The sequence below is a fragment of the Azotobacter beijerinckii genome, from assembly GCF_900110885.1.
Lineage (GTDB): Bacteria > Pseudomonadota > Gammaproteobacteria > Pseudomonadales > Pseudomonadaceae > Azotobacter > Azotobacter beijerinckii.
The window spans coordinates 57,672-169,463 of the sequence record NZ_FOFJ01000001.1 but is presented as its reverse complement, the minus strand read 5'-3'; the positions used below and the strand labels follow the sequence as shown (position 1 = coordinate 169,463).

The window sequence follows — 111,792 nt, the reverse complement described above, 5'->3', positions numbered from 1 at the left end:
ATCTACAGCCTGCTGCGCAACCGTGCCCACAGCAACGTGGCGTTCATCTTCGGCGAGCAGCTGCGCTACCGGCCCAGGCTGGATACCCTGACGCTCTATCCGGGGGTGCTGAGCAGCTACCCGAACTTCCTCTTCAACGTCCGCGCCGAGGAGGTGCCGGCTTTCGTCGCGGCGCTGGAGCAGGCGAGGGGAGGGGCGGGCTTCGCGGCGGTCGTCGAGCGCTGGGGTATCCGCCGCAGCCACCCCGAGTTCTGGCGTTACTTCAACGACCTCTCGGCCTGGTTGCGGGAAACCGAGCCGCTGGAGGCCGGGGTACTGGACATGAACCGTTACCAGAATCTGTGAGGTGGCCCGTCTGTGGCGGACTTTCGGAGCTTATTCCGACTGGCATGCTAGGACTTTATCCCCCCGAAAGCATGGCGTACACTCGGGGGCATATTCGCGAGGAGCTGCCATGAGCGCCATCATCATCACCGACGCCGCACACGACTATCTGGCCGAACTGCTGGCCAAGCAGAACGGCACCGACATCGGTATCCGTATCTTCATCACTCAGCCCGGCACGCCCAGCGCCGAAACCTGCATCGCCTATTGCCGGCCGGCCGAGCGGAATCCGGACGATACCGCCCTGGCGCTGAAAAGCTTCACCGCGTGGATCGATTCCGTCAGCGAGCCTTTCCTCGAGGACGCCGTCGTCGACTACGCCAGCGACCGCATGGGCGGCCAACTGACCATCAAGGCGCCGAACGCCAAGGTGCCGATGATCGGCGAAGACAGCCCGCTGACCGAGCGGATCAACTACTACCTGCAGACCGAGATCAATCCGGGTCTGGCCGGCCACGGCGGCCAGGTGAGCCTAGTGGACATCGTCGAGGAGGGAATTGCCGTGCTGCGTTTCGGCGGCGGCTGCCAGGGTTGCGGTATGGTCGACATGACGCTGAAGGACGGCGTGGAGAAGACCCTGTTGGAGCGCATCCCGGACCTCAAGGGTGTGCGCGACGCCACCGACCACAGCAACCGGGAAAACGCCTATTACTAATGGCGAGCGGCGGCGGAAACGAAGAAAGGCGGCCATGGCCGCCTTTCCTTTTGTTTGTTGCCGGTCGTTTGCGAGGGGGGCATCTCTGCCATCTGGCTTCCAGCGCTGCACCCTGTCGCGAAGCCTCGCCGGGGCGAGGCTTCATCGAGCGAAGATCAGTCCGGCATGTTCCACGGAGCGAGGGTGACGCCTTTTCTGGTCAGTTCCTGGCGGGTCTGCTGGATAACGGCGGCGAGTTTCTGCGGGTCGGAATAGGTCGAACAGGGAATGCGCTTGTGACCCAGGGTCCGCGTATTGGCGCGGTCCATGACGGTCAGGTTGAGTTCGCTGTTGATCTCTTGAGTCCAGGCGATGCATTGCAGGGGTTTGAATGCGCGATTGGCGATGAGAAGTGCTTCGTTGAAACGGAGCGGATTGGTCATGGGTCGATCCCTCTTTGAGTACCATGAAGAGCCGTCTGACGCGGCTGTTTGTCGCAGGCAAAAGTCATGTCACGTGAGCGTGACAGGAGTTTGAAACTTGCCCAGGCTAGCGGATTCCTTCCGTTGCCCTAAAACTCACATGACGTACTGGCAGTATAGTTCAGCATCGCCAGAGCAATGCAAATTTTTCCGATGAAATTCAGCCCAGGGTGTCCGCCTGACGATAGAGCATCAGGAGCTTGCGGGTGATGGTGTTCTGGATGTCGCTCCGCTCGAAGTTGGACAGGTGGCTGAGTTTGTTGACCTGCAGGCGGTGCAGGTGGAGGTAGGGTAGCTGCTGGCCGAACTCGCGCAGGTCACCCTTGATCAGGATGGGCAGGAAGACGTCGCCGAGCTTCTTCTGGTTGCTGATGATCTGCGCCAGGGCCTGCTTGAACGGCATGCTCTTGGGCATCGATCCGCCTTCGTTCAGCTGTTTCGTCAGTAGCAGGCCGGGTTTGCCGAATACCCGCCCGGGCAGGATGAAGAGGCCTGTCGGTCGCACCGCGAGCGAGTCGATGCCGTGCAGGGTGTCGTGGAAGGCGTAGGGGTTGGGCAAAACCACCATCTTGCGCCCAAGATCGGCCGGAAAGTGCAGGTTGTAGTTGGTATAGAGCTGGCGTACCGACTCCGAGTAGACACACAGCCGGTTCTCGAACAACTGGATGAAACGCTCGGCCATTTCGCGGCGGGCAATGTGGTCCAGCTCCCAGATCAGATCGGGGTTGACCGGTTTGCTGAGGTCGACTTCCTGATGCTTCATGCTGCTCATGCGTGACTCTTCTTGCGATCTAGTAACGAGAAGCTGCCGATCGGGCGACAGCTTGCCTGGCAAGCAACGGGCCGGTGAGCACTCCCGCAGCCAAGGTTTCGCCGCTGGCGATCCGCGCTCGATGGGCACCCGTGTCCACAGCATTCCAGCTCGTCTGCAGAATGCCAAGGAGATATGTCTCAACTAGTGGCGAACGTCATACATTGAAGTTTGCGGCGGTGTTTTCCCTGCTCTGCTAGCATGCCGGCCCGCAAAGAGGGCACTGTCCCCTGGGGCGTCTCCTCCTCATAGTTAGCGTTCATTGGCGCTGTCCGCACCCGCCCGCCAGAGGCGCTCGGATGGCCAAGTTCATTTTTTGCGTTTCAATTTGATGGGGGAATCGATGGATCTTTGGCTCGCTGCGCAGGCGTTCATCTTGGGGGTTGTCGAGGGATTGACCGAATTCCTGCCGATATCCAGCACCGGACACCAGATCATCATTGCCGATCTCATCGGCTTCGGCGGCGACCGGGCCAAGGCGTTCAACATCATCATCCAGCTCGGGGCGATCCTCGCCGTCGTCTGGGAGTTCCGCCAGCGCATCCTCTCCGTGCTGTTCGGTCTGGCCAGCGAGCGTCAGGCGCAGCGCTTCACCGTCAACCTGCTGATCGCCTTCTTTCCGGCGGTGATTCTCGGCGTGGCCTTCGCCGATCTGATCGAGCACTGGCTGTTCAACCCGGTCACCGTGGCCAGCGCGCTGGTGATCGGCGGTTTGGTCATGCTCTGGGCCGAGAGGCGCCAGCACGTCGTCGAGGTGCACGCGGTGGACGACATGAGCTGGAAGCATGCCCTCAAGATCGGCTGCGCCCAGTGTCTAGCCATGATCCCGGGCACCTCGCGCTCGGCTTCGACGATCATCGGCGGCCTGCTGTTCGGCCTGTCGCGCAAGGCGGCGACCGAGTTCTCCTTCTTCCTCGCCATGCCGACCATGGTTGGCGCCGCCGTCTATTCCGGCTACAAGCACCGTGCCTTGTTCGAGAGCGGCAGCGACCTGCCGATCTTCGCCCTGGGCTTCGTCACCTCGTTTATCTTCGCCATGCTCGCCGTGCGTGCGCTGCTCAAGTTCATCGCTAGCCACAGCTACGCGGTGTTCGCCTGGTACCGCATCGGCTTCGGCCTGCTGATTCTCCTAACCTGGCAACTCGGCATGGTCGACTGGAGCACGGCGCAGGGCTGAGGGCGAGCAGGCTATGGAGCAGCGTGGTGTATTGAAGAGCTGGAATGACGAGAAAGGGTTCGGCTTCATCCAGCCGGAACAAGGCGGTGAACAGTTGTTCGTGCATATATCGGCGATGCGCGGCGACCGCCGCCCTGCGCCGGGCGAAACGGTGCTGTTCCTCGCGGAGCCTGATCGGCAGGGCAGGCTGAGGGCCAGGCACATGCGTTTCGACGAGTTGACTCTCGACCGCCCGGCTATCCGGCGCAAACCGCGGCCGGCTGCGATTCAGCCGGAGAGACCTGCTCGCAGGGACTGCTCCGGGCGCAGCGATTCTGGGGCTATCCGGAACCTGCCACTCAAGTCGACCCTGTTTCTCGGGCTCTGCGCGTTGCCAGTTGGTGGTGCGCTGCAGATACTGCAGAGGGCCGACTTCGTCTGGCCGCTGTGTGCCTATGGCCTGCTCAGTCTGATCGGTTTCTTCCTGTACTGGGGCGACAAGAACAGGGCGGAGAAGGGTGGCTGGCGCACGCCGGAAAACACCCTGCATGCCGTCGAGCTGCTCGGCGGCTGGCCGGGGGCGCTGCTGGCGCAGCAGGTGTTTAGGCACAAGACGCGGAAGGTCTCGTATCAGGCGGTGTTCTGGGGAATCGTCGGGCTGCACCAGGCGTTCTGGGGCGATTGGCTGCTGCTGGGCGGGAAGTTCGTCCGGCAAGTGCTGCCGCAGTTGGCCGGATTCATGTAGGGGCGGATTTATTCGCGGCCGGCAACTGCCGGGAATGAATTTGCCCTGCATAAAAGCGGCCGGCCTGATGGCCGGCCGTATAGCTTCAGATCACCACGCCCTGGCTGCGCAGGTAGTCGTCGTAGGTGCCGCTGAAGTCGGTCACGCCGTTCTCGGAAAGCTCGATGATCCGGGTGGCCAGGGAGCTGACGAACTCGCGGTCGTGGCTGACGAAGATCAGCGTGCCCGGATAGTTCTCCAGCGCCAGGTTGAGCGCCTCGATGGATTCCATGTCGAGGTGGTTGGTCGGCTCGTCCATCACCAGCACGTTGGGCTTGTTGAGGATCAGCTTGCCGAACAGCATGCGGCCTTGCTCGCCACCGGAAATCACCTTCACCGATTTCCGGATGTCGTCGTTGGAGAACAGCATGCGCCCGAGAGTGCCGCGCACCAGTTGCTCGCCGCCCTGGGTCCACTGGCCCATCCAGTCGAACAGGGTCATGTCCTGTTCGAAGTCGTCGGCGTGGTCCTGGGCGAAATAGCCGACCTCGGCGCTTTCGGTCCACTTCACCTCGCCGGACAGCGGCGGCATCTCGCCGACCATCGTGCGCAGCAGGGTGGTCTTGCCGATGCCGTTGGGGCCGATGATCGCCACCCGCTCGCCGGCCTCGATCTGCATCGACAGGCCCTTGAACAGCGCGTTGCCGTCGAAGCCCTGGCTGACCTTCTCGAGGGTCACCGCCTGGCGATGCAGCTTCTTGGTCTGCTCGAAGCGGATGAACGGGCTGACCCGGCTGGACGGCTTGACCTCTTCCAGCTGGATCTTGTCGATCTGCTTGGCGCGGCTGGTGGCCTGCTTGGCCTTGGAGGCGTTGGCCGAGAAGCGGCTGACGAAGGTCTGCAGTTCGGCGATCTGCGCCTTCTTCTTGGCGTTGTCGGCCAGCAGGCGCTCGCGGGCCTGGGTCGCCGCGGTCATGTACTCGTCGTAGTTGCCGGGGAATAGGCGCAACTCGCCGTAGTCCAGGTCGGCCATGTGGGTGCAGACGCTGTTCAGGAAGTGGCGGTCGTGGGAGATGATGATCATGGTGGAGTTGCGCGCGGTGAGCACGCCTTCCAGCCAGCGGATGGTGTTGATGTCCAGGTGGTTGGTCGGTTCGTCGAGCAGCAGCACGTCCGGGTTGGAAAACAGCGCCTGGGCCAGCAGCACGCGCAGCTTCCAGCCGGGAGAGACGGCGCTCATCGGGCCGAAATGCTGCTCCAGCGGAATGCCCACCCCGAGCAGAAGCTCGCCGGCGCGGGACTCGGCGGTGTAGCCGTCCATCTCGGCGAACTGCACTTCGAGGTCGGCGACCTTCATGCCGTCCTCTTCGCTCATCTCCGGCAGCGAATAGATGCGGTCGCGCTCGGCCTTCACGTTCCACAGTTCCTCGTGGCCCATGATCACGGTGTCGATCACCGTGAAGGTCTCGTAGGCGAACTGGTCCTGGCGCAGCTTGCCGAGTCGCACGTTGGGCTCGAGCATGACTTGGCCGGCGGAGGGTTCGAGGTCGTCGCCGAGGATCTTCATGAAGGTGGACTTGCCGCAACCGTTGGCACCGATCAGGCCATAGCGGTTGCCGTTGCCGAATTTGACGGAGACGTTCTCGAAGAGGGGCTTGGCCCCGAACTGCATGGTGATGTTGGCGGTAGAAATCAAAGGGCTTACCTATCGGGGGTTTGCGCGGCACCTGTTTCAGGCTTGGGCCACGCTTGGGGCAATCTTGAGCTTTTTCAGCTCGTCCCAGTCACTGCTTGAGTTCAGCCAGCGCGCATATGTGGAGAGCAACATCTGGACACTGTGGCCGAGTTGCTGCGCGATAAAGGCGGGGTTCATTCCGGACATGAGGCATATTGTTGCATATGTGTGCCTGCAGTTGTACGGCGGCCGGTAGCGGATGCCCAGCTCCTGTGGCAGATGCTTGGCCCACTGGCCAGGTTGGCCGGAGATGGTTACGATGGGCGCTATCGCAGCGCATGCGACCATGGGTCGCAGTCGAGGGAGTGGATATGTTGGATTTTCCGCTTTTTGGATTGACTGATAGTTTTTTGCTATCAATTGGTGCTGCAATATACGGCAAAGGTAATAGTATTGGAGTACACAGAACAGATGAGCCGCGAATACAGGGAAGTTGAGGGTGTCCACTTCTGGGTTTCGGCTAGCCAGCCACGAGAAGGCTTGCCGTGGCGGGGTTGGATCAACTTCAGAACAAAGGTTGGCAAGGTCTACCACGATCTTCGCTATGGCATTCCAGGCGAATTTAATTTGTGCAAGAAAGCATTGGATGCGGCAGAGAACTACGCCCGTGTCATTTGTGATTCAGGGCACGTCAGAAGCTTGATTCCAAACATTGCGTAGCTAGGTCAGCAGGCGCTGCGTGGTCTGCATTTTCTCGGCGAACCTGCGCGGCGCTAATCCTCCCCCTGTGCCTACCTATACAACACTGCCGAGGCTGTCAGGGCGTATACAGCAGAACGGGGTGCTCGTCGCTTTGCTATCGCGAGGACGATATGGCCTGGATAAAAACTCCAATGAGTGAGTGGCCCACGGGGGCAGGCCTTGAGGACGGCGGCAGGTGACAGGACCGATGTTGGCGATGGCCAGCTTCGGAGTTTTCTGTGGGCGTGGGGATTCTTCGCCAGTGGCGTGGACTCAAAGTATTAATGGGATTCCGGCGACAGACGCCGTATTACAAGAAGAAAGACAGATGCAATTGATGCAAGAGCAACACTACTGGCGTGAGGTACACAGGCTTTCCACGCAAGCAGAAGAGGCGCATGCGGCTTTAGATCATTTCCTTGCGAGCGTTCGTGCTCCTTTTACCGAAGAAGAGTTAGCGGCCTATGACGAATTGAATAACGCCGCCATCGTAGCCAGTATTCAACTGGATGATTACTGCCAGCAAGACTGCCCCAAGCGATTGCTTCCCGATTTACCAGCGCCTATAGACAATTGCTGCTCGGTATGCTTCGGAGATATCGTGGAGGTAAACGACCACGCAGATCTCAAGCTCCATTTTTCCACTGACGCCGGTGTTCCGGTTGCGGTAGATGCGGTCGGTCTACATGTGAGCCGCTGAGCGTGAATAAGAGGATGCTCTGACGTCAATGAAGAACAGGGTGATCCTCGGCCGGCTCGGGGCGAATACGTCTTGGAGGGGATGGCCGTCTTTCCGGCCTGTCATCTGCTCGGTCGCCGGCTGCGCAGATACAGCCTGAAAGCGGTAGATGGAGAAAATACCTTGGCTTGCGAATTACTCGAACCTGCAGCGCGCCTTACTGGGGGAGCGAGCCACCAGCATGACTGGGGAATCGTGGTCAGCTGACGCTGCTGGCATGCCGATCCGCCAACGGCTTGGGACATGATACCTTGCCCAGCAATAAGGATGGCTTTTTGACATTGTTTTGGTGGAAAAAGGCTTTGCTTTCATCTGCGAGGGAAAGGATCACCAGCTTGCTTGCGCGCCACGCTCTGCTCCGGGGGATATGGGAGGAGGGAGTGGCCGGTTACGCCGGCCAGTCGGGCACTCTGTCGCCGCTGGCATGCCTACCAGCAGGATAGGGCTGATGAACCCTAGACTTGCAGATTACTCGAACAAGCTGCGCGCCTTACCAGGAGCCGTGAGGCCCGGCATGGCCATTTTCGTAATGGCCGGCTGACGCTGCCGGCATGCCGATCTGCCGACGGATGTTGTGATTTTTGCACGGTGCAGGGGAAGGATGGCTGGCCGTCTTTCCGACCTGTCATCTGCTCTGTCGCCGGCTGCGCAGATACAGCCCGTATAGGTGATATGGAAAAACCTAGGCTTGCGAATTACTCGAACCTGCAGTGCGCCCTGACAGACCGTGGAAGGTAGAGTCGGCTGACGCTGCTGGCATGCCGATCCGCCAACGGCTTGGGGCTATGATAATCCGTTGGCGTGGATAAATGTTGTTTTAACAATATCATTTATTTCTATTGAGTAGGTTTTTTAGGAGTAAATCCATTTATTTATGGTTTTATTTCGTCGCTGCTGGCAGGCATCAGTGAGTCTGCCATGGTGGCGATCAGCTTCTCGATGCTTCCTTCTCGCGGGTCTGCAAGACCATGGTACCGACATCAGGTCAAGGCTCTCGATCTTCTTCAGCTCGACCTTGGTTTGGTAGCGGCGTCTTTCCAAGCTCCAGCAAGAAGGGCATTCAAGCAAGGAGCTGGAGGTCCAGCTTCAGACCAACCTGGGCCAAGCCAAAGGCCACAAGGTGGAGGCGGTATCCCTGTCCGCTTTCCAGGCCGGATAGCGGCTATTGGCCGGCTGTGTCTGTGTCGTAGCCTCGTCTACGGGGTCTTGGCTAGGGCGCGGCTGCTAGCAGTGAGCGCGGTTGCACAGAAGTGATATGAAAATAATTTCATACTTATTCGAGTAGCCCGCCATACAAGGAACCTTGAAATGATCGATCTTTCGCACTGGAATCTCACCATTCCAGCTGGGGCCGCGATCATTCAGACCAGGCAGCTTCAGACGTATGAGTCGAAGTGGTTTACTCGCAATGCCGATGGGTCCATTACTTTCTATGCACCTTCATCAGGCTCTGGGATCGGAAGCACTACGAACAGTATCTACCCTCGCTCCGAACTTAGAGAGACGCTGCCCAACGGTAATTATAAGCAGGCTGGGTGGAGCCTCAGCAGCGCTAGGCTCCATCGTCTGAGTGCAACGCTCACGGTCGATTTTTTGGCAGCCAGCAAAAAGGCAATCATCGGCCAGTTCCACGGTGGAAGTACAAAGCCGCCGTTCAAATTGCAGATCACCGGTAACACCATCTATGTGCAATACCGGCCGAAATATAATGGTGAGGAGAAGAAGGATCCCATATTCAAGGGCTACAAGCTTGGCAACAGGTTGGCTTATTCGGCGGCAGTGAGCAGCGACGGGGAGTTTACTGTCATGGTTAACGGCGAGGTCAGGAAGTATCAGTTTGACGTGGCTTCGTATAGGAGCGACAAGTGGTACGCAAAAGCCGGTATGTATAGCCAGGAGGAGATAGGTGGCGTGGGAGCCGGGAGGGCTACCTTCTATATGCTGAGCATGACGCATGGCGACAGGGTGGAAGTGCCATAGACGTCTGAAATGCCGCAACAGGCGGAAGCCAAAGATGCCATTGGCGAAATTCAGGAGCATCTGTCTGGGCTTGGGAGGCTGCTGGATGACCACTCGAGCGTCAGCTACTCCGCCGGCCGAATCAGCTCGACCCCCTCGTTGTGCACATTGCCCACAGCCAGCCCGACCGGATACCACTCGAAGGCCTGCGCCGGCAGCCCCCGGTGGAGGGTGATCTCCTCGGCCCAGGCCGGAGTCTGCTGTGGATCGAGCCAGGCCCGGGCCATCTTGGGTTCCAGGACCAGTGGCCGGCGGTCGTGGATCTCGTTCATCCGCCCCTCGCTCGTCTGAGTGATCAGCGCAAAGCCATCGCCTTCGCGCGCTGCCGCGCCACCTCGCGGAAACCGACCGACGGCCGGAAAGAACAGCGGCTCCCGGCTCTTCAGCTGAAAGAAGAAGGGTTGCTTTCGCCCTGTGCCGGCCGTGTCCTGCCGCCATTCATACCAGCCGTCGGCCGGCACCAGGGCGCGCCCGGACTTCCAGGGTTCCCGCCAGAATCGGCTGCTCGCCAGCGTTTCTACCCGCGCGTTGATCGCCGGCGGCCGTGGACTCCGTGCCCAGACCGGCGCGTACCCCCAAGTGATGGGCTCCAGGCGCAACCCGTCGGCATCCTCATGGATCAGCAGCACTCGCGTATGCGGGGCCACGTTGTAGCGGGCGACCGGTGCGGGCTCGATGCCGGCCGCCAGCGGTGCCTCGCTGCGCAGTGCTTGCAGGTAATCGATCGCCGCCCGGTACTGCACGAATCTGCCGCACATGCCGGCCTCCGCCGCATGACCTGTGTGCTGCGAAGTATTGCCAGCGTCTGCGAGGCTGGCCAGGGCGCCTGGTCGGGGGGCTTCGTCCAGCTGCTCGGCAGCCCGGGCGATGAGCGCTCGTCCGTTACGTTCGGGGGTTGGTCTTGGGTCGCGGGATGGGGTAGTTTTGACCTGCCTTTCGGAGGGGTTTTATCCAGACCCCCCGTTCCTTCGGCAGACCCTACCCGGGTAGCCGGATACCTATAAAAGGAGATACACGATGTCTACCGACCCCGTCACCCTCATGGTGGCGCGCCGCGTGACTTGCGGACGCTACCGGGCTTTCAGCGACTGGCTCGATGAAGGCCGCCGCCTGGCCGCCGACTTCGATGGTTTTCTGGGCTCGGGCGTGCTGGCGCCGCCGCCCGGCGATGACGAGTATCAGATCATCTTCCGTTTCAGCGACGAGAGCACCTTGGCCGTCTGGGAGCACTCCGCCTCGCGGCATACCTGGCTGGCCCGTGGCCGCGGTCTCTTCGATGCCCCCCACGAGCACCGTGCCAGCGGGCTGGGCAACTGGTTCCACGATGCCGTGGGTAACGGCCCGCCGCGTTGGAAGCAGGCCACGGCCATCTGGCTGGCTTTCTTCCCCGTCTCCCTGACGTTCCAGTGGCTGTTCGGCGAGGTCTTGGAAACGCTGCCACTCGTCCCGCGGATATTGGCCAGCACGCTGATGCTGACGCCGTTGATGGTCTTCTTCTTCATTCCGCTCATCACCCGGCTGCTGGCTCCCTGGCTCCAAGGCAGGCCATCGATCTCGGGCGGCCAGGGGCGTCAGCTGCATCTGCGTCGCGCATAGCCGGCTGCACGGGCTCCGGCGTTTCGGAGGGAGCGCCGGGAGTTGGGTTCCAAGGGGGCTTTCTCTCTGGACGGAACAACCGCCCATCCTCTCTACTGAATACTTGAGGCCAACTCGAAGATCGGCATGTACATCAGGATCACGATCACGCCGATGATCAGACCGATGAAGGTCATCAGCAGCGGCTCGAACAGGCGTACGAACCAGTCGATCCAGCGGCCGGTTTCCTCGTCGTAGAAGTCGGCGGTGCGTTCCATCATGACGCCGAGGTTGCCGGCTTGTTCGCCAGCGCGGAGCATGCGCAGGGATACCGGTGTCGCCAGGCGGTTTTCCTCCAGCGAGCGGGACAGGGCGTGGCCTTCGCGGATGCGTTCGCTGGCTCGCTCCAGGCGAGCGCGCGAGGCGGGCCCGAGCAGGCCGCGGACCATGCCCAGCGCGGTGAGGATGGGGATACCGCCCTGTAGCAGGATGCCCAAGGAACGGTAGAAGCGCGCCATCTCGTAGATGAACAGGCGCTCGCGGATGGTCGGGACCCTCTCGACCAGCCGGCCGAGGGCGCGCTGGACCCGTTCCTGGCGCAGCAGGACGACGAGGGCGATCAGGACTGGTACCAGGCTGCCGAGGAGGGCGGTCTGGTGGGTATGGATGAATTGCCCGACCTTCAGCAGCACCTGCGACAGCCACGGCAGGTTGGAACCGAGCCCCTCGAAAACCAGGCTGAAGCGCGGCACCACGTAGCCGATCAGAAACAGCAGCACCCCGTTGCCGACCAGCAACAGCAACAGCGGATAGACCGAGGCGCTGACGATCTTCTGCCGCACCTCGTCCATGCGGGAGCGGTAGGCGACGTAGCGGCCCAGGGCGTCGCCGACCGCGCCGGTCTTCTCGCTGGATTGCACCAGCGCCACGTAGAGTGGAGGAAAGACTGCCGGGAACTCGCCCAGCGCCTGGGAGAAGGACTTGCCCTCGTAGAGCAGGCGGACCAGATCGCCGAGGATCTTGCGCGCCTGGGCGTCCGACTCCTTCTCGGCGAGGCTTTCCAGGGCGTCGATCAGCGCCAGGCCAGCATTCAGCAGGGTAGTCAGCTCCTGGCTGAACAGCACCAGCGCAAAGGCCTCGCGCCGCCGCCAGCGGGCCGGCGACCAGCGCCTTTCGGCGCGCAGGCTGAGTACTTTCAGGCCCTGGTGCTCGGCCAGGCGCCGGGCGTCGGTCGGGCTCGGGGCGTCGAGAACCAGCGATACCACTTCCGCCTCCTTGCGCATGCCCTTGATCTGAAAGCGCATGTCCGGTTCCCGTCACTGCCAGCTGGTGATTTCTGCGTTTTCGCCTTCGCCGCCGGGCTGACCGTCCTTGCCCAGGGTCAGCAGATCGTAGTCGCCGTTCTCGCCCGGCGAGCGGTACAGATAGGCGCGGCCCCAGGGGTCTGCAGGCACGGCCTTCTGCAGGTAGGGGCCGGACCAGCGCGGTTCGTCGCTAGGCGCCGCGACCAAGGCGCTGAGTCCCTGCTCGGTGCTGGGGTAGCGGCCGGTTTCCACCCGGTAGATGTCCAGCGCCTTGCTCAGCCCCTCGATCTGCGCGCGGGCGACCTTGGTTTCCGAGCGGCCGAGTTGGTTGAAATATTTGGGGCCGACGATGCCGGCTAGCAGGCCGAGCACGACCAGCACGACCAGCAGTTCCAGCAGGGTGAAGCCCGAACTGCGGTGGGCCGGGGCGGGAGGGTGCATCCGTTTCATCTGGCTGACCTCGGGTTCCGGTGACGGAAAGGGCCATGTCGCGTCGGCCCTCGGGACCGGGGCGGTTTCCACGGAAGGATTGCTGTCTGCGGTGTCGCCGACAGGCAATCCGGACATGGACATGGCCATGGAAAACGCCGGAGCGTGCGGGAAGGTGAGCAAGCTTCAGGCCATCAGCCCGGTGCCGTTTTCTGCAGGACTTGGCGGTCTCGCGTTGGGGAATTGGGGGTTTTCACCCACCATTCCCCGGTTCGGGCGGCTGCCCGACGCTCTGTTCGAAAACCTGGAAGGCCCGATGCCTGAGGCACAAGGCAGTTTTTTCGGCGCAGCACGATTCTTGCCTTGCTGGTCTGGTGGAAGGGCAGGTGCCGCGAGGATACGCGGCAGCTCATCGGGGGAGGAGTCCATGGGGCGAGTGGTGGCAGTTCTGCTCGGCATGGCTGCCGCGCTGGCGTCGGCGGCACCGGCGTATGGCGATATCTACCGGGAGGTGGCGGCGGACGGCAGCGTCACCTTCACCAATGTCTACCGCAAGGAGCGCAAGAGCGTGCTTCTGCGGCGCGAACCTCGGCCGGCGGTGCCTGCGTCGAAGCCCAGGCCGGTGGCCGGGGCAGCACGGCCCTATGCCGCGCTGGTGGCCGCTGCGGCGGCCGAGCATGGCCTGCCCGAGGCGCTGCTGCATGCGGTTATCCGCGCCGAGTCCAACTACGACCCGCATGCCGTCTCGCCGAAGGGGGCGGCGGGGCTGATGCAGTTGATGCCGGATACCGCCCGCGAACTGGGAGTGGCGGACGTCTGGGACCCAGCCGCTAACATCCGTGGCGGCGCCCGCTACCTGAAGCGTTTGCTGGAGATGTTCGACCAGGACCTCAGCCTGGCCGTGGCGGCCTACAACGCAGGGCCCGGAGCGGTCATCGGCAGCGGCAGCGCCATCCCACCCTCCGCCGAGACCCAGCGCTACGTGCCCAAGGTGCTTGAGTACTACCGGCGCCTGCAGAGCGGCGGCTGATCAGTCAGTCCCCGCGGTATTCGCAGCCGCTGGTGCAGGTTTCGTGGATGCGCACCCGGGAGAGTTCGGGCAGCAGGGGCTTGAGCTGCCGCCAGATCCACTTGGCGAGAATCTCGCTGGTGGGGTTCTCCAGGCCTTCGATCTCGTTCAGGTAGTTGTGATCCAGGCGCTCGTAGATCGGCTTGAAGATCTCCTTGATCTCGGAGAAGTCGCGAATCCAGCCGGTGTAGGGGTCGACCTCGCCCTCGATATAGATGGCTGCGCGGAACGAATGGCCATGCAGCCGGCCGCACTTGTGGCCGGCGGGGACGTGGGGAAGACGGTGAGCCGCTTCGAATACGAATTCTTTGAATAATTCCACTGGTAGTGCCTTGAATGGGGTGGTTGGACGCTTCCCGTGTTGGAGGGGCGCGTCCTGCAGGCGTGCAGGGTGGATTTTAACCCCTGGGCCGGCTTATGGTTCCAGCACAAGAGGTCGGGTGAGCGGGGATTGCCGTTCAGCTTGAATTAAGCCGCTGGGCTCAGGCTAGCCGAGAGGGCTTTCTTCTGGGCATATCAGCGCTTCCAGGCAGCCTTTCCAAATACTTTCGAGAGAAATTCCCATGCGCTCTTTCGCCGTCCCGCTCGCGGGACCCTCCATCGGCCGATGATGATGTTGCCGCCTGTCAGACTCTGGACCTGGGGAATCGTCCTGCTTTTCGCCTTCGGCCCGCCGAGCGCGAGCGCGCGGGATCTGGATCAGGACCAAGCCTTGCGTCTTCGTCAGGAGGGGGTCATCCAGCCCCTCGAGCAGTTGGTACAGAACGCCCTGGGCCGGTATCCGGGAGCCCGTCTGCTGGAGGTCGAGCTGGAGGAGGAGCACGGGATCTATGTCTACGAGGTGGAGCTGCTCACTGCGAGCGGGGTCGTGCGAGAGCTGGAACTGGATGCCCGCGACGGCCGCCTCCTGGAGGACGAGGAGGACGACTGATGCGTTTGTTGTTGGTGGAGGACTCGGTCGGCCTGGCCGACGAACTGATGGCTGGCCTGCAGCGGCAGGGCTATGCCGTGGACTGGCTGGCCGATGGGCGCGATGCCGCCCGCCAGGGGTGCTGCGAGCCCTACGACCTGATGATTCTCGATCTGGGGTTGCCTGGCAAACCGGGATTGGAGGTGCTGCGCGAGTGGCGGGCCCAGGGACTGAGCACGCCGGTGCTGGTGCTGACCGCCCGCGCCTCCTGGGCGGAGCGCATCGAGGGGCTGAAGGCGGGTGCCGACGACTATCTGTGCAAGCCTTTTCATCCTGTGGAGCTGCAATTGCGCATCCAGGCACTGCTGCGTCGGGCCCACGGATTGGCTAGTCGGCCGCAGTTGGAGGTGGGTGGGCTGCAGTTGGACGAGGCGCGGCAGGTGGTTCGCTGCGGCGCGGAGGATATCGAGCTCACTGCCGCCGAGTTCCGCCTGCTGCGCTACCTGATGTTGCATCCGGGGCAGTTGCTCTCCAAGGGACAACTCGCCGAGCATCTTTACGACGGGGAAACCGAACGCGACTCCAACGTCATCGAGGTCCATATCAACCGTCTGCGCGGCAAGCTCGGCAGGACAGCGATCGAGACCCGTCGTGGCCAGGGTTATCGCTTCAGTGGTGTGCGTTGAGGTCGATTCAGCGTCGGCTGGGGTTCGGTCTGATCGGTGTTTTGCTGGGGGCCGGGCTTTTGCTGGCCGAAACGACGCTTTGGATGTTCGATGTGGGGCTGCGTCGCTACTTGCAGGACGATCTGCGCGAGCAAGCGGAGGTCCTGCTGGCGAGCCTGGTCCGTGGGCAGAACGGTATCCAGCTGGATGAGCCCCGCCTGCTGGGCGTCTATCAGCGTCCCTATTCCGGACATTATTTCCGTATCGATTTCGCGGACCAGAGCTGGCGCTCCCGCTCGCTCTGGGATCATGCCTTGACGCCTTCACCCACTGTCGGCCTGCAGGACGGGCTCGCCGATGGTCCGAATGGGCAATTGCTGCTGCTCTATCGCGGCGACTATCGGCGCTTCGGGCAGGATATTTCGATCAACGTAGCCTCAGACTACACGCCGATCCTGCATGCCTATCGGCGCGTGCAACTTTTCGGCTGCCTGCTCGGGCTGGGCGTCCTGGTTCTGGTGGTGATGCTGCAGCGGCTCACGGTGCGCCGCGCGTTGAAACCGCTCGAGGAGGTTCGCCGGCAGGTCGAGCAGCTGCAGCAGGGCTTGCGTCATGAGCTGGACTCCGGGGTGCCCGTCGAGCTGGAGCCGTTGGTGGCGCAGATCAACCATTTGCTGCGACAGACCGAGAGCACCCTACAGCGCTCGCGACATGCAGTCGGTAATCTCGGCCATGCCCTGAAGACACCCCTGGCCGTGCTGACGAGCCTGGCCGCGCGGGCCGAGCTGGCGGCCCGTCCGGAGCTGCAGGCGTCGCTGCAGAAGCAACTGGCACAGATCGAACAGCGCCTAGCTCGCGAGCTGGGCCGCGCGCGGTTGGCTGGCGAGGCGCTGCCGGCCAGCCATTTCGATTGCGCGGCGGAGTTGCCAGGGCTGTTCGCCACCTTGGCGATGGTCCACAACCGAGGAGTGACGCTCGACTGGCAAGCCCCGCCCGGGCTGCGTCTGCCCTGGGATCGGGAAGATGTTCTGGAGCTGCTCGGCAATCTGCTGGACAACGCCTGCAAGTGGGCGCAGACGAAGGTGCTCCTGGAGATCGTCGGAGGGGTGGACGGCTGGCTGATTCGGGTCGACGACGATGGTCCGGGGATGGCCGCCGAATTTCGCGGCGAGGCGTTGAACCGGGGAATCCGCCTGGACGAGCAGGTCGCCGGTCACGGGCTGGGCCTGGCCATCGTGCGGGATATTCTCGATGCCTGGCACGGCAGTCTGGCGTTGCAGGACTCGCCACTGGGCGGGTTGCGGGTGGTGATCGAGTTGCCGGCGCGAAGGGAGGGAGGCTGACGACAGGAAGTCTGGGACGGTGGGAGAGGGGGATTTGGCTGGTCCCGGTACAGCGAAGCGGGTTCGCTGTACCGGAGATCAGACTTCAGCCGACCAGTAGGCCGCTCTGCTGCACCAGCTCCAGCAGGGGTTGCGGGTAGACGCCGAGGCCGAAGGCCAGCAGGGCGATGAGCAGCAGCATGATGCCGCCGCTACCCAGGTTCCAGTGGTGCGGAGCATCGCGACGCTGCAGCTTCGGCTCGATCAGGAACAGGGTGACCATCACCCGCAGATAGTAGTAGACGCCGATGGCGCTACCCACAACCAGCGTGCCGAGCAGCCACCAGAGCCCGGACTCGACGCCCGCGGCGATCACGTAGAACTTGCCGATGAAGCCGGCAGTCAGCGGGATGCCGGCCAGCGACAGCATCATGGTGGTGAGCACGGCGGTCAGGTACGGACGGCGCCAGAACAGGCCGCGGTACTCGTACAGCGCATCGGCGTCGCGGCCGCTGTAAGGCGTCGACATCAGGGTGATCACCCCGAAGGCGCCGAGGCTGGTCAGCACGTAGGATGCCAGGTAGACGCCGATCGCCTCCATGGCCATGCCCTTGCTGGCGATCAGCGCCACCAGCAGGTAGCCGAAGTGGGCGATGGAGGAGTAGCCGAGCAGACGCTTGAGGTTGCTTTGCAGCAGCGCCAGCAGGTTGCCGAGCAGGATCGAAGCGATGGCGATCAGGCTCAGCAGGTCGTTCAGCCAGCCGCCGGAGGTCGCCGGGGAGATCTGGTACAGACGCAGCAGCACGGCGAACACTGCGACCTTGCTGGCGGTAGCCAGGAAGGCCGAGACCGGCGCCGGTGCACCCTCGTAGACGTCCGGCGTCCACAGGTGGAAGGGCACCAGCGACAGCTTGAAGGCCAGGCCGATCAGCATCAGGCCGATGCCGACCTGCACCAGGGTACCCTGCACGCCGCCCGGCGCCATGGCGTTGCCCAGACTGGCGAAGCTCAGGCTGCCGGATTCGGCGTAGAGCAGGGCCATGCCGAACAGCAGGAAGGCCGAGCCTGCGGCCGAGAGCACCATGTACTTGATGCCGGCCTCCAGCGAACGCCGGTTGAAGAAGGCGTAGGCGACCATGCCGTAGACCGGTACCGAGAGCAGCTCCAGGCCGATGAACAGCCCGGCGAGGTGCTGGGCGCCGACCAGCACCAGCGCACCGGCGGCGGCAAGCAGGATCAGCAGGTACATTTCCTCGCGGTTGCCGGGGTAGCCCGGAGCACCGCTCTTGTCGCCCATGTAGGCATGGATCAGGGTCACGCAGGCCAGGGTGGCGACCAGGATCAGCGCCATGTAGAAGCCGGCGAAGCCGTCCATCTGCAGCAGCGGGGTGATCGCCAGCGGCGCGACCTTGACCGCCGGAATGACCGACAGTTGGGCGAGGTTGAGACCGGACACCGAGAGGATGAAGGTCTGCGAGTGATTTCGCTTCCAAGCGATGCCGAGCATCACCGCCACGATGGTGGCAGAGGTGATGAGCAGCGGCAGCAGGGCGATGAGATGTTGAGTCGTCATGTGCATGGCTCTACTTACCGGGCCGAAACGAGTTGGGTGAGGGCGGTGCTCAGCCACTGCTGCACGCCTTGCATGCTGGCGGCAGAGGTGTCGAGAACCGGCTGCGGGTAGACGCCGAGGAGGATCAGCAGGCCTGCCAGGCCGAGCACCATGCTCAGCTCGCGGCCGTTCAGGCCGAGCAGGGCGCCTTCCGTCCTGGCCGGGCCGAAGTAGGCGCGGTGGATCATGATCAGCGAATAGACCGAACCGAGCACCAGACCGGTGGAGGCCAGTACGGTGATCCAAGGAGCGTGCGGGAAGGTGCCGATCAGAACCAGGAACTCGCCGACGAAGTTGCCGGTGCCCGGCAGGCCGAGCGCGGCGGCGGCGAAGAACAGGCTGACCGCCGGCAGCCAGGGCATACGGCCCCAGATACCGCCCATCTCGCGCATGTCACGGGTATGCAGCCGCTCGTAGAGCTGGCCGCAGAGGATGAACAGTGCGGCGGCGGAGAGGCCGTGGGCGATCATCTGCACCACCGCACCCTGCAGGGCGATCTGGCTGCCGGAGTAGATGGCGATCAGGATGAAGCCCATATGCGACACGCTGGAGTAGGCCACCAGGCGCTTGATGTCGGTCTGTGCGAAGGACACCAGGGCGCCGTAGATGATGGCGAACACGCCGAGGCTCATGGCGATCGGCGCGAACTCCGCCGAAGCGTTGGGGAACAGCGGCAGGGCGAAGCGCAGCAGGCCGTAGGCGGCGGTTTTCAGCAGGATCCCTGCCAGGTCCACGGAGCCGGCGGTCGGCGCCTGGGCATGGGCATCGGGCAACCAGGAGTGGACCGGGATGACCGGGAACTTCACCGCGAAGGAGACGAAGAAGCCGAGCATCAGCAGGAACTCGGCACCCGGAGTCAGCTGGGTCTTCAGCAGGTCGGCGTAGTTGAAGGTGAACACGCCGCTCTGGCTGTAGTGGACGAACACCAGGCCGAGGATGGCCACCAGCATGATCAGGCCGCTGGCCTGGGTGAAGATGAAGAACTTGGTGGCGGCAGTGATACGGGTGCTGCCCGTGCTGCCGCTATGACCCCAGAGCGCGATGAGGAAATACATCGGCACCAGCATCATTTCCCAGAAGAAGAAGAACAGGAACAGGTCGACGGCTAGGAAGACGCCGACCACGCCACCGAGAATCCACATCAGGTTGAGGTGGAAGAAACCGACCCGGTGCTGGATTTCCTTCCAGGAGCAGAGGACCGAGAGCACACCGAGCAGGCCGGTGAGCACCACCATCAGCATCGACAGGCCGTCGAGGGCCAGGTGCAGCTCGATGCCGAAGCGCTCGATCCAGCCCAGCCGGAACTCGGCGGTCCAGACGGGGGCGGCTCCCGGGGCGGGGGCCAGGGTGAAGTCCCCGGTGGCCCACAGCCAGAGGCCGAGAACCAGCAGCAGGGACATGGTCAGCAGCGCGATCCAGCGTGGCAGGGTGGCGCCGTAGCGCTCACCCTGCCAGCACAGCAGGCCACCGATGAAGGGGATCAGGATCAGCCAAGGCAGAATCATGACGGGCTCAATTCCTTTCGCAAAATGTCAGGCCAACAGCACGATGCCGAGCAGCAGCACGGCACCGCCGACGATGGAGCCGGCATACCAGCGCAGCTGGCCGGTCTCGCTGCGACTCAGGACCCCGTGACCGTCGCGCGCCAGGCGCGGAATCACGCTGATACCACGGTCGATCGGGTCGTGGCCGAGCAGGCGGCAAAGCTGTAGATAGGGTTTGACGAACAGCCGGTCGTAGAGCTGGTCGAAGCCCCAGGCGGCGTACCACAGGGGGATCAGCTTACGTGCCGGCTCGCTCTGCTCGATGCTGTCGAGAAGTTTCCGGTCACCGAGGAAAAGCCGTGCGGCGAAGGCGATGCCAGCCAGGGCAACGATGGCGGAGATGACTTCGAGCACATGCTTGGCTTCGCCACCGGCGTGGCCGGCGCTTTCCGGCAATACGCCATGCACGGGCGGAACGATCCAGGCACCGACGAAGGTGGACAGGACGATCAGCACCGCGAGCGGCAGGTTGTGGGAAATGCCGTGTCCTGCATGCACCTCGCCCTTCGCCTCGCCGTGGAAGGCGATGAAGATCAGCCGGAAGGTGTACAGGGAAGTCAGGAAAGCACCGAGCAGGCCGGCGAAGAGCAGCAGGACGCGGCCGCTGGCGTAGGCTTCCCAGAGGATCTCGTCCTTGGAGTAGAAGCCTGCGGTCAGCAGCGGCAGGGCGGCCAGCGCCGCGCCGCCGACTAGGAAGCTGGCGTAGGCCAGCGGCAGCTTCTTCCACAGGCCACCCATCTTGAAGATGTCCTGTTCGTGGTGGCAGGCGAGGATCACCGAGCCGGAAGCGAGGAACAGCAGGGCCTTGAAGAAGGCGTGGGTCATCAGGTGGAAGATCGCCGCGTCCCAGGCACCGACGCCCAGGGCGAGGAACATGTAGCCGATCTGGCTCATGGTCGAGTAGGCGAGGATGCGCTTGATGTCGGTCTGCGCCAGAGCGGCGAAGCCGGCCAGCAGCAGGGTCACGCCGCCGACGATGCCGACCAGCTCGAGGACTCCCGGCGTCAGCAGGAACAGGCCGTGGGTGCGGGCGATCAGGTAGACGCCGGCGGTCACCATGGTCGCCGCGTGGATCAGCGCCGAGACCGGAGTCGGACCGGCCATGGCATCGGCCAGCCAGGTCTGCAGCGGCAGCTGGGCGGACTTGCCGACCGCACCGCCGAGCAGCATCAGGGTGGCGATCCACAGCCAGTGATCGCCTTCGGCGTACTTTTGCGGGGCCAGAGCGACCAGATCCTGAATGTTCAGGGTACCGAGATTGAAGAACAGGATGAACAGGCCGATGGCCATGAACACGTCGCCGACGCGGGTGACGATGAAAGCCTTGAGCGCCGCGTTGCCGTTCTTGCGTTCGCTGAAGTAGAAGCCGATCAGCAGGTAGGAGCAAAGCCCCACGCCTTCCCAACCGAAGTAGAGGAACAGCAGGTTGTCGCCCAGCACCAGGAACAGCATGCTGGCGATGAACAGGTTGGTGTAGGCGAAGAAGCGCGAGTAGCCCTCTTCACCGCGCATGTACCAGCTGGCGAACAGGTGAATCAGGAAGCCTACGCCGGTGACCACCCCGAGCATGGTGACCGACAGGCCGTCCAGGTAGAGGGTGAAGCTTGGCGCGAAGCCGCCTACGCTCATCCACTGCCACAGCGTCTGGGTGAAGACGCCGCCTTCCGGCGGGACGCTGTGGAACTGCCAGATGGCGTTGGCAGCGGTCAGGGCCGAAAGGCCCACGGAGCCGACGCCGATCAGCGCCGACAGGTTCTCGGAGAGACGTCCGCGGGAGAAGGCCAGCAGCAGCCAGCCGATCAGCGGAAACAGACAGGTAAGGAATAGTAGGTTCATCCGCGCATCTCGCTGGCAGCGTCGATATCGAGGGTATGGAAGCGGCGATACAGCTGTAGCAGGACCGCCAGGCCGATGCTGGCCTCGGCGGCTGCCAGGGTGATCACCAGAATGAACATGATCTGGCCGTCGGCCTGCGCCCAGCGGCTGCCGGCGACGACGAAGGCCAGGGCGGCCGCGTTCATCATGACTTCCAGGCTCATCAGCACGAACAGGATGTTACGCCGCACCATCAGGCCGACCAGGCCGAGGCTGAACAGCACGCCGGACAGCGCCAGACCGTGCTCCATGGGGATTGCATTCATCGGGTCACTCCTTGGCTTCGTGGCGGCCGAGGTGGTAGGCGGCAACCAGCGCAGCGAGCAGCAGCATGGAAGCCAGCTCCACCGCCAGCAGGTAAGGTCCGAACAGTGCGACGCCGACGGCCTTGGCATCCACTGTCTGCTGGCCGACGACGGCACCGTTCGAGGTGCCGAACAGGACATACAGCAGCTGCACCAGGAGTAGGGCGGACAGTACCGTCGGAGCGGCCCAGATGCCCGGCTTCAGCCATTGCCGTTCCTGTTCGGCGACGACCGGGCCGAGGTTGAGCATCATCACCACGAAGACGAACAGCACCATGATGGCGCCGGCGTAGACGATGATTTCCAGTACGCCGGCGAAGGGAGCGCCGAGGCTGAAGAAGCACATCGATACCGCCAGCAGGGAAACGATCAGATAGAGCAGAGCATGCACAGGGTTGGTGTGGGTGATCACCCGCAGGGTGGACACCACGGCGACCCCGGCAGCGAAGTAGAACGCGAATTCCATCTTTCCTGGGTCCTTAAGGCAGCAGGCCTTTCACGTTGATCGGCTCGGCTTCGTTCTGCGCGGCGCCTTTCGGCTTGCCGGCGATCGCCATGCCCGCCACGCGGTAGAAGTTGTATTCCGGGTTCTTGCCAGGGCCGGAGATCAGCAGGTCTTCCTTCTCGTAGACCAGTTCCTGGCGCTTGAACTCGGCCATCTCGAAGTCCGGGGTCAGCTGGATGGCGGTGGTCGGGCAGGCCTCCTCGCAGAGGCCGCAGAAGATGCAGCGCGAGAAGTTGATGCGGAAGAACTCCGGATACCAGCGGCCATCGTCCTTCTCGGCCTTCTGCAGGGAGATGCAGCCGACCGGGCAGGCTACCGCGCAGAGGTTGCAGGCCACGCAGCGTTCCTCGCCGTCGGGATCGCGGGTCAGGACGATGCGGCCGCGATAGCGCGGCGGCAGGTAGACGGGTTCTTCCGGGTACTGCAGGGTGTCGCGCTTGCGGAAGGCGTGGGAGAACACCATCACCAGGCTGCGCAGCTGGGTGAAGGTGCCGTACAGCACCTCTCCAATGTATTTGAACATGGCGTGTTTTCTCCTTACTGGGCCGCCAGCACGAGTGCGCCGGTCGCCAGCAGGTTGAGCAGGGTCAGGGGCAGGCAGAACTTCCAGCTGAAGGCCATCACCTGGTCATAGCGCGGGCGCGGAATGGCGGCACGCAGCAGGATGAACAGCATGATGAAGAAGGCGGTCTTCAGGGCGAACCAGATGAAGGACAGCTGCGGCAGGATGTCGAACGGGCCGTGCCAGCCGCCGAAGAACAGGGTCACCAGCAGCGCCGAGACCAGCACGATGCCGATGTACTCGCCGACGAAGAACATGCCCCATTTCATCCCGGCATACTCGATGTGGTAGCCGTCGGCCAGTTCCTGCTCGGCTTCCGGCTGGTCGAAGGGGTGACGGTGGGTCACCGCGACGCCGGCGATGAAGAAGGTACAGAAGCCGAAGAACTGCGGGATGATGAACCAGAGGTGCTGCGCCTGGTATTCGACGATGTCGCGCATGTTGAAGGAGCCGGCCTGGGCGACCACGCCCATCAGCGCCAGGGCCATGAACACCTCGTAGGAGATGGTCTGGGCCGAGGCGCGCAGGCTGCCGAGCAGGGCGAACTTGTTGTTGCTCGCCCAGCCGGCGAAGAGCACCGCGTACACCGCGAGGCCGGCCATGGCGAAGAAGAACAACAGGCCGATGTTGAGGTCGGCAACGCCCCAGGTCGGGGTCACAGGCACTACGGCGAAAGCCAGCAGCAGCGCACTCATGGCGACGATCGGCGCCAGGGTGAAGATCAGCTTGTCGGCAAACGGCGGCGTCCAGTCTTCCTTGAAGAACATCTTCAGCATGTCGGCACCGAGCTGGAACATGCCGAACGGGCCGACCCGGTTGGGGCCGTAACGGTCCTGCCAGAGGCCGAGCAGGCGGCGCTCGACGAAGCTGAGCAGGGCGCCGCAGACCACCACGACTAGCAGGATGACGATGGCCTTGAGAACGGCGACGACGATCTCGATGAGTTCGGGAGTGATCCAGCTCATTGCGCAGCCTCCTGCAGGTCGCTGGCCAGACGGCCGAAAAGCGTGGCGGGGATGCCCGGCAGGCCGGCCGGCAGGGCCACCAGGCCGATGCCCAGGTTGTCGTCAAGGCGCAGCGGCAGACGCAGCTCCACGCCGTCGATGCGCAGGTCGAGCAGGGCGCCTTCGTTGACCCCGAGGCGTTCGGCTTCGGCCCTGGCCAGAGCGACGTAGGGTTGCGGGATGCGCTCCTGCACGGGGGCGGCAAGTGCGCTGGTTTCCTCGCTGCCGAACAGGTGGTGGAAGGGAACTACCTGCCAGTTGCCCCGCGGCGGGTTGAACGCCGCCGGCGGTTCGGCGAACCAGGCCAGGCGATCGCCCTGTGCCTCGATCAGGCGGATACCCGGATCACCGGCGCGCAGGTGGCCGCCGACCTCGGCCTGGAACTTGTTCCAGGCCTGCGGCGAGTTCCAGCCCGGCGACCAGGCGAAGGGGATCTGCTGGCGATCTTCGACGCTGCCGGCATAGCCTTCCATGGAGAAGGCGAAGGCACTGTCCTGATCCTGCGGGGCGCGCGGCTCGTGCACGCTGATGTTGGCGCGCATCGAGGTGCGGCCGCTGTAGCGGTGCGGTTCGCGGGCCAGCTTCAGGCCCTTGATGCGAAACGCGGCGTTCGGCGCGGCGTCACGGATGCCCGCCAGCTGTGGGTGGGTACCGGCACAGGCCTCGGTGACCTGGTCGAGCTGGGTCCAGTCGACAGTACGGCCCTGCCGGGCACTATGCAGGGCGTGCAGCCAGCGCCAGCCTTCGCGTACCAGATTGTTGGCGTCGTAGTAGCTCGGCTCGAAGACCTGGAAGAAGCGCTGGGCGCGACCTTCCTGGCTGACCAGGGTACCGTCGGCCTCGGCGAAGCTGGCCACCGGCAGCAGCAGGTGGGCCCGGGCGGCGGTGGCGGTCTGCTGATGGTCAGCGACGATCACCGCCTTCGCGGTTGCCAGGGCGGCATCCACGCGGGCCGGATCGGCACGGCGATACAGGTCGTTCTCCAGGATCACCACGGCATCGGCCTCGCCACTGGCGAGTTGCTCGAGCGCAGTATCCAGCGAGTGTCCACCGAGCAGGGCCAGGCCGAGACTGTTGGCCTCCGGCGCGACCAGGCTGATGCTGGCGTTCTTCTGCCGTTTGTGCAGGGCTTTGGCGATGTTCGCCGCAGCTTCGAGGATGGCCTTCGAGCCCAGAGAGGTGCCGGAGACTAGCAGCGGGCGCTTGGCGGCCAGCAGGGCGTCGGCGATACGTTGGGTCAGTTCGGCGGCTTCGGGGTCGAGGCCTTCGACGGCCGGTGCCTCGGGATCGATGGCGTGGGCCACGGCGAAGCCCAGGCGGGCCAGGTCGTCCGGTGCGGCGTGCACGCATTCGGCCGCCACGTCGTCCAGTCGGGTCGAAGCCAGGCTAGCAATGAACAAGGGGCTCAGCGCGTGCTGGGCGATGTTCTTCACCGCCGCATCCAGCCACGGCTGGACCTTCATGTTGGCGGCCATCTCCTCGGCCTTGCCCTTGACCGACTGGCGCAGAGCCAGGGCGATGCGTGCGGCCGTCTGGGTCAGGTCTTCGCCGAGCACGAACACCGCATCGTGGTCCTCGATCTCGCGCAGCGAAGGGGTCGGTAGCGGACCTTCCTGCAGGATCTTCAGGGTCAGTTGCAGGTGTTCCAGTTCACCGGCTTCGATGCCGCTGGAGAAATTTCCGGGGCCGACCAGCTCGCGCAGGGCGAAATTGCTTTCCAGACTGGCGCGCGGCGAGCCGATGCCGATCACGCGGCGATCCTTGAGCAGGGCGACGGCCTGACCGAGGGCGGCGTCGATGCCGAGCTTGTGGCTACCCTGCAGCGGCTGGCGGGGGCGATCGGTGCGGTTGACGTAGCCGTAGCCGAAGCGGCCGCGGTCGCAGAGGAAGTAGTGGTTCACCGAGCCGTTATAGCGGTTCTCGATGCGCCGCAGTTCGCCGTAGCGCTCGCCGGGGCTGATGTTGCAGCCGACCGAGCAGCCGTGGCAGATGCTCGGGGCGAATTGCATGTCCCACTTGCGGTTGTAGCGCTCGGAGTGGGTCTTGTCGGTGAACACCCCGGTCGGGCAGACCTCGGTGAGGTTGCCGGAGAATTCGCTCTCCAGCACGCCATCCTCGACGCGTCCGAAATAGACGTTGTCGTGGGCGCCGTAGACGCCCAGGTCGGTGCCGCCGGCATAGTCCTTGTAATAGCGCACGCAGCGGTAACAGGCGATGCAGCGGTTCATCTCGTGGGCGATGAACGGACCGAGTTCCTGGTTCTGGTGGGTGCGCTTGGTGAAGCGATAGCGGCGCATGTTGTGGCCGGTCATCACCGTCATGTCCTGCAGGTGGCAGTGACCGCCTTCCTCGCACACCGGGCAGTCGTGCGGGTGGTTGGTCATCAGCCACTCGACGACGCTCTCGCGAAACTGCTTCGCTTCCTCGTCCTCGATGGAGATCCAGCTGTTGTCGGTGGCGGGGGTCATGCAGGACATGACGAGGCGACCGCGTTTGTCGTTCTCGTCGTTGTACTGCTTGACCGCGCACTGGCGGCAGGCGCCGACGCTGCCTAGCGCCGGGTGCCAGCAGAAGTAGGGAATGTCGAGTCCGAGGGACAGACAGGCCTGAAGCAGGTTGTCCGCACCATCGACTTCGAACGTCTTGCCGTCTACGTGGATAGTGGCCATGGTTCAGTTTTCTTCAATACCCGCCGGAGCGGGTGTGGCTAATGGAATCCGGTCTCAGTGGCGCTGCATGGGGCAGCCGCCGACGCAGGTCGGGGCGGGCACTGGAGCCCGGCGGGCCATGGATCGGGCCCCGGCTCCGTTCGACCTGCGTTTCGAGCAAACTCAAACCTGGGAAGCAGCGACGCCTGGGCGTGTTTCGTCGGGGGCTCCCCGCACACCGGCCTCGAACTCCTGGCGGAAATACTTGAGGGCGCTGCCCAGCGGCTCGACGGCACCCGGCGCGTGGGCGCAGAAGGTCTTGCCCGGGCCGAGGAAGTTGACCAGTTGTCCCAGGGTCTCCAGATCGCCGGGCTGGCCTTCGCCACGCTCCAAGGCACGCAGCAGCTTGACGCTCCACGGCAGGCCGTCGCGGCAGGGGGTGCACCAGCCGCAGGATTCGCGGGCGAAGAACTCCTCCATGTTGCGCAGCAGCGAGACCATGTTGATGCTGTCGTCCACCGCCAGAGCCAGGCCGGTGCCCATGCGGGTGCCGACCTTGCCGATGCCGCCGGCGTACATCTGCGCGTCCAGGTGTTCGGGGAGAAGGAAGCCGGTACCGGCCCCGCCGGGCTGCCAGCACTTGAGCCGGTAGCCGTCGCGCATACCGCCGGCATAGTCCTCGAACAGTTCACGGGCGGTGATGCCGAAGGGCAGCTCCCAGAGGCCGGGGTTCTTCACCTTGCCGGAGAAGCCCATCAGCTTGGTACCCATGTCCTCGCTGCCGGGACGGGCCAGGGACTTGTACCAGTCGACGCCGTTGCCGACGATCGCCGGCACGTTGCTTAGGGTTTCGACGTTGTTCACGCAGGTCGGCTTGCCCCACACGCCGACGGCGGCGGGGAAGGGCGGCTTGGAGCGCGGGTTGGCGCGGCGTCCTTCGAGGGAGTTGATCAGCGCGGTTTCCTCACCGCAGATGTAGCGGCCGGCACCGGTGTGCACGAACAGCTCGAAGTCGAAGCCGCTGCCGAGGATGTTCTTGCCGAGCAGTCCGGCAGCCTTGGCTTCCTCGATGGCGCGATTGAGGTTGCGGGCCGCGTCGACATACTCGCCGCGCAGGAAGATGTAACCGCGATAGGCCTTCAGCGCCCGGGCGCTGATCAGCATGCCTTCGATCAGCTGGTGCGGCAGCTGTTCCATCAGCAGGCGGTCTTTCCAGGTGTTGGGTTCCATCTCGTCCGCGTTGCACAGCAGGTAGCGGATGTCGATGGATTCGTCGGCGGGCATCAGACCCCACTTGACGCCGGTGGAGAAGCCCGCGCCGCCCCGGCCCTTGAGGCCGGAGTCTTTCACGAGGGCGACGACATCGGCAGGCGACAGCTCGGCGAACGCCTTGCGGGCCGCGGCGTAGCCGTTCTTCTGCTGGTACTCGTCGAGCCAGACCGGCTCGGCATCGTCGCGCAGCCGCCAGGTCAGGGGATGGGTTTCCGCCGTGCGGGGAGTGCGGTTGGCGGGACCGATGGAGGTAAGGGTCATGGGTAGGCCTCCAGCAGTTGGTCGATGCCTTCGGGAGTCAGGTTGCCGAAGGTATCGTCGTCGATCATCAGGGCCGGGGCCTTGTCGCAGTTGCCTAGGCAGCATACCGGCAGCAGGGTGAAGCGGCCGTCGGAGGTCGTCTGGCCGGGAGCGATGGCGAGCTTCTGGCGGATGGCGCCGAGCACGCCCTCATGGCCGCCGATGTAGCAGGTCATGCTGTCGCACACGCGGATCACGTGGCGTCCCACCGGCACGCGGAAGATCTGGCTGTAGAAGGTGGCCACGCCTTCGACGTCGCTGGCCGGGATGCCGAGAATCTCGCCGATTGCCGGGATGGCGCCGTCCGGCACCCAGCCGCGCTCCTTCTGGACGATCTTCAGTGCCTCGATGGAGGCGGCACGCGGGTCCTCGTAGTGATGCTTCTCGTGCTCGATGGCCGAGCGTTCGGTTTCGCTGAGGGCGAAACGGTCGGTCTGGATAATTGAGTTCATGTCAGCGGTCCACGTCGGCCATAACGAAGTCGATGCTGCCCAGATAGGCGATCAGGTCGGCGACCATGCTGCCGCGGATCACCGAGGGAATCTGCTGCAGGTGGGCGTAGCTCGGGGTGCGGATCCGCGTGCGATAGCTCATGGTGCTGCCGTCGCTGGTCAGGTAGTAGCTGTTGATGCCCTTGGTCGCTTCGATCATCTGGAAGGACTCGTTGGCCGGCATCACCGGACCCCAGGACACCTGCAGGAAGTGAGTGATCAGGGTCTCGATGTGCTGTAGCGTGCGTTCCTTCGGCGGTGGCGTGGTCAACGGGTGGTCGGCTTTGTAGGGGCCTTCCGGCATGTTCTTCAGGCACTGCTCGATGATCCGCAGGCTCTGGCGCATCTCGCCCATCTTGACCATGCAGCGCTCGTAGGCATCGCCGTTGTGCCCCAGCGGTACTTCGAACTCGAAGTTCTCGTAGCCGGAGTAGGGGCGTGCCTTGCGCAGATCGAAGTCGAGTCCGGTGGCACGTAGGCCGGCGCCGGTGACGCCCCACTCCAGTGCCTGCTTGGTGTCGTACTGGGCCACGCCCATGGTGCGACCGCGCAGGATGCTGTTCTGCAGCGCTGCCTTCTCGTACTCGTCGAGGCGCTTGGGCATCCAGTCGATGAACTCCTTGACCAGACCATCCCAGCCGCGCGGCAGGTCGTGGGCGACCCCGCCAATGCGGTACCAGGCCGGGTGCAGGCGGAAGCCGGTGATGGCCTCGACTACCTTGTAGGCACGCTGGCGGTCGGTAAAGGTGAAGAACACCGGGGTCATGGCACCGACGTCCTGGATGTAGGTGCCCAGGTACAGCAGGTGGTTCAGGATGCGGAAGAATTCCGCCATCATGATGCGGATGACGTCGACCCGTTGGGGCACCTTGATGCCAGCCAACTTCTCCACCGCCAGCACGTAGGGCAGGTTGTTCATCACCCCGCCGAGGTAGTCGATGCGATCGGTGTAAGGAATGAAGCTGTGCCAGCTCTGCCGCTCGGCCATCTTTTCGGCGCCGCGGTGGTGGTAGCCGATCTCCGGCACGCAGTCGACGATCTCCTCGCCGTCCAGCTGCAGGATGATGCGGAAGGCTCCGTGAGCAGAGGGATGGTTGGGGCCGAGGTTGAGGAACATGAAGTCCTCATGCTCGCTACCGCGCTTCATGCCCCACTCCTCGGGCTTGAAGCGCAGGGCTTCCTGCTCCAGGTCCTGCTTGGCCGCCGACAGGGTGTAAGGGTCGAACTCGGTAGCGCGGGCCGGGTAGTCCTTGCGCAGCGGATGGCCTTCCCAGGTCGGCGGCATCAGGATGCGGGTCAGGTGTGGGTGGCCGGCGAAGTCGATGCCGTACATGTCCCAGACCTCGCGCTCATGCCAGTTGGCGTTCGGCCAGATGCCGGTGGCGCTGGGGAGTCTGAGGTCGCCTTCTTTCAGAGCGACCTTGATCATCACGTCGCTGTTTCGTTCGATCGACAGCAGGTGATAGAAGACGCTGAAGTCGGCTTCCGGCAGGCCGCGGCGCTGGGTGCGCAGGCGTTCGTCGACGCCATGCAGGTCATAGAGCATGACGTAGGGGCGCGGCAGGTTGCGCAGGAAGTTCAGGACTTCGATGAGTTTTCCCCGTGCCACCCAGAGCACGGGCATGCCTGTGCGGGTGTTTTGCACCGTGAAGGTTTCGGTGCCAAAACGGGAGTTCAGTTCGACGACCACATCTTGGTCGTCGGCCTTGTACGGCGGAATGGACAGAACGCTGTCTGCAGTCATGGTCTCGGTCGCTTTCGGTCAACGGACAGAATGAGCCTGGGCTTGCCGCGCGGATGGGCGCGGAAAGGCCGGCTCAGACTTCGTCGGGGCTGCGCAGGTTGGTGACCTGGATACGCTGTTCGCGGCGCAGTTCCCGTTGCGAGGGCATCTCGGCACGGTAGATGCCTTGGTCGCCGACGACCCAGGAAAGCGGCCGGCGCTCCTGGCCGATGGACTCCTGCAGCAGCATGAGTCCTTGCAGGAAAGCTTCGGGGCGCGGGGGACAGCCGGGTATGTAGACGTCCACCGGGAGGAACTTGTCGACACCCTGGACCACGGAATAGATGTCATACATGCCGCCGGAGTTGGCGCAGGAACCCATGGAGATCACCCATTTGGGCTCGAGCATCTGCTCATAGAGACGCTGGATGATCGGCGCCATCTTGATGAAGCAGGTTCCGGCAACGACCATGAAGTCGGCCTGTCGCGGTGAGGCGCGGATGACTTCGGCACCGAAGCGAGCGATATCGTGGGGAGCGGTGAAGGCGGTGGTCATCTCCACATAGCAGCAGGAAAGGCCGAAGTTGTAGGGCCACAGGGAGTTCTTACGTCCCCAGTTGACCGCACCGCTCAGCACGTCTTCCAGCTTGCCCATGAAAATGTTGCGGTGGACCTGACCCTCGGTGGGGTCGGTTACAGTCTCCCGCTCGCCGATCGGGTATTGCTCGTAGGAAGCATCCGGATCGATCCTAGTGAGTTTGTATTGCATTGCCAAAGCCTCATTGTTTCAGCTTCGCCTGCCGATTGCGGCGGCCTTCCGGAGCCCAGTCGAGGGCACCGATCCGCCAGAGATAGACAAGACCCGCCAACAGAATTGCTATGAAAATCGTTGCTTCGATGAGACCGGCCCAGCCGCTTTCGCGAACCGATACCGACCATGCAAAGAGAAATAGGGCTTCGACGTCGAAGATCACGAAGAGCATCGCGACCAGATAGAATTTTGCCGAGAGGCGCAGGCGCGCACCGCCGGTGGGAACGATGCCCGATTCGAAGGGTTCGTTCTTGCTGCGTCCGACCGCCTTGCTGCCAAGCAGGCGGGAAACGCCAAGCATGAAAGCACACAGGCCTGCGACACCTAGCAGGAAAACCGCAAATCCCCAGTTGTGAGACAGCGTGGCAATAGCTTCGGGCATGCCGGGACTCCTCGGTCAAGGAACGCCTTTAAAATGGATGGCTGCGACAAAATGCAGCAGCTGCTTGGGGCGACGACTTTATGCTCATGCAGTTGTGAAAACATTGTTCCAGATCAATTTTTCATTGAAAAAGCACTGCTCGCGCACCGTTTGAGCGTGAGCCCGATCACGGTGCGCGAGCAGTGCTTCGACGTTGGGCAAAGGTGCTGATGAGCAGCCTTGAGCAAAGCTCTTGCCCGGTAACGATAGCTCATTTATTGGAGATGCAAATTCAAGCTGTCGAGTGTTCGAGCGGGAGGGTGGTCCGCTTCAAGTGCGCAGGCCTCTCAGCCTGTTGGCCCGAAAGAGGGTCACAGTACCTTGCGCCAGCCTTCACGGGTAATGACCACCGTCGCTGAGCGCGGGAGCTTGCCTGGGCCGTCTGGCCAAGTGCTGAGCAGGTTGCTCGGCGTCGAGCCTTCGCCGGGGTGTTGGATGTTGACGAACAGCGTGCGGAAGTCCGGAGTGGCGGTGATGCCGGTAACCTCGCAACCGACGGGACCGACCAGGAAGCGTTTCACTTCGCCGCTCTCGGGGTCGGCCACCAGCATCTGGTTGTTGCCGAAGGGGCCTGCGCTCAGTTGGCTACCGCTCATGTCGGTCTGGATCCACAGACGTCCTTCGGGGTCGAACCAGAGCCCGTCCGGGCTGGCATGGATGTTGTCGGCGGTGAGTGCCGTTCCGTCCGGTCCGCGGCTGTCGTCCTCCGGGCCGCCCAAGAGGAAGATGTTCCAGCCGAAGCGGGTGGCGGAATAGTCCTGATTCTCTTCCTTCCAACGGATGATGTGACCGTAGGCATTGCTGGCCCGCGGGTTGGCCGCATCGGGTTCGGTCCGATTGATGTTGTTGGTGAGGGTGAAATAGATGTCCCCGATTTCCGGATGTACGGCGCCCCATTCCGGGCGATCCATCTTGGTCGCGCCTACCGTATCGGCCGCCGTTCGGGCGTTGATCAGAACGTCGCCCTGGTCGGCGAAGCTGGCGCCCTTGGCGGTGCAGGCAGCCTGAAAGAGCGGATCCTGGATGTCCAAGGGTAGCCAGTCGCCCGTGCCGTCGGCATTGAAGCGGGCGACATAGAGGGTGCCCTCGTCGAGCAGGTGGCTGTTGGCATGATGGCCCGGGTGGAACTTGTCGCGGCTGATGTACTTATATATGTATTCGTTGCGCGAATCGTCGCCCGAGTAGCAGACCAGGGGCTTGCCGGGTTGGATGGGGGCGAAGATTACCCCTTCGTGGGCGAAGCGGCCCAGAGCGGTGCGCTTGACTGGTACGGACTGCGGATCGAAGGGGTCGATCTCGACGATCCAGCCGAAGTGGTTGGGCTCGTTGCGATAGTCGCCGCTGGCCGTCTCGGCCTTGCGGGTGGCATCGAAGCGCTGGAATTCGTCGCCTTCTAGGGTTTCCCAGCCGAAGCGGCCTTTGGTGCCCAGGCCATAGCGCTTCAGCTCGCGCGGCACGTCGCTGTCCCGAGTGGCGAAATACCCCGCCCAGTTCTCCTCGCAGGTCAGGTAGGTGCCCCAGGGGGTGAAACCGTTGGAGCAGTTGTTCTGGGTTCCGCGGGTAGCTGTGCCGTTGGGGCTGTATACGGTGCTCAGGAGGGGGTGGCCGCGGGCGGGGCCCTGGATCTCCATCGGGGTGGCCGCGGTGATGCGTCGGCCGAATTTCGAGTTGGCGACCACTTCCCAATCGCCATGCGGGGTGCGGCGGATTTCCACCACTGAAACGCCGTGGGCGTTGATTTCCTTACGCACTTCCTCGGGAACGGTGCGGTTGCCGTTGGCATCGACGGTCGTGCCGTTGGGGTGCAGCAGAGGCGCGTCGATGTATTCGTGGTTGACCACCAGGAGGCCATGCTCGCTGTTGTGGCCCCGGCCGCTCTGGGCATCGATGGGGAAGTAGTGCATTCCGTCGTGGTGCATGCCGATCTGCTCGGCCTGGTCCTGGGCGCTGTTGGTGCCGTCTTCGCGATAGGCCGGGTAGCTATCGCAGATCGGTGTACCCCAAGGAATGAAGGCCTTGGCTTGGAATCCCTCGGGCACGGTGACGACATCGGCACGGCTTACCGCCACCGGAGCGAACGGCAGACGTCCGGGCCGCTTGAGCAGGCCGTTGGCTTGAGCGGCCATGCCTGCGCTCGGCATGGATACGCCGAGAAAGGCCAGAATGCCCATGGCCATTCCACCGGCGATCACCTGGCGACGACCGATACCCTCGATCAGGTCATTGATGTGCGGATTGTCCGAGCGATTGCTGGGTAGTTCGTCGCCATTGCCGAACAGGGGGGGGTCTTTATCTGTCGTCACGGGAGAGCTCCGTCTAGGGGGGGGCGAACGGAGACGAACCTAAAGGGCATGTGCGACAGGAGAGTGACAGTAGCTGGAGGTGGGCTTGTATCGAACGAAAAAGACATTCCCCGGCAAAGCCGGGGAATGTCAGTGCTACGCCGCTTGCGAACAGGTTCCGATCAGTGGAACTGGTTCATGGTGTTGTCTTTACCGCCGGCCTTCAGAGCGGCTTCGCCAGCGAAGTACTCTTTGTGGTTGTCGCCGATGTCGGAGCCAGCCATGTTCTGGTGCTTGACGCAGGCGATGCCCTGGCGGATTTCCTGACGCTGCACGCCCTTGACATAGGCCAGCATGCCTTCTTCGGCGAAGTAGCCCTTGGCCAGGTTGTCGGTGGACAGCGCGGCGGTGTGGTAGGTCGGCAGGGTGATCAAGTGGTGGAAGATGCCAGCCTGAGCGGAACCGTCACGCTGGAAGGTGCGGATCTTCTCGTCGGCGATCTGGGCCAGTTCGCTGTTGTCGTACTCTACGCCCATCAGCTTGGCGCGGTCGTAGGCGGAAACATCCTTGCCTTCGGCAACGAATGCATCGAATACCTGCTGACGGAAGTTCAGGGTCCAGTTGAACGACGGGCTGTTGTTGTAAACCAGCTTGGCGTTCGGGATCACCTTGCGAACTTCGTTCATCATGGCAGCGATCTGGCCAACGTGCGGCTTCTCGGTTTCGATCCACAGCAGGTCGGCGCCGTTTTGCAGCGAGGTGATGCTGTCCAGAACGCAGCGAGCTTCGCCAGTGCCCTTGCGGAACTGGAAGAGGTTGCTTGGCAGGCGCTTCGGACGCAGCAGCTTGCCTTCGCGCTTGATCACGACGTCACCGTTGCCCAGTTCGGCTTCGGAGATTTCTTCGCAATCCAGGAAAGCGTTGTACTGGTCGCCCAGATCGCCCGGCTCGTTGGTAACGGCGATCTGCTTGGTCAGGCCGGCACCCAGGGAGTCGGTACGGGCAACGATCACGCCATCGTCCACACCCAGCTCGAGGAACGCGTAGCGCACGGCGTTGATCTTGGCGAGGAAGTCGGCGTGCGGAACGGTAACCTTGCCGTCCTGGTGGCCGCACTGCTTCTCGTCGGAGACCTGGTTCTCAATCTGAATGCAGCAGGCACCGGCTTCGATCATCTTCTTGGCCAGCAGGTAGGTGGCTTCCGGGTTGCCGAAGCCGGCGTCGATGTCGGCGATGATCGGGACAACGTGGGTTTCGAAGTTGTCGATCTGCTCCTGGATAGCGGCCGCCTTGGCCTTGTCGCCGGCGTTGCGGGCATCGTCCAGCGCAGAGAACAGCAGATCCAGTTCGCGGGCGTCAGCTTGGCGCAGGAAGGTGTACAGCTCCTCGATCAGACCGGAAACGGCAGTCTTCTCGTGCATGGACTGGTCGGGCAGCGGGCCGAAGTCGGAGCGCAGGGCGGCAACCATCCAGCCGGACAGGTACAGGTAGCGCTTGTTGGTGGTTTTCAGGTGCTTCTTGATGGAGATCAGCTTCTGCTGACCGATGAAGCCGTGCCAGCAGCCCAGCGACTGGGTGTAGACGGAAGAGTCGGCATCGTACTCGGCCATGTCTTTGCGCATGATGGCTGCGGTGTACTTGGCAATGTCCAGACCGGTCTTGAAGCGGTTCTGAGCGCGCATGCGGGCGACGGACTCAGGGTTGATGGCGCCCCAGCTGCTGCCGAACTTTTCTTTCAGGGCGGCAACGGCCTTGATGTCGTTTTGATAAGCGGACATGGTCAATCCTTCAAAGTTGGAAATGGTTGAGCACTGACTTTTCCCACCTGAACCTGCGTGTAGTCGATGATCGATACGGACAACACGCGGCAAAACGTTGAACCTTGTGGGCGGTACAGACACGGAGCTGGCTCGGCTGATTGGCTGGAGCGGGCTCCGGAGGCCCTTTCCAGGGCCCCTGGTTAGCGGGAGCGAGGCCATGATGCCTAGGGTGAAATTCGCCGTCAACGAATTTGTAGTGAGATTTTGTGCGTACTACACAAAAGTATGATGCCCGCCGCTCAGTCCAAAATCTCGACCTTCATACGCATGGATAGTTCTTCCTGGCTGGACGCGGAGTGCTGGCGCAGCAGCCCTTGGTGATCGCTCTGGCGGCTTTCGCTGGCATTGCCGAGTTCGATCCATTCGCCCAGGCGTCCGCTGACTTGGGTGTCCAGGCTCTGGATGTCGATCACTCGAGGTCGGGATGTATCCAGTCGATCATTGTTGCTGCTGAGGGTGATATGCACGTTATCGCCGGATATCCTGGCGATAATGTAGAGGCTTCGGGTGATATCGAGGTAGTCGGTTTCGCGGTAGACCTGTCGTCCGTGGGGGCCGATGTGGGTACTGCGTAGCGGCACGCTCTGGCCGGTCTCGATCTGAGCCGGATAGCCTTCGATGGCCTGGATCTGCTGGAGGGCGCCATTCCGGCTAGCGGTGCCGCGATTCAGGATGCGTACCCGGTTCTCGTCGTGGATCTGGCCGCGGCCAGCCTGGATCTCGACGTTGCCCGCGTCGACCGAGCCGTCCATGGCATAGCCATGGCGCTCACCGGTCTTCGCTTCGCTGTTGTCGACGCTGATCAGCAGGCGTCTGGGTGGGCTATCCAGTTGCTCGAGTAGTCCGCGCAGTTCCTGGATCTTCGCTGCCGGGGCATTGGCGATGAGACGGTCGCCATAGGCGTTGACTCTGCCGTCGCCGCCGAGAATCGACTGCGCGATGGGTAGCAGTTCGTCGGCCATCCGGTAATTTAGCTGGATGATCTCGGTGGCTGCCAGCACACGGGCGGTGGCAAGCGTCAGCAATACGACGAGCAGTGGGCGGATCTTCATGGTGGGCTCGGCAGGGGAAGCATTCATGCCGATATTCTAGGAGGTTGGGGTAGGGGCGTCTGTGGCAGTGGCTGCAGGTCTGTTCAGGACGTCCCGCCTCTCCAGGGGGCGGGACGTCTGCAGGGAGGGATCAGTCGGCCTGACGCATCATCTCTACATGAGGGATGCCGACATCGAGGTATTCGTCGCTGACCACGACGAATCCGAGGCGCTCGTAGAAGCGCGTGGCATGCACTTGGGCGCTCAGGATCAGGCGGTGAAGCCCGCGGCGTTCGGCTTCGGCGATCGCCGCACGCATCAGCGCGTCGCCGATCTTCAGGCCGCGCCAGTCCTTGAGGACCGCGACACGGCCGATATGCCCGTCGCGCAGCAGGCGAGCCGTGCCAGCGGCAAATCCTCCTTCGAAGGCGAGAAAGTGGATGGCTTCGGCATCCTCGTCATCCCACTCCAGTTCAGGGGGGACGGCCTGTTCGACGATGAAAACGCTGTCGCGGATCCGTCGGATGTCGGCATTGTCCTTCTGCCAGTCGGCGATCCGCACATGGATTTCAGTCATCGACGAACTCCAGGCTGCCCTGCACGAGCAGTTGCCAGAGGAGCGGTCGGCCTTCCTCGTCGGCCAGCCAGGAGGCAAGGTTGTCGGTATGCAGGGCATCGGCGCTGCAGACCAGCTTGAGCAGTTCGCGCAGGTGGCCGGGGAGCAGGCGGCTCTGTCCGCTGGCAAACAACAGCAGGTCCTCGCCGACCTCGGACCAGGCCATGCGGGCGCAGGGATTGCGGACCAGTACGCCTCCTTCCTGCAGGCTGGCGAGGAAGTCCTTCTCGGACATTTCCGCACCGGCGACCAGTTCGGGGTAGCGGGGTTCGGTCATGAACTGGCCGAACCAGGTGAGCAGCAGGCGTTCGTCGCCCATGTGCTCCTGGATCAGACCCTGGAGGCGTTCGAGAGCATCGCGCTGGATCTGGTGGGGATCTTCGCAGGGGCGAATGTCCGGATCACCGTAGCGTTCCTCGTCAGGCAAGAACTGGGCGAGAAAGTCGGTGAAATGGGTCAGCACCTCGGCTGCACTGGGAGCGCGGAAACCCACCGAATAGGTCATGCAGTCGTCGATCGCGGTGCCGAAGTGGGCCAGACGGGGCGGTAGGTAGAGCATGTCGCCGGGTTCCAGTACCCAGTCCTCTCTGCCCTGGAACTCGGCAAGGATACGCAGGTCGGCGTGCTTCAGTAGGGGACTGCCGCTGTCGCACATCTGGCCGATTCGCCAGCGCCGCTTGCCGTATCCCTGCAGCAGGAACACGTCATAGTTGTCGTAGTGGGGGCCCACTCCGCCGCCTGGAGCGGCATAGCTGATCATCACATCGTCGATGCGCCAGCTGGGCAGGAAGCGAAAGTTTTCCAGAAGCTCGGCGACCTCCGGGACGAACTGATCGACCGCCTGAACCAGCAGGGTCCAGTCGCGCTCCGGCAGGTTCCGGTAGGTTTCCTCTTCGAACGGACCGCGACGGAGTTCCCATGGATGATTGCCGTGCTCGACGATCAGGCGCGACTCGACTTCTTCCTCGAGCGACAGGCCGGCCAGTTCGTCCGGCGAGATGGGGCTTTCGAAACCGGGGATGGCCTGGCGGATCAGCAGGGGCTTTTTCTGCCAGTAGTCGCGCAGAAATTCGCGTGCGCTGATGCCGCCCAGAAATTGAAGTGGAATATCAGAAGTCATAACTAAGCCCTTGCTTTGCAAAGAGAGCCGAAAATAAAAACGCCCGGCACTGCCGGGCGTGGAGGGAAAGAGAGGAAGTCAGATGCGCTTGGCCTGAGTGGTCGCGTTGCCGATGTAACCGGCAGGGGTCAGCTTGTGCAGCTCGGCCTTGGCGGCGGAGGGAATGTCCAGGGTGTCGATGAAGGTTTTGAGCGCTTCCGGGCCGATGCCCTTGCCGCGGGTCAATTCCTTGAGCTTCTCGTAGGGGTTGGCGACGCCATAGCGGCGCATCACGGTCTGGATCGGTTCGGCCAGCACTTCCCAGCAGGCGTCCAGATCTTCGGCAAGACGTTGAGCATTCAGCTCTAGCTTGCTGATTCCCTTCAGGGTTGCCTCATAGGCGATGACGCTGTGGGCGAAGCCGACGCCGAGGTTGCGCAGTACGGTGGAGTCGGTCAGGTCGCGCTGCCAGCGGGAGATCGGCAGCTTGCTGGCCAAATGCTGGAGCAGGGCGTTGGCAATGCCAAGGTTGCCTTCGGAGTTCTCGAAGTCGATCGGGTTGACCTTGTGCGGCATGGTCGAGGAGCCGATCTCGCCGGCCACGGTCTTCTGCTTGAAGTAGCCGAGGGAGATGTAGCCCCAGACGTCCCGGTCGAAGTCGATGAGGATGGTGTTGAAGCGTGCGATGGCATCGAACAGTTCGGCGATGTAGTCGTGCGGCTCGATCTGGGTGGTGTAGGGGTTCCAGTTCAGGCCCAGGTCGCCTTCGATGAATTCGCGGGCATTGGCTTCCCAGTCCACATCGGGGTAGGCCGACAGGTGCGCGTTGTAGTTGCCCACGGCACCGTTGATCTTGCCCAGTAGCGGCACGGCGGCGGCCTGGGCAATCTGCCGTTCGAGGCGGTAGACCACGTTGGCCAGTTCCTTGCCGAGGGTGGTCGGCGAGGCCGGCTGGCCGTGGGTGCGCGACAGCATCGGAATATCGGCGAATTTCACCGCCAGCTCGCGGATGGCCTGGGCGGTCTGCCGCATCAGCGGCAGCAGCACGGTGTCACGGCCCTCGCGCAGCATCAGGGCGTGGGAGAGGTTGTTGATGTCCTCGCTGGTGCAGGCGAAGTGAATGAATTCATTCACCTTGGCCAGTTCGGGCAGTTTGCCGACCTGCTCCTTGAGCAGGTACTCGACGGCCTTGACGTCGTGGTTGGTGGTGCGCTCGATCTCCTTGACGCGTTCGGCGTGCTCCAGCTGGAAGTCCTCGGCCAACTGGTTCAGCAGGGCGTTGGCTTCGGCGGAGAAGGGCGCGACTTCGGGGATACCGCTGTGGGTTGCCAGGCGCTGCAGCCAGCGTACCTCCACCATGACGCGGAAGCGGATGAGTCCGTATTCGCTGAAGATCGGGCGCAAGGCGCTGGTTTTGCCGGCGTAGCGGCCATCGACGGGGGACACCGCGGTGAGCGAGGAGAGCTGCATGGGGGAGGTCTCGGGCAGTCGGGCTACAAAAAGGGCTGCAATGATACACGAAGGCGGACAGGCCGGCTGAACGCAATCTTCGGCCGACCGTGTCCTCTCAACTGCGTCGCATCAGCGGGTAGAGTTCGTCGAGCAGTTTGCGGCGGCTGAATACCAGCTGCCAGCGGTGTCCGCCGAGCTGGCGCCACAGGCGCGCCGAACGGATGCCGGCGAGCAACAGGGCTCGGACCTTGGCGGCGTTGATAGGGTTCTGCAGGTGGCGCATCTCGCCGTGCACTTGGATGCGTTGACGGAAGGTGCTCAGCGTGTCTTCGTACAGGGAGGCGAAGGCGGCGATCGCGCTCTCGTGGGTCAGTCCCAGGTGCTGGACTTGCAGTTGGATCTGGTCCAGCCGCTGACCCACGAGTTGCAGCATGTCGCCGTGTTTGTCCAGTTGGCGCTCCAGGGTGACCAGTGCCAGCGAGTAGCGCAGGGGCTCGCGCTGCAAGCTCTCTGGGTTGCGCTCGAGTGCGCTGGCTAGGGCGCGGTAGCCGTCGCGCAGGTTGAGGTCGTCGCCGCCGTACACCTCCAGCGTGTCCTTCGGGTCACGCACCAGCAGACTGCCGAGCATGCAGGCGAGGTCAGCTTCTCCGGCCTGTCCGGTCTTGGCGATCCTGTCGACCAGGCAGGCTGACTCGAATACGCCGCCGAGAGCGACCAGTTGTTCCTGTCTGGGGGTCATGGCTGCCTGCCCTTGCGGTCCGATGGTTCGGCGCTCTCGATGACGCCGCCGCCGAGGCAGATTTCTCCGTCGTAGAGCACCACGGATTGGCCGGGAGTCACTGCTCGCTGGGGGGTATCGAAGAGGATTCGGAATCCCTCGGCAGCCTTTTCCAGGGTGCAGGCCTGGTCGCTCTGCCGATAACGAACCTTGGCGGTCAGGCGCTGTGGAAGTGGGAAGTCGAGCGGATTCACCCAGAACATCTCCGAAGCGAGCAGGGCACGGGAGAACAGCCAAGGGTGTTGGTTGCCCTGGCCGACGATCAGTACGTTGCGAGCAAGGTCCTTGGTCAGGACATACCAGGGGTCATCGGCGGTATTCTTCATGCCGCCGATACCCAGCCCCTGGCGTTGGCCGATGGTGTGGTACATTAGGCCATGGTGTTGGCCGATTACCTCGCCATCGACGGTCTCGATGGGGCCCGGCTGGGCGGGCAGATATTGCTTGAGAAAGTCGCCGAAACGGCGCTCGCCGATGAAGCAGATGCCGGTGGAGTCCTTCTTCCTGGCCGTGGCCAGGCCGTGCAGTTCGGCGATGGCGCGTACGGCCGGCTTCTCCAGTTCACCGACCGGAAACAGCGATCTGGCGAGCTGTGCGCCGCCCACGGCATGCAGAAAATAGCTCTGGTCCTTGTTCGGGTCCAGTCCCTTGAGCAGCTCGGTTCGATCGTCGGTATCGCGTCGACGTACATAGTGGCCGGTGGCTATAAGGTCGGCGCCGAGCGACAGCGCATAATCGAGGAAGGCCTTGAACTTGATCTCGCGGTTGCACAGGATGTCCGGGTTCGGCGTGCGCCCAGCCTTGTACTCGGCGAGGAAGTGCTCGAATACATTGTCCCAGTATTCGGTGGCGAAGTTGGCGGTGTGCAGCTTGATGCCGATCTTGTCGCAGACGGCCTGAGCATCCGCGAGGTCCTCCTTGGCCGTGCAGTATTCGGTGCCGTCGTCCTCTTCCCAGTTCTTCATGAACAGGCCCTCTACCTGATACCCCTGTTGCAGGAGCAGGAGAGCGGAAACGGAAGAGTCCACGCCGCCGGACATGCCGACGATCACGCGAGTGTGGGCGGGATCATGCATATGAAGAGTCGGGTCCTGAAAAGTGGGGGATTCTATCAGGCTCCTGAGCCTGGCTGCGAAGGTACGGCCTGTTCAGCGAATGAGGCTCAGCGGAAAGCGCTCCCCAGCCAGGTAGTCGTCGATGCAGCGCAGTACGAGTGGGCTGCGCCAGCATTCCCGTTGCGCAAGCAATTCCTCGCGGCTCAGCCAGCGGGGGGCGATGATCCCTTCGTCGAGTCGGTATCCGTCGATCGGCTGCAGCGGGCGTGCTGCAAAGCAGATGCGCTGATAGGTCACGCCGTTGGGGGCCGTATATAGGTAGATGCCGATCACTGCCGTGAGTTCTACCTGCCAGCCAGTTTCCTCCATGGTCTCCCGCAGGGCCGCTTCGAGCAGGGTTTCGTTGGGCTCGAGGTGTCCGGCAGGCTGATTGAGGACTGTACGACCATCCTGCAGCTCCTCTACCAAGAGGAAGAGACCATTGTCTTCCACGATCGTGGCGACAGTGACGTGTGCCTGCCAATCCATAAAATCCGTCCGGGTGCTTGCCGATAGCTGTGCATTATACGCGGCGGCGCCGGTTCCCGGAGGGCGTGATGGAGACTCCCTTGCTTGGGGGCGGTCGAGGTGTGCGGGGTAATGCTTTGCTCGTCGATGGATGTCCCATGAACAAGAAACCCCGACTCGAAGCCGGGGTTTCTTGTCAGGCTGGAGGCGACGTGAATCGCCTCTCAGGTGGGCAGCGTGACGTCTTATGCAAGCGCTGCCAGAGCTGCGTTGAGGGTTGCGCTCGGGCGCATGGCCTTGCCGGTCAGCTCGGTGTTCGAGTGGTAGTAGCCAGCGATATCCACGGGCTTGCCCTGGGCTGCAACCAGCTCGCCAACGATCTTGGCTTCGTTGTCGGTCAGGGTCTTGGCGAGGCCGCTGAACTGAGCCTGCAGCTCCTTGTCCTCGGTTTGCGCTGCCAGAGCTTGGGCCCAGTAGAGTGCCAGGTAGAAGTGGCTGCCACGGTTATCGATCTCGCCAACCTTGCGCGATGGCGACTTATTGTTGTCGAGAACCTTGCCGGTGGCTTGGTCCAAGGTTTTTGCCAGGACAAGTGCCTTGGGGTTCTTGTACGCGGAGCCCAGATGCTCGAGCGACGCAGCAAGGGCCAGGAATTCGCCGAGCGAGTCCCAGCGCAGGTAGCCTTCCTCGAGGAACTGCTGAACATGCTTGGGAGCCGAGCCGCCGGCACCGGTTTCGAACAGGCCGCCACCGCTCATCAGTGGGACGATCGACAGCATCTTGGCGCTGGTGCCCAGTTCCATGATCGGGAACAGGTCGGTCAGGTAGTCGCGCAGGACGTTGCCGGTAACGGAAATGGTGTCCTTGCCTTCGCGGATGCGGGCCAGCGAGAAGCTAGTTGCGTCAACCGGCGACATGATGCGGATGTCGAGACCGCTGGTGTCGTGATCTTTCAGGTAGTGCTCGACCTTGGCGATTACCTGGGCGTCGTGGGCGCGGGCGGGGTCCAGCCAGAACACGGCAGGGGAGCCGGTGGCGCGGGCGCGGTTGACTGCCAGCTTGACCCAGTCCTGGATCGGGGCGTCCTTGACCTGGCACATGCGCCAGATGTCGCCGGCTTCGACGTTTTGCTCCATCAGAACCTTGCCATTGGCATCGGTCACGCGTACCGCGCCGTCTACAGGGATCTGGAAGGTCTTGTCGTGGGAGCCATACTCCTCGGCCTTCTGAGCCATCAGGCCGACGTTGGGCACGCTGCCCATGGTGGTGGGATCGAAGGCGCCGTGTTGTTTGCAGTCTTCGATGACGACCTGATACACACCGGCATAGCAGCGGTCGGGGATGACGGCCTTGGTGTCGTGCAGCTTGCCGTCTGCGCCCCACATTTTGCCGGAGTCACGGATCATTGCCGGCATTGAGGCGTCGACGATGACGTCGCTCGGTACATGCAGGTTGGTGATGCCCTTGTCGGAGTTCACCATGGCCAGTTGCGGGCGCTGGGCATAAACCGCCTGAATGTCGGCCTCAATCTCCTTCTGCTTCGCCTCGGGGAGAGTCTTGATCCGGGCGTAGAGGTCGCCGATGCCGTTGTTGACATCGAAGCCGATCTGCTTCAGTACGTCGGCATGCTTGGTCAGGGCGTCCTTGTAGAATTCGGTCACGATCTGACCGAACATGATGGGGTCGGACACCTTCATCATGGTGGCTTTCAGGTGTACGGACAGCAGGACGCCTTTGCTTTTCGCGTCTTCGATTTCGGCGGCAATGAAGCTGCGCAGAGCGTTCTTGCTCATTACCGAAGAGTCGATGATCTCACCAGCCTGGACGGTGGTTTTTTCTTTCAGGACGGTATTGCTACCGTCTTTGGCGATCAGTTCGATTTTCACGCTGCCGGCGGCATCGATCAGAGCGGCTTTCTCGCTGCCGTAGAAATCACCGTCGCTCATGTGCGCGACATGCGACTTGGAGTCTGCGCTCCATGCACCCATCTTGTGGGGGTGTTTTCTGGCGTAGTTCTTGACGGAGAGCGGTGCGCGGCGATCAGAGTTACCTTCGCGCAGGACGGGGTTCACGGCGCTGCCCTTGATCTTGTCGTAACGGGCCTTGACGTCCTTTTCCTCGTCGCTCTTGGGCTCTTCGGGATAGTCCGGCAGCTTATAGCCTTGCTGTTGCAGTTCCTTGATTGCTGCCTTGAGCTGCGGAACCGAGGCGCTGATGTTGGGCAGCTTGATGATGTTGGCTTCGGGCGTGGTGGCCAGTTTCCCCAATTCGGCTAAGTCGTCGGAAATTCTCTGGCTTTCGCTCAGGTATTCGGGGAAGGTTGCGATGATTCGGCCGGCAAGAGAGATATCGCGGGTTTCAACAGCGATACCTGAAGATTCGGTGAACGCCTTGACGATCGGAAGCAGGGAGTAGGTTGCCAGTGCGGGCGCTTCGTCGGTAAGCGTGTAGATGATCTTCGATGTGGACATTTTTTACGTTAACCCCTCTGTATTGCTACATTTGCAAGTGCACAAACTCTTGATGCGCGCAGGGTAGGCTAGGCTGCCTAATGGCATCAATGAGCGTAAAGTCGAGGTTCCTGGAGAGATTCCGGATGCCTTGGGCCGATTTGCCAAGGGCGACGGTTGCCAGGTTCAAGTCTGTATGCTGCTTGGGTTTAGAGTGGCTCATTCCAGAATGGCTCTGGATCCAATGTCCTTTCAGTTGCGCGGAGTATATCAGCACGACATGCTTTTTGCATTCGTGTGTTTTTTCGAGGGGGCTGTGTAGTGCCGAGGGGTTCTGCTCTAGAGGGGGCGCAGTAGGTAGTGAGTGTGCTCTAGAAACAAGGGCTGCTTCGTCTGGTCGCGTTCGTGCTTGGTCGGGCAGTGCTGGGCGCTGTGTATCAAACAACCGCAGTGGTGTCTCTGTGGCTGGTTGGATGCGTAGTAGCACCAAGTGGGGCCGGTCGATAGCCGGCCCTGCGTGGTACCTGTCAGGTCTACAAGGTGCCGGCGATATCCGTGACGGATTGCTGTGGCAGGCTGAACTTGGCCGGACTCTCGGCGTGAGCCAGGCAGGGGCGGATATTGATTGCGTGGAGGCCCTTTGGGCCTTGTAGCAGTTCGAAAGTCACCGCCTGACCGGCTTTCAAGGTCTTATAGCCATCCATTTGAATGGCCGAGTAGTGAGCGAATAGATCATCGTCGCGGCCGTCCGCCACGATGAATCCGTAACCCTTGGCGTTATTGAACCACTTGACCTTGCCGCTTAGCATGCCTGCATCCCTCTGCAAAGACTCCGTCACTGGAGTACCATCCGCCCAAGCCCGAAACCACGCTCGACCCTGCGGTCGGGACATAAAGGACCCCTGAACACCCTCATGGGTACCCATTGTTTTTATCATTGTTTTGGCGATAGTCAAGGTCGGGCTTGGTCAGCGGGGAAAGCGCGCTGTATTCCCTTTGCACTGGACAACGATTGTCGATGGTGGATGAGGCTTTTTACCGGGCCTCTCAGTATGCTGCCAGCCCCTCCTCCCCCGCGTCGACGAGGCGAGTAGCGTCAGGCCCGGTTGCTGTTTGGTCCTGATGGTTCGATATTGCTCTGGTTCTTGGCTGCCCAAGCGGGCAGAATCTCTCTAGTGTCCGCATTCGTCCAACCGGAAGCCTTGTCTAGCATGTTCGCAAGCAGTCAGATTCGACTAACATTCAATCAGGATCGCCCCGAGTCGCATGGGGACGACTCTTTCGGGTTGGCCGTTCAGGAGGCGAAGCCGGTATTGCAGGTGCCGCCTATGTACAAGGTGGTGATGTTCAACGACGACTACACGCCGATGGATTTTGTGGTCGAAGTGCTGGAGAAATTTTTCAACCTTAACCGCGAGTTGGCAACGAAGGTCATGCTGACTGTCCATACAGAGGGGCGGGCAGTGTGTGGGATGTTCACTCGTGACGTTGCGGAAACCAAGGCCATGCAGGTCAACCAATATGCAAGGGAATGCCAGCATCCGCTGCTCTGTGAGATCGAGAAGGACGGTTAATGCCGACCGCTTGGGTATGAGGTGAAGCTATGTTGAACCGTGAGCTCGAAGTCACTCTCAATCTTGCCTTCAAGGAGGCTCGTGCAAAACGTCATGAATTCATGACGGTAGAGCATCTCCTGCTGGCTCTTCTAGACAACGAGGCCGCGGCTGCCGTATTGCGAGCCTGCGGCGCAAATATCGACAAGCTCCGGCATGACCTGCAAGAGTTCATCGACTCCACAACCCCGCTGATTCCACAGCATGACGAAGAGCGCGAGACTCAGCCGACCCTCGGGTTTCAGCGGGTGCTGCAGCGTGCGGTCTTTCATGTGCAGAGTTCCGGCAAGAGGGAGGTGACCGGAGCCAATGTGCTTGTGGCTATCTTCAGCGAGCAGGAAAGCCAGGCCGTTTTTCTGCTCAAGCAGCAGAGTGTGGCTCGTATAGATGTGGTGAATTATATTGCCCATGGCATTTCCAAGGTGCCGGGGCATAGCGACCATCCTGATGGTGAGCACGAGATGCAGGACGAGGAGGGTGGAGAAGCTTCGGCTGCCGGCCATCCCCTGGAGGCCTATGCCAGCAATCTGAACGAACTGGCTCGCCAGGGGCGGATTGATCCGTTGGTCGGGCGTGAGTTCGAGGTTGAGCGGGTTGCACAGATTCTGGCTCGGCGGCGCAAGAACAATCCCTTGCTGGTTGGCGAGGCGGGTGTCGGCAAGACGGCCATTGCCGAGGGTCTGGCGAAGCGCATAGTCGACAATCAGGTTCCGGATCTTCTGGCGCACAGCATCGTATATTCCCTGGATCTCGGTGCGCTGCTGGCCGGAACCAAATATCGTGGCGATTTCGAAAAGCGTTTCAAGGCCTTGCTCAACGAGTTGCGCAAGAAGCCTCATGCCATTTTGTTCATCGATGAGATTCACACCATCATCGGTGCCGGGGCTGCCTCTGGTGGAGTGATGGATGCCTCGAACCTCCTCAAGCCGCTGCTTTCATCTGGAGAAATCCGCTGCATCGGCTCGACCACTTTCCAGGAGTTTCGTGGCATCTTCGAGAAGGATCGGGCGCTGGCCCGGCGTTTCCAGAAGGTTGATGTGGTTGAGCCATCGGTCGAGGATACCGTGGGTATTCTTCGCGGACTTAAGTCCCGCTTCGAGCAGCATCACGGAATCGAATACAGCGATGAGGCGCTGCGTGCCGCTGCAGAGCTGTCTTCTCGGTATATCAATGATCGTCACATGCCTGACAAGGCGATCGACGTCATCGACGAGGCTGGAGCGTTCCAGAGGCTCCAGCCGGAAGAGAGGCGTGCCCGGCTCATCGATGTGGCTCAGGTCGAGGATATCGTTGCCAAGATCGCCCGTATTCCACCCAAGCATGTCTCCAGTTCCGATAAGGAGTTGCTGCGCAACCTTGAGCGCGATCTCAAGTTGACCGTGTTCGGCCAGGATGCAGCCATCGACTCGCTCGCCACAGCGATCAAGCTGTCGAGGGCAGGGCTAAAGTCTCCGGATAAGCCGGTTGGTTCCTTCCTCTTTGCGGGACCTACTGGGGTGGGCAAGACCGAGGCTGCTCGACAGCTGGCCAAGGCGTTGGGTGTGGAGTTGGTGCGTTTTGACATGTCCGAGTATATGGAGCGGCATACCGTTTCGCGTCTGATCGGTGCGCCTCCGGGGTATGTTGGCTTCGATCAGGGGGGGCTCCTGACCGAGGCGATTACCAAGCAGCCGCACTGTGTGTTGTTGTTGGACGAGATCGAGAAGGCGCACCCGGAGGTATTCAACCTCCTGCTGCAGGTCATGGATCACGGCACTCTGACCGACAACAATGGACGCAAGGCTGATTTCCGTAGCGTCATCATCATCATGACCACCAATGCCGGCGCGGAGACCGCGGCCCGTGCCTCGATCGGTTTCACCTTGCAGGACCATTCTTCCGATGCCATGGAGATCATCAAGAGGAGCTTCACGCCCGAGTTCCGCAATCGACTGGACACTATCATCCAGTTCGGCCGGCTAAGTCATGAGGTGATCAAGAGCATCGTCGACAAGTTCCTTACCGAGCTTCAGGCGCAGCTGGAGGACAAGCGCGTGCAGCTGGATGTTTCCGAGCAGGCGCGTGGCTGGCTTGCGGAGCATGGCTATGATGCGCAGATGGGCGCGCGGCCGATGGCTCGTCTTATCCAGGACAAGATCAAGCGTCCCTTGGCCGAGGAGATTCTTTTCGGCGAGTTGGCCGAGCATGGTGGTCTAGTGCATATCGATCTGAGAGGGGGCGAACTGTCCTTCGAGTTCGAGACTGCTGCCGAGGTGGCTTGAGCAGGGTATCGATAGGTCTACTGGAACGAAAAACGCCCGGCATGGCCGGGCGTTTTCATTTGATCCGTTTCAGCGGGCGCGATAGGTAATGCGACCCTTGCTCAGGTCGTAAGGGGTCAGCTCGACACGCACCTTGTCGCCGGTAAGGATGCGGATGTAGTTCTTGCGCATTTTGCCGGAAATATGCGCGGTAACGACGTGCCCATTTTCCAACTCCACGCGAAACATGGTGTTGGGCAGGGTGTCGACGACAGTACCTTCCATTTCGAAGCTGTCTTCTTTCGACATTCAATAAAACCCTCGGTATGCAGTGAATGGCCCAACGTAGCTGGCACGCCGAGCAAAACGGCGTGCATTGTGCCTGAATATGGCTGTTGACGCCAAGAGTTCTCAGGTCAAAGTGACCCAGCGATGATTCACCAGCAGCTCGATCGGGCGATATTGAGTCTTGTAGTTCATTTTTCGGCAGTTTTTGATCCAGTAGCCCAGATACACTGCCTGCAGGCCGAGGCGCAAGGCTTCGCCAATTTGCCAGAGAATGGCATAGCGGCCGAGGCTGCGTCGCTCTTCACTTGGATCGTAGAAGGTATAGACGGCCGACAGGCCATTGGGGAGTGCGTCGGTCACGGCGACAGCCAGCAGGCGGCCAGACAGGCGGAACTCGTAGAAGCGGGAAAAAGGCAGGTCACGGACTAGGAATGTGCAGAATTGGTCCCGGCTGGGAGGGAACATGTCGCCATCGGCATGGCGCTGTTCGATATAGCGTGCGTATAGCTTGTAATACTCTTCGTTGAAATTGGGGCGTACTGCTTGCACTGAAAGGTCTGCATTGCGTTTCAGGATGCGCTTCTGTTGTCGGTTCGGTAAGAATCTCGCGGCAGGGATGCGGGCCGGAACGCAGGCATTGCAGCCTTGGCAATGGGGGCGATAAAGGTGATCGCCGCTGCGCCGGAAACCGAGCTCCGAGAGTTCGGCATAGACGTGCACGTCCATCGGCTGGCTGGGGTCGAGGAACAGCGTCGTCGCCTGTTCGTCGGGCAGGTAGCTGCAGGTATGCGGTTGAGTGGCGTAGAATTTGAGACGAGCCAGCTCGGTCATGATCAACCCCCGGAGAGCTCTTGGCGGGCCGTGATTGTTCAGCGGCACTCAGAAGTGTATGCCAGGCCGTGGGCCTCTACTAGGCGACCCAGTCAGCCGTGCTCGGCCGATCCAGATGACGCTGCAGATAGTCGGAAAACTCGCTGCGTGGAATGCTGCGAGCACCAAGGCTTTGCAGGTGCTGGGTGGGCATCTGGCAGTCGATCAGCACGAAGCCCCACTGCTCGAGCCGTTTCACCAGCGTTGCAAAGCCAACCTTCGAGGCATTGTCGGCATGACTGAACATAGATTCGCCAAAGAATAGCTGGCCTATCGCCAGGCCGTAGAGCCCGCCGACAAGTGTGTCGCCCTGCCAGACCTCGACCGAGTGGGCGACGCCGCGGCGGTGCAGTTCCCGATAGGCGGCTTGCATTTCCGGCGTTATCCAGGTGCCGTCGGCATGATCGCGAGGACCGGCGCAGGCTTGGATCACGGCGGAGAAGTCGTGATCGAAGGTGACTTGGAATACTCCCTGGCGGAGGATTTTGCGCAGGCTGCGGGAGACATGCAGTTCGTCTGGAAACAGCACGGTACGCGGATCCGGTGTCCACCAGAGAATCGGCTGCCCTGCCTGATACCAAGGGAAGCAGCCGTGCCGATAGGCTTGGATCAGGCGCTCGGCAGAAAGATCGCCCCCGACGGCCAGCAGGCCGTTGGGGGTGCGCAGGGCTCTCTCCAGGGGAGGGAAGCTCAGGCTGTCGCGTTGCAGGCAGGTCAGCATGTTGACGCCGTAGTGTGGATGGTGGCGTGCCAGAGTCCACCAGGGGGCTCAGTTGTCCAGATAGCGCTCGGCGTCCAGCGCCGCCATGCAGCCAGCGCCGGCTGAGGTGATGGCCTGGCGGTAGACGTGATCGGCCACATCGCCGGCCGCGAAAACGCCTTCGATGCTGGTGGCCGTGGCGTCGCCCGCGCTGCCGCCTTTGATCGACAGGTAGCCGTTGTGCATCTCGAGCTGGCCCTGGAAGAGTTCGGTATTGGGCTTGTGGCCGATGGCGATGAACACGCCGGTCAGGGGCAGCGTTTCGGTCGTGCCGTTCAGGGTGTCCTTCAGGCGCACGCCGGTCACTCCAGAGGCGTCTCCGAGCACCTCGTCCAGGGTCTGGTTCCAGTGCAGGCGGATATTGCCGTTTTGCGCCTTCTCGAAGAGCTTGTCCTGAAGGATCTTCTCGGAGCGCAGTTTGTCGCGGCGATGGATCAGGTGCACTTCCTTGGCAATGTTCGACAGGTACAGTGCTTCTTCCACCGCGGTATTGCCTCCTCCGATCACGCAGACCACCTGATTGCGATAGAAAAAACCGTCGCAGGTGGCGCAGGCGGAAACGCCTTTGCCGGAGAAGGCTTCTTCTGACGGCAGGCCGAGGTACTGGGCGGATGCTCCGGTGGCAATGATCAGCGCGTCGCAGGTGTAGGTTGTGCTGTCGCCGATCAAGGTGAAGGGGCGCTGCTGCAACTTGGCGGTGTGGATGTGGTCGTAGGCAATCTCGGTATCGAAGCGCTCGGCGTGTTTTTGCATGCGCTCCATCAGGTCGGGGCCGGTCAGGCCTTCGACGTCGCCAGGCCAGTTGTCCACTTCGGTGGTGGTGGTCAGTTGGCCGCCGGGCTGGATGCCGGTGATCAGCAGGGGCTTCAGATTGGCGCGTGCGGCATAGACGGCGGCGGTGTAGCCGGCTGGGCCGGAACCCAGGATGATCAGCCGAGAATGCTTGACATCATTCATAAAAAGTCCCCGTAAGCCTTTGTCACAAAAGAAAATGCATGGTCCAATGGAACAGCATGGCAATGATTGCCGGCTATGCTACACCGAAGCGCGAGAAGTCGGCAAAAAGGGGGGGCAGGCTCCCCGCATGGCATCGGATAGGTAAAGCCGTACAATAGGCCCCTCTTCTGACGATGGCCTTGTTGTCTTCTCGCGGGGGAGTGCCGAATGTGCTGACGCCCCTCATCGGAGTCTAGGGTGTGACGAGGGTAGGATGAGACGGGAGAAGTGAAATTTGGCTGAAGACATGGAATTCGCTCATTGTAAATGAGTAGTCTGAGCTTGGTTCCAACGCTGCATGATTGGGCCTGCGGATCATGCCTGAGTTCCAGTCGGCGTTGCCGCACTTCTGGCTCTTGACCGATACGTAACCTACTAGATGGAGCGCGCCATTGGCGCAGGAAAAGAAGCGTTTTGAAGAACTCATCTACTAAAGTACGGCTCCCGGCGTGGCAGCAACAGTTGAGCTCCCGCCTCAAGGAAGGTGCCCTGATTGCCCTGAGTGCCCTGTGCTTGTACCTCTGGATGGCACTGTTGACCTACGACCCCTCCGATCCGGGCTGGAGTCACAGCAGCAGTGTGGCGCAGGTGCAGAACGCTGCCGGCCGGGCAGGGGCTTGGTTCGCCGATGTCCTGTTCATGGCTCTCGGCTATTTCGCCTATCTCTTTCCCCTGTTGATGGTGATCAAGACGGCCCAAGCATTCGCTGCGCGTCACGAGCCCTGGCCCTGGAACGGCTGGCTGTTATCCTGGCGCCTGGCCGGTCTGGCGATTCTGATCCCGGCGGGGTCCGCGCTAGCCTACATCCATTTCCATTCGGCCTCCGGGCTGCCGGCCTCGGCGGGTGGTGCCCTGGGAGAGGTTCTGGGCAGGCTCGCTCTGGATGCGCTCAATGTGCAGGGCAGCACGCTGATGTTTCTGGCGCTGTTCCTCTTTGGCCTGACCGTGTTCGCCGATCTGTCCTGGTTCAGGGTCATGGATCTGACCGGGAAGATCACTCTCGATCTGCTCGAGCTGCTACAGGGCGGCATCAGCCGCTGGTGGAGTGCTTTGGCCGAGCGCCGGCGACTGGTTGCTCGGTTGCACGAGGCCGAGAGGCCAGTCACCTCTCGTAAGGTCGGTGAGCGGCGCAGTGAGCCGCAGGGCGAGCCGTCCCGTGCTGTCTTGCCCCGGCTCGCCGAGCCGCCGACCGCGGTGCTTGCCGAGCCGGCCAAGCCCGCTCCCCATCGCCGCGGTACTGCCGCGGATATTCCGGCCAGATTCCAGCGTCCGCCGGAGTCTGCTGTGTCGCGTAAGCCCCGTATCGAGCCCGTGACCGAGACGCCCAAGCCGCGCATCGAGCCCGAACTGGTAACATCCAGGCCCCGTATCGAGCCCGAGCTCGCAGTCGCCAGGCCTCAGATCCACAAGGAGCCCGAGGAGGTTTCGACCTGGTCCGGGGATTTCAGTGAGTTCGACGATCTGTCGCCGAGCTTTCAGGACCGCACCACACCCGGGGAGGAGCTGCCGGCCAAGCCCGTGGTCGAACCGGAGCGGCGAGCCGCCCCGGTCATCACTCCGCTGTCGGAGTCCCTGGCCATGGGGTCCAGACTGCACGCCAGACCCCAGATCCACAAGGAGCCCGAGGAGGTTTCGACCGGGTCCGGGGATTTCAGTGAGTTCGACGATCTGTCGCCGAGCTTTCAGGACCGCGCCGCGCCTGGGGAGGAGCTGCCGGCCAGGCCCGTGGTCGAACCGGAGCGGCGAGCCGCCCCGGTCATCACTCCGCTGTCGGAGTCCCTGGCCATGGAGCCCAGACCGCAGCCTGTACCCATGCCCGTGATGAGGGAAAGGCCTACCTCGTTCGTCGACAGCACCCTGGAGGGTACCCTGCCGCCGCTTTCCCTGCTGGATGCGCCCGAGAAGAAATCGCAGAACTACTCGCCCGAGTCGCTCGAGATGCTGTCTCGTCTGCTCGAGATCAAGCTCAAGGAGTTCGGTGTCGAGGTGATCGTCGAATCCGTGCATCCCGGCCCGGTGATCACCCGCTTCGAGATCCAGCCGGCTCCGGGCGTCAAGGTCAGCCGGATTTCCAACCTGGCCAAGGATCTGGCGCGCTCGATGGCGATGATCAGCGTGCGGGTGGTCGAGGTCATTCCCGGCAGGACCACGGTGGGCATCGAGGTGCCCAACGAGGACCGGCAGATCGTGCGCTTCTCCGAAGTACTGTCATCCGTTGAGTACGAGGAAGCCAAGTCGCCGGTCACCATGGCGCTCGGCCACGACATCGGTGGCAAGCCGGTCATCGCCGACCTGGCGAAGATGCCGCACCTGCTGGTGGCTGGCACCACCGGCTCCGGCAAGTCGGTGGGGGTCAACGCCATGATCCTGTCGATCCTCTTCAAGTCGACGCCCGAAGAGGCGCGCCTGATCATGATCGACCCGAAGATGCTTGAGCTGTCGATCTACGAGGGCATTCCCCACCTGCTTTGCCCGGTGGTGACCGACATGAAGGAGGCCGCCAACGCCCTGCGCTGGAGCGTGGCCGAGATGGAGCGCCGCTACAAGTTAATGGCGGCCATGGGCGTGCGCAACCTGGCCGGCTTCAACCGCAAGGTGAAGGATGCCGAGGAGGCTGGTACACCGCTCTATGATCCGCTGTATCGGCGCGAGAGCATGGACGACGAGCCGCCGCTGCTGGCGCCGCTGCCGACCATCGTGGTGGTGGTCGACGAGTTTGCCGACATGATGATGATCGTCGGCAAGAAGGTCGAGGAGTTGATCGCGCGTATCGCCCAGAAGGCCCGCGCCGCCGGTATCCACCTGATCCTGGCGACCCAGCGTCCCTCGGTGGACGTGATCACCGGCCTGATCAAGGCGAACATCCCGACGCGGATGGCCTTCCAGGTGTCCAGCAAGATCGACTCGCGCACCATCCTTGACCAGGGGGGCGCCGAGCAGTTGCTCGGCCACGGCGACATGCTCTACCTGCCGCCCGGTACCGGCCTGCCGATCCGTGTGCACGGCGCCTTCGTCTCCGACGACGAGGTGCACCGCGTCGTCGAGGCCTGGAAGCAGCGCGGCGCGCCGGACTATGTCGAGGACATCCTCGCCGGCGCCGAAGAGGGGGGCAGTGGCTTCGAGAGTGGTGGCGGAGACGGCGGCGAAGGCAGCGAGGAGGATCCGTTGTACGACGAAGCCGTGCGCTTCGTGACGGAAAGCCGGCGTGCCTCGATTTCTGCGGTACAGCGCAAGCTGAAAATCGGCTATAACCGCGCCGCACGGATGATCGAAGCCATGGAGATGGCGGGTGTGGTGTCCTCGATGAACACCAACGGCTCGCGGGAAGTGATCGCTCCCGCACCGGTTCGCGACTGATTTCCCAACGCTTCCATGAGGATTGTCATGCGCCTTTTCCGCATGCTATTGCTGTCCACTCTTACCCTTGTCCTCCTGCCAGTGCAGGCCGACGAGCGCTCGATCCAGCGCCTGACCCAGTTGCTCGACCAGGCGCAGACGCTGACCGCGCGCTTCTCCCAGCTCACCCTCGATGGCTCCGGCACCCAACTACAAGAAACCTCGGGCGAGATGGCGCTGAAGCGCCCTGGGCTATTCCGCTGGCACACCGATGCTCCGCTGGAGCAGTTGCTGGTGTCCAACGGCGAGACGGTCTGGCTGTACGACCCGGACCTGAAGCAGGTGACCATCCGCCGTCTCGACCAGCGCCTGACCCACACTCCGGCACTGCTACTTTCCGGCGATGTGTCGAAGATTGGCGAGAATTTCGAGATCAGCCACAAGGAGGCCGGCGGTGTGGTGGATTTCATCCTCAAGCCGAAATCCAAGGACACCCTGTTCGACAACCTGCGCCTGTCCTTCCGCAATGGCGTGGTCAACGACATGCAACTGATCGACGGCGTCGGTCAGCGCACCAACATCCTGTTCTCCGGGGTGAAGATGAACCAGTCGATCGATACCGCGCAGTTCAACTTCAAGGTGCCGGAAGGTGCCGACGTTATCCAGGAGTGATCCGGCCAAGCCCATGGACCTGTTTCGCGCCGATCCCGTCGTCCAGCCCCTCGCCGCGCGCCTGCGCCCGGCCTGCCTGGACGAGTACGTCGGCCAGGGGCATCTGCTGGCCCGCGGCAAACCGCTGCGCGAGGCGCTGGAGCAGGGCGCCCTGCATTCGATGATCTTCTGGGGGCCGCCCGGAGTTGGCAAGACTACCCTGGCACGGCTGCTGGCCAAGGTGTCAGACGCCCATTTCGAGACGCTTTCCGCGGTGCTCGCCGGGGTCAGGGAGATTCGCCAGGCGGTCGAGACTGCCCGCCAGCAGATGGTCCAGTATGGCCGGCGGACTATCCTCTTCGTCGACGAGGTGCACCGCTTCAACAAGTCCCAGCAGGATGCCTTCCTACCCTATGTGGAGGACGGCACCCTGATCTTCATCGGCGCCACCACTGAGAATCCATCCTTCGAGCTGAACAACGCGCTGCTCTCACGGGTCCGTGTCTACGTGCTGAAAAGCTTGGACGAGGATGCCCTGCGCCAGCTGGCCGAGCATGCCCTGGGCGGGGAGCGCGGGCTCGGCCAGCGCCGCCTGAGCTTGCCCGAGGAAAGCCTCAAGATGCTGCTGGCGGCAGCCGACGGCGATGGTCGGCGCCTGCTCAACCTGCTGGAGAACGCCGCCGACTTGGTCGAGAACGGGGAGGCGATCGACGCCGAACTGCTCGGCAATCTGCTGGGCGACAGCCGTCGGCGTTTCGACAAGGGCGGCGAGGCCTTCTACGACCAGATCTCCGCGTTGCACAAGTCGGTGCGCGGCTCGAATCCAGACGCCGCGCTCTACTGGTTCGCGCGGATGCTCGACGGCGGCTGCGATCCGCTCTATCTCGCCCGCCGCGTGGTGCGCATGGCCAGCGAGGACGTCGGCAATGCCGACCCGCGGGCGCTACCCCTGTGTCTGGCGGCTTGGGACGTGCAGGAGCGTCTGGGCAGCCCCGAGGGCGAGCTGGCGCTGGCTCAGGCCATCGTCTACCTGGCCTGTGCGCCGAAGAGCAATGCCGTCTACAGCGCCTTCAAGGCGGCGATGGCCGACGCTGCCCAGCAGGGTTCGCTGGAGGTGCCGCTGCACCTGCGCAACGCGCCGACCCGACTGATGAAGGAGCTCGGCTACGGCGAGGAATACCGCTACGCCCACGACGAACCGGAGGCCTACGCCGCCGGCGAGGACTACTTCCCGGAAGGCCTCGAGCCGCGCCGCTACTACCAGCCGGTACCGCGCGGCCTGGAATTGAAGATCCGCGACAAGCTGCAGCATCTGGCCGAACTCGACCGCGCCAGTGCCTGGCAGAGGAGAAAGCCATGATCGGCGTGACCCTGGCGGTGGCGGCGGGCGGCGCACTCGGCTGTCTGCTGCGCTTCGCCACCGGCAACTGGGTCTCCGCGCACTGGCCGCAGCATTTCTATGCGGCCACCCTGGCGATCAACATTGTTGGCTGTCTGCTGATCGGCTATCTCTATGGCCAGTTTCTCCTGCGCCCCGAGGTACCGCTGGCGCTGCGGGCTGGGCTGATCGTCGGTTTTCTCGGCGGCCTGACCACCTTTTCATCCTTTTCCCTCGACACGCTGCGTCTGCTGGAAAGCGGCCAGGCCCCGCTGGCCTTCGGCTACCTGGCGCTCAGCGTGCTGGGCGGCCTGCTCGCTACCTGGGTCGGCCTGACACTCACCAAGCTCTGATCGATAGACGAGAACATCCCATGCTCGACTCCAAACTGGTTCGTACCCAACTGCAGGAGATTGCGGACCGCCTGGCAACCCGTGGCTTCCAACTGGACGTGGCGCGTTTCGAGACTCTCGAAGCCCAGCGCAAGGCCGTGCAAACCCGCACCGAACAGCTGCAGGCCGAGCGTAACGCCCGCTCCAAGGCCATCGGTCAGGCCAAGTCGCGCGGCGAGGACATTGCACCGCTGCTGGCCGAAGTCGACCGCATGGGCAGCGACCTGGAGGCTGGCAAGCGCGAGCTGGATGCCATCCAGGCCGAGCTGGACGGCCTGATGCTGAGCATCCCCAACCTGCCCCACGAGTCGGTACCGGTCGGTGCCGACGAAGAGGGGAACGTGGAAGTACGCCGCTGGGGCACCCCAGCTACCTTCGGCTTCGAGATCAAGGACCATGTCGCTCTCGGCGAGCAGCATGGCTGGTTGGATTTCGAGACCGCCGCCAAGCTCTCCGGTGCCCGCTTTGCCCTGATGCGCGGCCCCATCGCCCGCTTGCACCGTGCCCTGGCGCAGTTCATGCTCGACCTGCACACCGGCGAGCACGGCTACGAGGAGGCCTATACTCCCTATCTGGTGCAGGCCCCGGCCCTGCAGGGCACCGGCCAGTTGCCGAAGTTCGAGGAGGATCTGTTCAAGATCACCCGCGAGGGCGAGGCCGACTTCTACCTGATCCCCACCGCCGAGGTGTCGCTGACCAACATCGTGGCCGGCGAGATCCTCGATGCCAAACAGCTGCCGCTGAAGTTCGTCGCCCACACCCCGTGCTTTCGCAGCGAGGCCGGCGCCTCCGGCCGCGACACCCGCGGCATGATCCGCCAGCACCAGTTCGACAAGGTGGAGATGGTGCAGATCGTCGATCCGGCCACGTCCTACGAAGCGCTGGAGGAGCTGACCGGCAACGCCGAGAAGGTGCTGCAGCGGCTCGGGTTGCCGTATCGCGTACTGGCCCTGTGCACCGGCGACATGGGCTTCGGCGCGACCAAGACCTACGACCTGGAGGTCTGGGTGCCGAGCCAGGACAAGTACCGGGAAATCTCCTCCTGCTCCAACTGCGGCGATTTCCAGGCGCGGCGCATGCAGGCGCGCTGGCGCAACCCGGAAACCGGCAAGCCGGAGCTGGTGCATACTCTCAATGGTTCCGGCCTGGCGGTTGGCCGCACCCTGGTGGCGGTGCTGGAAAACTACCAGCAGGCCGACGGCTCGATCCGCGTGCCGGAAGTGCTCAAGCCCTACATGGGCGGCATCGAGGTCATCGGCTAGGTCGAGTCGAGCGACACTGAATGCGGGGTGGCCAGGGCCACCCCGTTTTGTTTTCATCCGTCGAGAGGCGACCTATGGACTACCTTCCGCTGTTCCACAACCTCAAGGGCCGCAGCGTGCTGCTGGTCGGCGGCGGCGAGGTCGCCCTGCGCAAGGCGCGCCTGCTCGCCGATGCCGGCGCCATGCTGCGGGTGGTGGCGCCGCAGATCGAGGTAGCGCTCGTCGAGCTGGTGCGGGAGAAGGGTGGGCACTGCCTGGTGCGGAGCTACGCAGCAGAGGATCTGGACGGCTGCGTACTGGCCATCGCCGCCACCGACGACCACGAAGTGAACGCCCGGATTTCCGGCGATGCCCAGGGCCGTGGCGTGCCGGTCAACGTGGTGGATTCGCCGGCCCTGTGCAGCGTGATCTTCCCGGCGATCGTCGACCGTTCGCCGCTGCTCGTCGCGGTTTCCAGCGGTGGCGACGCGCCGGTGCTGGCGCGGCTGATGCGCGCGCGGATCGAGACTTGGATTCCGGCCAGCTACGGCCAGTTGGCCGGGCTGGCGAAGAAGTTCCGCGAGCAGGTCAAGCGCCTGCTGCCCAACGTCCAGCAGCGCCGGGTGTTCTGGGAGGAGGTGTTCCAGGGACCGATCGCCGAGCGGCTGCTGGCCGGGCAAGGCGCCGAGGCCGAGCGGCTGCTCGAGGCCAGGCTCGCCGGGGCGGCGCCCAAGGCGCTCGGCGAGGTCTACCTGGTCGGTGCCGGACCGGGTGATCCGGACCTTCTCACCTTCCGGGCCCTGCGTCTGATGCAGCAGGCCGACGTGGTGCTCTACGACCGCCTGGTGGCTCCGGCGATCATTGAGCTGTGCCGGCGCGATGCCGAGCGCATCTATGTCGGCAAGCGCCGCGCCGAACACGCCTTGCCGCAGGAGCAGATCAACCGCCTGCTGGTGAAGCTGGCGAGCGAGGGCAAGCGGGTGCTGCGCCTCAAGGGCGGCGATCCCTTCATTTTCGGCCGCGGCGGCGAGGAGATCGAGGAACTGGCCGCCCACGGCATTCCCTTTCAGGTGGTGCCGGGGATCACCGCAGCGAGCGGCTGCGCCGCCTATGCGGGCATCCCGCTGACCCACCGCGATCATGCCCAGTCGGTGCGCTTCGTCACCGGCCACCTCAAGGACGGCAGCTTCGATCTGCCCTGGGCCGATCTGGTGGCGCCGGCCCAGACGCTGGTGTTCTACATGGGGTTGGTCGGCCTGTCGGTGATCTGCCAGCGACTGATCGAGCACGGCCGTGCGGCGACGACCCCGGCGGCGCTGATCCAGCAGGGCACCACCCCGCAGCAGCGGGTGATCGCCTCCACCCTGGCCGAGCTGCCCGCGCGGGTCGCGCAGGAGAAGGTCACGGCGCCGACCCTGCTGATCGTCGGCGAGGTGGTGCAGCTGCGCGACAAGCTGGCCTGGTTCGAGGGTCGGCAGAGCGCCGACTGAGCCCCGTTTCCGGGGCTCGGCCTTCATCCGTCACTTCGAGCGGTCGCGGGCCTCCCAGTAGCGCTGTGCCTGGACCAGAGCCTCCTCGCGCGGCGTGCTGAGGGCACGCAGGGCCAGGGCCATGGTGCCCAGCACTGCCAACTGGCCGTAGGCGTCTTCGCTCTCGCCGCGCCAGAAGGCTTGCAGCTGCGCCGGATCGAGCCGCTCGGGCTTGACGTGGCGCAGAGGGGCCATGGCCGGCCATTCCTCGTCCCAGCTCTCGCCGCCGGCGGTGCCGTACAGGTGGCTGACGGCATCGGGATTGATCTCGATCTCGCCGCCGTCGCCCTTGACCACCACGGCGGTATCGCCGAGCAGGCGGCTGCCCTCGCGGTGGATGGCCTGGTAGCCGGGATGGAAGATGCTCTGCAGGCTGCAGCGTGCGCCGAGGGGGTTGAGCATGCGTGCCAGGGAGTGGATCGGCGAGCGCAGGCCGAGGGTGTTGCGCAGCTCGATCATGCGCTGCAGGTGCGGCATCCAGGCGCCGAGAGGAGTGAAGGCCAGGTTGCGGGCCTGCAGCGCCTGTTCGACCTCGCTCCAGTCATGGCACAGGGGAATGTCCAGCAGGTCGAGCAGTTGCTCGCTGTAGAGGCGCCCAGCGGTGTGCACGCCGCCGCCGTGCATGAGGATGCGCACGCCGTTCTGCGCCAGGCATTTCACCGCCAGCAGATACCAGGGCAGATGGCGCTTCTTGCCCGCGTAGCTCGGCCAGTCCAGGTCGACGGCGAGGCCCGCTGGGGGCTGCAGACGGGCGCGGACGGCCTCGGTGAAGCCGGCCAGCTCCTCGGCGCTTTCCTCCTTGTGGCGCAGTAGCATCAGGAAGGCGCCGAGCTGGATTTCCTCGGCCTGGCCGTCGAGCAGCATGCCCATGGCTTCGCGGGCCTCCTCGCGGGTCAGGCTGCGCGCGCCGCGCTTGCCCTTGCCGAGGATACGGACGAACTGGGCGAACGGGTGTTCCGGGGGGGTGATGATAGAGCCTGTCATCGATTATTTCCTTTGTTGCGACGGAGCCGGTTTTGGCGCAGGGCAAGGCGTGAGGAGAGAGGTTTGGTTATTCCAAATGAACGACGAGCAACGCAGCACTGCGTCAAAACCGGCCCGTCCCTTCGGGTTGCGCCTGAAATGGGGCCATGCGGTGTTGCAGCCTTTGACAAGGGGATAGCCATTGTCTGCAGGCTGTGCCTTGCCTGGCCCGATTTTAGGCGGTAACGCAAGTGGGGAAATAATCGATGGCAGGCTCTGGTCATAGGCAGTTGCTCGGCTTCGGCAGGCCGGCCAGCTTGGCGGCCAGTTTGGCGGGAGTACCCTTGAACAGGCGGTTCAGGTGCAGGCTGTTGCCCTTTTCCGGACCGAGTTTTAGGGCGACGTATTTGATCAGGGGGCGAGTCGCCGGCGACAGCTGGAACTCCGCGTAGAAGCCGCGCAGCAGGCGGAGAATCTCCCTGTGCTCGGCATTCAGCTCCAACTCCTCGCGCCGGGCCAGGGCCTCGGCGACTTCCTCCGACCAGTCCTGCAGGTCGGTCAGGAAACCGTCCTTGTCCAGCACCAGGCTGCGGCCGGCGACGTTCAGCGTGTTCATAGCCAGCCGTTGACCTTGTCGTAGCGGGTGCACAGCTCGACGAAGTCGGGGTAGTCCACTACCTGCACGCGCTCCGGCGCCGTGAGGTTGCGCGCTTGCAGGTCTTCTTCGAGGGCATGGATGGCGATGGAGGCGGGCAGGTGCTCCAGCAACTCGAGTGGCGCGCTGCCAGGCTGTAATGCATGGCAGGCGTCACCGCAGAGCAGCAGGCCGTCGCGAACCCCGAGCGGGCGCAGGATGCTGTCCAGCGGACTGGTGAACGGCGATTGGGAAAGCAGGTGCAGGGTCGTCATCAGAGGGTGATCACCAGATCGTAACGGTCGAAAAGGTCGGCCAGCTCCGGCCCTTCCAGCGCCGTGGCCGGCAGGGCCAGGGGCTGGCCGTCCAGGCCGCGCAGGCGCAGGCTCTGCCGACAGACGTAGAGGTCTTCCACGCCGAACAGCGGCAGGGCCTGCAGGTTGGCGGCGAGGTCCTTCTGTTCGACGGCGGCCGGCCGCTGGCCGGGCAGCAGCTGGAACACCCCGTCGTCGAGGAACAGCAGGCCGATGGGTAGCTCGAAGGCGCCGCCGGCCAGGGCGATGTCCAGCGCCTCGCGGGCGCCCAGACCGCTCCAGGGGCTATGGCGGCTGACGATCAGCATCGATTTGGCCATTTTAGACACCTCCGAAGCAGACCAGGCGGTCGGCCTGCTGGGCGGCCTCGTGCAACTGGCCGAGGCCGGACAGCTCCCAGGGTGGCGTCACCGCGACCGCCGCGCGGCCATAGCGCTGCGCTTCCTGCGTATCCAGCACGCCGCGGCGCAGGGCGGCAGCGATGCACACCACCGCATCCAGCTCGTGCCGTTCGACGAAGGCGCGCCACTGCGCTGCCAGATCTGTCTCGTCCTGGGGCGTGACGATGCCGCCGGAGGCGTTGTGTACGCCGTCCTGGTAGAAGAACAGCCGGTTGATCTCGTGGCCGCCGGCGAGCACGGCTTCGGCGAAGCGCAGGGCACGCCGCGACGACGGCGCATGGGGCGGGGCGAACAGGGCGATGGCGAATTTCATGGGGCGACGGCCGCGGGAATAGAAAGGAAAATGATACGCCAGAAAAGCGAAAGCCCGCATCGCGCGGGCTTTCGTGAGGCCGGGACGGCGATCAGTCGTCGCTGCTCATGATGCCGAAGATCTGCAGCAGACTGACGAACAGGTTGTAGATCGACACGTACAGGCTGATCGTCGCCATGATGTAGTTGCGCTCGCCACCGTGGATGATCGCGCTGGTCTGGAACAGGATACAGGCCGACGAGAACAGTACGAAGCCGGCGCTGATCGCCAGTTGCAGGCCGCTGATCTCGAAGAACAGGCCGGCCAGGCTGGCGCCGAGCAGGACGAAGAAGCCGGCGGTGATGAAGCCGCCGAGGAAGCTCATGTCCTTGCGGGTGGTCAGCACGTAGGCGGACAGGCCGACGAACACCAGGGCGGTCATGGCGAAGGCCGAGGACACCACCTCGCCGCCGTTGGGCATGCCCAAGTAGCGGTCGAGGATCGGGCCGAGGGTGTAGCCCATGAAGCCGGTCAGGGCGAAGGTGGAGAGCAGGCCCCAGGCCGAGTCGCGCAGCTTCACGGTGAGGAAGAACAGCCCGTAGAAGCCGATCAGCACCACGAAGATGTTCGGATAGGCCACCTTCATCTGTTGCGCCACATAGGCCACCACGCCGCTGAAGGCGAGGGTCATGGCCAGCAGGCCGTAGGTATTGCGCAGGACGCGGCTGACTTCCAGCTGCTCCGCCTGGGCGGTTTGGAGGACATAACTGTTGGGTTCGTGCATGGCACAGCTCCTTGGATCGAGGTTCCGTGATCGATGGCGGGGATCATAGCAAAGGACGCAGTGCTACCGACTGCCAGAGTTTGACAGTGTATTTCCTGCCTGCTCCCGCTTCGCGCGAAGGCCGGCGCCCTGCGGGCGATACGCCGGGTGTGGGACCAGGGATCGCTTGCACGGGCTATCGCGGGTGGAATGTCGCGCGGATCGTCGCGCTTATTGCGGTTCCTGCTCTTCCTCGCCATGGGAGAGCTTGCCGTCGTTCGGCGGGGTGTATTTGATTTCCTCGGCCGGTTCGTATTCCGGCATCTGCGGGAAATCCCCCGGATGGTTCCAGACTACCGGGTCGGGCTGAGGAATATCGGATCGCTGGCTCATGTCGTCCTCCTGGCCGCCGGGTTGCCTGAAGTCCGCGACGGGCGGCATTTCCTATCTGTGACTCATGGATGGCATGCCGGCCGGCAGGGCCGGGGCCGTGAACTTTCCCCACTCATCAGCATGGCTGGCCGACGCCACCTGCGCCAGTGGCCCGGGATGTCGCCGGTGCGCGGCGTTCGATCGGCTACGCTGCAGAAATAGCCAAATGCGACGCGTAGAGCATCGATTGTCCGCCTGAGGCAGGCCCGTCGGCGTGTACCGTTGCCGCGCGCACCAAGTCTCCCTCTCTGCTTGCCCGGTTGTGGCCGGCCGGCAGGCGAGGTGGCTGCCCTGGCGCTGTTCGGCCTGGAAAAGACCGCCTGCGAAATCGTCTGCAAAGCCGCACACCGCCATGCCTGGCTGGCGTACCGCTGCGGACCCCGGCGAAGCTGGCACAACCGTTACTGGATGGAGAAGTACCATGACCCAACGGCGGACCCTGACCCATTCCGGGGAGCCTCTGCTGCCGCGCGATGCCGATGCCGAGGCCCTGCTGCGTGCCGAGCACGCCGACCCCTTCGCTGTCCTCGGCCCCCATGCCGATGGCGAGGGGCTGATCGTGCGCACCTTCCTGCCCGGCGCGCTGGGCGTCGACCTGCTCGACCGGCACAGCGGCCTGGCGCTCGGCCACATGGAGCAGGGCCAGGTGCCCGGACTGTTCTTCTGCCGCCTCGAGCGTCCGCAGCCCTATTTGCTGCGCATCCGCTGGGAGGAGGGCGAGCAGATCGGCGAAGACCCCTACAGCTTCGGCCCACTGCTCGGCGACGTGGACCTCCACCTGTTCGCCGAGGGCAATCACCGCGAGCTTGGCCGCTGCCTCGGCGCCCAGTGCATGAACGTGGAGGGGGTGGAGGGCGTGCGCTTCGCGGTGTGGGCGCCGAATGCCCGGCGGGTCTCGGTGGTCGGTCCGTTCAACGGCTGGGACGGCCGTCGCCACCCGATGCGCCTGCGTCATTCGGCCGGCGTCTGGGAAATCTTCATTCCGCGCCTCAAGCCGGGCGAGGTCTACAAGTACGAACTGCTCGGTCCCCACGGCATCCTGCTGCTGAAGGCCGATCCCGTGGCGCTGGCCACCGAAGCACCGCCGCACACGGCCTCGGTGGTCGCCGCGCCGCTGGCGCACGAATGGCAGGACGGGCCTTGGATGCGCGGGCGTGCCGCCCGCCAGACGACTGCCGCGCCGCTGGCGATCTACGAGCTGCACGCCGGCTCCTGGCGTCGGGAGAGCAGCGAGGACGGCGTGCCGCCGAACTGGCGGCAACTGACTGAACAACTGATCCCCTATGTGCTGGAAATTGGCTTTACCCATGTGGAACTGCTACCGATCATGGAGCACCCCTTCGGCGGCTCCTGGGGCTACCAGCCGCTCTCGCAGTTCGCCCCCAGCGCCCGCTACGGCAGCCGGGAGGACTTCGCCGCCTTCGTCGATACCTGCCACCAGGCCGGCCTCGGGGTGATCCTCGACTGGGTGCCGGCGCACTTTCCCACCGACGCCCACGGCCTCGGCCATTTCGACGGCACCGCCCTGTACGAATATGCCCACCCCTTCGAGGGCCTGCACTGCGACTGGGATACCCTGATCTACAATCTCGGCCGCAACGAGGTGCACGGCTTCATGATCGCCTCGGCGCTGCACTGGCTGCGCGAGTTCCATGTCGATGGACTGCGCGTGGATGCGGTGGCCTCGATGCTCTACCGCGACTATTCGCGCAACGCCGGCGAGTGGATTCCCAACTGCCACGGCGGGCGGGAGAACCTCGAGGCCATCGCCTTCCTCCGCCACCTCAACGAGGTGGTCAAGGCCGAGGCACCTGGCGCGTTGGTCATCGCCGAGGAATCCACCGCCTGGCCGGGGGTCAGCAAGCCGATCGCCGAGGGCGGACTGGGCTTCGACTACAAGTGGAACATGGGCTGGATGCACGACACCCTGCAGTACATGGTCGAGGACCCGCTCCATCGCCGCTACCACCACGACAAGATGACTTTCGGGCTGATCTACGCCTTCTCCGAGCAGTTCATCCTGCCCATCTCCCACGACGAGGTGGTGCACGGCAAGCGCTCGCTGATCGACAAGATGCCCGGCGACCGCTGGCAGAAGTTCGCCAACCTGCGCGCCTACCTGGCCTTCATGTGGAGCCAGCCGGGCAAGAAGCTGCTGTTCATGGGCTGCGAATTCGGCCAGTGGCGCGAATGGAGCCACGACCACGAGCTGGATTGGTACCTGCTCAACTACGCCGATCACCAGGGTGCGCAGCATCTGGTCAAGGACCTCAACGTGCTGTATCGCCAGGAGCCGGCCCTGCACGAGCAGGACTGCGTGCCCGCCGGCTTCCAGTGGCTGATCGGCGACGACCGCCATAACAGCGTGTTCTCTTGGCTGCGCTGGAGCGCCGGTGGCCAGCCGCTGCTGGTGATCGCCAACTTCACCCCGGTGGTGCGTCACGGCTACCGGATCGGTGTGCCGGTCGGCGGCAACTGGCAGGAGGCGCTCAACAGCGACGCCGAATGCTATGGCGGTTCCAACGTCGGCAACGCCGGCGGAGTAGTCGCCGACCAGTTGGTCAGCCACGGCCAGCCGTTCAGCCTCAACCTCAAGTTGCCGCCGCTGGGCGTGCTGATCATGCGACCGGCCTGAAAGACCAGGCGGGCGGCTGGCGTGGCCCGACGGGCGGGCGCTCCTGCAGATGGGCGGCCCGGCTTTGGGCTGGAGGCGGTACTACGCTGAAAGGCTATCGGTCCTCCGGACCGCCCGGGAGCCGTCCATGAGCCAGGCCATCGACGCGCTGCGTCACGAACACGACGCGATCCTTTCCACCCTGCAGATCCTCCGGCGCATGGCCGGGCGGGCCCGGCAGGGCAGCGCCGACGCCAGCGACATCGCCGCGCTGCTCGGTTTCCTGCAGGAGTTCGTCGACAAATGTCACCATGGCAAGGAGGAGGGGCTGCTGTTCCCGGCCCTGCAGCGCGCCGGCCTGCAGGCCGATCTGGTCGGCGAGCTGAGCGCCGAGCACGAGCAGGGCCGCGCTTTGGTCGCTGCCCTGCGCCGGGCCAGCACGCCGGTTCTCGACGCCGAGGCGTTCGGCGCTGCCGCCGGGGACTATGCGGCGTTCCTCGAGCGGCACATCGCCAAGGAGAACGACGTGCTTTTCCCCCAGGCCGAGCAGGCGCTCGGCGCGGACGAGCTGGCTGCATTGCAGCAGGCCTTCGCCGCGTTCGAGCTGCAGGTCATCGGGCAAGGCCGTCACGAAGAGCTGCATGACCTGCTGCATCGCTGGAAGGCCACCTATCTCGGCTGAATGCTCTCGTGAAGCCCGCCGGATGTCAGGGCCCGAGGGGCGCAACCCATCGACGGCGGTGCGTCTGCTTCAGACCTCCGCGGCCCCGATTTCCTTGTAGGCATGGTTCAGCCAGATCTTCACCCGCTGCCTTTCCAGCAGGCTCAGGGCGTCGTCGCTGGCGTCGTCGCGGTTCTTGGCTGCCCAGAAGCTGTAGCTGTTGCGATCGATCTTGCTCATCACCGGCGGATGAAGCCGCTTCAGGGTGATGACGGCGGCATTCAGGTCCTGCGCACGCTGCTGGACCTCCGAGTTCTCCAGGGCAGTGAAGGTCTCGTCGCGCAGCTGGTTGCGGACCAGCACATAGTCGAGGCGGGAGCCGAACTGCCCGAGCAGCCTTTCCAGCAGATCCACCGAATCCTTTCCCGAGTCCATGACGTTCCAGTAGCGGATGAAGATGCCCAGTTCCTCAGCCAACTCCAGCACGCCCGACTCCTCCATCCAGCGGCTCAGCGGCTGATGGGTCTGCGCGGCGAGATCGACGAGGATGCGTTGTTCCGGCTGCTCGGTGGCGGCTTCGACGATGGCATCCAGACTCTGATAGCTGTCGATGACGGTGGGCGAGGCATAGTCGGCGTAGTAGCGCAGCAGCGCCCCGTGGGACCTGTCGGTATCGAAGCCGATGAACGGCAGCTCATGATCGATCATGTACTGGGCCAGCAGACGGGCAACCACCGACTTGCCCACACCGCCTTTTTCGCCGCCAACCAGATGAATGGTCGCCATGTTTTCCTCTTGCACAGGGTTGTTAGTCGGGAAAGTGTACAGGTGATCCTGTCGCGTTTTTATGACCAGGGAATAAAGCGCCACCCTTTTCGGATCAGGGATGTTCCGGGCGGACCTCTTCCTGGGCGGCGGCGAGCAGTTCGCGGAGGATCCCGCACTCGCCGGCGAGCCGTCCGGCGGCGCAGCGCCCACGCAGTGTCGAAAGCTGGCGCTCCAGCGCCTGCAGGCTCTCCAGGCGTGCTCGCACCCGCGCCAGTTGCGTCTCGATCAGCCGGTCGACATCGGCGCAGTCGGTTTCCGGGTGTAGCAAGAATTCCAGCAGGCGCCGCACCTCCGCGAGGGGGATGTCGAGTGCCCGGCAGTGGCGGATGAGCGCCAGTCGCTCCTGGTGTTCCGGGCCGTAGGCGCGGTAACCGTTGCCGCTGCGCGCGGGGGCGGGGAGCAGGCCGGCCTTCTCGTAGTAGCGGATGGTTTCGGTGTCGACGCCGGTGGCTTTGGCCAGTTCGCCGATGCGCATGATCTTTCCTCTGCAGGCAGCCCCGATCGTTCAAGGGTAGCGCGCTTGACCCTGGAGTCACTACAGGGTGTGCAATGCGGGAAAATCGCCTTTTGGAGGAGAATCCCATGCCCGGTGCCTGCTGCAGTTCCTGCTCGACCTCGATCCCCGTCAGCCCACGCTTTCGCAGGGCCTTGTGGGTGGCGCTGTTCGTCAATGCGGCGATGTTCGCCGTGGAGATCGGCGCCGGCGTGAAGTCCGGCTCGGTGTCGCTCCTCGCCGACTCGCTGGATTTCGCCGGCGATGCGGCCAACTATGGCATCTCCCTGGCCGTGCTGGCCATGGGGTTGGCCTGGCGGGCACGGGCGGCGCTGGTCAAGGGCATCACCATGGCCGCGTTCGGCGTGTTCGTGCTCGTCAAGACCGGCTGGAGCGCCTACGCCGGCATTCCTCCCGAGCCGCTGACCATGGGCGCGGTGGGGCTGCTGGCGCTCTTCGCCAACGCCGGCGTGGCCCTGATGCTCTACGCCTTCCGTGACGGCGATGCGAACATGCGCGCCGTCTGGCTGTGCAGCCGCAACGATGCCATCGGCAACCTGGCGGTGATGCTGGCCGCGGCCGGGGTGTTCGGTACCGGCAGCGGCTGGCCGGATGCCCTGGTGGCACTGCTCATGGCCGCTCTGGCGCTGAGCGCGGGTACCGCCGTGGTACGCCAGGCCCGCCAGGAACTGGCGCAGGCTGCTCAGACAGTCCCGGCCGCCGTCGCCCCGGCTCCCGTGGCGAGCGTCTCCCTGACCCAGATCGGCCTGTAACGCTGGGCGCGGCCTTGGCGCCGCTGTTGGCTTTACGGCCGAACGATCTCATCCGCGATCATTCGGGGTCGGTCGCGGGCGAGTCGCTCTTGCCAGAGAGGGCTGTCTTTCAGGCACCTGCCTAGCTTTTTACGGCTTCTTTACGGCGGACTCCCGGCCGAGCGGCGATACTGGGTTCCTATCCAGGCCGCTCCATGCTTCCCCATCCATGACTCCCTCGCCGCCGAATGCCGCATCCCCCGACCTTTCTCCTCCGCCCGCGACGCCGCCCGGAGCCGGTAGACGTGCCCGGCACGGCCGGCTCAGGGTCTATCTCGGCGCGGCGCCCGGCACGGGCAAGACCTTCGCCATGCTTCAGGCCGCCGGGGAGTCGCTGCGCCAGGGCCTCGACCTGAGGGTCGCCAGTGTCGAGGCTGCCGGTCGTGCCGATCTCGAGGCGCGGCTCACCGCCCTTCCGGGTGGTCGGGACAGGGCCGCCGAGCTGGATCTCGACGCCTTGCTGGCCAGGCCGCCGGCCCTGCTGCTGATCGATCGGCTGGCCCACGCCAATCCACCGGGTAGCCGTCATGCCTACCGCTGGCAGGATGTGCAGGAGCTGCTCGCCGCGGGCATCGACGTCCACACCACGCTCGACGTGCTGCACTTGGAAAGCCTGAAGAATCGGGTCGAGGCGCTCACCGGACAGCCGGTGGCGGAGACGGTGCCCGACTGGGTACTGGACGAAGCCTATGAGGTGGTGTTGGTCGATCGCCCGCCGGCCGAGCTGCCCGTCCAGGGCTACGATCTGGCGACTCTGGCCGCGCTGCGTGCCCTGGCCCTGCAGGTGGCGGCCGGGCGTGCCGATGGCGAACTGCAGCGCCGCTATCGTTCCTCGGGCCGGGAGGCTCCGGCCGTGCTCGGCCGCCTGCTGGTGGCGGTGGATGGCGACGAGCAGGCCGAACACCTGGTGCGCCATGCCAGCCGGGTGGCGCGGCGTCGCCAGTTGCCCTGGAGCCTGGTCCATGTGGACGGCGGCCGGTTGCGCAGCGCGGAGTCCCGCCGGCTGCTGCAGGCGGCTCAGCAACTGGCCGAGCGCTTGGGCGGCGAGGTGGTCGGCCTGCTCGGGGATGAGGTGGCCGATACCCTGCTGCGTCATGCCCGGGAGCGGCGTGCCAGCGTACTGTTGGTCGGCAGTCGCCGCCCCGGCTGGTTCGGCAGGGGCGTCGCGGAGCGCTTGCTGCGCCGGGCGCGCGGCCTGGAAATCGACGTACTGGCCGGCGAGGAGGCGGTGTCCGCCCCGGCATTCGCGCCCCGCGAGCGCTCGGCAGGCCTCTCGGACTACGCCCTGGCGTTGCTCGCCACGCTGTTGGCCAGCGTGGCGGCCTGGGGGATTTCCCGGGTTCTCGCGCTGCCGAACATATCCCTGGTGTTTCTCGTCGCGGTCCTGCTGGTCGCCGTACGCAGCGGCTTCGGCCCCGCACTGGCCTGCGCGCTGCTGTCCTTCTTTGCCTACGACCTGTTGTTCATCTCGCCGGCCTTTTCGCTGACCGTGAAGAGTCAGGCCGATGTGCTGACTCTGATGTTCTTTCTCTTCATGGCGGCGCTGACCGGCAACCTGGCGACCCGTCAGCGTCGGCAAATGCAGGCGCTGCGCGAAACCCAGGTGGAAACCTCGGCGCTGCTCGAACTCACCCGCAAGCTGAGCGCTGCCACCGACCGCCGTGCGGTGCTGGCCGCCGCCGTGCAGCAGTTTTCCGCCTGGCGCGAACTCGACGTCTGCCTGCTCGGTCCCGACGGCGCCGGCGGGCTGCGGGTCGAGGCGGGTGTCTCGGCCGGTCTCGGCGAGCACGAGCAGGCCGCCGCCGACTGGGTCTGGCAGCACGAGCTGCCGGCCGGTCTGGGTACCGATACCCTGCCGGATGGGCGCTGGTGGTGGTGGCCGTTGTCCGGCGAGGAAGGGCCGCTGGCCCTGCTCGGCATTGCCCCCCGGGACCGCCAGCCGCTGCCGGCGATTCGCCGCCGCCTGCTGGTCGCTCTCGGCCAGCCGCTGGCCCAGGCCCTGGCGCGGGCCCAGTTGGCCCAGCAACTGGAGGCCGCCCGCCTGCGCGGGGAAACCGAGCAGTTGCGCAGCGCCCTGCTGGCCTCGGTGTCCCACGACCTGCGCACGCCGCTGACGGTGATGCACGGCGCCATCGACAGCCTGCTGACCCTGGACGGGCAGATCGGCGCGGCGGACCGTCGCGAGCTGCTGGAAAGCACCCGCGACGAGGCCGAGCGGCTGGACCGCTATATCCAGAACCTGCTGGACATGACCCGCCTCGGCCACGGCGCGCTCAAGCTGGAGCGCGACTGGGTGGCACCGGTGGACATCGTCGCCACGTCCCTGCAGCGCCTGCGCCCGGTGCTGGCGCCCTTCGCCCTGGAAACCCGCATCCCGGCGGAGCTGCCGCTGCTTCACGTGCACGCGGCACTGATCGAGCAGGCGCTGGTCAACGTGCTGGAAAACGCCGCGCGCTTCTCGCCCCCCGGCGGGCGGCTGTGCGTGGCGGTAGAAAGCGACGGCGCCGAGCTGCGTCTATCGGTGAGCGACCAAGGGCCAGGCATTCCGCCCGCCGAGCGGGAGAAGATCTTCGACATGTTCTACACCGCTGCGCGCGGCGACCGTGGCGGGCCGGGCACCGGACTGGGGCTGGCGATCTGTCAGGGGATCCTCGGCGCTCATGGCGGGCGGATAACGGTGGGTGATGGCCTGGACGGGCAGGGCGCCACCTTGATCCTGCACCTGCCGCTGCAACCGCAGCCGCTGGGCGAGGCCGAGTGCGACGATGAGTCGACCGGAGGCAGCCGATGAACGGCGCGTCGCAGAGCATCCTGGTGGTCGACGATGAAGCACAGATCCGCAAGTTCCTGCGCATCAGCCTCGTTGCCCATGGCTATCGGGTTCTGGAGGCCGGCAGCGGCCGCGAGGGGTTGGTCCTGGCGGCAGAGGTGCGGCCCGACCTGCTGGTGCTCGACCTCGGTCTGCCGGACATGGACGGCAAGGAGTTGCTCGCCGAGCTGCGCCGGAACTCCCAGATGCCGGTGCTGGTACTTTCGGTACGCGCCGGCGACAGCGAGAAGGTACTGGCCCTGGACGGCGGCGCCAACGACTACGTGACCAAGCCCTTCAGCATCCGCGAGCTGCTCGCCCGGGTGCGCGCGCTGCTGCGCCGGCCGGCGCAGCCCGGCGAGCCGCCGGGCACGGTGTGCTGCGGCCCGTTGGCGGTGGACCTGGACGGCCGGCGGGTCAGCCTGGAAGATCGGGAAATCATCCTGACCCGCAAGGAATACGATGTGCTGGTCGCGCTCGCCCGCCATCCGGGGCGCGTCGTCACCCAGCAGCAACTGCTCAGGGATATCTGGGGCCCGACCCATGTCGAGGACAGCCATTACCTGCGGGTGGTAGTCGGCCACCTGCGCCAGAAACTCGGCGACGACCCCGCCGATCCCCGCTTTATCATCACCGAGGCGGGCATCGGCTATCGCCTGCGCGAGCATGCCCCGTGAGGTGGCAAGCTTTCCCTCGCCACGGCCGGATAGCCAGCCATTTTCCAGGAGTTAATCCATGAGCGAACTCGCCTTGCAGTCGAGCCATCCACCCCGCCACGGCTCGTCCGCCCTGGGCTTGTTGATTGCCGCCACCGGCGTGGTCTATGGCGACATCGGCACCAGTCCCTTGTACACCCTGAAGGAGGTCTTCGCCGGCCATTACGGGGTGGAGGCCGACCACGACGGGGTACTGGGCGTTCTCTCGCTGATCTTCTGGTCGCTGCTCTGGGTGGTGTCGATTAAGTACGTGCTGTTCATCCTGCGCGCCGACAACGAGGGGGAGGGCGGGGCGATGGCGCTGACAGCCTTGGCGCGGCGTGCCACCATTGGCCAACCGCGCCTGAGTCGGGCGCTGGTGCTGCTCGGGCTGTTCGGCGTCGCGCTGTTCTACGGCGACAGCATGATCACTCCGGCGATCTCCGTACTGTCGGCGGTCGAGGGTCTGGAGCTCGCTTTCGAGGGCGTCGGCCAGTGGGTGATCCCTCTGGCGCTCGCGGTGCTGGTTGCCCTGTTCCTGATCCAGAAGCACGGCACGGCGCGTATCGGCATCCTCTTCGGTCCGGTGATGGTGGTTTGGTTCGGGGTGCTGGGCCTGCTCGGCATCTATGGCATCCTGCAGCATCCCGAGGTGCTGCAGGCGCTGAATCCCTGGTGGGCGGCGAACTTCTTCCTCGTCCATTCGGGCGTCGGCGTGACGATTCTCGGCGCGGTGGTGCTGGCGCTGACCGGCGCCGAGGCGCTCTACGCCGACATGGGCCACTTTGGCCGCCGGCCGATTGCCCGTGCCTGGTTCCTGTTGGTGCTGCCGGGGCTGGTGCTCAACTACTTCGGCCAGGGCGCGCTGCTGCTGGCGGACCCGGAGGCGGCGCGCAACCCCTTCTATCTGCTGGCCCCGGAATGGGCGCTGCTGCCGATGATCGCCTTGTCCACACTGGCGACCATCATCGCCTCCCAGGCGGTGATCTCCGGGGCCTTCTCCCTGACCCGCCAGGCGATGCAGCTCGGCTATGTGCCGCGCATGCAGGTCCAGCACACCTCCAGCGCCGAGGAGGGGCAGATCTACGTCGCCACGGTGAACTGGGCGCTGATGGTCGGGGTGGTGCTGCTGGTGCTCGCCTTCGAGAGCTCCGGGGCACTGGCCTCGGCCTATGGGGTGGCAGTGACCGGCACCATGCTGATCACCACCCTGCTGGTAGCGGCGGTGATGCTGCTGCTGTGGAAGATGCCGCGATGGCTGGCGATCCCGTTGCTGCTCGGCTTCCTGCTGGTAGACAGCCTGTTCTTCGCCGCCAACGTGCCGAAGATCGTCCAGGGCGGCGCCTTCCCGGTGATCGCCGGGATCGGCCTGTTCATCCTGATGACCACCTGGAAGCGCGGCAAGGAAACCCTCTTCGAACGCCTCGGCGAAACCGCGCTGCCGCTGCCGGCCTTCATCGACAGCGTGCGCCTGCAGTCGCCGCACCGGGTGCAGGGTACCGCGGTGTTTCTCACCGCGCGGCCGGATGTGGTGCCCCATGCGCTGTTGCACAACCTGCTGCACAACCAGGTGCTGCACGAGCGGGTGGTGCTGCTCACGGTGGTGGTCGAGGACAGCCCGCGGGTGCCGGAGGAACGGCGCTTCCAGGTTGACGGCTACGGCGAGGGCTTCTACCGCGTAGTGCTGCACTTCGGCTTCATGGACGAGCCGGACATTCCCGCCGCCCTGCGTCTGAGTCATCTCGAGGAGCTGGACTTCAGCCCCATGCGCACCACCTACTTCCTCAGCCGGGAAACCGTCATCCTGAGCAAGCGCATCGGCATGGCCCACTGGCGCGAAGCGCTGTTCATCTTCCTGCAGAAGAGCGCCAACAGCAGCATGCGCTACTTCCAGCTGCCGGCGAACCGGGTGATCGAGCTGGGGACGCAGGTGGAGATTTAGAGGGTCTCCGGGATGTGATGGGGGATCGGAAACGGTCCCGCTCGCTGACACCGCCGCGGGCCATTACATGCGCCGCACGCAAACCTTCTGCGTCAAGGGATACGCCGGGGGACCGAACTGGTTGTAGACCGCGACATCCGCCGCATCGCGGCCATAGCCGATCGCCACGTAGCCGCCCCGCAGCTCGGCCTGCGTCGGGTCGAAGGTATACCAGCGCCCGCCGACGTACGCCTCGAACCAGGCGTGCAGGTCCATGGGCTCCAGCCCTTCGAGATACCCCACCACCATGCGTGCCGGAATGCACAGGCTGCGGCACAAGGCGATGCCGAAGTGGGAGAGATCGCGGCATACGCCCGCCTGCCTGGCGTTGATCTCCACCGCCGACAGCGGGATGTCGCTGCAGCCTGGGGTATAGCGGATCGTGGCGCGCAGCCAGGCCTCGATGGCTGCAACCTGATCGTAGCCCGCCCATCGACCCGCGGTGATCGAGGCCGCCATTTGGCCGAAGCGGTCCGATTCGCAGTAGCGGCTGGGCAGCAGGTAGCAGAGCACGGCATCGGGCAGGTTCTGGATATCGACGAAGGGCGCCCCGGGGGCGCGATCCATGTAGTCCACGGTCATGACTTCGGCGGCGGTATACAGCGCGAAGTGCCCGGGCGAGACGGTCAGCCGCTGGCAGAGGTTACCGTAGCCATCGGTGAATTCGAACGCGGGGACGCTCGGCACCAGCCGGTATTCCTCGCGGGCCACCCATTGCTGCGCACCGCTGCGCGGTCGCAGCATGAGCACGAAATGCGTCGGTATCGTGATATCGAAGGTCAGGTCACAGCTCGTATATAGCCACATATGGCAAGTCCCTTGAGGGGCGAGGTGAGCCAATCAATATAGCGCCACTGGCAAGTCGAATGAATGACGCCCCTAAACGGGCGATGCTGGTTTGTCGGCCGCCCGTGCGGATCTGTGCCTCACGCGCAGGGAGCGACCGGGCGGGTTGCCTTGACGCCCGGTTTCTCGGGGATTGCCGTCGAGCCGTTCCGGGCATCCACCATCGTCCGATGCGCGCAGGACGGGGGAGTGTCCCGAGGGGGCTGGCCAGCTTACAGGACGGTGAAGATGTCCTCGGCGGGCAGGCGCGACTTCGGCAGCTTGGCGTTGAAATCGTCGTCGCTGCGATAGCCCAGGCTGACGATCACCACGCTGGTGAAGCCACGCTCGCGCAGGCCCAGCTCCTCGTCGAGCTTGCCGAAGTCGAAGCCCTCGATGGGCGTGGCGTCCACGCCGAGGGCGGCGGCGCCGAGCAGCAGGGTGCCGAGGGCCAGGTAGACCTGCTTCTCCATCCAGTGCTGCAGATCCTTGCGGTCGTAGCGGTGCAGGTTGACGTAGGAGCTGCGCACGTTGCCCTGGCCGGCCTTGCCTTCCGGATTGGCGAAGCGGCCGTCGAGGTCTTCTTGGTTCAGTACGGCCTTGAGGTGGGCTGCGTCCAGGTCGGTGCGGGCACAGAGCACCACGACGTGGGAGGCGTTGAGGATCTTCGCCTCGTTATAGGCGTAGCCGGCCTGGGTCGCCTTGGCGACGCGGGCCTTGCCTTCCTCGCTGGCGGCGATGACGTGGTGCCAAGGCTGCGAGTTCACCGAGGACGGGCTGTAGCGCAGCAGGGTGCGCAGTTCCTCCAGGGTGTTCTCGGGAATCTTCCGGGCCGGGTCGTAGGCCTTGGTGGTGTAGCGGGTCTTGGCGGCGGTGGCGATGGTCAAGGTTCGATCTCCTGTCGAGGGTTTCCGTTATCGATTGGTGGTCTCCGCTCCCGCCGTGGGACGCGGCGAGCGGGGTGGGTGGATGTTCGGCCGTGCGGCTTTCCATGAAAAGCCGCAAAGTCAGCCAACACTTTCTCTCAAGGAGTGAAAATGATCCGCCTGGAGGATCTGGCCCTGTTCGTCCGTTCCGCCGCCCTCGGCAGTTTTTCCGGTGCCGCGCGGGAGGTCGACCTGCTGCCCGGGCAGGTCAGCGCGGCGATCAAGCGCCTGGAGCGGGAGCTGGACATCCGCCTGTTCGCCCGTTCGACGCGCAGCCTGCGGCTGACCGCCGAGGGCGAGCAGTACCTGCCCTATGCCGAGCGGGTGCTGGAAACCCTGCGCGAAGGCCACGAGCGCCTGCACCGGGAGCGGGCCGAGCTGCAGGGCCTGCTGCAGGTCAGCGCGCCCTCCGACCTGGGGCGCAACCTGCTGCTGCCCTGGCTCTCGGAGTTCTGCCGCGAGCATCCGCGGCTGACCCTGCGCCTGCTGCTGTCCGACCAGGTCGCCGACATCTTCCGCGATCCTATCGACGTGGCGATCCGCTACGGGCCCATGGAGGACGCCAGCTTCGTCGCCCTGCCGCTGGCGCCGGACAACCGCCGGGTGCTGGTGGCCGCGCCGGATTACCTGGCGCGCAGCGGGCGGCCGCACACGCTCGACGAACTGGCCGGGCACGCCTGCCTGGTCTATCTGCTGGGCGGGCGGGCCCATGACAAGTGGGGGTTCGAGGAGGAGGGGCGCCGGCGGGTGATCGCGGTGCGTGGGGTGCTGCTCAGCGACGACGCCGACGTGGTGCGCCGCTGGGCCATCGCCGGGCACGGCATCGCCTACAAGTCCTGGCTGGACGTCGGCGAGGATGTGGCCGCCGGGCGCCTGCAGGTGCTGCTCGGGGATTGCCTGGGCGAGCTGGCGCCGCTGCACCTGGTCTGTCCGCACCGCAAGCAGTTCTCGCCGGCGGTCCAGCAGTTCCACGCCCTGCTCAAGAGCCGTTTCGCGGAGCTGGGCGAGCGCCTGCGGCGGCTGGCCGAGGCGCCCTGAGCGCTCAGCGGTTCACATCCACCACGATCCGGCCGCGAACCTTCCCGGCGAGCAACTCGCCGGCCATGGGGATGGTCTCGTCCAGACCGATCTCGCGGGTGATCTCGTCCAGCAGCGCTAGATCGAGGTCGCGGGCCAGGCGTTCCCAGGCGGCGATGCGCTCCGCGCGGGGACGCATCACGCTGTCGATGCCGGCCAGGGTGACGCCGCGCAGGATGAAGGGCGTCACCGTGGCCGGGAAGTCCATGCCCTGGGCCAGGCCGCAGGCGGCGACGGTGCCGCCGTAGCGGGTCGCGGCGCAGGCGTTGGCCAGAGTATGGCTGCCCACCGAGTCGATCACCCCGGCCCAGCGCTCCCTGGCCAGTGGCCGACCGGGCTCGGAGAGCGTGGCGCGGTCGATGATCTCGCCGGCGCCGAGCCTCTTCAGGTAGTCGGCCTGTTCCGGCCGGCCGGTGGAGGCCACCACCCGGTAGCCGAGGCGGGCGAGCAGGGCGATAGCGACGCTGCCGACGCCGCCGTTGGCACCGGTGACCAGGACCTCGCCCTGCTCTGGCGTAACGCCGTGGCGCTCCAGGGCCAGCACCGAGAGCATCGCGGTGTAGCCGGCGGTGCCGACGGCCATCGCCTGGCGCGGCGTGAAGCCCCGGGGCAGGGGGATCAGCCAGCGGCCGTCCAGCCGAACCTTCTGCGCCAGCCCGCCCCAATGCTGCTCGCCGACGCCCCAGCCGTTGAGCAGTACCGCATCGCCGGGCTTGAAGTCCGGGCTGGCACTGGACTCGACCGTTCCGGCCAGGTCGATCCCCGGCACCATCGGGAACTTGCGCACCACCGATCCTTTGCCGGTGATCGCCAGCGCATCCTTGTAGTTGAGCGTGCTGTAGTCCACCCGCACGGTCACGTCGCCTTCGGGCAGTTGCGCCTCGTCCAGCGTGGTGCTCCGCGCACGGTAACCCGTCTCGTCCTTCTCGATCAGAATCGCCTTGAACATGCCGTTTCTCCTATTTAGACCGATCTTCTATGGCGTGCCGAAAAATATGCCCTGACTTTCGCGAGCGTACCTGGCCTTTTCTTGCAGTCACTTGAGTGATGCTGCGACCGCTGTGCGGCAGATTATAGACTTACCGTCTCTAAATAAAGGCCGGCAACAAGAGTCGGTACTGCACCGATTTCACTGACGCAAAAAAGCAGGCTTTTGTAAACTACATTTCCTTAAATCGGAAATGTAGAAAGGTGAAACCCTTTACCCCATAAAGACCATGCAACCACTGACACCAACAGCAATCAAAAGCGGGAAACGGCAATCCGATGGCGCAAGGCACGGACTGAGATGCAGGCAGTAGCGAGGGTTCCAGCCCGTGGGATGCGGGGAGCGAAGACCAGCGCGATGGCCTGCTTTGGCAAGCGAAGAGGAGGGGGCGGAGAGGTGGCTCGGGGGCGTCCTTGCTCGAGCGGGGGGCGTTCCTGCCGAAGGTCCGGCGAGGTTTTGCAGGCTGCCGGCGGGCCTTATGCCGCCACGGGGTCCATGGCGAGAGGCCGACCAGCGCGTTCGAGGAAGTCGAGGGCGGCCCACTTGGCTTTTTCTACCGCCTGGCGGTGCCGGTCGCCGGAGTCCAGGCTCTGCTGCAGAGTACGACGGAACTCGGACTGCAGGTTGTCCAGCAGCCGGCGCTGCTCGCCGGTCAGGGTGGCAGGGTGGCCACTGGCGAAGCCCATCACCGAATCGATTGCCCTGGCGGCATCGAGATGGAAGCTCCGCTCCGGGGCTCCGCAGATGCAGCTCTCGGCTCGCTGTGCGAGCAGCTTCACCTTCTCGCATAGTTCCCGGTACAGCGGGATGAATTGCAGATCGGCAACAGCAGCGGTGCGTTCCCATGCACCCATGGCATCCCTGTGGCTCTGCTGTTCTGCCGCACGGTAAGAGTCCAGGCGAGACTCGCCTCTGGTCGAAATGATTCCCCAATCGTTCATGCTGCAGCCTCCTCTTCAAGGGCTGACCTGCCTTGCCGGGCCGGGTCCTGAACCGGCAGGCGGGGTGCGCCCAGATCGTTGGCGTTCCGGCGGATCGGCGCCGGAGACGTTCCTCTCGAACCTTGCATGGGAGTTACCGCGACCGTTCGCCGCAGTCCCCATGGCGAATGGATAACTGATTGTTAGAGAGATAATCAACTGTTGCGTTACAAAGTGCCACTCGCTAAAGGTTGTAAGTCCGACTGTTCGCGAATCGTCCGACGGGGTTGGCCAATCCCCTAGCGGAGCGGCTAGGATGTACGATCACTCATCAACCTGTAAGGAAAAGGTCCATGTTGGCCGAGCTATTTGCCGTGATGGCGCCGATCTTCATCGTGGCCGGAGTCGGCTATTTCTGGGTGCGCTTTGGTCAGGTCTATCCCACGGACTTCGTCACCCGCCTGATTCTCAACATCGGTACGCCCTGCCTGGTGTTGTCTACCCTGAGCAATTCCCAGATCGATCCGCGGGCCTTCGGCCAGATGGCCGCTGCCTGTGTGGCGGTGACTTTCTCCATGGGGCTGGTCGGCCTGTTGCTCAGCCGGCTGCTGCGCTACGACTGGAAAGTACTGGTGCCGGCCTACCTGTTCCCCAATTCCGGCAACATGGGGTTGCCGATCAGCCTCTATGCCTTTGGCGAGGAGGGGCTGGCGCTGGCGGTGGCCTTCTTCTTGGTGCTTTCGGTGGGACACTTCACCCTGGGCATGGTGCTTTCCGGCGCCGAGCAATCCCTCAGGAAGCTTCTGGTCAACCCGATCATTGTCAGTCTCGGACTGGCTTTACCGATCCTGCTGCTCGACCTCGAACTGCCGCGCTGGCTAGGTAATACCGTGCAACTGCTCGGCGGTATGACCATCCCGCTGATGCTGGTCACCCTCGGCGTGTCGCTGGCCAGCATCCGTACCCGCCAACTCGGTCAGGGGATGCTGCTCGGTGCGCTGCGGCTGCTCTGCGGGGCCGGCGTGGCTTGGGGCGTCGCTCTGGCGCTGGGGTTGTCACCGCTAGCGCAGGGCGTGTTGGTCATGCAATCGGCGATGCCGGTGGCGGTATTCAACTACCTGTTCGCCGTGCGCGCCGGACGCTCCCCGGAGCGGGTGGCGAGCCTGGTGCTGTGCTCGACCTTTCTGGCATTCGGTTTTCTTCCGCTGCTGCTGGCCTGGTGCCTGTCGGTAGTTCGTTGAGTCGATGAATGACGCGGGCGACGACGTTCTACCCCATCAGGTGGTTCAGGTTGGGCAGGATCAGGAGCACCGTGATGGCGAAAACGATCAGGCCGACTTGCCTGACCTTTTGGGGTTGTTTGAACATGCTCTGCCTTTCTTATTGTTTTATTGTCGATATAGCGTTGGGTCCTTTTTACAAGGCATATCTTGTGCCACAAGGCGGCTTCTTCCCGCGGTGAAAAGGAACCGACTCGTAGAAAAGACTCTAAGGGGTTCCCGTTCGATGCTTAGAATTTTTTAGGTATGTTTTTTGGCTACTTATATTTATTGGGTACCTTTGCCGACCAGTCCAGCGATTGCCACCATGTGTTAGAGCATTTTCCGGGGAATTCCGCAGCCATTACCGTCTGTCCGAAAGCGCTGAATCAAGCGGGGTTCGGCGCTGAGTGGTGGCCTGTGGCCAAAAAAGGCGCAGGCGCACTCTATTAATGTGCGGTGTATTGAATTTATTGGCAGAAGTGATTGGCTGTGCTGTTGCCCTCGCAGTACGGTGATGCTTTCTTGGGCGAAGGGAGTCACGTCGATGACTCGGTGCAAACTTTCCAGCGCGTCTACTCTGGCCTGCCTGACTGGGTTGGCACTTGTGGCTTTGATCGGCTTGGCTCTGGCTTCGTCGATCCATAGTCCGTGGGGAGTGGTGCAGCTGTTCTTCAGTAGCCTCTTCGTTTCCCTGGCCCTGGCTTGGCCCATGGTGGCACCCTTCCGCTATGGCAAGCTGGTACTGCGGATCCGACTCACAGGCTAAACGCATGAATTTTTTGAAAAAAGCTTTGCTTTCTGGTCGTCGTTCGGATAAATTACGCGCCGTCGACGGGTGAGAAGGGTCCGTAGATGTCCGGTGGGGTGTCCGAGCGGTTGAAGGAGCACGCCTGGAAAGTGTGTATACGGGAAACCGTATCGTGGGTTCGAATCCCACCTCCACCGCCATATTGAAGCTGAGAGCCCCCGTAATTGGGGGCTTTCGCGTTTCAGCGGCTTTTCATGTGCCATTCAGCATGCCACCCGAGAGGAAAGGGCGTGCCTTACTAGATCTGCTGAGTTAGAGCATTTTCACTTTATTCAGAATCATAGCCGGCTGCTTTGAAGTAGTTCCTGCCGTCGTCCGCTGAGAGTTGCCCGATCGCCTCGCCAATGCTCTGCCACAGTTCGGGCAGCGTCCGCGCCGCCGCCTTTCGCAGCAGCGCCTTGAGCTTGGAGAAGGCCATCTCGATCGGGTTCAGATCGGGACTATAGGGTGGCAGGTAGCGCAGGGTGGCTCCTGCGCCTTCGATGGCCCGACGTACCCCCGCGACCTTGTGGGCCGGCAGGTTGTCCATCACCACAAGGTCGCCGGCTGTCAGTTCGGGAACCAGAACCTGCTCGACATAGGCTAGGAAGGCCGGGCCGTTCATCGCGCCATCGAGGATCAGCGGGGCCGTCAGGCCACCCCGCCGCAGACCGGCCGTGAACGTCGTGGTTTTCCAGTGCCCATGCGGGACTGCGGCCAGGCAGCGCTCCCCGCGCAACGCGCGACCATACAGCCGGGCCATCTTCGTCGAGGCGCCGGTCTCGTCGATGAAGACGATCCGGGCGGGGTCCAGCAGCGGTTGCTCGGTCATCCAGGCCTCGCGGGCCTGCTTCACGTCCGGGCGCTGTTGCTCGGCGGCGTGTGCCGTCTTTTTTTATAGGTCAGCCCCTGCCGCTCGAGGAACTTCCAAACCGTGGTGGTGCCCACGCTCAGGCCATGTTCGGCTCGCAGGTGCGCCACGATCTCGGCCAGGGTCAGGTCGCAGGTCCGCTCTACCAGGGCAAGCAGGTCGTCCCGGTGGGGATCCAGGCAGGAGCCCCGTGGCTTGCCTTGCCGACGGGCAGACGACTCGCCCTGTTCGCGCCAGCGGCGCACCCAGCGGGTCGCTGTCGTGATGCCCACGCCGAAGCGCCGGGCAGCCTGGCGAATCGAGCCATCGCTCAGGGCCGCTTCGATCACGCGGCTGCGCAGATCCACACTGTAGGCTCTTGCCATGCGAGTCTTCCGAATCCCGAATCAATGTTGGGATAGCCAATCAGAGACCTCCACCCGAGGCAACTCCCAGGCGACGGACAAACCATTTTTTAGAGAAAATGCTCTAGTGTCTCAACACGCCTCAATCTGCGGATATAATCTACGCAGCTTGACCCTGGCATCGCGGGTGGTGAACTGCCAATGGATCTTGGCATCGAGCTGGTTGCGGCGTTGCTGCCATGCGGCGACCTCCTTGCGCATTCGCTCGAGGGAAGCGCCTGATAAAGGTCTCGTACAGCGAGGCGGCACTCAGACCACCGGATGGGCTGGATCATGGGGGCGGCTGTAGACATCGAGCACCTGCTCCATGGCCGCCACGAATTCCCCGCTGGCCTTCGGCGGGATCACCCAGCCAACCTTGCGCCACGGCTTGAGTTCGTTTTTTTTAGGGCACGTCGCACCGTCTCCGACGACAGCGAGTCCACATATTCCAACTCCACCGCACGCTCGGCCAGCAGCTTGAGCGTCCAGCGCGCATGGCCTTCGGGAGCAGGTCCGCAGCTCAGGGCGATCAGGCGTGCCTCGAGTTCGCCGTCGATCTTGCGGGCGTATTCGCGCTGGGGTTTCTTTCTCACCAGCACCGACTCCAGACCTTCCTGCACGCAACGCCGCTTGAGGTTGTCGATCTTGCGTTGGCTCACGCCCAGCATCTGGGCGATCTGTGCACTGGTCTTGCGCGGCCCCGGGTCTTGCGAGCGGTCGCAGGCCAGCAGGATCAGGGCGTTGATGACTTGGATTGCCGCGGTCCTGCCTTTGCTTGTCAGCTCTTGCAACCGCGCTCTTTCTTGAGGACTGAGGATGATTCTGTAATGTTCCATGCCGACATTATGCATGACGCAGATTTAGATGTGTCATAATACTAGAGGCCTCGGAATTACTGGTGGTTCCCCCAGCTCCCCTGCGAAAACACAAAGGCCGGGAGGCAATTCCACGGGTAGGCACCAAAGGCCGGGATTCGGGGATGGGGTCGCATGCGACTTACACTCTCGTGAAGTCTCAGGGAACCAAGAGAACCCCTCTCACGTCTCGCGCCGGAACTCCACCACGTTGCCGGCGACCAGCTTGTCCAGGTGATCGGCATACCACGCCATCATCATCTTGCGCTGCTCCAGATAGGTGCTCTTGTCGTAGACGCCTTGACGTGGGGTAGCTGGGCCTCGACGTGCTGCGAGTTAAAGCCGTTTTCGTTGAGGGTGGTGCTGGCCAGATGGCGGAAGCCGTGGCCGGTCTGCCGCCCCTCGTAGCCGAGGCGGCGCAGGGCCATCAGTAACACGGTGTTGCTGCGCGGCTTGGTGGTGTCACTGCGTCCAGGGAACAGCAGCGGGTAAGTGCCGGTGATGTTGTGCAGTTCATGCAGTAGCGCGACCGCCTGGCGGGGCAGGGGCACCAGATGTTCGCGGCGGCGCTTCATCCACTCGGCGGGGATCAGCCACAGGCCGGCATCGAGGTCGAACTCGGACCAGCGGGTTTCCCGGATCTCGGACGGGCGACAGGCCAGCATGGCCAGCAGTTGCAGGCCGATGTGCACGTCGGTGGCGTGGGGGTAAGACTGGATTGCGCGCAGCAGCGCCGGCAGCTCATCGAGTGGGGCGTGGGCGTAGTTCTCGACGGGCTTGGTCAGTAGGAGCTTGTGCAGACCTTCGAGCGGGTTGTGGGTGGCGCGACCAGTGACTCGGGCAAGGTCGTAAATCTCCCGGCACATACCGCGCACACGGCTGGTCTGCATCAATGATGCCGGTCTGTTCCACGCCGCGGAGGAACTCCATCCACTCCATGGGCAGGATCGAGACATAGGGGCGCTTACCGAACACGGGGAACACATGCTTCTCCAAGGCGCCGATGGTGCGAACCGCCGTGCCTTCCGTCCAAGTCCTGCACTTGGTCGCGTACCACTCGCGGGCCAGGTGCTCGAACGTGTTGTTGGCCGCTTCGGCTTCGGCGACCTTTCTGGCGTGTTTCGTGGCGAGCAGGTTAACTGCCCCCGGATGAGTCGCTGCGCAGTTTGGCGGCCTCCTGGCGGGCCTGTGCGCCGGTTAATTGATGGTCGCCTGTGCCGTAGCCTCCAAGCCCGAGCCAAGACCATTTGCCGTCTGGCTTCTTGTAGTGCAGCTCCCACGACTTGCTGCCATTCGGTTTAACCCGGAAGTACAGGCCATTGCCGTCCAGCTCCCGGTATGCGGTGGCCTCTGGTTCCAGGGTGGCGAGCACGGTATCGGCCAGAGGGCGGCGCTTGATCTCGCTGCGCTTCATTGCTTGTATGCCTTCCGTTCAATTTTTTTGGAGGCATACACAGGCATACACGGCGAGCAATGGTATGTGGGGGCATGTAGGGGCATACAGAAACAAGAAAGCCCGCACAGGGCGGGCTTCTTGGGGTGTTTCGTAGACTGTCTGAGACTGGTCTAGATTGCTATTTGGTGGAGCCGGGGGGATTTGAACCCTCATCTAACCGTGTCGCTGTGTGTCTATTCAGCGTGTTCCGTGGCTGCCGCCGCTTCGCCTGTGTCGTTCCGTCTCGATTCGTCGCTATGTTTTCGACACTTTTTCGACGTTTTTCCGGCTTCATGCTTCGCAGTGTTGGGCCTTTTTTTGGGCGGTTTTTTCGCTTGGGGCTTGGTCGTGTTGCTGCCACCAGAATTTGCATTCGGGGGTTAGCAGGCGTTTTTCCTGTGCCTTTTCCGCTGTTTCCTGTTGGCGTTGGGCGACCGCCTGGGCGTTTTTCTCTGCTTCTTGACGTTTTTCTGCTTCTGCCCTTTCAACCGCACGCCTTCTTGCTTCTTCGGCTTGCTGGGTGTAGCGCTTTTCCATCTTATTGAGGGCCATTGTCGTTGTTTCGGTCATAGTCGTTACTGCTGTACCTACGATTAGCAGTCGTAGCACATAGAGTGCTACTCCTGTGCCTATTACGCCGACTACTACGGCTAGGAATGTCGATTTTTGGCCCCTCATTTTTCTCCAATCCTTCGGGCAAACCAGCGTTCGGCGGCTTTCCTGGTTATAGCTATCCCACGTTTTGATTCGGCGAGTCCGAGTGCGCTTTGGCTTCGTCGTAGTCGGGGCTCGTCTGGCCGCAGTCTGGGGCGATCTGGCCGCTTGCAAGCCATAGGGCGTACTGCGGGTAAAGCGTCACCAGCGCTGATAGCTCTTGGGTGCTGATCCGCGTTCTTTTGTCGTATCGAACGGTTCGCCATCTTGTTCCGCCGATCTCGGTTTTCTTGATCAGCTCGTCGATGGTTGCCTTATCAATAAGAGTTCTAATTCTTTCGTCTGCTAATTCCATTTCGTTCTTGTACATTACAAATGTATGGGTTGAATCCTACACCGGCTGGCGTATAGTTCGTTTGTAATTTACAAACGTGAATTACGAATGGATTGCCTATTTGGTCAATTTGTTCAGATCACACAATGGCACGCAATGAGACGAATAGTGACGGATTGATCATGGTACTGGAAGAGCTGGACGCCTCGAAGCTTGTCATCCCCCAACGGGATGTCGAGACGATTGAAGCCTTTGCGGAACGCAATGGACTGACCTATGACACTGCACGCGCCTGGGCTCACAAGGGCGTTATTCCGTCAGTGAAGCTGGGCAAGCGCCGGATGGTCAACAGCGCCCTGCTCCGCAACTGGCTGCTTGATCAGGAGTGGATGGCATGACTCGGATTCGTTTGTCTGCTGAAGTTCGTCGTGAGGTTTTTCGCTGCCTTGTCCGCGCCTCTTCTGCGCGCCATCTGGCTCGTTTTGCTGCTGGTCAAGGCGACTTGTTTAAAGCACGTTGCTACCGCGACGAAAACCGCAGCCATCTTGGCCGGGCTCGCTTGCTTGTTGAGCGTGATTTGTTTGCACAGCTCAAGGCTAAAACGGCTGCTTTGCTGGCTCAGTTGGACAAGGACTTTCCCTGTCTATCAAAAAGGGAAAAGGATTTTTCTAAAGATGACTTCCCAGCTGAGCAAGTATCTGTTTCAGCCGCACGCCCAGGACTGCGAGTGCAGCGTATGTTTCGTGGCTCGCTTGCCAACAAAACCGCAACTATCGCCCTTGCAATCACAGCAATGCCCGGATTGCGTACCGGCTGGACAGCCCGTCCTCGAAAATGGCCGTTGGTATTGCACTCGGGCAACTCCGTGTGCGAAGCATACTCCCGCTCTTCATCCGCCAAAGTATTGGATTGAAGAGTTTTCGAAGGCAACCCCTCAAGTTTCTATTGCCGAAGAGTTTCCCTTCTAAATGTTAAATGATTTATTGCATCTATCCTTCCTGTACAGCCTATCTATATTAGGCCTCGCAGCTGGAATTTCCTTTATGCGTTACTTATGGCACAACTGGCTAGCTTGCTGGTTTGAAAAGGAGAAAAAACAACCATGATTCCCCCTCGCAAACCTGCCGATCAACTCCAGGACAAGGAAGTCCGCTGGTATGTGCATACGCTCTCCAGCGTCAAACAAGGTATGACCGAAGAGGCTTTTCGCCGTGGCGTTGATCTCTGGACTCTCGGCGGCGCCGTCCTGGCCTCTTGGCTTCAAGCTGGTTGCCCTGACTTCCCGTTTGGCAACTCCACACCCTCTATCCCCGCCCCGTCGCCGTCGTCGTCGATCGCGGGACCAAAGGAGCCCGAAGACTGAGCCGCGCAAGGGCGCGCAGCGGCGAAGCTTCCCTTGCGCGGCTCGGGCTTTGGGCTACGGTCCCCTGCGATTGATGAGACGGCAGAGGGGTGGGGATAGAGGATTCCCCGCCCCAGAGCCTGAGGAGGAAGGAGCGCTTTTGCTCTTGCTCCTGAGACGGACGGCGTAGCCGACATAACAGCTTTAAGCGTCCGGGACGGACAAGAGCGACAGGGATCGTTACCCGTAAGGGCCGAGACAAAGTGATAAGGAAATGCGCCTCATCGTTTCCTTATCAGTTTGGCTTGGTTCGCAAAGCGAATAGAGCCCGCCCCGTAAGGGGTCGCCCAAAAGGAACGAATTAACCAACACCAGCGGCAAACAAGGCTTTAAGCCAAGAAAGCCAATGGAACCAAACGAAAGCCCGAAGTGGGTATAGATAGGAAGTCCAAGAATGTTCGTAATCCCGTCAGCAGCATCCATCACCACCCTGTTCGTCATCAAAACCGACTTTTACATGGTCAAGGATACCGGCGAAGTCCGCGCCTCCGTGCAGGCTATCTCGCCGATCCCGGCCGGTGTTACTGGTAATGGCAAAGGCTTCGAAGTCACCGAATATGCCGCCGACGCCTCCGTCCTGGAGCATATCGACTTCGCCAATGGCCCGGTCCTCTGCAAGTTCGAATCGGTACTCCGCCCGATTACCAATCGGTTCGGCAGGACTACCAACACCCAAGTTCTGACGAAGCTCATCCAGGATCAACCGCTTCGCCAGTCCGCCCCGGCTCCGGTTGTCGCTCCGCAAAAGCCAGTCGATTCGCCGAAACCGTAAATCCTTTTCCCGCATTCTTTTTTCTTGGTGACAAATTGTGAATTTCCTGGGTTGTGATGGTTCATGGTCTGTCGGTGCGTCTGGTGAGATTAGCTGCACGGGCGCTTTGACAACTTATACAACCGAGGAACTTGGGGCGCTGATTAATCCGGCGTCCCTTACTCCTGAGGATTCAAAGCAACTGCTCGATTTGACCATTGGTTTATTCGTCGCGGTCTTTGGCGTCCTCGTTCTCAAGAAAGTCCTATGAGGTTCTACCTATGAAACTGTTCAACACTGCTCGCAAGTATGGCTCCAAGATCGTCCTGGCCGGTACTGCCCTGGCTGTTTCCTCCGGTGCTTTCGCCGCGCTCGATGCTGGTGTGACGACTGCGATGGGCGATACCAAGGCGGATGTCACTACTCTGGGTGGCCTTGTCCTTGGCATTCTCATTGCGGCGGCTGCCTTCAAGTACCTGCGCCGCGGTCTGTAAGACCCCCAGCAACTGGCCCCGCCCTGGTGAAGCCTCGGCGGGGTTTTTTTTCGATCAACTGCCCGAGCGGATGTTTTTTGTTAATTGAGCGACGCAGGAGCCAATAACAAAAACAGCCGCGAGATATCAGTATTTAAAGGACTCTCACCATGGCCTTTGATCCTCAGGTTTATGTATTGATCGTTTCCACGCTGGCGTTTGCGTGGCTGCTGTTCGGGCGGGTTTGATATGGAGAGGTTTTTAAAGTTAGTTGTGTTGGTGGTGGGTATTGTTTTGGGGCAGGCTGCTTTTGCTGTTGATTATTACTGGTCTTTGGCTACTCAGAGCTTGCCTGGTACTTCTTCTATTTATGGTCTTCATTATTCTTCGCCTCAAGCTGCTTGTTCTGCTACTGAAGCTGCTTATTCTTCTCCTAGTTGGACCGCTACAGGTTCTTCTTTAAGTTTTGTTTCCCTTACTTCATATCTATGTACTTTAAATCTTTCTGCTTCTAATGGCTCTACTGCTACTCCTTCTGTTTCAATTTCTCGCGGTGGTAGTATTTGTTCTTCTGGTACTACTTATAATTCTTCAACTGGTCTTTGTGATGTTCCGCCTGCGCCAATTTGTACTACTGGTCAGTCAAAAGATTTTTTAATTAATTCCGCCAATGGTTCGTTGCCGACGTCTCTCGTTTCGGAAGGTTGTGTTTATAACATTGTGAACGATGGCGAAAACTTTTTCTGTCAGTCGTCTACTACGGGCACGGGCTTTGTTTGTGCGGTTGAAGCGAAGGGGACGGGCGAGTCAAATACGGGTCCGGTGACGGATGCGCCGGTTGCGGAAGTTACCGAAAAGCCGACGATTGATATTACTGATCAGCCTTGTATTTATGAAACGGCGGCGGATGGCACGCAATCGTGTACGTCTTCTAAGGAAGTATCGAATACCGGTAAATATTGTGGAACTGTAAACGGTCAGCAGGTTTGTATCGGTGAATCTACGTCAAAGACTGATACGGTTGATACGACAATCTCGACATCTAGCAATCCCAACGGTTCTACGACTCAGACAAAGACGGATGTTTATACTAAAGAGGGTTGTACCGGCGTTTCCTGTACTACTTCAAAGACGACAACAACCAAGACAACGGTTACCGATTCGTCCGGTAATGTACTTTCGACTTCGGGTCAGTGCTCTGGCTCTTCTTGCTCTACAGATAGTAATAGTGATCAAGATGGCGATGGTTTGGAAGATTGTGCCGTTACTGATACCTGTGAAAGGAATCCAGTGTTGATGGTGAGCAATGCGATATTCAGTTGTCTTGTGAAGGTGACGCTGTTTCTTGTGCGCTGCTGAATCAAGAGAAGGAATTGCGTTGTAAGGTTGATAAGTTGTATGACTTGGATAGCAATAAGGCGGCGATAGATCAAATGCTTCAGGGCGATCAGTTCCAGGTTGATCAACAAGTAACCCAGGCGCCGTCTTTCATCTCTGAGGCTACCAGCTTTTTGCCCAAGTCTTGTCCGCCTCCTGAGACCACTTCGTTGTCCACGGGTGGCTTGAATGTTTCGTTTGAGTATCAGCCGCTGTGCGATTTTGCCGAGGCGTTGGGGCCTCTCGTTGTGATTGTGGCGAGCGTTTTTTCGGCGCTCTATGTTGGTCGTGCATTTGGGGGTGAGTGATGCATTATCTGGCGTTGATTTCTGTTCTGATTACCGCTCTTGGACCGCTGGTCAAAATGGTCATGAAAGTGTTGGGTATTGGGCTGGCGACGTATGTCGGTGTCAACTTCGTGATCGACGAAGCGCGTGATTATGTGATGTCGCAGATCGGCAATACCGGCATCGTGATCCAGGCGATCATGGGGCTGGCTCAGTTCGATGTTGCTATCAACATCTATTTCTCGGCTGTGATTACTCGGTTGATTCTTTCCGGCATGTCGGCGACGGGTAAGAATGGTCGGTATAAGTTTCTCAACAATGCGGAGAACTTTTAATCATGTCTGCATGTTTGACGATTCGTACCGGTCTGCAAGGCAATGGTAAGACGCTGAATACCATCAAGGAAGTCGATGCCCAGGCGAGCAAGGAGGGGCGGCCGGTTTACTATCACAACGTGACGGATTTGAAGCCTGAGAAGCTCAAGGCTTCCTGGTATGAGTTTGACGATCCTCTCAAGTGGCAGCAGTTGCCGCATAACGCGATTATCGTGATCGACGAAGCGCAAGGTTGGTTTGGTGTTCGTGATCCTCGCAAGGATGTCCCGGAACACATTTCGGCTTTCGAGGTGATGCGTAAGCAGGGGCACGAAGTCCATTTGATCACCCAGGACCCTCGCTTTATCGATGTGCATGCGCGGCGTCTTTGCAACTTGCATGTTCATTATTGGCGCATCTTCGGCTCCTCCAAGGTTTCTCGGTATGAGACGCCTCGAGTCGTTAACGATGTCGAAAAGCTTTCCAGCTTCTCGCAGTCGTCCAGGACGATCATCACGCTGGATCGGAAGTTCTTCGATGTTTATCAGAGTGCGAAGACCGAGCATCACTTCAAGTTCCGGCCGTCCAGGAAGGCTGTGTTGTCTGTCCTGGTCATCCTGGTGGTTGTCTATTGCTCGGTGGTTTTCTATAGCCGCATTGTTCCTGATGAGGCTGCTGCCCAGGACAAGCCTGCGGCTAGTTTGGGGGAGACGGTTGCCGGAGCTGCTAAGGCCGTTCTCCCGGGCATCGTGCCAGACCAGGTTAAGTCGGCTCCGGTATCGCCGGCGCAGTATGTCGCCGAGCGTAAGCCTCGGCTCGATAATCTGCCTGCCTCGGCGCCGATCTATGACGAGCTGACCGAGCCCAAGGCCTTTCCCAAGCTCTACTGCATGTCGAGCAGCGATCCGGATACTTACGCCCGCGAGCGGCAACGGATGGCCTCGGCGACCGTCAACGGCGCTCCTACGGTGTGTCAGTGCTACACGCAGCAGGGGACGCGCTTCAAGACCGATTTTCAGTTCTGTCAGAACGTCGTGGATTATGGGTTCTTCGATCCCACGATTCCCGATCGTCGGCACAAGGGCAAGGATCAGGAGTTTGAGCAGCAGGAGCCGGCGGCACAGCCGTCGACGCGGCAGGCTCAACGCGAGCGTCCTGCAGACCCTCGGCCTGTGGCTTTTGGCTCACCGGAGCCCGTGGTTGTGACCGACAGCGACTATTCGTCCAAACCGTGGAGGTGACTCGATGACCTGGTGCGATCTTTTCGTGTTTTCGGTGCCGCCGCTGGTGTTTCTGTCTGTCGGCTTCATGCTCTGGGTGCGCTCGATTTTCTGAGCCAACGCTTCGCATAACTTGGAGGTGATTAGCCTCCGAAGCGGCGGTTTTTTTGCGGACGGAGCGACGCAGGAGCCCGCCGCAAAAAGCCGCCGCTTCGGGTGGTGGGACGTCCCTGTAGCACGTCAATAAAAGCAATTTCGTGAGTGTCGTTTCGTCTCAGTAAGGGGGTTTTGTGAAAAAGTCAGTCGATCAGGTGCGCGTGTTCATGGGTGCCGGCGGCGAGGTCCAGGAGGACCCGAAGGGCCGTTTCTTTTTCGATGACCAGCGTGCGTCGTTTACCGACCTTTCCGGCGTCCGCCTGATCCGCTGCGGCGTCGATACCGTGCGGCAGCACTATCGCGGCATGCTGCGGCCTGAAACGCTCGCCCTGGCCGAATCCAAGCCCGGACTGGTGGACTTCGCCGGCTACCGCTTCCACTTAAGCCGGGTCGGTCGCGACTCCGGCTATCAGTACAAGCTCCAGAATGCTGACCTTGGCCTGATCCTGCTGTTCAAGAATTTCAACGTCAAACCCGATGCGATTGGTCCCCACCTCAAGATCGAGGTGAGTCCGCATGCCATCGACCAGCAGGATTCGCGGCGCCTCCAGGAGCAGCTCGATTTCCTGGCTGATGCGGCGCTGACGCACAGGGAGCGCTCGCAATGCGCGGTTCACATTGCGCTCGACCTCCAGGGCTGGACGCCTCCGGCTGACCTCGTGGCACGACTGCACTGCAAGGCAACGGCACAGCGCCGGTTCGACGGTGTGTCCTCGTTCGAGTGGGCCGACAAGTCCGCCGTCTACGGCCACGGCCAGTCCTTTCTCTGGGGCTCCGCAGGGGCCTGCCAGCTCGCCATCTACAACAAGACCGAGCAAGCCAGGGCCATCGACAAGCTCGACTATTGGGAAAGCGTCTGGAAGCGTTACAGCAACCCGTTCGATGAGTCGGACCCGGCCAACTATCAGGAGGATCAACCCGTCTGGCGGATCGAGTTGCGCTACCACCATTCCGTTGTTCAGCAGTTCGCCGACGGTAGCTGCTCGATCCATACCGGCCAGTTCATCAATTCCGACTGCTATGCCTCCCTTGTGCCGCACCTGGACGGGCTCTGGCGGTACGGCCTGGGCAATTTCCGCTTGCTCTCCCGTCCTGACGTCAATGATCCGCTGTGGATCCTGATTCGCGACGATGTGCGGGTGGAAACCGGCCGTGACTCGCTCCTGGACGAAACCGAGTACCGCCGCTACTACAAGACCGCCAAGGGCTTCTCCGGCAAAAACGTGGACCTCATGATGGGAAACTTTGTCACGCTCCTGGCACGGCAGGGCATAGGCGCAAAAAAGGGGATTGAGGCACTCAAGACCCTGCCGGTCTGGAAAGTCATCCAGGAGCACTATGCGGCCAAGGAAATGACCGAACGGGACATTTACCGGCAGATCAAGGAGCGCCTCGAGGAGCGTGTCGTGCGTTGGGGGCGGGCTGTCTGATGGCGATTCAGCAAACTCCTGACGGTCGCTGGAAAGTCGATGTGGAGCCGGTCAAGGGCCGTCGCTTTCGCAAGACGTTCAAGACCAAGGGCGAGGCGCAGCGGTTCGAGTCGACGTGCCGAATCAAATGCATCGAGACTCCCGATTGGTCACCGCGGCCGGCTGATGTGCGTCGGCTGACAGCGTTGGTCGCTGCCTGGTTCGATCTTCATGGCCACTCGCTTCGGGATGGTCTGCGGCGTCGATCCAAGCTCGATGCGTTGGCCAAGCGCCTGGGCGATCCGATTGCGGCTCGCCTTGATCCGCAGGTCTATGCGCATGACCGTCGCGTGCGGCTGGAAGCTGGCACTACGGCCAAGACCTTGAACAATGAGCTGGGCTATCTGCGGTCAGTATTCAATGAGCTGCGGGGTCTTGGCCAGATCGACTATCAGAATCCGCTCGCCCTGGTGAAGCCGTTGCGTATCCAGGAGCGCGAACTGTCCTGGCTGACTGCCGAGCAGATTGCTGAGCTACTCGAGTCGATCCGTTCGGGCTGTGACAATCCGCATGTGGAGCCGATTGTCTTGATCTGCTTGGCAACGGGGGCGCGCTGGTCGGAGGCGGAAAAGCTCAAGCTCACTGCTTTGCGGGCTGGAGTGGTCACGTTCAGCGGGACGAAAAACGGCAAGGTCCGGTCCGTGCCGATCACTGCCAAACTGCATAACCTGGTCGTTCGTCACTGGAAGCGGCATGGAGCTTTTACGGGCTCCATCACGTCGTTCCGCCGTGCCTTGGCGCGAACCTCGATCAAGCTCCCCAGGGGGCAGGCTGCGCATGCGCTCCGGCATACCTTCGCCAGCCACTTCATGCAAAACGGCGGCAACATTCTGACCTTGCAAAAGATTCTTGGGCATTCCAGCCTGGCGATGACCATGCGCTATGCGCACCTGTCACCCGATCACCTGTCGGATGCGATCCGCTTCGGCCCGCTGGCTTCGTTCGACACTTTGTCGACACCCAATGAAAAAGCCCCTGAAAATATCTAGTATTTTCAAGGGCTTATTTGGTGGAGCCGGGGGGATTTGAACCCCCGTCCGCCAGCTCTCCGCTATCGGTTCTACATGCTTAGCCGGCTCTACTGAGTTAACTCCGCGCCGCCCGAGTGGCAGGGTGCTTGGAGCGAGCTGTATGGATTTTAGCCGTTACGTCTACAGCGAACTTGGCGGCGATCCTGTTCTGTCTGACGATCACTTCGGGTTTACAGGCATCCCCTGATGATCGCTGGCGCCGAAGCGACCAGATGAAGGTTAGGCGGCTAGCGCGTACCCTTCGAAGTTGTCATCGTTGGCAACTATAGGTTTGCAACAGTGGATTTACGAGTTCTGTTACCAACTCGGCATGCCCCTCAAGTTTCGTTACCGGCGTCGAATCCTAATCGGCCCCAAAACCTTAGGTATTAAGTCAAGTTTACGACAAACAGGCCGGGGCGTCGACAGCCGATGCTGGCGAAATTCGCTGCCGGGCTGCTATTAATGATGTTTCTTTCGATGTCGCTGGGTGGCGAGACTTTCATATGCCTCGGGGAACGCGTTATCCCTTGCGCCGGTGGATCTGGCGCGCCTTCGTTCAGTGCGCCTTGATTCCGCTGATACTGGTGGAGTTCGTGCTGATCGGCGCCTATTTGCTGAGCAATGCCGCCACACGCGATGCCCAGCTCGCTCATCTCGAGGAGCGGGCGCAGCAGGCCCTGGCGGGTACCGTACAGCGCGAGGCGCAGATCGTCGACTGGCGTTTGTGGAATATCGAGAAGCAGGCGCAGATCTTTCGCGGGGCGGTCGCCCATGCCTTGCAGGAGCGGGGTTTCCAGCCGGACGAGGTGGAGCGGGCGCGGCATGTGCTCGGTCCGGATGGACTGTTCTATAGCCGTAGCGACGATGGCCGCGCGGCCTCCGTCTACGCAAAGAGCACGCCGCCGGAGCGGCAGGATCATGCCAAGGCGCTGCGCCTGTCGCAGCTCGATCCGCTGATGCGTTCGATCGAGGAGGCCGGTCCTCTGGTGGTTTCGGTCTATTTTCGCAGCTGGGACAACTACATCCGGCGCTACCCGTTCTTCGACGTATTGCAGAAGGAGTCCGGGGACGTGCTGTCTTCCGGGGGGCGGTTCTATTCCCGGGCCGACGAGCGCCACAACCCGGAGCGCCAGCCGGTGTGGACCGCGCCCTATCACGATCCCGCCGGGGCCTGGCGGATCGCGATGATCGCCCCGGTATACCGGGGCGACTTTCTGGAGGGTGTGGTCGGTCTGGAAATCGACCTCGAGGGGTTGCTGGCCGAGATCGGTGCTCTGGACGTGCCCTGGCAGGGGTATGCCGTGCTGGTCGACGAGGAGGGGAGTGTCATGGCTTTGCCGAGGGCCGGCGGGGCAGCGGGCGAATCCACCGCCGTCAACCCGCCGCGGCAGCGGCGCGAGGTCGAGCATCTGCTGCAGGCGGCCGGCACCGAAGGAGAGGTGCAGGCGGCGATGTTCGACGGTCACGAGCATCTGCTGGCCTGGAAGGCGACTCCCCAGACCGGCTGGCGTCTGCTGCTGGTCGTGGACAAGGAGCGGATCCTCCAGCCGACCCGCGCCCTGGCGGCCCATTATCAGCAGATCGGCTACCTGTTGATCGCCGGCCTGTGCCTTTTCCATGCGCTGTTCCTGGCCCTGTGGTGGCGGCGCTCGCGGCGCTTGAGCCGCGAGCTGGAGCGGCCGATCAACGGCATCGCCGACATGCTGAAGCATCTGGGCAAGGGCCGCCGGAAGGACGAGGGCGATCGGCCGTCGCTGCTACGCCCCAGCCGGATCGAGGAGCTGGATGCGATGGCCGACGCCGTACGCAGCAGCGATCGGCAATTGCAGGCCAGCGAGGCCGAGCGCTCCAGGGCTCAGCAGTTGCTGGAGGTGGTGATGGAGAACACCACCGAAAGTCTCTGGGAGATCATGGCGGACAAGAGCCTGATCCGGGTGAGCAGCCGCTTCGCCAGGCGTTTCGCCCTGGATGCCGAGTGCGTGACCATCGAGGAGTTCAACCGGTTGGTCCACCCGGACGACATGGAGCGCCTCAAGCGCCGGCGCGAGAGCTTCTTCGGCGGTGCCGAGGGGGTCTACGAGGTGGAGTACCGCTGTGTCGACCGTGCCGGCCAGTACGTCTGGCTGTTGTCCCGCGGCCAGGCGCTGGTGCGGGATGTCGACGGCCGGGTGTTGCACTCGGCGGGCACCCATGTGGATATCTCGCGACTGAAGGCGGTGCAGGAGGATCTGCGTCGTGCCACGCTGGAGGCGCAGGACGCCAGCCGGGCGAAGAGCCGCTTCCTGTCCAGTATGAGCCATGAGCTGCGCACGCCGCTGAACGCGGTACAGGGCTTCGCCCAACTGATCGAGCTGGAGGTGGAGGACAAGCCCGAGGCGAGTCTGGTCGGCGAGTACGCGCGGGAAATCGTCAAGGCCGGTCGGCATCTCACCGCGCTGGTGGACGACATCCTCGACCTTTCCACCCTGGAAGGGCGCCGCCAGCAATTGCTCATCCGGCCGGTCGAGGCCGGCGCCATACTGGCCAGCTGCGCCGAACTGGTCCAGCCGCAGATCCGCGAAAGCCAGCTGCACCTGCAGCTGATATCCATGTGCCGGCCCCTCTACGTGCAGGCCGACGCCCGCCGTCTGCGGCAGATTCTGCTGAACCTCTTGTCCAATGCGATCAAGTACAACCGTCCGCAGGGGCGCGTCACGCTCGGCCACGAGGTGCGCTCGGACTGCGTGCGTCTGTGGGTCAAGGACACTGGGCCGGGGCTCGATGCCGGGCAGCAGAGCCAGCTGTTCCAGCCTTTCCAGCGCCTCGGCCGGGAGAGTTCGAACATTCCCGGCTCCGGCATCGGGCTGGTGCTCTGCCATGAGCTGGCGGCACTGATGAACGGCAGCATGGGTTTCCATAGCGAGCCGGGGCGCGGCTGCTGCTTCTGGATCGATCTGCCGGGTGCGGCGGCACCCGAGGAGGAGCGGGCATCGCCCGGCGACGAGCCGCCGGCCGGGCAGGTCGAGCGGGTCGAGGGCGATTCCTGAGGTCCGGCCGGGCGCTGGGGCGTCCCTGCCCCGGCGGGTTCAGGCCGGGCGGACCTTGGCGCGGCTGACCCGGTCGACCAAGTAGACCAGCCCGTGGTAGTCGAGGCCGCTGTGCCGGCTGAGGCCGATCTCGCAGGTGCGGCTGGTGGAGATGCCTTCCTCGCAGTACGCCACCGCCGTCTTCAGGTTGCGCAGGGCGTTGGCGTTCAGCTCGGGGCTGGTGAAGCCCTTGTCGCCGGCGAAGCCGCAGCAGTGGATGCCTTCCGGGACCACCACCTCCCGGGCGCAGCGCCGGGCGATCTCGATCAGCGCCTCGGCTTCGCCCAGATGCTGGGTGCTGCAGGTGACGTGCACGGCGACCGGCGTTTCCTGCGGTTCGAAGTCGAGACGCTCGAGCAGGAAGGTGCGGATGAACTTCACCGGATCGAAGATCTTCAGCCGCTCGTCGGTCAGTTCCCTGACCAGCCGCAGGGTGCAGGGGCTGGTGTCGCAGTAGATCGGATCGAGCCCGCCGCGACTGGCTTCGAGCAGGGCGTCGAGGGTTTCCCGGCGTTTGCGCTCGGCCTGCTCGGCATAGCCCTTGGAGGCGAACGGCTGGCCGCAGCAGAGCTTGTCCTGGGCTTGCGGGAAGACCACCTGGTAGCCGGCCTTCTCCAGCAGGGCGCGGGTCTTGTCGATCAGCGGCACCTGCTCCCGGTCGTCGCAGGACGGACCCATGGCGCGCGACACGCAGGCGGCGAGATAGACCACCCGCGGGCGTTCGTCGGGCTGTGGCGAGGCGCGGCGCTGCAGCCGTACCGGCTGCGGCATGGCCGGCGTCCACTCGGGCAGGTGACCGCCGCTGAGGCGGGTCAGGGCGCCGCTGAACCTCGCCAGGCGTGGCGCGCCGAGCAGACGGCGCGCGCCGTCGGCGGCGAGCAGCACCAGGCGCGAGGCGCGCACGCTGGCGGCGAAGTGCTCGGCCAGCCAGTCGGCGGTGCCTTGGCGGTCGGCCTCCAGGCCGCGCAGCTTGCGCACCAGATCGCCGGTATTGATCCCCACCGGGCAGCGCTGGGCGCACAGGCCGGTGGCCGCGCAGGTGTCGATGCCCTGGTAGCGGTAGGCCTTCTCCAGAGCGTCGCTGGCTGTGCCGTTGCGCCGCCTGGCCTGGATGTCGCGCCACAGGACGATACGCTGGCGCGGCGTCAGGGTCAGGCCCTTGGCGGGGCAGACCGGCTCGCAGAAGCCGCATTCGATGCACTTGTCGACGATCTCGTCGGCAGCTGGCAGCGGCTTGAGGTTCTTCAGGTGGATCTGGGGATCTTCCGAGAGCACCACGTCGGGGTTGAGGATGCCCTTGGGGTCGAGCAGGCGCTTGATCTTCCACATCAGCTGGTAGGCGTCCTGGCCCCATTCCAGCGCGACGAAGGGCGCCATGTTGCGCCCGGTGCCGTGCTCGGCCTTCAGCGAGCCGCCGAACTCCACCGCCACCAGCTGCGCGACCTCCTGCATGAAGGCCTCGTAGCGGGCGACCTGGGCCGGTTCGTCGAAGCCCTGGGTGAAGACGAAGTGCAGGTTGCCCTCCAGGGCGTGGCCGAACAGGATCGCCTCGTCGTAGCGGTGCTTCTCCAGCAACTGGATCAGCCGATTGACGCCTTCGGCCAGGCGTTCGATCGGGAAGGTGACGTCCTCGATGATCACCGTGGTGCCGGTCTGGCGCACCGCGCCGACCGCCGGGAAGGTGTCCTTGCGGATCTTCCACAGCTGGTTGTAGACGGCCGGGTCGCTGCTGAAGTCGACCTGTTTCTCCACCGGGAAGCCGGCGATGGACGCCGCGATCCGCTCGATCTGCTCTTCCAGCAGCGAGGGGCCGGAGGCGCGGGTCTCGATCAGCAGGGCGCAGGCGGTGGCGGACAGGCTCTTCACCCACTCCGGCATGCCCTTCATGTTCTCCACCGAGCGCAGGCTGCGCCGGTCGAGCAGCTCCACCGCCGAGACCGGCTGCTGCTTGAGCACCGGGACGGCGTTGCAGCAGGTTTCCACGTCGGGGAAGACGATCAGCGCGCTGGCCTTGTGCGGGTGCTCGGGCACGGTGTCGTAGGTCACCGCGCTGATGAAGCCCAGGGTGCCCTCGGAGCCGACCATCAGGTGGCTGAGGATGTCCAGCGGCCGGTCGTAGTCGACCAGGGCATTGAGCGACAGGCCGGTGGTGTTCTTCAGCCGGTACTTGTGACGGATCTTCGCCGCCAGCGCCTCGTCGGCGCGGGTTTGCCGGCCCAGCTCGGCGAGCCGTTCGAGCAGCTCGCCGTGGCTGGCCTCGAAGCTCGCCACGCTGAGCGGGTCTTCGGTGTCCAGCACGGTGCCGTCGGCCAGCACCAGGCGCAGGGCGGCGAGGGTGTGGTAGCTGTTCTGCGCGGTGCCGCAGCACATGCCGCTGGAGTTGTTGGCGACGATGCCGCCGATCTTCGCCGCGTTGATCGAGGCCGGGTCGGGGCCGATCTTGCGCCCCAGCGGGGCCAGCACGGCGTTGGCGTGGGCGCCGATGACGCCGGGCTGCAGGCGGATCTGCGCGCCGCCGTTGCGGATGTCGCGGCCGTTCCACTGCTCGCCGAGGACGATCAGCACCGAGTCGCTCACCGCCTGGCCGGAGAGGCTGGTGCCGGCGGCGCGGAAGGTCACCGGCACGCGGGAGGCAGAGGCCAGGCGCAGCAGTTTGACCACCTCGGCCTCGCTCTCGACGCGCACCACCAGCTTGGGGATCAGCCGGTAGAAGCTGGCGTCGGTGCCGAAGGCCAGGGTGGAGAGCGGATCGTCGAAGCGCCGTTCGCGGGGAATCAGCCGCTCGACGGCGCTCATAAAGGAAGCGGGCAGACTCATGCGTCCTCCAGGATCAACACGATCAGGTCCTTGGGACCGTGGGCGCCGTAGGCGAGCACCTGCTCGATGTCGGCGGTCTTCGAGGGGCCGGACACCAGCAGGGCGTTGGTCGGCATGCCGGCGGCCCACTGCTGCTTCTGCTGCACCTCGAAGAAGTTGTCGTAGACCTCGCTGGCCTTGAGCAGGGCGAAGTGCACCGGTGGCACCAGGCTCATCAGTCGCGGCTCCTCGCGGGTCGGCCAGAGGATCAGGCTGCCGGTAGCGGCGATGGCGCCGAGGGTGCCGGTCAGGCTGGCCGGGGTGTCGTCGAACAGCTCGGCCTTCCACTCCTCGATCGGCCGGTCGTAGGCCTTGAGCCGCGGCAGACCTTCGCGCCCGGCGAAGTGCGCGGCGAGCTGCGCGCCGTGGGCGGTGGCCGGAGCGATCAGCAGGCTGGGCAGTTGCTTGTCGGCGAGCAGCTTTTCCAGCAGCGCCGGCCACTCGGCCGTGGTGGTCAGGTGGGTTTCGGTGTGCACCGCTTCCATCAGCTGGCGCAGGCGCGGGATACGCTCCTCGGTCGGGTAGCTCCAGGGCCGGGTCACCAGCTCCACGTCGTAGTCGTCGGCCACCGGCGCGGTGCCTTCGAGGCTCTTTCTCAGCTTGGCGAGGATATTGGCTTTGGCCGACATCATTTGCCCTCCAGGTGCTCGCGGGCCAGCTCGTGCAGCGAGCGGGCGGCCGGTTTCGGTGCGCTGTGGTTCTGCGTCCAGGGGCCGAGGTTGCCCGGCGTCAGGCCGCGCAGGCGGGTGGCGAAGAAGCCGAAGGCGCGGTACAGCCACGGCGAGGTGTTGAGCAGGCGCCAGCCCTTCCACAGCAGGCGTTCGCGCGGCGAGTACTTGCTGCCCTGGCCGCGCATCACCGGGTTGGGTGCATCCGGCTTCTTGATGTTCTCCTCGCGCAGGCGGCGCAGCAGGGAGGGGATCGGGATCTTCACCGGGCAGACCTCGCCGCAGGCGCCGCACAGCGAGGAGGCGGACGGGTGGTCCGGGGTGTTCTCCAGGCCCATCAGGTGCGGCGAGATGATCTTGCCGATCGGCCCGGGATACACGGTGCCATAGGCCTGGCCGCCGATCCGGGTGTACACCGGGCAGTGGTTCATGCAGGCGCCGCAGCGGATGCAGTTGAGGGTCTGGCGCAGCTCGCCGTCGGCGAAGGCCTGGCTGCGGCCGTTGTCGAGCAGCACCAGATGGACTTCCTGCGGGCCGTCCCGCTCGTCGGCCTTGCGCGGGCCGGAGATCAGGTTGACGTAGGTGGTGATGCCCTGGCCGAGCGCCGAGCGGGTCAGCAGCGACAACAGCGGCACCACGTCGCGCAGGTTCTCGACCACCTTCTCGATGCCGGTCACCGCGATGTGCACCGGCGGCACGCCGGTCGACATGCGGCCGTTACCCTCGTTCTCCACCAAGAGCAGGGTGCCGGTTTCGGCCACCGCGAAGTTGACCCCGGAGACGCCGATGTCGGCCTCGAAGAACTTCCGGCGCAGCACGCGCCGGCCGGTCTGGATCAGCGCATCGACGTCCTCGGTGTAGTCCACGCCGAGTGTGTCGTGGAACAGGTGGGCGACCTGGCGGGCGTTCTTGTGGATCGCCGGCATGATGATGTGGGTGGGCTTCTCGTGGTCGAGCTGGATGATGTACTCGCCCATGTCCGATTCCAGGGCCTCGATGCCGTGGCCTTCGAGGAAATGGTTCATCTCCATTTCCTCGCTGACCATCGACTTGCCCTTGATCACCTGTTTGGCCCGGTGGGCCTCGGCGATCTGCAGGACGATGGCGTTGGCCTCGTCCACCGTTTCCGCCCAGTGCACCTTCACGCCGTTGCGGGTCAGGTTGGCTTCCAGCCGTTCGAGCAGCTCGGGCAGCTTGGACAGGGCGCGGGCGCGCACGTGGTTGCCCATCTCGCGCAGGTGCTCGCGTTCGTACTCGTCCGGCATCGAGGCCAGGCGCTTGGCCATCAGCGAGTCCATGGCCTTGCGCATGTTGCCGCGCAGTTGGGCGTCGCCGAGGGCGTTGTGGGCGTTGCGCTTGAGGTCGCGGCTGGAAATCTCCACCGCCGGGATGCGGGCCTGGCCGTTCATTCGGCACCCCCGGTGCGTTTCCAGAGGAAGCTGGCCAGGTGCTGGCCGCGCAGCGGCGCGTGCTGCTTCTCCAGCGCGCCGTTGATGTTGAGCAGGCAGCCGCAGTCGGCGCTGACCATCTGGGCGGCGCCGGATTCCTGCAGGGCGCGGGTCTTGTCGGCGACCATGGCGCCGGAGATGTCCGGCATGCGCACGCTGAAGGTGCCGCCGAAGCCGCAGCACTCGCTCTCGTGGTCGTGCTCGACGCGCTCGACCCGTTCCAGCTGGGCGAGCAGGGCGCGGCCGTGCAGGTGGGTGTTCATCTCGCGGCGTGCCGAGCAGGAGGTGTGCAGGGCGACCTTCTGCGGCGTGCCCCGGTCCTTGAACTCGACCTTGCAGACGTGGAGGAGGAACTCGGCCAGTTCGAAGGTCCGCGCGGCCAGCGCCTGCACCTGGCGTAGGGTGGCCGGCTCGTCCTTGAACAGCTCGATGTAGTGGTGGCGGATCATCCCGGCGCAGGAGCCGGACGGCACCACCAGCGGCCAGTCCTCGGCGAACAGCGCCAGCTGGGCGCGGGCGACCTCACGCGCTTCGTCGGTGTAGCCCGAGGTGTAGGCCGGCTGGCCGCAGCAGCTCTGCTCCTGCGGGAAGTGCACCTGGATGCCTTCGCGCTCGAGCAGGCGGATAGCGTCGAGGCCGGCCTCGGGGAAGAACAGGTCGAGCACGCAGGTGCCGAACAGGTAGGCGTGGCCCGGCTTGTGCGCCGGGTACTGGCGCGCTTCGGGCAGGGGCGGCGCCACGCGGGTGGCGTTGGGCGCGGCGTTGTAGAAGGGTTCGCTCATCAGGCATGCCTCCGGGTGGGCCCGGTTATCCAATGGCAGCGCCGGGAAAGCCCCGGCGCTGCCCGCTATTAACAAGCAGGCTGGAAGCGGCCGACAAAACCCTGCGAGACGATTCTGGCAAGCCCGCACCACGTCGCCAGAAGGGTTTTGCCGGCCATCTCTCAGTGCACCAGCATGCCGGTGAACACGTAGGCCTGGGCCAGGGTGATCAGGCCGACGAAGACGGCGAAGATCAGGCTGTGCTTGAGGGTGAAGCGGAACAGGTCCGACTCCTTGCCGACCAGACCGGTGGCGGCGCAGGCCACGGCGATCGATTGCGGCGAAATCATCTTGCCGGTCACGCCGCCGCTGGTGTTGGCCGCTACCAGCAGGGTGTCGTTGACGCCGATCTGGTGCGCGGTGGTGGCTTGCAGCGAGCCGAACAGGGCGTTGGACGAGGTATCCGAGCCGGTCAGGAATACGCCGAGCCAGCCGAGCAGCGGCGAGAAGAACGGGAAGGCCACGCCGGTGCCGGCCAGCACCAGGGCGAGGGTGCTGGACATGCCGGAGAAGTTGGTGACGAAGGCGAAGGCCAGCACCATGCCGATCGACAGGATCGGCCAGCGCAGTTCGACCAGGGTTCCCTTGAAACTGGTCAGACCATCTTTGAGGTTGACCTTGAGGACCAGCATCGACAGCAGCGCGGAGAGGAAGATCGCGGTGCCGGTGGCGGATACCGGATCGAGCTTGAACACCGCCGGGATGAGGGTGTCCTTGGCGACGATCGGCGCGGTCTTCATCACCAGCTGGTCGAGATGCGGGATGGCGAAGTAGAACACCAGGTCGTGCAGCGCACCGTCCGCGGCGAACAGCGCCTTGAACGGCTTGAGGGTCCAGACGGTCACCAGTGCGGTGAGGATCAGGAACGGCGACCAGGCCTTGACGATCTGCCCGGCGCTGTAGGGCGACGGGGTGGTGCTGCGCACACCGCCGAAGCCGCCCAGCACGGCGGCGCCGCCGGAGATGCCCACCACTTCCTGGCTTTCCGCGCGCTTGGGCTGCCAGACCTTGAGGAACAGGGTCAGCGACACCAGGCTGACCAGCGCCGAGGTGATGTCCGGCAGCTCCGGACCGATGAAGTTGGAGGTGAAGTACTGGGTCACGGCGAAGCTGGCGCCGGCGACCAGCGCGGCCGGCCAGGTTTCCTTGAGGCCGCGCCAGCCGTCCATCATCACCACCAGCCAGAACGGCACGAGGATCGACAGGATCGGCAGCTGGCGACCGGTCATGGCGCCGATCTTGAACGGGTCGATGCCAGTAACCTGGCCGGCGACGGTGATCGGGATGCCCAGAGCGCCGAAGGCTACCGGTGCGGTGTTGGCGATCAGGCACAGGCCGGCGGCATACAGCGGGTTGAGGCCGAGGCCGACCAGTAGGGCGGCGGTGATCGCCACCGGGGCGCCGAAGCCGGCGGCACCCTCGAGGAAGGCGCCGAAGGAAAAGCCGATCAGCAGCACCTGCAGGCGCTGGTCGTCGGTGACCGACAGGACCGAGCTGCGGATCACCTCGAACTGGCCGCTCTTGACCGTCAGTTTGTAGAGGAACACCGCGGCGACGATGATCCAGGTGATCGGCCAGAGGCCGTAGAGGAAGCCGTAGCCGGCGGCGGCCAGGGCCATGTCGGCCGGCATGCCGTAGGCGAAGATGGCGACCAGGATGGAAAGTGCCAGGGTGATGCTGCCTGCCATGTGCCCCTTGAGGCGGAACACGGCCAGGGCGAAGAAGAAGAACAGGATCGGGACGAGGGCGGCCAGCGCGGACAGGCCGAGGCTGCCAAGTGGCGTGTAGAGCTGTTGCCAGGCTTGCATAGGGTTTCCCCCTTGATTGTTTTTGGATGGGATGGACGATTCGGGTCGTTGCGGCTTGACTAAATTGGTAATACCAATTTACACTACCGCCGGACAAGATTAGTTTTTGAGTGGGCGCTGTGTCAATTTGTCTTATGGCGACTTTCGTCGTGAGCTGGCGCCGAGCCTTGGGATTGCTGGCATCAGGCTAGCTGGTTAGGCTTGGCGGAAGAGGCGGAAGAGGCGGAAGAGGCGGAAGAGGCGGAAGAGGCGGACGGGCTGCAGCAGTTGGGCTGTGGGCCGATCAAACAAGTGGGGAGAGCAATGGGATTCGGTCCGGTTCGACAGCGCCGTCTGTCGGATGACATCGTCGAGCGGCTCGAGGCGATGATCCTCGAGGGCTCGCTCAAGGCCGGCGAGCGTCTGCCGCCGGAGCGGGCACTGGCCGAGCAGTTCGGGGTGTCGCGTCCCTCGCTGCGCGAAGCGATCCAGAAGCTGGCGGCGCGCGGCCTGCTGATCAGTCGCCAAGGGGGCGGTACCTATGTGGTCGAGTCGCTGGGCTCGACCTTCAGCGATCCGCTGCTGCAGTTGCTGGAAAGCAATGGGGAGGCGCAGCGCGATCTGCTGGAGTTTCGCCATACCCTGGAGGGCGCCTGCGCCTTCTACGCCGCGCAGCGCGCCACGCCGCTGGACCACGAGCGTCTGCGCGAGGCCTTCGAGCGTCTGCAGCGCTGCTACGCTGCCTCGGTGCCGGGTGGCGGTGCGGAGGAGGGATTGGCCGATGCGTGCTTCCATCTGGCGATCGCCGAGGCCAGTCACAATGCTGTGCTGCTGCACACCATCAAGGGGCTGTTCGATCTGCTCAGGCGCAATGTGGTGACCAACATCGGCGGCATGTACGCGCAGCGCGGCGAGACCCGCGACATGCTGATGCAGCAGCATCGCGAGCTGTACGAAGCGATCATCGAGGGGCGTGCCGAGGAGGCGCGGGCGATTTCCAGTCGGCACATCCTCTATGTGCAGGAGGTGCTGGCCGAGGTGCAGCAGGAGGCGCGACGCGAGGCGCGGGCGCGGCGGCGGCAGGGGTTGGCCGAGAGCTGAGGGGCAGGCGGCGGGCGCCGCCTGGGGCTAGTCTTCCTTGCCCTTGTTGCGCATGGCGCGCTGGATTTCCCGGTCGGAGTCGCGGACCTTCTCGGTGTCGCGCTTGTCGTATTCCTTCTTGCCCTTGGCCAGGGCGACCTCGCACTTGATCAGGTGCTTCTTCCAGTACAACGACAGGGCGACGCAGGCGTAGCCCTTCTGCTGGACGGCACCGAACAGCTTGCCGAGCTCGCGCTTGTGCAGCAGCAGCTTGCGGGTGCGGGTCGGGTCGGCGATCACATGGGTACTGGCCGTCGTCAGGGGCGTGATGTGGCTGCCCATCAGCCAGGCCTCGCCATCCTTCAGCAGTACGTAGCTGTCGACCAGTTGTGCCTTGCCGGCGCGCAGGCTCTTCACCTCCCAGCCAGCCAAGGCCAGACCGGCCTCGAACTTCTGTTCGATGAAGTAGTCGTGCAGCGCCTTCTTGTTTTGCGCGATGTTGCCCTGAGGGTGTTTCTTTTGCTTAGCCATAGGCCGCGCATTATAGGCAGTTGCGCGCGGGCTGGCGACACCGAGCTTGAGGGGGGGCGGCTAATTTCGGAGAATGCCCGATCGCTCCTGCACGCAGAGGCAGGCAAGGCGCGATGGCCGTCGTCGACGGTGTCCTTGCCTGGCCTTCGGCATTCCCTTCGCGGTCTGTCGGGCGGCCTTGCAGGCACCGGGCGTGCTGCCGCGTTTGCTGGCGAATTGACGAAGTAACCGAGAGTTCATTGAATGGCGACTCGCATACACCGCTCGGCACTGCTGCCCTTTCCGGCACGTGCTCTTTATGATCTGGTCAACGACGTGGCGCACTATCCGGATTTCCTTCCCTGGTGCAGCGCCGCCGACGTGCTGGAAACCAGCGAGACACAGATGCGTGCCAGGCTGGAAGTGGCCAAGGGAGGATTGAGTCAGCGCTTTCTCACCCGCAACAGCCTGCAGCCGGGGCAGAGCATCGAGATGAACCTGGAAGAGGGACCCTTCGCCCATCTGCACGGTCTCTGGGAGTTCAAGGCGCTCGGCGAGAAGGCCTGCAAGATCAGTCTCGATCTGACCTTCGACTACTCCGGGCCGCTGATCAAGGCAACTCTCGGGCCGCTGTTCAACCAGGCAGCCAATACCCTGGTGGATGCCTTCTGCGAGCGAGCCAAGCAACTGTATGGATAAGCAAAGCATCGCCGTGGAGGTGGTCTATGCGCTGGCGGACCGGCAGAAGCTGGTCGGGCTGAGCGTGCCGCGCGGTACCACGGTGCGCGAGGCGGCATTGCGCTCCGCTCTCGACAGGGATTTCCCGGGCCTGGATCTGGCGAGCGCGCCGCTGGGGGTTTTCGGCAAGGCGGTGGCCAGGCCGGAGGAGCGCATGCTGGAGGAGGGCGAGCGGGTGGAGATCTATCGTCCGCTGATCGCCGATCCCAAGGAGGTTCGCAAGCAGCGGGCGGCCAGGGCCGCGAAAGCGAAGGGGGGCGAGGACCTGTCGCGGTGAAGAGCGGCGTCTTCGTGTGTCGAGCCTTGGAATCGCTCCGGGCTTGGCAGGCTTGCCGCGGGGCTAGAGGGGTTCCGGTGTCGGCACGGGCGCGCTTTCCGTCTGGTCCACTTCGCGCTGGATCTCGTCGAGCAGCGAGCCCGGTTTGGCTGGCTTTTCGCCTTCCTTGGGGGGTGTACCGCTGCGGCTCAGAATCGCTTCGTCGCGCGTGACGCCGGGCAGGAAGTCGCCGGACAGTCCGACCAGCTGGTCGTTGCGGTCGAACACCAGGCTGACCCGCTCCTGCAGGCGCTCGCCGCCGCCGGGTTTGATACTGTAGAGATAGTCCCAGCGATCCGGATGGAAGGTGTCGGTGATCAGCGGGCTGCCCATGACAAACCGGACTTGACGGCGGGTCATTCCGGGGCGCAACTGGTCTATCATGTCCTGCGTCACGACATTGCCCTGCTGAATGTCGATTTTGTACACCCCGGGGATCGTGCAGCCGGCAAGAGCGAGCAGGCCCACGAGGGGTAGACTGGTCAGCATGAGCTTGGTGTTTTGCATCGCTGGGAGAGTTCCGCTATCTGCCGGGGCACTAATCCCTGATAATACCTGCATTGAAGGAGGCTGCGAAGCAGCAGCAAGAAAGCCGACCATGGTTGAAAATAACGAACTGCGTAAAGCCGGTCTGAAAGTTACCCTGCCGCGCGTCAAGATCCTGCAGATGCTCGACTCTGCCGGGCATCGCCACATGAGCGCGGAAGATGTCTACAAGTCCTTGATGGAGGCCGGGGAAGACGTGGGCTTGGCAACGGTCTATCGGGTGCTGACCCAGTTCGAGGCCGCCGGGCTGGTGGTGCGGCACAACTTCGATGGCGGACATGCGGTGTTCGAGCTGGCCGACAGCGGGCATCACGACCACATGGTCTGCGTGGACTCCGGCGAGGTGATCGAGTTCTACGATCCGGATATCGAGAAGCTGCAGCGGGAGATCGTCAAGCGGCACGGCTTCGAGCTGGTCGACCACAACCTGGTGCTCTACGTGCGCAAGAAGTCCTGAGTTTCGGGGCGTTTCGGCCCACCAAGCAAAAAGGCGACCCGCGGGTCGCCTTTTTGCCTTGTGGAGCCATGCCGTTCAGGTCTGGGCGCTGCCGATCATCCGCCGGGCGTGGGCCAGGGATTCCTCGGTCAGCTCGAGTCCGCCGAGCATGCGGGCGACTTCCGCGATGCGCGAGTCGCCCTCCAGGCGGGCGACCGCGGTGCGGGTTTCGTCGATCCCGCGAGCCTTGTGCACGAAGAGGTGGCGATGGCCCTGGGTGGCGACCTGGGGCAGGTGGGTGACGGTCAGGACCTGGCCCTGCTGGCCGAGCTGGCGCAGGAGTTGGCCGACCACTTCGGCGGTCGGGCCGCCGATGCCGACATCGACCTCGTCGAAGACCAGGGTCGGGGTGCGCGAGGTCTGTGCGGTGATCACCTGGATGGCCAGGCTGATGCGCGACAGCTCGCCGCCCGAGGCCACCCTGGGCAGGGGTTTCAGGGGCTGGCCGGGGTTGGCGCTGACCAGGAACTCGACCTGCTCGAGCCCCTGGGGGTGGGGCTCGCTCGAGGTGGACGGATGCAGTTCGATGGCGAAGAGCCCGCCGGGCATGCCCAGGCGCTGCATCTGCCCTTCCACCGCCGTGGCCAGGCGTTCGCCGGCCTGCCGCCGGAGTCCGCCGAGCTCCCCGGCCTTTTCCCGATAATGGCGAGCATAGGCCGCCAGCTCTCGGTCGAGACGCTCGAGGGTTTCGTCGTCGGCGTTCAGTCCGGCCAGCTCGCTCCGCAGTCGCTGTTGCAAGGGGATCAGTTCGCCCGGCGGTATCCGGTGCTTGCGCGCCAGGCCGTAGATGGCGTCGAGCCGTTCCTCGATGCTCTGCTGGCGCTGCGGATCGACATCGAAATGATCGAGAAAACGGTTCAGTTCGCCGACGGCTTCCTCGACCTGGATCTGTGCGCTGGCGAGCAGGTTGACCGCTTCGCCGAGCGGGCCGGGCTGCGCCTGCAGGCTGGTCAGGCGCTGCAGGCTGGCGGTCAGGGCGGAGAGCACGTTGCCGGCATCGCTCTCGCTACACAGGTCGATGACCTGGCGGCAGTTGCCGAGTAGCTGCTCGGCGTTGCTCAGGGTCTTGTGCTCCAGCTCCAGTTCCTCCAGTTCGCGGTCGCCAAGGGCCAGTTTTTCCAGTTCTTCCAGCTGGTAGTTGAGCAGTTGCTGGCGGGCGCGCTGTTCGTCGCCGGCGTTGGACAGCCTTTCCAGCTCCTGGCGGGTCTGCCGCCAGCGCTGAGCGGCCATCTGCACCTGGCGAGCCAGTTCGCTGGCACCGGCATATTCGTCGAGCAGGCGCCGGTGGGTGTCGTTCTTCAGCAGGGACTGGTGCTCGTGCTGGTTGTGGATGTCGATCAGCAGTTCGCCGAGCGCCCGGAGGTCGCCCTGCGGGCAGGGCGAGCCGTTGATGTAGGCGCGCGAGCGGCCTTCGGCGGTGATCACCCGGCGCAGGATGCACGGGCCTTCGCGCTCCAGGTCGCGCTCGGCGAGCCAGGCCCGCGCTTCGGGGATCGCCGTCAGGTCGAAGCTGGCGAGGATGTCGGCCTTGTCCGTGCCCGGTCGCACGGCGCCGCTGTCGGCCCGATCGCCGAGCGCCAGGCCGAGGGCGTCGAGCATGATCGACTTGCCGGCGCCGGTTTCGCCGGTGATGACGGTCATGCCCGTATCCAGCTCGAGGTCCAGGTGTTCGACGATGGCGTAGTTGTGGATCGACAGGTGCACCAGCATGGCGAGGCTCCCGGGATGCGGTATCTGTGTATTGATACAGTAATCGGTTTTGCTTCGACAACTCGCCGGTGTGCGAAATGCCGACGGGCTGCGCGGTTCCCCTTGAAGCGCCGGATTGCATCCCCATATAGGGCGGCAGAAACACGGGCCGCTCCCGTGGCCGCTTTTTGAAAGGAGAGATGCATGGCTGACGAACAGAACCTGGATAACCAGACTCCCGAGGCGACTCCGGCTGCCGAGGGCGCCGCCGCCGGCGAGGACCTGGCCGCTCGCGTGCAGGCGCTCGAAGAGCAGCTGGCTGCTGCCCAGGATCAGTCCCTGCGCGCCGTGGCGGAGCTGCAGAACGTGCGTCGGCGTGCCGAGCAGGATGTAGAGAAGGCGCACAAGTTTGCCCTGGAGCGCTTTGCTCAGGATCTGCTGGGAGTGGTCGACAGCCTCGAGCGCGGTGTCGAGCTGTCCGACCCGGCCGACGAGTCGATCCGGCCGATGCGCGAAGGCATGGAACTGACCCTGAAGATGTTCCATGACGTGCTCAAGCGCTATCAGCTCGAGCAGCTCGATCCCCACGGCGAGCCCTTCAATTCCGAGCACCACCAGGCGATAGCCATGGAGGAAAGCGCCAGTGCCGAGCCGGGCAGCGTGCTCAAGGTGTTCCAGAAGGGCTATCTGCTCAGCGGCCGTCTGTTGCGGCCGGCGATGGTCGTGGTCAGCAAGACGCCGGCGCCCGCGAGCGACGCACAGGCTTGAAATGGGACGGCCCGTCCCCATCTGTAAGGGCATGCATTTATCGGCTTTCGCGCCGGGTCTTCGGGGTCCGGCGGCAGGCCAGTGGAACGCTTAGCACAGGGGCTTTCGATAGCCTGCTGAATCAAAGTTTCGGAGAGTGAATATGGGCAAAATCATCGGTATCGACCTGGGCACCACCAACTCCTGCGTGTCCGTGCTGGAAAACGGCGTGGCCAAGGTCATCGAGAACGCCGAGGGCGGTCGTACCACCCCGTCGATCATCGCCTACAGCAACGACGGCGAGATCCTGGTCGGGCAGAGCGCCAAGCGCCAGGCAGTGACCAATCCGCACAATACCCTCTACGCGGTGAAGCGCCTGATCGGTCGCCGCTTCGAAGAAGACGTGGTGCAGAAAGATATCAAACTGGTTCCCTACAAGATCGCCAAGGCCGACAA

The 111,792-nt window shown here is 63.4% G+C and carries 105 protein-coding genes, 1 tRNA gene, 1 other RNA gene and 3 pseudogenes (2 of these 110 running past the window's edge); 47 read left to right on the top strand and 63 right to left on the bottom strand.

What is annotated here, in order from left to right; genetic code table 11:
* Window positions 1–345 carry the end of a fatty acid cis/trans isomerase gene (locus BMY22_RS00770; protein WP_090618780.1) on the top strand. 1,926 nt of this gene lie to the left of the window's left edge, so only the last 345 of its 2,271 coding nucleotides appear in the window; the start codon falls outside the window, past its left edge; its stop codon occupies window positions 343–345.
* Between the two features lie 109 nt (window positions 346–454).
* Window positions 455–1,039, top strand: coding sequence for a Fe-S biogenesis protein NfuA (nfuA, locus tag BMY22_RS00765; RefSeq protein ID WP_090618778.1), 585 nt, complete (start codon window positions 455–457; stop codon window positions 1,037–1,039).
* Window positions 1,040–1,194: 155 nt separating this feature from the next.
* On the opposite strand, the gene BMY22_RS00760 is transcribed toward nfuA, so the two are convergent.
* Together BMY22_RS00760 and BMY22_RS00755 are read right to left on the bottom strand one after the other, a co-directional pair.
* Entirely contained in the window at window positions 1,195–1,461 is a 267-nt protein-coding gene (locus tag BMY22_RS00760) for a hypothetical protein (RefSeq protein WP_090618776.1), read from the bottom strand.
* Between the two features lie 199 nt (window positions 1,462–1,660).
* The gene (locus tag BMY22_RS00755) at window positions 1,661–2,272 is read right to left on the bottom strand and encodes an NERD domain-containing protein (RefSeq protein ID WP_090618775.1); all 612 of its coding nucleotides are present in this window, start codon (window positions 2,270–2,272) and stop codon (window positions 1,661–1,663) included.
* Window positions 2,273–2,654: 382 nt separating this feature from the next.
* On the opposite strand from BMY22_RS00755, the gene BMY22_RS00750 reads away from it, so the two are divergent.
* Window positions 2,655–3,488, top strand: coding sequence for an undecaprenyl-diphosphate phosphatase (locus BMY22_RS00750; protein WP_090618773.1), 834 nt, complete (start codon window positions 2,655–2,657; stop codon window positions 3,486–3,488).
* Window positions 3,489–3,501: 13 nt separating this feature from the next.
* A complete protein-coding gene (locus BMY22_RS00745; RefSeq protein ID WP_090618771.1) occupies window positions 3,502–4,212 on the top strand; it encodes a DUF1294 domain-containing protein in 711 nt (236 codons plus the stop codon).
* An 85-nt stretch (window positions 4,213–4,297) separates the two neighbouring features.
* Here the strand turns inward: BMY22_RS00745 and BMY22_RS00740 are convergent, their stop codons facing one another.
* Window positions 4,298–5,887, bottom strand: a complete 1,590-nt coding sequence (locus BMY22_RS00740; protein WP_090618770.1) for an ABC-F family ATPase — start codon at window positions 5,885–5,887, stop codon at window positions 4,298–4,300.
* A gap of 36 nt (window positions 5,888–5,923) precedes the next feature.
* Window positions 5,924–6,139: pseudogene (locus BMY22_RS00735) on the bottom strand (site-specific integrase); the annotation flags it as partial.
* A 198-nt stretch (window positions 6,140–6,337) separates the two neighbouring features.
* On the opposite strand from BMY22_RS00735, the gene BMY22_RS24245 reads away from it, so the two are divergent.
* The 3 genes from BMY22_RS24245 to BMY22_RS00730 all read left to right on the top strand — a co-directional run bounded on the left by BMY22_RS24245 (window position 6,338) and on the right by BMY22_RS00730 (window position 9,326).
* Window positions 6,338–6,586 (top strand): hypothetical protein, encoded by a 249-nt coding sequence (locus tag BMY22_RS24245; RefSeq protein WP_167363673.1) that lies wholly within the window; start codon window positions 6,338–6,340, stop codon window positions 6,584–6,586.
* 229 nt (window positions 6,587–6,815) lie between these two features.
* Window positions 6,816–7,307, top strand: coding sequence for a hypothetical protein (locus BMY22_RS23570; RefSeq protein WP_143068434.1), 492 nt, complete (start codon window positions 6,816–6,818; stop codon window positions 7,305–7,307).
* 1,347 nt (window positions 7,308–8,654) lie between these two features.
* Window positions 8,655–9,326, top strand: coding sequence for a polysaccharide lyase family 7 protein (locus BMY22_RS00730; protein WP_090618768.1), 672 nt, complete (start codon window positions 8,655–8,657; stop codon window positions 9,324–9,326).
* 104 nt (window positions 9,327–9,430) lie between these two features.
* On the opposite strand, the gene BMY22_RS00725 is transcribed toward BMY22_RS00730, so the two are convergent.
* Window positions 9,431–10,123, bottom strand: a complete 693-nt coding sequence (locus BMY22_RS00725; RefSeq protein ID WP_090618767.1) for an SOS response-associated peptidase family protein — start codon at window positions 10,121–10,123, stop codon at window positions 9,431–9,433.
* A gap of 259 nt (window positions 10,124–10,382) precedes the next feature.
* Here BMY22_RS00725 and BMY22_RS00720 point away from each other — a divergent pair, with 259 nt between their 5' ends.
* Complete coding sequence (locus tag BMY22_RS00720; RefSeq protein ID WP_208599204.1) at window positions 10,383–10,961, top strand: putative antibiotic biosynthesis monooxygenase; 579 nt, start codon at window positions 10,383–10,385, stop codon at window positions 10,959–10,961.
* A 92-nt stretch (window positions 10,962–11,053) separates the two neighbouring features.
* On the opposite strand, the gene BMY22_RS00715 is transcribed toward BMY22_RS00720, so the two are convergent.
* Together BMY22_RS00715 and gspG are read right to left on the bottom strand one after the other, a co-directional pair.
* On the bottom strand, window positions 11,054–12,244 hold the full coding sequence (locus BMY22_RS00715) for a type II secretion system F family protein (RefSeq protein WP_090618765.1): 1,191 nt from the start codon (window positions 12,242–12,244) through the stop codon (window positions 11,054–11,056).
* Between the two features lie 12 nt (window positions 12,245–12,256).
* The gene (gene gspG, locus BMY22_RS00710) at window positions 12,257–12,685 is read right to left on the bottom strand and encodes a type II secretion system major pseudopilin GspG (protein WP_090618763.1); all 429 of its coding nucleotides are present in this window, start codon (window positions 12,683–12,685) and stop codon (window positions 12,257–12,259) included.
* Window positions 12,686–13,100: 415 nt separating this feature from the next.
* Here gspG and BMY22_RS00705 point away from each other — a divergent pair, with 415 nt between their 5' ends.
* Window positions 13,101–13,703, top strand: coding sequence for a lytic transglycosylase domain-containing protein (locus BMY22_RS00705; protein ID WP_090618762.1), 603 nt, complete (start codon window positions 13,101–13,103; stop codon window positions 13,701–13,703).
* A 4-nt stretch (window positions 13,704–13,707) separates the two neighbouring features.
* Here the strand turns inward: BMY22_RS00705 and queD are convergent, their stop codons facing one another.
* Entirely contained in the window at window positions 13,708–14,064 is a 357-nt protein-coding gene (queD, locus tag BMY22_RS00700) for a 6-carboxytetrahydropterin synthase QueD (RefSeq protein WP_090618760.1), read from the bottom strand.
* Between the two features lie 291 nt (window positions 14,065–14,355).
* Here queD and BMY22_RS00695 point away from each other — a divergent pair, with 291 nt between their 5' ends.
* The 3 genes from BMY22_RS00695 to BMY22_RS00685 are packed head-to-tail and all read left to right on the top strand — an operon-like array spanning window position 14,356 to window position 16,660.
* Window positions 14,356–14,673: a PepSY domain-containing protein gene (locus BMY22_RS00695; RefSeq protein ID WP_090618850.1), complete on the top strand. Its 318-nt coding sequence runs from the start codon at window positions 14,356–14,358 to the stop codon at window positions 14,671–14,673.
* Window positions 14,673–15,338, top strand: a complete 666-nt coding sequence (locus tag BMY22_RS00690) for a response regulator transcription factor (RefSeq protein WP_090618759.1) — start codon at window positions 14,673–14,675, stop codon at window positions 15,336–15,338. Before BMY22_RS00695 ends, BMY22_RS00690 begins: the two co-directional genes overlap by 1 nt.
* Window positions 15,335–16,660: a sensor histidine kinase gene (locus BMY22_RS00685; protein ID WP_090618757.1), complete on the top strand. Its 1,326-nt coding sequence runs from the start codon at window positions 15,335–15,337 to the stop codon at window positions 16,658–16,660. The genes BMY22_RS00690 and BMY22_RS00685 overlap by 4 nt, the downstream gene beginning before the upstream one ends.
* Before the next feature lie 85 nt (window positions 16,661–16,745).
* On the opposite strand, the gene nuoN is transcribed toward BMY22_RS00685, so the two are convergent.
* The 24 genes from nuoN to cspD all read right to left on the bottom strand — a co-directional run bounded on the left by nuoN (window position 16,746) and on the right by cspD (window position 45,611).
* On the bottom strand, window positions 16,746–18,218 hold the full coding sequence (gene nuoN, locus BMY22_RS00680; protein ID WP_090618755.1) for an NADH-quinone oxidoreductase subunit NuoN: 1,473 nt from the start codon (window positions 18,216–18,218) through the stop codon (window positions 16,746–16,748).
* An 8-nt stretch (window positions 18,219–18,226) separates the two neighbouring features.
* On the bottom strand, window positions 18,227–19,756 hold the full coding sequence (gene nuoM, locus BMY22_RS00675) for an NADH-quinone oxidoreductase subunit M (RefSeq protein WP_090618753.1): 1,530 nt from the start codon (window positions 19,754–19,756) through the stop codon (window positions 18,227–18,229).
* A 27-nt stretch (window positions 19,757–19,783) separates the two neighbouring features.
* On the bottom strand, window positions 19,784–21,631 hold the full coding sequence (gene nuoL / locus BMY22_RS00670; RefSeq protein WP_090618752.1) for an NADH-quinone oxidoreductase subunit L: 1,848 nt from the start codon (window positions 21,629–21,631) through the stop codon (window positions 19,784–19,786).
* Window positions 21,628–21,936: an NADH-quinone oxidoreductase subunit NuoK gene (gene nuoK / locus BMY22_RS00665; protein WP_090618750.1), complete on the bottom strand. Its 309-nt coding sequence runs from the start codon at window positions 21,934–21,936 to the stop codon at window positions 21,628–21,630. The genes nuoL and nuoK overlap by 4 nt, the downstream gene beginning before the upstream one ends.
* 4 nt (window positions 21,937–21,940) lie before the next feature.
* Window positions 21,941–22,441, bottom strand: a complete 501-nt coding sequence (gene nuoJ, locus BMY22_RS00660) for an NADH-quinone oxidoreductase subunit J (protein WP_090618748.1) — start codon at window positions 22,439–22,441, stop codon at window positions 21,941–21,943.
* Window positions 22,442–22,454: 13 nt separating this feature from the next.
* Window positions 22,455–23,003 carry an NADH-quinone oxidoreductase subunit NuoI gene (gene nuoI, locus BMY22_RS00655; RefSeq protein ID WP_090618747.1) on the bottom strand — a complete coding sequence of 183 codons (549 nt, stop codon included), beginning with the start codon at window positions 23,001–23,003 and terminating at the stop codon, window positions 22,455–22,457.
* Between the two features lie 14 nt (window positions 23,004–23,017).
* Window positions 23,018–24,007 (bottom strand): NADH-quinone oxidoreductase subunit NuoH, encoded by a 990-nt coding sequence (gene nuoH, locus BMY22_RS00650; protein WP_090618745.1) that lies wholly within the window; start codon window positions 24,005–24,007, stop codon window positions 23,018–23,020.
* The gene (gene nuoG, locus BMY22_RS00645; RefSeq protein WP_090618744.1) at window positions 24,004–26,715 is read right to left on the bottom strand and encodes an NADH-quinone oxidoreductase subunit NuoG; all 2,712 of its coding nucleotides are present in this window, start codon (window positions 26,713–26,715) and stop codon (window positions 24,004–24,006) included. The genes nuoH and nuoG overlap by 4 nt, the downstream gene beginning before the upstream one ends.
* Window positions 26,716–26,877: 162 nt before the next feature.
* Entirely contained in the window at window positions 26,878–28,227 is a 1,350-nt protein-coding gene (gene nuoF, locus BMY22_RS00640) for an NADH-quinone oxidoreductase subunit NuoF (protein ID WP_090618742.1), read from the bottom strand.
* A complete protein-coding gene (nuoE, locus tag BMY22_RS00635; RefSeq protein WP_090618740.1) occupies window positions 28,224–28,718 on the bottom strand; it encodes an NADH-quinone oxidoreductase subunit NuoE in 495 nt (164 codons plus the stop codon). The genes nuoF and nuoE overlap by 4 nt, the downstream gene beginning before the upstream one ends.
* Before the next feature lies 1 nt (window position 28,719).
* On the bottom strand, window positions 28,720–30,501 hold the full coding sequence (gene nuoC / locus BMY22_RS00630; RefSeq protein WP_090618739.1) for an NADH-quinone oxidoreductase subunit C/D: 1,782 nt from the start codon (window positions 30,499–30,501) through the stop codon (window positions 28,720–28,722).
* A 73-nt stretch (window positions 30,502–30,574) separates the two neighbouring features.
* Window positions 30,575–31,249, bottom strand: a complete 675-nt coding sequence (locus BMY22_RS00625; RefSeq protein WP_090618737.1) for a NuoB/complex I 20 kDa subunit family protein — start codon at window positions 31,247–31,249, stop codon at window positions 30,575–30,577.
* Window positions 31,250–31,259: 10 nt separating this feature from the next.
* The gene (locus BMY22_RS00620) at window positions 31,260–31,673 is read right to left on the bottom strand and encodes an NADH-quinone oxidoreductase subunit A (RefSeq protein WP_090618736.1); all 414 of its coding nucleotides are present in this window, start codon (window positions 31,671–31,673) and stop codon (window positions 31,260–31,262) included.
* A 350-nt stretch (window positions 31,674–32,023) separates the two neighbouring features.
* Window positions 32,024–34,015 carry a PhoX family protein gene (locus BMY22_RS00615; RefSeq protein WP_090618733.1) on the bottom strand — a complete coding sequence of 664 codons (1,992 nt, stop codon included), beginning with the start codon at window positions 34,013–34,015 and terminating at the stop codon, window positions 32,024–32,026.
* A gap of 161 nt (window positions 34,016–34,176) precedes the next feature.
* Entirely contained in the window at window positions 34,177–35,772 is a 1,596-nt protein-coding gene (locus BMY22_RS00610; RefSeq protein ID WP_090618732.1) for an isocitrate lyase, read from the bottom strand.
* A gap of 281 nt (window positions 35,773–36,053) precedes the next feature.
* Entirely contained in the window at window positions 36,054–36,893 is an 840-nt protein-coding gene (locus BMY22_RS00605; RefSeq protein ID WP_090618731.1) for a secretin N-terminal domain-containing protein, read from the bottom strand.
* A gap of 103 nt (window positions 36,894–36,996) precedes the next feature.
* Window positions 36,997–37,422 (bottom strand): GNAT family N-acetyltransferase, encoded by a 426-nt coding sequence (locus tag BMY22_RS00600; RefSeq protein ID WP_090618729.1) that lies wholly within the window; start codon window positions 37,420–37,422, stop codon window positions 36,997–36,999.
* Entirely contained in the window at window positions 37,415–38,581 is a 1,167-nt protein-coding gene (locus tag BMY22_RS00595) for a ribosomal protein uL16 3-hydroxylase (RefSeq protein WP_090618728.1), read from the bottom strand. The genes BMY22_RS00600 and BMY22_RS00595 overlap by 8 nt, the downstream gene beginning before the upstream one ends.
* 78 nt (window positions 38,582–38,659) lie before the next feature.
* The gene (purB, locus tag BMY22_RS00590) at window positions 38,660–40,030 is read right to left on the bottom strand and encodes an adenylosuccinate lyase (protein ID WP_090618726.1); all 1,371 of its coding nucleotides are present in this window, start codon (window positions 40,028–40,030) and stop codon (window positions 38,660–38,662) included.
* Window positions 40,031–40,127: 97 nt separating this feature from the next.
* Window positions 40,128–40,751, bottom strand: coding sequence for a high frequency lysogenization protein HflD (hflD, locus tag BMY22_RS00585; RefSeq protein ID WP_090618725.1), 624 nt, complete (start codon window positions 40,749–40,751; stop codon window positions 40,128–40,130).
* Window positions 40,748–41,866, bottom strand: a complete 1,119-nt coding sequence (mnmA, locus tag BMY22_RS00580; protein ID WP_090618723.1) for a tRNA 2-thiouridine(34) synthase MnmA — start codon at window positions 41,864–41,866, stop codon at window positions 40,748–40,750. The genes hflD and mnmA overlap by 4 nt, the downstream gene beginning before the upstream one ends.
* A 72-nt stretch (window positions 41,867–41,938) precedes the next feature.
* On the bottom strand, window positions 41,939–42,373 hold the full coding sequence (locus tag BMY22_RS00575) for an NUDIX hydrolase (RefSeq protein WP_090618721.1): 435 nt from the start codon (window positions 42,371–42,373) through the stop codon (window positions 41,939–41,941).
* Between the two features lie 224 nt (window positions 42,374–42,597).
* Window positions 42,598–44,823: an NADP-dependent isocitrate dehydrogenase gene (locus BMY22_RS00570; protein WP_090618720.1), complete on the bottom strand. Its 2,226-nt coding sequence runs from the start codon at window positions 44,821–44,823 to the stop codon at window positions 42,598–42,600.
* Between the two features lie 512 nt (window positions 44,824–45,335).
* Window positions 45,336–45,611 (bottom strand): cold shock domain-containing protein CspD, encoded by a 276-nt coding sequence (gene cspD / locus BMY22_RS00565; protein WP_090618718.1) that lies wholly within the window; start codon window positions 45,609–45,611, stop codon window positions 45,336–45,338.
* A gap of 402 nt (window positions 45,612–46,013) precedes the next feature.
* On the opposite strand from cspD, the gene clpS reads away from it, so the two are divergent.
* Together clpS and clpA are read left to right on the top strand one after the other, a co-directional pair.
* On the top strand, window positions 46,014–46,376 hold the full coding sequence (clpS, locus tag BMY22_RS00560; protein ID WP_090618716.1) for an ATP-dependent Clp protease adapter ClpS: 363 nt from the start codon (window positions 46,014–46,016) through the stop codon (window positions 46,374–46,376).
* A 29-nt stretch (window positions 46,377–46,405) separates the two neighbouring features.
* Window positions 46,406–48,676 (top strand): ATP-dependent Clp protease ATP-binding subunit ClpA, encoded by a 2,271-nt coding sequence (gene clpA / locus BMY22_RS00555; protein ID WP_090618715.1) that lies wholly within the window; start codon window positions 46,406–46,408, stop codon window positions 48,674–48,676.
* Between the two features lie 69 nt (window positions 48,677–48,745).
* Here clpA and infA read toward each other — a convergent pair whose 3' ends face one another.
* The 4 genes from infA to trxB form a co-directional block, all read right to left on the bottom strand.
* A complete protein-coding gene (infA, locus tag BMY22_RS00550) occupies window positions 48,746–48,964 on the bottom strand; it encodes a translation initiation factor IF-1 (protein ID WP_002553999.1) in 219 nt (72 codons plus the stop codon).
* A gap of 102 nt (window positions 48,965–49,066) precedes the next feature.
* Window positions 49,067–49,774: an arginyltransferase gene (locus tag BMY22_RS00545; RefSeq protein WP_090618848.1), complete on the bottom strand. Its 708-nt coding sequence runs from the start codon at window positions 49,772–49,774 to the stop codon at window positions 49,067–49,069.
* A 79-nt stretch (window positions 49,775–49,853) separates the two neighbouring features.
* Complete coding sequence (gene aat / locus BMY22_RS00540; protein ID WP_090618713.1) at window positions 49,854–50,534, bottom strand: leucyl/phenylalanyl-tRNA--protein transferase; 681 nt, start codon at window positions 50,532–50,534, stop codon at window positions 49,854–49,856.
* A gap of 48 nt (window positions 50,535–50,582) precedes the next feature.
* The gene (trxB, locus tag BMY22_RS00535; protein ID WP_090618712.1) at window positions 50,583–51,530 is read right to left on the bottom strand and encodes a thioredoxin-disulfide reductase; all 948 of its coding nucleotides are present in this window, start codon (window positions 51,528–51,530) and stop codon (window positions 50,583–50,585) included.
* A 453-nt stretch (window positions 51,531–51,983) separates the two neighbouring features.
* Between trxB and BMY22_RS00530 the strand changes: the two genes are divergently transcribed.
* From BMY22_RS00530 to cysG, 6 genes are all read left to right on the top strand, one after another.
* Entirely contained in the window at window positions 51,984–54,926 is a 2,943-nt protein-coding gene (locus BMY22_RS00530; RefSeq protein ID WP_090618710.1) for a DNA translocase FtsK, read from the top strand.
* A gap of 27 nt (window positions 54,927–54,953) precedes the next feature.
* Entirely contained in the window at window positions 54,954–55,577 is a 624-nt protein-coding gene (lolA, locus tag BMY22_RS00525; RefSeq protein ID WP_090618708.1) for an outer membrane lipoprotein periplasmic chaperone LolA, read from the top strand.
* A gap of 13 nt (window positions 55,578–55,590) precedes the next feature.
* A complete protein-coding gene (locus BMY22_RS00520; protein ID WP_090618707.1) occupies window positions 55,591–56,916 on the top strand; it encodes a replication-associated recombination protein A in 1,326 nt (441 codons plus the stop codon).
* Window positions 56,913–57,287, top strand: coding sequence for a fluoride efflux transporter CrcB (gene crcB / locus BMY22_RS00515; protein ID WP_090618705.1), 375 nt, complete (start codon window positions 56,913–56,915; stop codon window positions 57,285–57,287). The genes BMY22_RS00520 and crcB overlap by 4 nt, the downstream gene beginning before the upstream one ends.
* A 20-nt stretch (window positions 57,288–57,307) precedes the next feature.
* Window positions 57,308–58,588, top strand: coding sequence for a serine--tRNA ligase (gene serS, locus BMY22_RS00510; RefSeq protein WP_090618704.1), 1,281 nt, complete (start codon window positions 57,308–57,310; stop codon window positions 58,586–58,588).
* 74 nt (window positions 58,589–58,662) lie between these two features.
* Complete coding sequence (gene cysG, locus BMY22_RS00505) at window positions 58,663–60,057, top strand: siroheme synthase CysG (protein WP_090618702.1); 1,395 nt, start codon at window positions 58,663–58,665, stop codon at window positions 60,055–60,057.
* A gap of 30 nt (window positions 60,058–60,087) precedes the next feature.
* Here the strand turns inward: cysG and BMY22_RS00500 are convergent, their stop codons facing one another.
* From BMY22_RS00500 to BMY22_RS24240, 7 genes are all read right to left on the bottom strand, one after another.
* Window positions 60,088–61,080 carry a glycosyl transferase family protein gene (locus BMY22_RS00500; RefSeq protein WP_090618701.1) on the bottom strand — a complete coding sequence of 331 codons (993 nt, stop codon included), beginning with the start codon at window positions 61,078–61,080 and terminating at the stop codon, window positions 60,088–60,090.
* A 259-nt stretch (window positions 61,081–61,339) separates the two neighbouring features.
* A complete protein-coding gene (locus BMY22_RS00495) occupies window positions 61,340–61,675 on the bottom strand; it encodes a TusE/DsrC/DsvC family sulfur relay protein (RefSeq protein ID WP_090618699.1) in 336 nt (111 codons plus the stop codon).
* Window positions 61,672–61,968 carry a sulfurtransferase complex subunit TusB gene (gene tusB, locus BMY22_RS00490; protein ID WP_090618698.1) on the bottom strand — a complete coding sequence of 99 codons (297 nt, stop codon included), beginning with the start codon at window positions 61,966–61,968 and terminating at the stop codon, window positions 61,672–61,674. The genes BMY22_RS00495 and tusB overlap by 4 nt, the downstream gene beginning before the upstream one ends.
* Window positions 61,968–62,327: a sulfurtransferase complex subunit TusC gene (tusC, locus tag BMY22_RS00485; protein ID WP_090618696.1), complete on the bottom strand. Its 360-nt coding sequence runs from the start codon at window positions 62,325–62,327 to the stop codon at window positions 61,968–61,970. The genes tusB and tusC overlap by 1 nt, the downstream gene beginning before the upstream one ends.
* 1 nt (window position 62,328) lies before the next feature.
* Window positions 62,329–62,721: a sulfurtransferase complex subunit TusD gene (tusD, locus tag BMY22_RS00480; RefSeq protein WP_090618847.1), complete on the bottom strand. Its 393-nt coding sequence runs from the start codon at window positions 62,719–62,721 to the stop codon at window positions 62,329–62,331.
* Between the two features lie 91 nt (window positions 62,722–62,812).
* Window positions 62,813–63,484 carry a Bax inhibitor-1/YccA family protein gene (locus BMY22_RS00475; protein WP_090618695.1) on the bottom strand — a complete coding sequence of 224 codons (672 nt, stop codon included), beginning with the start codon at window positions 63,482–63,484 and terminating at the stop codon, window positions 62,813–62,815.
* A gap of 210 nt (window positions 63,485–63,694) precedes the next feature.
* Entirely contained in the window at window positions 63,695–63,856 is a 162-nt protein-coding gene (locus BMY22_RS24240) for a hypothetical protein (protein WP_167363675.1), read from the bottom strand.
* A gap of 460 nt (window positions 63,857–64,316) precedes the next feature.
* On the opposite strand from BMY22_RS24240, the gene glgB reads away from it, so the two are divergent.
* Both glgB and BMY22_RS00460 read left to right on the top strand, forming a co-directional pair.
* A complete protein-coding gene (gene glgB / locus BMY22_RS00465; RefSeq protein WP_090618692.1) occupies window positions 64,317–66,530 on the top strand; it encodes a 1,4-alpha-glucan branching protein GlgB in 2,214 nt (737 codons plus the stop codon).
* Window positions 66,531–66,657: 127 nt separating this feature from the next.
* A complete protein-coding gene (locus BMY22_RS00460) occupies window positions 66,658–67,191 on the top strand; it encodes a hemerythrin domain-containing protein (RefSeq protein WP_167363674.1) in 534 nt (177 codons plus the stop codon).
* A gap of 69 nt (window positions 67,192–67,260) precedes the next feature.
* Here the strand turns inward: BMY22_RS00460 and BMY22_RS00455 are convergent, their stop codons facing one another.
* Window positions 67,261–67,956: a P-loop NTPase family protein gene (locus tag BMY22_RS00455; RefSeq protein WP_090618689.1), complete on the bottom strand. Its 696-nt coding sequence runs from the start codon at window positions 67,954–67,956 to the stop codon at window positions 67,261–67,263.
* Between the two features lie 94 nt (window positions 67,957–68,050).
* On the bottom strand, window positions 68,051–68,473 hold the full coding sequence (cadR, locus tag BMY22_RS00450) for a Cd(II)/Pb(II)-responsive transcriptional regulator (protein WP_090618687.1): 423 nt from the start codon (window positions 68,471–68,473) through the stop codon (window positions 68,051–68,053).
* Between the two features lie 107 nt (window positions 68,474–68,580).
* Between cadR and BMY22_RS00445 the strand changes: the two genes are divergently transcribed.
* From BMY22_RS00445 to BMY22_RS00430, 4 genes are all read left to right on the top strand, one after another.
* The gene (locus tag BMY22_RS00445) at window positions 68,581–69,264 is read left to right on the top strand and encodes a cation efflux transmembrane domain-containing protein (protein WP_090618685.1); all 684 of its coding nucleotides are present in this window, start codon (window positions 68,581–68,583) and stop codon (window positions 69,262–69,264) included.
* Between the two features lie 208 nt (window positions 69,265–69,472).
* Complete coding sequence (locus BMY22_RS00440; RefSeq protein ID WP_090618684.1) at window positions 69,473–72,094, top strand: ATP-binding protein; 2,622 nt, start codon at window positions 69,473–69,475, stop codon at window positions 72,092–72,094.
* The gene (locus tag BMY22_RS00435) at window positions 72,091–72,789 is read left to right on the top strand and encodes a response regulator (RefSeq protein WP_090618682.1); all 699 of its coding nucleotides are present in this window, start codon (window positions 72,091–72,093) and stop codon (window positions 72,787–72,789) included. The genes BMY22_RS00440 and BMY22_RS00435 overlap by 4 nt, the downstream gene beginning before the upstream one ends.
* A gap of 58 nt (window positions 72,790–72,847) precedes the next feature.
* Window positions 72,848–74,749 carry a potassium transporter Kup gene (locus BMY22_RS00430; protein WP_090618681.1) on the top strand — a complete coding sequence of 634 codons (1,902 nt, stop codon included), beginning with the start codon at window positions 72,848–72,850 and terminating at the stop codon, window positions 74,747–74,749.
* A gap of 63 nt (window positions 74,750–74,812) precedes the next feature.
* Here BMY22_RS00430 and BMY22_RS00425 read toward each other — a convergent pair whose 3' ends face one another.
* Together BMY22_RS00425 and nfsB are read right to left on the bottom strand one after the other, a co-directional pair.
* Window positions 74,813–75,532 carry a transglutaminase-like domain-containing protein gene (locus BMY22_RS00425; RefSeq protein WP_244158760.1) on the bottom strand — a complete coding sequence of 240 codons (720 nt, stop codon included), beginning with the start codon at window positions 75,530–75,532 and terminating at the stop codon, window positions 74,813–74,815.
* 314 nt (window positions 75,533–75,846) lie between these two features.
* Window positions 75,847–76,500, bottom strand: coding sequence for an oxygen-insensitive NAD(P)H nitroreductase (gene nfsB / locus BMY22_RS00420; protein ID WP_090618677.1), 654 nt, complete (start codon window positions 76,498–76,500; stop codon window positions 75,847–75,849).
* Between the two features lie 150 nt (window positions 76,501–76,650).
* On the opposite strand from nfsB, the gene BMY22_RS00415 reads away from it, so the two are divergent.
* Entirely contained in the window at window positions 76,651–77,577 is a 927-nt protein-coding gene (locus BMY22_RS00415; protein ID WP_090618676.1) for a LysR family transcriptional regulator, read from the top strand.
* Between the two features lie 4 nt (window positions 77,578–77,581).
* Here the strand turns inward: BMY22_RS00415 and acuI are convergent, their stop codons facing one another.
* Window positions 77,582–78,565: an acrylyl-CoA reductase (NADPH) gene (gene acuI / locus BMY22_RS00410; RefSeq protein ID WP_090618674.1), complete on the bottom strand. Its 984-nt coding sequence runs from the start codon at window positions 78,563–78,565 to the stop codon at window positions 77,582–77,584.
* Window positions 78,566–79,080: 515 nt separating this feature from the next.
* Window positions 79,081–79,458 (bottom strand): hypothetical protein, encoded by a 378-nt coding sequence (locus BMY22_RS00405; RefSeq protein WP_090618845.1) that lies wholly within the window; start codon window positions 79,456–79,458, stop codon window positions 79,081–79,083.
* A 419-nt stretch (window positions 79,459–79,877) separates the two neighbouring features.
* On the opposite strand from BMY22_RS00405, the gene BMY22_RS00400 reads away from it, so the two are divergent.
* Together BMY22_RS00400 and BMY22_RS00390 are read left to right on the top strand one after the other, a co-directional pair.
* Window positions 79,878–80,765, top strand: a complete 888-nt coding sequence (locus BMY22_RS00400) for an AEC family transporter (RefSeq protein ID WP_090618673.1) — start codon at window positions 79,878–79,880, stop codon at window positions 80,763–80,765.
* An 879-nt stretch (window positions 80,766–81,644) separates the two neighbouring features.
* Window positions 81,645–81,734: transfer RNA gene (locus BMY22_RS00390), tRNA-Ser, on the top strand.
* Window positions 81,735–81,862: 128 nt separating this feature from the next.
* Here the strand turns inward: BMY22_RS00390 and BMY22_RS00385 are convergent.
* The 5 genes and pseudogenes from BMY22_RS00385 to BMY22_RS00370 all read right to left on the bottom strand — a co-directional run bounded on the left by BMY22_RS00385 (window position 81,863) and on the right by BMY22_RS00370 (window position 86,128).
* Window positions 81,863–82,809 (bottom strand): IS630 family transposase gene (locus tag BMY22_RS00385; protein ID WP_090618670.1). Its coding sequence is split into 2 segments (ribosomal slippage): window positions 81,863–82,470 and window positions 82,470–82,809, totalling 948 coding nucleotides; the frame shifts between segments, so codons are not numbered across the junction.
* Window positions 82,810–82,920: 111 nt separating this feature from the next.
* Window positions 82,921–83,666: pseudogene (locus BMY22_RS00380) on the bottom strand (helix-turn-helix domain-containing protein).
* Window positions 83,667–83,867: 201 nt separating this feature from the next.
* Window positions 83,868–85,098, bottom strand: a pseudogene (locus BMY22_RS00375) (tyrosine-type recombinase/integrase).
* Between the two features lie 312 nt (window positions 85,099–85,410).
* Window positions 85,411–85,689: a hypothetical protein gene (locus tag BMY22_RS23565; RefSeq protein WP_143068433.1), complete on the bottom strand. Its 279-nt coding sequence runs from the start codon at window positions 85,687–85,689 to the stop codon at window positions 85,411–85,413.
* A gap of 160 nt (window positions 85,690–85,849) precedes the next feature.
* Window positions 85,850–86,128 (bottom strand): hypothetical protein, encoded by a 279-nt coding sequence (locus BMY22_RS00370; RefSeq protein WP_090618844.1) that lies wholly within the window; start codon window positions 86,126–86,128, stop codon window positions 85,850–85,852.
* A 161-nt stretch (window positions 86,129–86,289) separates the two neighbouring features.
* On the opposite strand from BMY22_RS00370, the gene BMY22_RS00365 reads away from it, so the two are divergent.
* From BMY22_RS00365 to BMY22_RS00325, 11 genes are all read left to right on the top strand, one after another.
* Window positions 86,290–86,505 carry a helix-turn-helix domain-containing protein gene (locus BMY22_RS00365; protein WP_090618668.1) on the top strand — a complete coding sequence of 72 codons (216 nt, stop codon included), beginning with the start codon at window positions 86,290–86,292 and terminating at the stop codon, window positions 86,503–86,505.
* A 276-nt stretch (window positions 86,506–86,781) separates the two neighbouring features.
* Entirely contained in the window at window positions 86,782–87,075 is a 294-nt protein-coding gene (pflM, locus tag BMY22_RS24235; protein WP_167363677.1) for a lysogeny maintenance protein PflM, read from the top strand.
* A gap of 134 nt (window positions 87,076–87,209) precedes the next feature.
* Window positions 87,210–87,470 (top strand): hypothetical protein, encoded by a 261-nt coding sequence (locus BMY22_RS23555; protein WP_139231888.1) that lies wholly within the window; start codon window positions 87,210–87,212, stop codon window positions 87,468–87,470.
* Window positions 87,471–87,903: 433 nt separating this feature from the next.
* Window positions 87,904–88,281, top strand: a complete 378-nt coding sequence (locus BMY22_RS00360) for a hypothetical protein (protein WP_090618667.1) — start codon at window positions 87,904–87,906, stop codon at window positions 88,279–88,281.
* Window positions 88,282–88,541: 260 nt separating this feature from the next.
* Window positions 88,542–88,754, top strand: a complete 213-nt coding sequence (locus tag BMY22_RS00350) for a major capsid protein (RefSeq protein WP_090618663.1) — start codon at window positions 88,542–88,544, stop codon at window positions 88,752–88,754.
* Between the two features lie 228 nt (window positions 88,755–88,982).
* Window positions 88,983–90,092 carry a hypothetical protein gene (locus BMY22_RS23550; RefSeq protein WP_143068431.1) on the top strand — a complete coding sequence of 370 codons (1,110 nt, stop codon included), beginning with the start codon at window positions 88,983–88,985 and terminating at the stop codon, window positions 90,090–90,092.
* 14 nt (window positions 90,093–90,106) lie between these two features.
* Entirely contained in the window at window positions 90,107–90,418 is a 312-nt protein-coding gene (locus BMY22_RS00345; protein ID WP_143068430.1) for a virulence factor TspB C-terminal domain-related protein, read from the top strand.
* Complete coding sequence (locus tag BMY22_RS00340) at window positions 90,418–90,732, top strand: DUF2523 domain-containing protein (RefSeq protein ID WP_090618660.1); 315 nt, start codon at window positions 90,418–90,420, stop codon at window positions 90,730–90,732. The genes BMY22_RS00345 and BMY22_RS00340 overlap by 1 nt, the downstream gene beginning before the upstream one ends.
* 2 nt (window positions 90,733–90,734) lie before the next feature.
* Window positions 90,735–91,952 (top strand): zonular occludens toxin domain-containing protein, encoded by a 1,218-nt coding sequence (locus BMY22_RS00335; protein ID WP_090618659.1) that lies wholly within the window; start codon window positions 90,735–90,737, stop codon window positions 91,950–91,952.
* A 302-nt stretch (window positions 91,953–92,254) separates the two neighbouring features.
* A complete protein-coding gene (locus tag BMY22_RS00330) occupies window positions 92,255–93,517 on the top strand; it encodes a hypothetical protein (RefSeq protein ID WP_090618658.1) in 1,263 nt (420 codons plus the stop codon).
* A complete protein-coding gene (locus tag BMY22_RS00325) occupies window positions 93,517–94,545 on the top strand; it encodes a phage integrase (protein ID WP_090618656.1) in 1,029 nt (342 codons plus the stop codon). The genes BMY22_RS00330 and BMY22_RS00325 overlap by 1 nt, the downstream gene beginning before the upstream one ends.
* Before the next feature lie 18 nt (window positions 94,546–94,563).
* Here BMY22_RS00325 and ssrA read toward each other — a convergent pair.
* Window positions 94,564–94,942, bottom strand: a transfer-messenger RNA (tmRNA) gene (gene ssrA, locus BMY22_RS00320).
* Window positions 94,943–95,096: 154 nt separating this feature from the next.
* Between ssrA and BMY22_RS00315 the strand changes: the two genes are divergently transcribed.
* The gene (locus tag BMY22_RS00315; RefSeq protein WP_090618654.1) at window positions 95,097–97,595 is read left to right on the top strand and encodes a sensor histidine kinase; all 2,499 of its coding nucleotides are present in this window, start codon (window positions 95,097–95,099) and stop codon (window positions 97,593–97,595) included.
* 39 nt (window positions 97,596–97,634) lie between these two features.
* Here BMY22_RS00315 and BMY22_RS00310 read toward each other — a convergent pair whose 3' ends face one another.
* From BMY22_RS00310 to BMY22_RS00290, 5 genes are all read right to left on the bottom strand, one after another.
* Complete coding sequence (locus tag BMY22_RS00310) at window positions 97,635–100,451, bottom strand: FAD-binding and (Fe-S)-binding domain-containing protein (RefSeq protein ID WP_090618653.1); 2,817 nt, start codon at window positions 100,449–100,451, stop codon at window positions 97,635–97,637.
* Window positions 100,448–101,119: a LutC/YkgG family protein gene (locus BMY22_RS00305; protein WP_090618651.1), complete on the bottom strand. Its 672-nt coding sequence runs from the start codon at window positions 101,117–101,119 to the stop codon at window positions 100,448–100,450. The genes BMY22_RS00310 and BMY22_RS00305 overlap by 4 nt, the downstream gene beginning before the upstream one ends.
* Complete coding sequence (locus tag BMY22_RS00300) at window positions 101,119–102,567, bottom strand: LutB/LldF family L-lactate oxidation iron-sulfur protein (protein WP_090618650.1); 1,449 nt, start codon at window positions 102,565–102,567, stop codon at window positions 101,119–101,121. The genes BMY22_RS00305 and BMY22_RS00300 overlap by 1 nt, the downstream gene beginning before the upstream one ends.
* Complete coding sequence (locus tag BMY22_RS00295) at window positions 102,564–103,388, bottom strand: (Fe-S)-binding protein (RefSeq protein WP_090618648.1); 825 nt, start codon at window positions 103,386–103,388, stop codon at window positions 102,564–102,566. The genes BMY22_RS00300 and BMY22_RS00295 overlap by 4 nt, the downstream gene beginning before the upstream one ends.
* Window positions 103,389–103,549: 161 nt before the next feature.
* Window positions 103,550–105,235 (bottom strand): lactate permease LctP family transporter, encoded by a 1,686-nt coding sequence (locus tag BMY22_RS00290; protein WP_090618647.1) that lies wholly within the window; start codon window positions 105,233–105,235, stop codon window positions 103,550–103,552.
* Window positions 105,236–105,538: 303 nt separating this feature from the next.
* Between BMY22_RS00290 and BMY22_RS00285 the strand changes: the two genes are divergently transcribed.
* Window positions 105,539–106,315, top strand: a complete 777-nt coding sequence (locus tag BMY22_RS00285) for a GntR family transcriptional regulator (RefSeq protein WP_090618645.1) — start codon at window positions 105,539–105,541, stop codon at window positions 106,313–106,315.
* A 27-nt stretch (window positions 106,316–106,342) separates the two neighbouring features.
* Here BMY22_RS00285 and smpB read toward each other — a convergent pair whose 3' ends face one another.
* Window positions 106,343–106,825, bottom strand: a complete 483-nt coding sequence (gene smpB / locus BMY22_RS00280; protein WP_090618643.1) for an SsrA-binding protein SmpB — start codon at window positions 106,823–106,825, stop codon at window positions 106,343–106,345.
* A gap of 243 nt (window positions 106,826–107,068) precedes the next feature.
* Between smpB and BMY22_RS00275 the strand changes: the two genes are divergently transcribed.
* Both BMY22_RS00275 and BMY22_RS00270 read left to right on the top strand, forming a co-directional pair.
* Window positions 107,069–107,503 carry a type II toxin-antitoxin system RatA family toxin gene (locus BMY22_RS00275; protein WP_090618642.1) on the top strand — a complete coding sequence of 145 codons (435 nt, stop codon included), beginning with the start codon at window positions 107,069–107,071 and terminating at the stop codon, window positions 107,501–107,503.
* Entirely contained in the window at window positions 107,496–107,819 is a 324-nt protein-coding gene (locus BMY22_RS00270; RefSeq protein WP_090618640.1) for an RnfH family protein, read from the top strand. Before BMY22_RS00275 ends, BMY22_RS00270 begins: the two co-directional genes overlap by 8 nt.
* A 63-nt stretch (window positions 107,820–107,882) precedes the next feature.
* Here BMY22_RS00270 and BMY22_RS00265 read toward each other — a convergent pair whose 3' ends face one another.
* Window positions 107,883–108,365 (bottom strand): outer membrane protein assembly factor BamE, encoded by a 483-nt coding sequence (locus BMY22_RS00265; RefSeq protein ID WP_090618638.1) that lies wholly within the window; start codon window positions 108,363–108,365, stop codon window positions 107,883–107,885.
* Window positions 108,366–108,456: 91 nt separating this feature from the next.
* Between BMY22_RS00265 and fur the strand changes: the two genes are divergently transcribed.
* Entirely contained in the window at window positions 108,457–108,861 is a 405-nt protein-coding gene (gene fur, locus BMY22_RS00260) for a ferric iron uptake transcriptional regulator (RefSeq protein WP_039802036.1), read from the top strand.
* Window positions 108,862–108,936: 75 nt separating this feature from the next.
* Here the strand turns inward: fur and recN are convergent, their stop codons facing one another.
* A complete protein-coding gene (gene recN / locus BMY22_RS00255) occupies window positions 108,937–110,610 on the bottom strand; it encodes a DNA repair protein RecN (protein WP_090618636.1) in 1,674 nt (557 codons plus the stop codon).
* 183 nt (window positions 110,611–110,793) lie between these two features.
* Between recN and grpE the strand changes: the two genes are divergently transcribed.
* The gene (gene grpE / locus BMY22_RS00250) at window positions 110,794–111,357 is read left to right on the top strand and encodes a nucleotide exchange factor GrpE (protein WP_090618635.1); all 564 of its coding nucleotides are present in this window, start codon (window positions 110,794–110,796) and stop codon (window positions 111,355–111,357) included.
* A gap of 142 nt (window positions 111,358–111,499) precedes the next feature.
* Window positions 111,500–111,792, top strand: the 5' end (the start) of a protein-coding gene (gene dnaK, locus BMY22_RS00245) for a molecular chaperone DnaK (RefSeq protein WP_090618633.1). Its footprint extends 1,630 nt past the window's final position; only the first 293 of its 1,923 coding nucleotides appear in the window; its start codon is at window positions 111,500–111,502; its stop codon lies off the right edge, out of view.

Bases quoted from the DNA above. Each gene is read 5' to 3' on its own strand.
- gspG (WP_090618763.1), bottom strand. From the start codon at position 12,685: ATGCACCCTCCCGCCCCGGCCCACCGCAGTTCGGGCTTCACCCTGCTG.
- aat (WP_090618713.1), bottom strand. From the start codon at position 50,534: ATGCTGACCTGCCTGCAACGCGACAGCCTGAGCTTCCCTCCCCTGGAG.
- BMY22_RS00365 (WP_090618668.1), top strand. From the start codon at position 86,290: ATGGTACTGGAAGAGCTGGACGCCTCGAAGCTTGTCATCCCCCAACGG.
- BMY22_RS00405 (WP_090618845.1), bottom strand. From the start codon at position 79,458: ATGGGTGCATGGGAACGCACCGCTGCTGTTGCCGATCTGCAATTCATC.
- mnmA (WP_090618723.1), bottom strand. From the start codon at position 41,866: ATGCATGATCCCGCCCACACTCGCGTGATCGTCGGCATGTCCGGCGGC.
- BMY22_RS23570 (WP_143068434.1), top strand. From the start codon at position 6,816: ATGTTGGCGATGGCCAGCTTCGGAGTTTTCTGTGGGCGTGGGGATTCT.
- BMY22_RS00350 (WP_090618663.1), top strand. From the start codon at position 88,542: ATGAAACTGTTCAACACTGCTCGCAAGTATGGCTCCAAGATCGTCCTG.
- BMY22_RS00330 (WP_090618658.1), top strand. From the start codon at position 92,255: ATGGGTGCCGGCGGCGAGGTCCAGGAGGACCCGAAGGGCCGTTTCTTT.
- nuoG (WP_090618744.1), bottom strand. From the start codon at position 26,715: ATGGCCACTATCCACGTAGACGGCAAGACGTTCGAAGTCGATGGTGCG.
- nuoN (WP_090618755.1), bottom strand. From the start codon at position 18,218: ATGCACATGACGACTCAACATCTCATCGCCCTGCTGCCGCTGCTCATC.
- nuoL (WP_090618752.1), bottom strand. From the start codon at position 21,631: ATGAACCTACTATTCCTTACCTGTCTGTTTCCGCTGATCGGCTGGCTG.
- nuoI (WP_090618747.1), bottom strand. From the start codon at position 23,003: ATGTTCAAATACATTGGAGAGGTGCTGTACGGCACCTTCACCCAGCTG.
- BMY22_RS00570 (WP_090618720.1), bottom strand. From the start codon at position 44,823: ATGTCCACATCGAAGATCATCTACACGCTTACCGACGAAGCGCCCGCA.
- hflD (WP_090618725.1), bottom strand. From the start codon at position 40,751: ATGACCCCCAGACAGGAACAACTGGTCGCTCTCGGCGGCGTATTCGAG.
- BMY22_RS00755 (WP_090618775.1), bottom strand. From the start codon at position 2,272: ATGAGCAGCATGAAGCATCAGGAAGTCGACCTCAGCAAACCGGTCAAC.
- BMY22_RS00425 (WP_244158760.1), bottom strand. From the start codon at position 75,532: ATGCTGCGACCGCGCAGCGGTGCGCAGCAATGGGTGGCCCGCGAGGAA.
- BMY22_RS00620 (WP_090618736.1), bottom strand. From the start codon at position 31,673: ATGCCCGAAGCTATTGCCACGCTGTCTCACAACTGGGGATTTGCGGTT.
- BMY22_RS00300 (WP_090618650.1), bottom strand. From the start codon at position 102,567: ATGAACGGCCAGGCCCGCATCCCGGCGGTGGAGATTTCCAGCCGCGAC.
- BMY22_RS00760 (WP_090618776.1), bottom strand. From the start codon at position 1,461: ATGACCAATCCGCTCCGTTTCAACGAAGCACTTCTCATCGCCAATCGC.
- BMY22_RS00270 (WP_090618640.1), top strand. From the start codon at position 107,496: ATGGATAAGCAAAGCATCGCCGTGGAGGTGGTCTATGCGCTGGCGGAC.
- cspD (WP_090618718.1), bottom strand. From the start codon at position 45,611: ATGCTAAGCGGCAAGGTCAAGTGGTTCAATAACGCCAAGGGTTACGGA.
- BMY22_RS00455 (WP_090618689.1), bottom strand. From the start codon at position 67,956: ATGGCGACCATTCATCTGGTTGGCGGCGAAAAAGGCGGTGTGGGCAAG.
- fur (WP_039802036.1), top strand. From the start codon at position 108,457: ATGGTTGAAAATAACGAACTGCGTAAAGCCGGTCTGAAAGTTACCCTG.
- BMY22_RS00750 (WP_090618773.1), top strand. From the start codon at position 2,655: ATGGATCTTTGGCTCGCTGCGCAGGCGTTCATCTTGGGGGTTGTCGAG.
- infA (WP_002553999.1), bottom strand. From the start codon at position 48,964: ATGTCGAAAGAAGACAGCTTCGAAATGGAAGGTACTGTCGTCGACACC.
- clpS (WP_090618716.1), top strand. From the start codon at position 46,014: ATGTTCGCAAGCAGTCAGATTCGACTAACATTCAATCAGGATCGCCCC.
- BMY22_RS00415 (WP_090618676.1), top strand. From the start codon at position 76,651: ATGATCCGCCTGGAGGATCTGGCCCTGTTCGTCCGTTCCGCCGCCCTC.
- BMY22_RS00290 (WP_090618647.1), bottom strand. From the start codon at position 105,235: ATGCAAGCCTGGCAACAGCTCTACACGCCACTTGGCAGCCTCGGCCTG.
- BMY22_RS00500 (WP_090618701.1), bottom strand. From the start codon at position 61,080: ATGACAGGCTCTATCATCACCCCCCCGGAACACCCGTTCGCCCAGTTC.
- BMY22_RS00545 (WP_090618848.1), bottom strand. From the start codon at position 49,774: ATGACCGAGCTGGCTCGTCTCAAATTCTACGCCACTCAACCGCATACC.
- nuoK (WP_090618750.1), bottom strand. From the start codon at position 21,936: ATGAATGCAATCCCCATGGAGCACGGTCTGGCGCTGTCCGGCGTGCTG.
- BMY22_RS00340 (WP_090618660.1), top strand. From the start codon at position 90,418: ATGCATTATCTGGCGTTGATTTCTGTTCTGATTACCGCTCTTGGACCG.
- BMY22_RS00730 (WP_090618768.1), top strand. From the start codon at position 8,655: ATGATCGATCTTTCGCACTGGAATCTCACCATTCCAGCTGGGGCCGCG.
- BMY22_RS00745 (WP_090618771.1), top strand. From the start codon at position 3,502: ATGGAGCAGCGTGGTGTATTGAAGAGCTGGAATGACGAGAAAGGGTTC.
- tusC (WP_090618696.1), bottom strand. From the start codon at position 62,327: ATGGCCAAATCGATGCTGATCGTCAGCCGCCATAGCCCCTGGAGCGGT.
- serS (WP_090618704.1), top strand. From the start codon at position 57,308: ATGCTCGACTCCAAACTGGTTCGTACCCAACTGCAGGAGATTGCGGAC.
- acuI (WP_090618674.1), bottom strand. From the start codon at position 78,565: ATGTTCAAGGCGATTCTGATCGAGAAGGACGAGACGGGTTACCGTGCG.
- BMY22_RS00265 (WP_090618638.1), bottom strand. From the start codon at position 108,365: ATGCAAAACACCAAGCTCATGCTGACCAGTCTACCCCTCGTGGGCCTG.
- BMY22_RS00520 (WP_090618707.1), top strand. From the start codon at position 55,591: ATGGACCTGTTTCGCGCCGATCCCGTCGTCCAGCCCCTCGCCGCGCGC.
- BMY22_RS00360 (WP_090618667.1), top strand. From the start codon at position 87,904: ATGTTCGTAATCCCGTCAGCAGCATCCATCACCACCCTGTTCGTCATC.
- BMY22_RS00720 (WP_208599204.1), top strand. From the start codon at position 10,383: ATGTCTACCGACCCCGTCACCCTCATGGTGGCGCGCCGCGTGACTTGC.
- BMY22_RS23555 (WP_139231888.1), top strand. From the start codon at position 87,210: ATGATTCCCCCTCGCAAACCTGCCGATCAACTCCAGGACAAGGAAGTC.
- BMY22_RS00305 (WP_090618651.1), bottom strand. From the start codon at position 101,119: ATGTCGGCCAAAGCCAATATCCTCGCCAAGCTGAGAAAGAGCCTCGAA.
- nuoH (WP_090618745.1), bottom strand. From the start codon at position 24,007: ATGAGCTGGATCACTCCCGAACTCATCGAGATCGTCGTCGCCGTTCTC.
- BMY22_RS23550 (WP_143068431.1), top strand. From the start codon at position 88,983: ATGGAGAGGTTTTTAAAGTTAGTTGTGTTGGTGGTGGGTATTGTTTTG.
- nuoC (WP_090618739.1), bottom strand. From the start codon at position 30,501: ATGACTGCAGACAGCGTTCTGTCCATTCCGCCGTACAAGGCCGACGAC.
- glgB (WP_090618692.1), top strand. From the start codon at position 64,317: ATGACCCAACGGCGGACCCTGACCCATTCCGGGGAGCCTCTGCTGCCG.
- lolA (WP_090618708.1), top strand. From the start codon at position 54,954: ATGCGCCTTTTCCGCATGCTATTGCTGTCCACTCTTACCCTTGTCCTC.
- BMY22_RS00435 (WP_090618682.1), top strand. From the start codon at position 72,091: ATGAACGGCGCGTCGCAGAGCATCCTGGTGGTCGACGATGAAGCACAG.
- BMY22_RS00575 (WP_090618721.1), bottom strand. From the start codon at position 42,373: ATGGATTGGCAGGCACACGTCACTGTCGCCACGATCGTGGAAGACAAT.
- BMY22_RS00715 (WP_090618765.1), bottom strand. From the start codon at position 12,244: ATGCGCTTTCAGATCAAGGGCATGCGCAAGGAGGCGGAAGTGGTATCG.
- BMY22_RS00725 (WP_090618767.1), bottom strand. From the start codon at position 10,123: ATGTGCGGCAGATTCGTGCAGTACCGGGCGGCGATCGATTACCTGCAA.
- nuoM (WP_090618753.1), bottom strand. From the start codon at position 19,756: ATGATTCTGCCTTGGCTGATCCTGATCCCCTTCATCGGTGGCCTGCTG.
- BMY22_RS24240 (WP_167363675.1), bottom strand. From the start codon at position 63,856: ATGAGCCAGCGATCCGATATTCCTCAGCCCGACCCGGTAGTCTGGAAC.
- recN (WP_090618636.1), bottom strand. From the start codon at position 110,610: ATGCTGGTGCACCTGTCGATCCACAACTACGCCATCGTCGAACACCTG.
- BMY22_RS00295 (WP_090618648.1), bottom strand. From the start codon at position 103,388: ATGAGCGAACCCTTCTACAACGCCGCGCCCAACGCCACCCGCGTGGCG.
- BMY22_RS24245 (WP_167363673.1), top strand. From the start codon at position 6,338: ATGAGCCGCGAATACAGGGAAGTTGAGGGTGTCCACTTCTGGGTTTCG.
- BMY22_RS00475 (WP_090618695.1), bottom strand. From the start codon at position 63,484: ATGCACGAACCCAACAGTTATGTCCTCCAAACCGCCCAGGCGGAGCAG.
- BMY22_RS00275 (WP_090618642.1), top strand. From the start codon at position 107,069: ATGGCGACTCGCATACACCGCTCGGCACTGCTGCCCTTTCCGGCACGT.
- BMY22_RS00690 (WP_090618759.1), top strand. From the start codon at position 14,673: ATGCGTTTGTTGTTGGTGGAGGACTCGGTCGGCCTGGCCGACGAACTG.
- cadR (WP_090618687.1), bottom strand. From the start codon at position 68,473: ATGCGCATCGGCGAACTGGCCAAAGCCACCGGCGTCGACACCGAAACC.
- BMY22_RS00600 (WP_090618729.1), bottom strand. From the start codon at position 37,422: ATGACTGAAATCCATGTGCGGATCGCCGACTGGCAGAAGGACAATGCC.
- nuoE (WP_090618740.1), bottom strand. From the start codon at position 28,718: ATGAACTCAATTATCCAGACCGACCGTTTCGCCCTCAGCGAAACCGAA.
- BMY22_RS00460 (WP_167363674.1), top strand. From the start codon at position 66,658: ATGAGCCAGGCCATCGACGCGCTGCGTCACGAACACGACGCGATCCTT.
- smpB (WP_090618643.1), bottom strand. From the start codon at position 106,825: ATGGCTAAGCAAAAGAAACACCCTCAGGGCAACATCGCGCAAAACAAG.
- purB (WP_090618726.1), bottom strand. From the start codon at position 40,030: ATGCAGCTCTCCTCGCTCACCGCGGTGTCCCCCGTCGATGGCCGCTAC.
- clpA (WP_090618715.1), top strand. From the start codon at position 46,406: ATGTTGAACCGTGAGCTCGAAGTCACTCTCAATCTTGCCTTCAAGGAG.
- tusD (WP_090618847.1), bottom strand. From the start codon at position 62,721: ATGAAATTCGCCATCGCCCTGTTCGCCCCGCCCCATGCGCCGTCGTCG.
- grpE (WP_090618635.1), top strand. From the start codon at position 110,794: ATGGCTGACGAACAGAACCTGGATAACCAGACTCCCGAGGCGACTCCG.
- BMY22_RS00370 (WP_090618844.1), bottom strand. From the start codon at position 86,128: ATGGAATTAGCAGACGAAAGAATTAGAACTCTTATTGATAAGGCAACC.
- trxB (WP_090618712.1), bottom strand. From the start codon at position 51,530: ATGAATGATGTCAAGCATTCTCGGCTGATCATCCTGGGTTCCGGCCCA.
- nuoF (WP_090618742.1), bottom strand. From the start codon at position 28,227: ATGACCCTTACCTCCATCGGTCCCGCCAACCGCACTCCCCGCACGGCG.
- BMY22_RS00595 (WP_090618728.1), bottom strand. From the start codon at position 38,581: ATGACTTCTGATATTCCACTTCAATTTCTGGGCGGCATCAGCGCACGC.
- BMY22_RS00610 (WP_090618732.1), bottom strand. From the start codon at position 35,772: ATGTCCGCTTATCAAAACGACATCAAGGCCGTTGCCGCCCTGAAAGAA.
- BMY22_RS00445 (WP_090618685.1), top strand. From the start codon at position 68,581: ATGCCCGGTGCCTGCTGCAGTTCCTGCTCGACCTCGATCCCCGTCAGC.
- pflM (WP_167363677.1), top strand. From the start codon at position 86,782: ATGACTTCCCAGCTGAGCAAGTATCTGTTTCAGCCGCACGCCCAGGAC.
- nuoJ (WP_090618748.1), bottom strand. From the start codon at position 22,441: ATGGAATTCGCGTTCTACTTCGCTGCCGGGGTCGCCGTGGTGTCCACC.
- BMY22_RS00400 (WP_090618673.1), top strand. From the start codon at position 79,878: ATGTTGGCCGAGCTATTTGCCGTGATGGCGCCGATCTTCATCGTGGCC.
- BMY22_RS23565 (WP_143068433.1), bottom strand. From the start codon at position 85,689: ATGACCGAAACAACGACAATGGCCCTCAATAAGATGGAAAAGCGCTAC.
- nfuA (WP_090618778.1), top strand. From the start codon at position 455: ATGAGCGCCATCATCATCACCGACGCCGCACACGACTATCTGGCCGAA.
- BMY22_RS00605 (WP_090618731.1), bottom strand. From the start codon at position 36,893: ATGAATGCTTCCCCTGCCGAGCCCACCATGAAGATCCGCCCACTGCTC.
- BMY22_RS00495 (WP_090618699.1), bottom strand. From the start codon at position 61,675: ATGAACACGCTGAACGTCGCCGGCCGCAGCCTGGTGCTGGACAAGGAC.
- BMY22_RS00705 (WP_090618762.1), top strand. From the start codon at position 13,101: ATGGGGCGAGTGGTGGCAGTTCTGCTCGGCATGGCTGCCGCGCTGGCG.
- BMY22_RS00310 (WP_090618653.1), bottom strand. From the start codon at position 100,451: ATGAGTCTGCCCGCTTCCTTTATGAGCGCCGTCGAGCGGCTGATTCCC.
- BMY22_RS00335 (WP_090618659.1), top strand. From the start codon at position 90,735: ATGTCTGCATGTTTGACGATTCGTACCGGTCTGCAAGGCAATGGTAAG.
- BMY22_RS00325 (WP_090618656.1), top strand. From the start codon at position 93,517: ATGGCGATTCAGCAAACTCCTGACGGTCGCTGGAAAGTCGATGTGGAG.
- BMY22_RS00625 (WP_090618737.1), bottom strand. From the start codon at position 31,249: ATGCAATACAAACTCACTAGGATCGATCCGGATGCTTCCTACGAGCAA.
- BMY22_RS00430 (WP_090618681.1), top strand. From the start codon at position 72,848: ATGAGCGAACTCGCCTTGCAGTCGAGCCATCCACCCCGCCACGGCTCG.
- BMY22_RS00285 (WP_090618645.1), top strand. From the start codon at position 105,539: ATGGGATTCGGTCCGGTTCGACAGCGCCGTCTGTCGGATGACATCGTC.
- BMY22_RS00440 (WP_090618684.1), top strand. From the start codon at position 69,473: ATGACTCCCTCGCCGCCGAATGCCGCATCCCCCGACCTTTCTCCTCCG.
- tusB (WP_090618698.1), bottom strand. From the start codon at position 61,968: ATGACGACCCTGCACCTGCTTTCCCAATCGCCGTTCACCAGTCCGCTG.
- BMY22_RS00695 (WP_090618850.1), top strand. From the start codon at position 14,356: ATGTTGCCGCCTGTCAGACTCTGGACCTGGGGAATCGTCCTGCTTTTC.
- crcB (WP_090618705.1), top strand. From the start codon at position 56,913: ATGATCGGCGTGACCCTGGCGGTGGCGGCGGGCGGCGCACTCGGCTGT.
- cysG (WP_090618702.1), top strand. From the start codon at position 58,663: ATGGACTACCTTCCGCTGTTCCACAACCTCAAGGGCCGCAGCGTGCTG.